This window comes from Streptomyces sp. NPDC042002 (assembly GCF_055588305.1).
Genome location: NZ_JBVJCT010000009.1, coordinates 57672 through 144907 on the forward strand (window position 1 = coordinate 57672; position 87236 = coordinate 144907).

Here is an 87236-nt window from a genome sequence, read left to right on the forward strand (position 1 = left end):
CAGGGCCGCGCTGGACGGGGCGAGCGTCCGGTCGGCGGCGGCGTGCACGGAGCGGATACGCCGCCACGCGGTGGCCTCACCCGCGCTGATGTACGTACGGGCGTATCCGGCCAGGTCGGTCTGGTAGACGGCCACGGCGGGGATGCCGAGCCGGTAGGCGGCCGCCATGCCGCGGACGCCGAGGATGAAGGGGCTGGCCAGGTGGACCATGTCGGCGCGGTGTTCGGTGATGGCCGCGGCGACGCGCCGGCTGGGGAGGGCGACGCGGACCTGGGGATAGCCCGGGAGCGGGATGGAGGGAACACGGACGACCGGGCACGGCGCGAGGGCGTCGGGCCCGTCTCCCGTGGGGGTGCCTCCCTGTTCGTGGGAGGCCGAGAACTTGGGGGAGGTGGCGGGGGCGACGACAAGGGGAGCGTGACCGCGATCGACGAGGTGCCGGGCGGTCTGGAGCGCGCAGTGGGCCACGCCGTTCACATCGGGGGGAAAGGATTCGGTCACGATGACGACACGCATACGGGTGTTCTCGCCGCACTGGACGTGGCCGCGTCAACGTGGATCTATGCGAACGATGAACGTCCCGTGAGCGTTGCGCTCCGCACCCGTCCAGGTCAGCCCCCGTCCACGCGTTCCTGACTCCCGGGTCACCGAACGTTCATACGGCCGGCATGTCGGGCCCGATCCGGCTCCGTACGGCTGTCTGGACTTCGGCCTCCTCGGCCGGATCCGCCGCCAGCCGGCGCAGCTGATCCACCACGCGCGCGTCACCGGTCTCGGCGTGCCGGGCGGCGATCTCGCGGGTGGTCTCCTCGCAGTCCCACAGGCACTCGACGGAGAAGCCGGCGGGGAAGGAGGGATCGGTGACGGCCAGCGCACGGGCGGCGCGCTGGCGCAGCTGCGATGACGCGGTCTCCCGGTAGATGTGCCGCAGCACGGGGGCGGCGCAGGCGATGCCGAGCCGTCCGGTGCCGTCGACGAGGGTCCACAGGGTCGGCGCGTCGGGGCCCTCGCCCCGAACCGCCTCGCGCAGCGCGGCCAGGACGAGGTCGCGGTCCTGTGCCCCGCCCCGGCAGGCGAGCATGCGGCCGGCGGCGGCGCCGAGGGCGTCGGGCCGGCGCGCCCAGCCGCGGGCCCGGTCGACGGCGGCGACGCTGCGCATCCGTTCGAAGGCGTCGACGGCGGCCTCGGCGACGGTCGCCGAAGCGGCCGCGACGGCCGCTTCGACCAGGTCGAGGGCGTCCGGATCGTTGCCGTCGGCGAGATAGCGCAGGGCTGTGCAGCGGGCGCCCTCGGCGCCGTGCCGCGCGGCCTCGACGATCTCGGGACGGTCCTCGGGCCCGGCGACCGCGGTCAGGCAGCGGGCGGCCGGGACGTGCAGCGCGGCTCCGCGGTCCATGCCCTGCTGGGCCCAGTCGAAGACGGCGCTCACGCTCCACCCGGGGCGGGGCCCGGACGGTCGCATCTGGCGCTGCCAGCGGTCGAAGGAACCGGCTTCCTGGGCGGCACGCACGCGGGTGGCGACGGACGCGCGCGAATCGTCGGCCCACAGCCGCCAGGGCCGTGGCTCGAAAGAGTCGCGTACGACGACGGCGAGGGCGGCCTCGCCCTCCGGGTCGGCCGGGAACCGGGCGAGCACGGGGGCGGCGAGGGCGCGCAGGCCCGCGTCGTCGTCGCGCAGGGCCAGTTCGTCGAGGGCCCAGGCCCAGTTGGAGCCGACGGCCGCGTACCTGCGCAGCAGCGCGAGCGCGTCTCGCCTGCCGTACGAGGCGAGGTGTCCGAGGACCGCGAGGGCGAGCCCCGTGCGTGACTCGCAGTCGTCGAGGACGTCCTCGGCGTCGAAGAGGTGCCGCTCGATCTCGTCGAGCTCACCGCTCAGATCGAGGTAGAGACGGGCGTAGTACAGCGAGCGGTTCTCCACCTGCCAGTCGTGGCGGGGGTCCCTCAGAACACAGTGGTTCAGTGCCGCGAGCGCTTCGGCTCGCGGTGCGGTGAGCGCGTGCAGCGTGCCGTCGCCGCGGCCCCTCTGGAGCAGGCCGAGCAGGGTTCCGCTGGGCGCTATGACCGGATCGAACATGGGAAACAGCCTCACATCAAGCGTCGACGCAACCGGGATCCTGCATTACCTGGCCGCGTGACAACACGTCGGGGCGCCCGCCGTCTCTTGCTTGCTGTAGACCATCTTCCTCTGCCTCTCGTCGGTGGCCCATGCGGGCCGCGTCACGGCCCGCGCGGTGCGGCAACTTCTGCCCAGCCATCGCGTCCGTGAATCACGTCGACATGATGACTCGGCGGTTCTTCCTGCCGCGACCGTATTTCCGGCGGCCCCGTTCCGCCTCCCATTTTTCTTGCTTTTCGCCTGGTCAGAGCGTTCGGGCTAGTGCGTGCCGAACAATTCGAGCAGGTCCGTCTTGGCGAACATGCGCGCCGTGTCGACGGCCGAGGGGGTACCCGCGGCCGGATCGGCGCCGGCGGCCAGGAGGACCCGGATGACGGCCTCCTCCCCCTTGAAGACGGCTCCGGCGAGGGGGGTCTGGCCGCGGTCGTTGACGCGGTCGGCCTCGGCGCCGCGCTCCAGCAGGGCGCGGAGCGCCTCCGCGTGACCGTGGTAGGCGGCGAGCATCACGAGCGAGTCGCCGCGGTCGTTGGTGAGGTCGGCCGGAACACCCGCGTCGACATACGCCACGAGCGTCTCCGTCTCGCCGCGTCGCGCCAGATCGAAGATCTTGGTCGCGAGCTCCACGACCTCGGGGTCGGGGACTTCGCTCATCGGCCGGACCGCCTCTCACTGCAACCGTTCGGGTGAATCGACAGGGTACTGGCTCCGGCGGCACCTGACAGGCATCGGCCACGGCAAAGATCACAAAGGGCGCATCGGACGCAACGGACCAGTTCAGGCGGCTCAAGACAGCTCCACCGCGCGAGTGAAAACAGACAGATTTCACCCAGTTGCACCTTTTATCGTATGGATACATGCTGTGATCCTGGAACAACTCATGGTGACCGTCCCCACGAACCAGGAGAGCTCAAATGATTCTGTCCATGTCAGGCGTCGTCCTTCTCGGCATCATCGTCTTCCTCTTCTTCAAGAAGGACGGGCTGAAGGCGTCGCACGCAATGGTGGCCGCGCTCTTCGGCTTCTACCTCGCGAGCACGGCCATCGCGCCGAGCATCAAGGCCGGCGGGGAGAGCCTGGCCGGCCTCCTCGGCGGGATCAAGTTCTGACGACGTCCCCCCACCTCGTACGCACCTTCAGGAGACAGCAGTGGCTCGGCGCCCTCTCCCCCGCATCCTCAGCAACGGCAGCGCACAGATCGCCAGGAGCCGGGAGCTGGCCCGGACGGCAGCCGACAGCGCCACCGATGTCCTCCATCCGCTGATCACGGTCACCCGTGGACTGCGCCGGCTGGCAGCGGCCGGACTGCGCAAGTGGGCCGCCACCCCCAAGGACCGGCGCGGGCCGCTGTTGTTCCTGGTGGCCTCGGTGATCCTGATCGTGGCCCTGGTGCCGTACGGACCGCTGCTCGCCGTCATCACCCTGATGGCGGCGGCGGCATGGACCGGTCGCGAGCGCACCCCACCGCCCGCGACCGGCCCCGACGAGGCACAGACCGGACGTCTCCAGTCCCTCTACGAGGCACTCGTCCCGTATTTCTCCGCGGCCGACGACCCCGCTCCCCTGTACGCCCACGGCGGCGACTGGGAGAAGGCCTTCGCGTCGTACGAGTTCGACGACGACGGACGGATCTCCCGTCTGCTCATCCACTACCCGGCGTACTTCACGGACGGCGAGCCGGACTCCCGCGCCCGTATCGAGCAGCTCCTGCACGCCAAGTCGGGCCGCGGCCGTGAGTACCACTTCGACTGGGACGAGGAGGGCAACGAACTCACCGTCACGGTCCTCCCGCCCCTGCCCACCGACATCGCCGCCCAGCGCTTCGTCACCGCGCCCGGCGAGACGGTCCTCGGCTTCACCGATCCGGCCGACGTCCAGCGCACGCTCCCCCTCACCTACGGAGAGGACCGGCGCGACGTCCCGCCGGTCGTCTGGCGCACCGGCACCCGCTCCACCGAGCCGCACCTGCTGATCACGGGCGAACCGGGCACCGGCACCACCACCCTCCTGCGCTCCATCGCGCTGCAGTCCCTCCAGTACGGCCATGTCGTCATCGTCGACGGCGGAGGCACCGGCGAGTACGCGTGCCTGACCGGGCGCGACGGCGTACTGGCCGTCGAGTGCGCGGCGGCCGGGGCGATCGGCAGTCTGGAGTGGGCGGCGCACGAGACCGAGCGGCGGCTGATCGCCGCGAACCGCGCCCGGCAGGCGGGGCATCCCGCCCCCGACGACATCAAGAACCCGCTGTGGATCCTGCTGGACCGGCCGAGCGCGCTCGGTCATCTGGCCGCCGCCGACGGACGCAAGGACCCGCAGGCCCTGCTCCAGATTCCGCTGCGGCACGGCCGCGCGGCGGGCGTCACGGTCGTGATCGCCGAACACTTCGAGAACCTCGACTTCCTCAGCGACGCGGTACGCCAGCACACCCGCGCGCGCGTGGTGCTCGGCGCGGCCTCGGCCGCCCAGCTGGAATCGATCCTGGGCGCGCCCCCGCACACCACCCCGACCCGCGACGTCCCGCCCGGCCGCGGCTACGCCCGCCTGGGCACGGGGCCCGTCCTGCGCCTCCAGGTCCCGGCCACACCGGACCCCTACGACGACGCGACGAGCGAGACCCACCGGCGGGCGGTGCTCGGCCTCCTCCCGGAGCGGACGACGCCCGGAGACGCGGAACAGATGCCCGCGGAGGTCGCCGGAGTCGCCGGGGTCGCGGTGGCGGAGGGATAGGGCGCTCCCGCCCCCAGGCCTTCGCACGGACGCCGGGCGGGCCGGAAACCCAGATGGGTGTCCGGCCCGCCCGGCGTCCGTCCGGTGTCGGTCCGGCACCCGTTCCTCCGGCGTCCGTCCAACGCCCGGTCCTCCGGCGTCCGGTCCCCCGACATCCGTCCGCCGCCCACCGTCCGGTGCAATCGTCCAGCGTCCGTTCCCGCGCCCGTCCGGCTACGCCACGAACGTGCGCGGAGCGTCGGCCCCGCCGCTCACGCCGGTCTCCACCAGCCGAGCGGCCGCGGCCAGCCGTGCCGCCGCCTCGTCCGCGACCGCGCCGCCCACGGTGAACGGCAGCCGCACATAGCCCTCGAAGGCGCCGTCCACTCCGAACCGGGGCCCCGAGGGCACCCGTACGCCCACGCGCTCGCCGACCTCGGCCAGCCGCGAACCGGACAGACCGCCCGTGCGCACCCACAGGGTGAGGCCGCCGCGCGGCACCGCGAACTCCCACCGGGGCAGCTCCCTGCGCAGGGCCGTGACGAGGGCGTCGCGGTTCTCCCGGGCCTGGTCGCGCCGGATGTCGACCGCCTGCTCCCAGCCCCCCGTGCTGAGCAGCCAGTTCACGGCGAGCTGTTCCAGCACGGGCGTGCCGAGGTCGGCGTAGGCGCGCGCGGCGACCAGGCTGCGGATGACGTCGGGCGCGGCCCGCACCCAGCCGATCCGCATGCCCGCCCAGAAGGCCTTGCTCGCCGAACCCACGGTGATCACGGTCGAGCCGGCCGGGTCGAACCCGCACACGGGACGCGGCATCTCCAGGCCGTCGTCGAGGTGCAGCTCGCTCATCGTCTCGTCGACCACGAGGACCGTGCCCGCCGAGCGCGCCGCGTCCACCAGCCCGCGCCGCTGGTCCTCGCTCGCGAGCGCCCCGGTGGGGTTGTGGAAGTCGGCGACGACGTACGCGAGGCGGGGCGCCGCGTCGCGCAGGACCTGGCGCCAGCGGTCCATGTCCCAGCCGGCGAGCCCCTCGGCCATGGCTACCGGCACCAGCCGGGCACCGGCCTCGCGCATCAGCTGGAGGATGTTGGCGTAGGAGGGCGACTCGACGGCGATGCGTTCGCCGCGGCCCGCGAAGAGATGGCAGATCGCGTCGATCGCGCCCATCGCTCCGGTGGTCACCATGATCTGCTCGGGCATGGTCGGGATACCGCGCGCCGTGTACCGCTCGGCGAGCATCGCGCGGAGCGCGGGCAGCCCGGCCGGGTAGTCGCCGTGCGTGTGCGCGTACGGCGGCAGTTCCTCCAGGGCGCCCTGGACACTGCGGGTCAGCCACGGCTCGGGGGCGGGCAGGGCGGCGCAGCCGAGGTCGATCATCGAACCGAGGGTCTCCGGAGGCAGCGGTTCCAGACCGCGCGCGGGCAGCGGATTCCCGGCGGGGACCGCGGTCCAGCTGCCTGCTCCGCGGCGCGACTCCAGAAAGCCCTCCGCCCGCAACGCCTCATAGGCGGCGGCGACGGTCGTACGGCTGACGGACAGGGCCAGCGCCAGTTCCCGCTCGGCGGGCAGCCGCGCGGCGACCGGCACCCGCCCCTCCAGCACGAGCAGCCGCACGCCGTCGGCGAGCGCGCGGTACGCGGGCGGACGCCGGGTCCCCGGGCCCGCGGGCCGCTCCTGCTGGGAGTTGAGGAGCCGGGCGAGCTGCGCGGCCCCTACCGCCGAAGTCCACTGCGCCATGATTCCAGTCCACCTTCCCCGAATTGGCCATGGATGAAGCAAGTTCCCCCGCCACAGAGTGTCATGTGCCAGGCCACTACCACCACTGGGGGGCATCCCATGTCCACACGCTCCGAGTCCGCACCTGCCGAGGATCCCGGGTCCGGACGGCTTCCCCGCCGCCTCGTCCAGCTCTACGCGGGGCTGGCCCTGTACGGCGCGAGTTCGGCGCTCCTCGTGGAGGCGGGTCTCGGCCTTGAGCCGTGGAACGTGCTGCACCAGGGTCTCGCCGAGCTGACCGGTCTGACGATCGGCGTGGTGTCGATCATCGTGGGCGCGGCGGTGCTGCTCCTGTGGATCCCGCTGCGCCAGCGGCCGGGCCTCGGCACCGTCTCCAACGTCTTCGTGGTGGGCCTCGCCATGGACGGCACCCTCGCACTGGTCCCGGACGTCCACGCCCTGGCCGTACGGATTCCGCTGATGGTGGCGGGCATCGTGCTGAACGGCGTGGCGACGGGCCTGTACATCTCCGCCCGCTTCGGCCCGGGTCCCCGCGACGGTCTGATGACCGGACTGCACCGGCGTACGGGCCGCTCGGTCCGGCTGGTGCGTACGGTCCTCGAGGTGGCCGTCGTCGCGACCGGCTTCGCGCTCGGCGGCACGGTCGGCGTCGGCACGGTGCTGTACGCCGTCGCCATCGGACCCCTCGCCCAGTTCTTCCTGCGCGTGTTCGGCGCCCGTCCGGCACCGGTCGGCAGCGCCGTTGTCGCCACAGGTCAACCGGAGCGCGCCATACTGCCCGGGTGAGCACGCGCACTCGTCACCCCTACCTCGACCACCCCGGCCCGATCCCCTTCGCGCACCGCGGCGGGTCGGCGGACGGTCTGGAGAACACCCTGACCCAGTTCCGGCGGGCGGTGGACGCCGGGTACCGCTACATCGAGACCGACGTGCACGCCACGGCGGACGGCAGGCTGGCCGCCTTCCACGACGCGACCCTCGACCGGGTCACGGACGGGGCGGGCCGGATCGCGGACCTCCCCTGGGCCGAAGTGCGCCAGGCGCGCGTCGCGGGCCAGGAGCCGGTGCCCCTCTTCGAGGAGCTTCTGGAGGAGTTCCCCGACGTGCGCTGGAACGTCGATGTCAAGACCGAACCCGCGCTCGTCCCGCTGCTCGACCTGATCGGCCGCACCGACGCCTGGGACCGTGTGTGCGTCGGTTCGTTCTCCGAGGCGCGCGTGACCCGTGCCCAGCATCTGGCCGGGCCGCGCCTCGCCACGTCGTTCGGCACCCGCGGGGTGCTCAACCTGCGGCTGCGCTCGTGGGGCGTACCGGCCGCGGTGCGCCGCTCCGCCGTCGCGGCCCAGGTGCCCGAGACGCAGTCGGGCGTCCCGGTGGTCGACCGTCGCTTCGTACGGGCCGCCCACGCGCGCGGGCTCCAGGTGCACGTGTGGACCGTGAACGAATCGGAACGCATGCACCGGCTCCTGGATCTGGGAGTCGATGGCATCATGACCGATCACATCGACACGCTGCGCAAGGTCCTGGAAGACCGGGGCACCTGGTTCTGAGCCTCCTCGCGCGGTCCGTTCACGGAGAAGCGAGGGCACGGGTGAGCACGGACACCGTGCGGGCGGGGACGGCCGAGGAGGCCGTCGAGCGCCGGCGAGAACAACGCGGCTGGTACTTCTACGACTGGGCCTGCTCCGTCTATTCGACGAGCGTGCTGACCGTGTTCCTCGGCCCCTATCTGACAGCGGTGGCCAAGCACGCGGCGGACGCGGACGGGTTCGTCCACCCACTGGGAGTACCGGTCCGCGCCGGCTCCTTCTTCGCGTACACGGTCTCCGCGTCGGTCATCCTGTCGATCTTCGTGATGCCGATGGCGGGCGCCGCCGCCGACCGTACGGGCCGCAAGAAGCCGCTGCTCGCGGCGGCGGCCTATCTGGGCGCCGCGGCCACCACGGGCATGTTCTTCCTGGACGGCGACCGTTATCTGCTGGGCGGACTGCTGCTGATCGTCGCGAACGCCTCGCTGGCCGTCTCGATGGTCCTGTACAACTCCTACCTGCCGCAGATCGCCCCGCCCGAGGAGCGCGACGCGGTCTCCTCCCGGGGCTGGGCCTTCGGGTACGCGGCGGGCTCGCTGGTCCTGGTCGCGAACCTGATCCTGTTCACGGCCCATGACAGTTTCGGGGTCTCCGAGTCGACGGCCGTGCGCATCTGTCTGGCCTCGGCGGGTGTCTGGTGGGGCGCCTTCACCCTCGTACCGCTGGCGCGACTGCGCGACCGCCCCACACCCTCCGCCGGACGGGCGTCCGGCAACGGGTGGCGGCAGCTCGCGGCCACGGTGCGCGACATGCGCGGCCAGCCGCTCACGCTCTCCTTCCTGCTCGCCTACCTCATCTACAACGACGGCATCCAGACGGTCATCTCGCAGGCCTCCGTCTACGGCTCCGAGGAGCTGGGCCTCAGTCAGTCGACCCTGATCGTGGCCGTACTCCTCGTCCAGGTGCTCGCGGTCGGAGGCGCACTGGGCATGGGCCGGCTGGCCCGCACGTACGGCGCGAAACGCACCATCCTCGGTTCACTCGTCGCCTGGACGCTCACCCTCGCCGCCGGGTACTTCCTGCCCGCGGGCGCGCCCGTGTGGTTCTTCGTCCTCGCGTCCGGCATCGGACTGGTCCTGGGCGGCAGCCAGGCGCTGTCGCGCTCCCTGTTCTCGCACCTGGTGCCGAGCGGCAAGGAGGCCGAGTACTTCTCGGCGTACGAGATGAGCGACCGCGGAATGAGCTGGCTCGGCCCGCTGCTGTTCGGGTTGACCTACCAGCTGACGGGAAGTTATAGGGACGCGATCATCTCGCTCGTGGCCTTCTTCGCCATCGGCTTCGTCCTGCTCGCGCGGGTCCCGGTGCGCCAGGCGATCCGCGACGCGGGCAATCCCGTACCCGACAGGATTTAGCGCCCGGCGCCAAAGAGCGGTAGTGTACGCGTTTGGCCTGCCTGGCGTACCGTTACTGCGCGTCAATGATACTGAAGCGTTGGGTGACATCTGATGCCAGATGTGACAAACCGGGCGACGGTGGGTACAACAAGGGGCGGCTACGACGGCGACGCAGGACCCGGAACGGGAATCTTTACCGCCGACCGGACGTTGACCGGATGACGACGACAGCGACACCTGTCCTGTGGGCGACAAGCCCGGGAGGCACGATTCATGAGTGAGCGAGCTCTTCGCGGCACGCGCCTTGTAGTGACCAGCTACGAGACGGACCGCGGCATCGACCTGGCCCCGCGCCAGGCGGTGGAGTACGCATGCGAGAAGGGACATCGTTTTGAGATGCCCTTCTCGGTGGAGGCCGAAATTCCGGCGGAGTGGGAGTGCAAGGTCTGCGGGGCCCAGGCACTTCTCGTGGACGGCGACGGCCCTGAGGAAAAGAAGGCCAAGCCCGCGCGTACGCACTGGGACATGCTGATGGAGCGGCGCACTCGCGAGGAGCTCGAAGAGGTCCTTGAGGAGCGCCTGGCCGTCCTGCGCTCCGGCGCGATGAACATCGCGGTGCATCCGCGGGACAGCCGCAAGTCCGCCTGACCCCTCCGAGGGTCGAGCGGCATACACCGCACGCCGAGACCGCGGGCACCGTACGTCACGTACGGGGCCCGCGGTCTCGTGCGTTCCGGTGAATTCGGGGACGCTGTTTCCCGTACGCCACCACGGTCCCGTTCGTCGTACGCCGGCCGGGCTCGGCGTCTGGCGGGGCCACGGTTCGGCTTGGGCGTGACGCGACGGGGTCCGGCGGAGCGGTGATCGTACGTGGGCCGGTGGCTACGGCGTCCAGGCGCGGGCCGCCGTGGCGGCTAGCCGTTCAGGGGCGGATAGTGGCCGCCGGACCCGCGCGGCTCCTCGTCCCTGATGACCTCGCCCTGGACCACCTTGCCGTCGGGGCGGTGGATACGGACCTGCTGGAAGGCGTCGCCGACGGTACCGGGGGCGGCCACCCGCATCTTGCGCTCGAAGGCGCGCTGCCCGTAGCGGCTGAGGCCCTTCTGGACCGGCGGGACGAGCAGGAGCAGGCCGATCGCGTCGGAGATCAGCCCCGGGATCATCAGGAGCAGGCCGCCGAGCATCGTCAGGCCGTTGCCCCGGCCGCCCTCGCTCGTGGGCGTGACACCGCTCTGTGCCTGCTGGAGCGTCTGGCTGAGGTTCCGGAAGGCGCGGCGGCCGGCCCGCTTGATGACCACGGCGCCCAGCACGAACCCGGCGACCAGCAGCAGGAGCACCGTGAAGCCGCTCGTGGCCCGCGCGACGAGTGTCAGCAGCCAGATCTCCAGCACCAGCCACACCGCGACACCGAGCGGCAGGAAGGTGCGCAGCCGCGAGCGCCGCGGGCGGGCGGGGTGCGTGGGGGTCGGAACGCCTGTCGTCATGCTCCCAGTGTGCCTGGGCAAGCCTCAGTACGGGATAAGCGGATGATCAATACCTACCGCTGGGGCATCGGGCCGGCCGGACCGGACGAGGACCGCGCACAGCCCGTCCGTACATCAGGACAGGTTGGGAACCCGGTCCGGTGCCGAGGCGGACCGGGAAGCGCGTCCGGGTGTCAGCACTGTTCGCGGCTCGTACGGCCGCAGAAACACTCACGGACCCCACGAGCCACAGGGGACACACGGCGGCCCGGACGGACATCAGGACGTGGGTCCGCCTCCGGCACCGCACGGGTGCCAGGACGGACCGGTGAGCCGCTTGGGGCGCCGGACGGCGAGCCGGTCCCGGTGCCGGGCGCCGGGACCGCCTGTGAGCCGGGCCTTTGTCAGGGCTGCTTGCGGCGGGCCGTGATGCGGCCGACCCGCTCGCCCACACCCCAGGTGGTGACGCGCCACAGCGCCTCCACGAGGATGTCGCGGCTCATCTTGGAGTCGCCCAGCTCGCGTTCGACGAAGGTGATCGGGACCTCGACGACGTGGTAGCCGGCCTTCACCGCGCGGCGGGCCAGGTCGACCTGGAAGCAGTAGCCCTGGGAGGCGACCTCATCGAGACCGAGGCCTTCGAGGGTCTCGCGGCGGAAGGCGCGGTAGCCGCCGGTCACGTCCCGGATCGGTACGTCGAGCAGGACGCGGGAGTAGAGGCTGCCGCCGCGCGAGATGAACTCGCGGGACTTGGGCCAGTTCACCACCCGGCCGCCCGGCACCCAGCGCGAGCCGAGCACGAGGTCCGCGCCCTTGAGGGCGGTCAGCAGGCGGGGAAGCTCCTCCGGCTGGTGCGAGCCGTCGGCGTCCATCTCGATGAGCACGCCGTAGCCGTGCTCCAGGCCCCAGCGGAACCCCGCGAGGTAGGCGGCACCGAGCCCTTCCTTGCCCTTGCGGTGCAAGACCTGGACGTTCTCGTCATCGGCCGCCAGCTCGTCGGCGAGCTTGCCCGTGCCGTCGGGGCTGTTGTCGTCCGCCACCAGAACGTGCGCCTCGGGCACGGCGGATCGCACCCGGCCGACGATCTTCTTGATGTTCTCCGCCTCGTTATAGGTCGGAATGATCACCAAGGCCGTGCCGAGCGGGCCGAACTGCCTCCCCTGGACTTTCGCCGCGAGGGTCCCGTCGCCGTCGTTCACTGCTGCCCCTTCGTATCCGTACGCAGGGGTCCACCATAGTGCGCCCAACCTGCGCTGCCGCGTCGCGGTGTCCTTACGGGGGTGTCGATTCGCCAAGAGGTGGGTAAGAGCGGACGCGCCGGGGCGGAAATCGCGTCCTGCGGATCGGGGCCCGGCGCCCTTCGGGCCGACCAGGGACCCGCTGGCTGCGGGTCGACCGAAAGCCGTTGTCTACTGAACGTCCGGGCCCCACCCGGGTCGCACCTGCCGACTTGTCGGAACGTTCCCTCGCCTCGCTGCGCCGGCGCTGGGCCTGGCTCCCAGTGGCGGTGCGCCGGTGCGGCACACCACCCCTGACCCAGCGGCGCTGCGAGGCCGCGCGGAAATTCCCCCGTCGGCCGTCCGGTGGTGGACCCGGCCGAACCTACCCGCCTCCTGCGGCCAGCTGTCAACACTGGCTTGATCTGCGCCTTTTCCGACAAAGCCCTGGTCAGCGCCGAGGACGCGCAGGTCGAGCGACGGGGTGCCGGGCCCTGAAGGCGACCCCGGAACCCCGGGACATCACTCGTTAGGCCGTACGAATATCGTCCGTCCGCCGACCACGGTGCGCAGGCAGACGGGCAGGTCGTTGCCCGGGGTCAGATCGGGCAGTCCGGGGGTGCCGGAGCGGGGGTCGGTGGACCAGCGCGCGACCCGGTCGTCGGGCGCCTGCACGACGAGGTGGCCGGTGCGCCACACGGCGTAGTCCGCGGGCGCGCCCGGTACCAGGATGCCCGCGTCGTCCCGTCCGACGGCCCGCCAGCCACCCCGTGTATGGGCCGTGAAGGCGGCACGCACGGACACCCGGTGCTCGGGCGTCCGGTGGAAGGCCGCGGCCCGCACGGTGCCCCACGGGTCGAGCGGGGTGACGGGGCTGTCGGAGCCGAAGGCCAGCGGCACACCGGCACGCAGCAGGGCCGCGAACGGGTTGAGCGCCCGGGCCCGTTCCACGCCCAGACGCTGGGCGTACATACCGTCCTCGCCGCCCCACAGCGCGTCGAAGGCGGGCTGCACGGAGGCGGTGAGGCCGAGTTCGGCGAAGCCCGCGACGGTCTCCGGGGTGAGCATCTCGGCGTGCTCGACGCGGTGCCGGGCAGCACGCACGCGGGCCAGGCCGACCTTCTCGGCGGCGGCGCGGACGCCCTCGACCACGGAGGCCACCGCGGCGTCCCCGATGGCGTGGAAGCCCGCCTGGAGGCCCGCCTCGGTGCAGGCGACCACATGTGCGGCGACGGCGTCGGCGTCGAGGTGGGCGACGCCCGTGTGGTCGGCGTCGAGGTACGGCTCGTGCAGGCAGGCGGTGTGCGAGCCGAGGGAGCCGTCGACGAAGAGGTCGCCGGCCGCGCCGAGGGCGCCGAGGGCGCGGGCCTTCTCGATGTCGCGGTCGGCCCAGTAGCCGACGACCCTCGGTCCCGGCTCCTCGGCGGCGAGCCGCAACAGGCCGGTGAAGTCGTCCTCGGAGGAGATCTCGGGGCCCGCGCACTCGTGGACGGAGCCGATGCCGAGCGAGGCGGCGTGGGAGAGGGCGGCCCGCTGGGCCTCGGTGCGCTGCTCGCCGCCGACCGCGCCGAGCGCCGCGGCACGCACGGCGTGGTGCGCGTCGCGGGTCAGCGGGCCGTCGGGCGCGTATCCGGCACGCGCGGTGACGCCGGGAACCAGGTCCAGCAGCGCGCTGCTGGCCACCGCGGAGTGCACGTCGATGCGGGAGAGGTAGAGCGGGCGTCCGCCGGTCGCCTGATCGAGTTCGGCGCGGGTCGGGGGACGGCCGCCTGGCCAGCGGGCCGCGTCCCAGCCGTGGCCGAGCAGTACCCGGTCGGCGGGACGGGCGGCGGCGAAGTCGCGTACGAGGGCGAGGGCCGCGTCCAGGGAGGGCGCGTCGGACAGGTCGAGGCCGGTGAGCGCCAGCCCGGTGGAGGTGGTGTGCACATGCGCGTCGGTGAACGCCGGGGTGACCAGGGCTCCTTCGAGGTCCACGACCTCGTCGACCCCGTCGGCGAAGGCGTCGGCGGCTCCTTCCGAGCCTACCCAGGCGACTTGACCCCGTTCCACGACCATGGCGGTGGCGAAGGGGTCGGCGGGGCTGTGGACTTCTCCACCGCGCAGCAGCACGGTGTCCGACGGGGCGGTGCTCTCACTCATGGGACCAGTCTCGCGCCTCTCGGCGACCGGCCGTCGCCCGGGTGGGCCCGGCGCGTCCCGACGGACAGATCCGCCCGACCGTCCGGACGAACCTGCGCGATCACCCGTACAGCCCCGCGAGCCGCCCGGCCCGGCCTGCGAGATCGCGCGGCGGGGCCTGATCGACGACGCGGGCGGCCCCGCGAGATCCCGGGGCCCGCCGGATGGGCTGCGCGGACGGACCCGCGGGCATCGCGCGGCGGCCCTGTGTCACCGTGCCGACGCGTGTGCCCGGTGGGCCGGGACGGGTGGTCGCCGTAGGGGCAGTCCGGCCGGGGCGGTCAGATGCGGGGTGGGCGGGATTCGTACGGTGTCGACAGGACGACCGTGGTCCGGGTCGACACGCCCGCCAGCGCTCGCAACCGCCCGAGGAGTTCCTCGAGTTCGTGCGGGGTGGAGACCCGCACCTTGAGGATGTAGTTCTCGTCGCCCGCGACGCTGTGGCAGGCCTCGATCTCCGGGACGCCCGCGAGGCGTTCGGCGATGTCGTCGGGGGCGCTGGGGTCGAACGGTTTCACCGAGATGAAGGCGGTCAGGGGCAGCCCGACGGCCTCGGGGTCCACGACCGCGGCATAGCCCCGGATGACCCCGCGCTGTTCCAGCCGGCGCACCCGCTGGTGCACGGCGGACGTGGACAGGCCCGTGGCCTTGCCCAGGTCGGTGTAACTCATCCGCCCGTCTTCGACGAGCAGCTGCACGATCTGTCGGTCCAGCTCCTCCATGGCGCAAGAACCTACAGGGCCGTTGATCCCCCGGGATACCTCAGCGGTGCAGGTCATACCTGCTTTGTGATGTGGCTTAGAGTCAGTCGCGCGCCACCCGGCGGAGAAATTCCGCCGGGCCAGGCACCTGCGGGCGGCATGTGACGAACGACACATGGATGCAACCGGGTCCGTGATGTTCACGTGATTACCGCAGAGACGGGACGGGAAGTGCTTGCTGTGGTCGAGGTCGCAGCGCCTTGTCGGCCCACCCGAGGGGGAGAATCCCATGCAGAGTCTTAAGCGCCCTGGTCGTACCGCACCCAGGCGGCAGCAGGCCGTTCTCGAGCTCGAGCCGGAGGGTGTCGAATCCGACGCCCTGGACGGTGACGAGTTCGACGCGTACGACACCTTCGAGATGTACCGGGTGATCTGCCCGGACTGCGCGCAGCCGATCGCACTGCTGGCGGACGAGGAGGTCCTGCCGGAGCACGCGCTGTGCGCCTCCCCGTGGAACCCGTTCGGGCTCACGGTCTGCTCGGGCACGGGCCGCACGGCCGGCGACGCGCGGCCCGCGGACGAGACCGCGGAATTCCAGGAGCAGGACACGGCCCTGCTGTTGACGCTCCCTCAGGGCCTCGACTGGCGGACGCAGCCGTTCTCCCATGCGGGCGGGCAGGGCTCGCGCCCGATGCGCGTTCCCGAGATGCGCCGCGCCGCCTGACCGGTCGGCGCGCTCGGCCGTCAGCGCCCGGTCCATCCCAGTAGCTGCCCTGCACCATGGCTCGCGGGCTGCCGTGGTGCAGGACCAGTGTGTCCGGATCCGGGGGGCGACCACCTCGCCGAAGCGGCGAACGCGAACCGCCCGTCGATCACCCACGCGCAGCAGGCGCGTTGGACAGCGACATGCCGGCGCAGCGGGCTGCCGTCTCCGGGCAGGCCGAGGAAGTCCGCTTCCTTCAGGGCGACTTGGTCGTGGAGTACGGCCCGCTCGGATCCCGCGGGGGTCCCGTCGCGAACGCACGCCCGATTCCGCGGGCGGGTGACCTGTCCGCCCGCCGGAGCGTTGCCCCGGCATGAGCCCCACACCTTCCGCGACCGGGCGCAGGCGCCGGATCCTCGTCCCGGCTCCGGCGGAATCGGTTCTCTGGGCACCCCCGCCCCCGCCACCCCCGCCGGTCCAGGATCCGCCCATCTACCGCGCCCTGATGCGTACCTGGGCCGATCGCGGCCGTACGCTGCCTGGCCGCCACGACCCCGAGTGGGTGCGTCTGGCGGCGCCGTCGGTGATGTACGGGTACGGGCAGTCCGGCGCGCTCACGGAACCGCGGGGGGAGGCACGCTTCGTACCGGCCCGGGACCCGCGCGGCGAGGGGCGGTTCACCGCGTCCCGGGACCCGCGCAACGAGTTCGGCGTGAGCGCGGACCCCGGGGGCGAGTTCGGCCCGCACCGGGACCCGCGTGGTGACCTCAGCGCGCCTCGGGACCCACGAGGTGGCGCGCGATGACCATGCGCTGGATCTGATTGGTGCCCTCGACGATCTGGAGCACCTTCGCCTCGCGCAGGTACCGCTCGGCCGGGAAGTCGGCGGTGTACCCGTACCCGCCCAGGACCTGGACGGCGTCCGTGGTGACCTTCATCGCGCCGTCCGTGCACAGCAGCTTCGCCATGGCCGCCTGCTTGGAGAAGGGCCGGCCGGCGTCCCGCAGCCGTGCCGCGGCCAGGCAGAGCGCGCGGCCGGCCTCGATCCGGGTGGCCATGTCCGCGAGCATGAAGCGCAGCCCCTGGAAGTCCGAGATCCGCCGCCCGAACTGGCGCCGCCCGGTGGCGTACGCGACGGCCTCGTCCAGCGCGGCCTGGGCCACACCGGTCGCGCAGGCCGCGATCCCGAGGCGCCCGGAGTCGAGCGCCGACAGGGCGATCGCGAAGCCCTGGCCCTCGTCGCCGAGGCGCCGGCCGTCGGTGACGCGCACCCCGTCGAAGTGGACCTGGGCGGTCGGTGAACCCTTCATCCCCATCTTCCGCTCGGGCGGCGAAGCGCTCAGCCCCTCGGCGCCGCCGGGCACCAGGAAGGCCGTGATGCCGCGCGAGCCCTCGCCGCCGGTGCGCGCGAACACGGTGTAGAAGTCGGCCACCCCGCCGTGCGTGGTCCACGCCTTGGTGCCGGTGATCACCCAGTCGTCCCCGTGCCGCACCGCCTTCGTCCGCAGCGAGGCGGCGTCGGACCCCGACGCCGGTTCGGAGAGGCAGTACGCGCCGAGGAGGCCGCCGCCGAGCATCGCGGGCAGGTGCCCGGCCCGCTGCTCCTCGGTGCCGTAGTTCGCGAGGGCATGGCAGGCCAGGGTGTGGACGCTGACGCCGAGGCCCACGGTGAGGCGGGCCACGGCGAGCTCTTCGAGTACCTGGAGGTAGACCTCGTACGGCTGGCCGCCGCCTCCGAGGCCGGAGTCGTACGGCAGTCCGAGCAGTCCGGATTCCGAGAGGAGTCCGAAGAGCTCGCGCGGGAAGCGTCCGGCGTCCTCCTCCTCGGCCGCCTTCGGCGCGATCTCGCGCCGCGCGATGTCACGGACGAGCGAGATCAGGTCCCGGGCCTCGTCCGTGGGCAGTTGACGGTCCACCGGCTGCGGGGCGCGATCGGGCACGGCGACGCTCCTCCCTGTTCGGGCACATCGGCGAAGCGGCACCCGGGTGGGGTGGCGCCGCCGGGTCTCACCCGGCCCCGCCGATGCTCCCGGCCCGGATCACGGAACCCGCCGACCGGCGGCCGTGGCGCCGCGAGTACGCCCGAACGGAGGCACGCTCTCACCGGACGACGACCACCTGCCGAAGGCGCGGGGAATTGGTCCGAACCATTGACAGAGTGGTCTAGTCCTCATAACGTTCCCTCAGTTGTCCCGCCGGGCGTCGGGCGGGGCCGCGTAGGAGGGGTCGAGTTCCTCGACGGCGCGCATCGCGCCCCCCAGCATCTTCACCAGCAGTTCGCGCATCGTGTCGCGTGGCAGCGCCGGGTGGCCGATCCAGTCGAGGGTGGCGCCCTCCACGCCGTGCAGCCAGCCGAGCAGCGCCATGCGCGGCAGCGGTCCGACCCGGCCCCTGCCGTACGCCCCTTCGGCGATCGTCGCGACGATGGCCTCGCGCACGCCCTCGCGTATCGCCTGCACTTCGGTGTCGAAACCCACGCCACCGGCGATGATCGTCCGGTACGCGGCCTGATTGTGCTCGGCATAGCGGAGATAGCCGTCGATCGTGCGCTGGACCCGCTCCACCGGAGGCAGTTCCAGACCGTCGGCGGCCCGGGAGACCAGATCCGCGACCGAGTCCTCGACGATGGCGAGGTAGTAGCCGCGCTTGGACTTGAAGTAGTAGTAGATCAGCCCCTTGGCGACGTGCGCCTGACGTGCGATGTCATCCATCGACAGTGCGTCGTACGACGTGTCGGCGAACAACTTCCGCCCGATGGCGATGAGTTCGGCGCGGCGCGCCAGTGAGCGGTCGGTGCCACGCGCCCGCGGGCGGTCGACTTCACGCTGTTGACTATTATTCAATTTCGGCCCTGGTCTCCAACTGCCGACGGAACATGCGCAGTATGGCAGAACCATGCCGACCGCTCATCGGGGCGCGACAGGCAGCCCCTGCGGCCTGCCGCCTCAGAGCAGACCGAGCTGGGTCACCAGCATCGCCACGACCACCACGAAGGTCCAGCCCAGGACGTGTTCGAGGATCTTCGGGCCGTCGTCCTCGGGGCCGCCGGTGCGGGCGCGGAGACGAGGGGCGGTGGCGGAGCTCACGGTCATGGCATCTCGCTGACGTAGTGGTGCGGTGGCGTCCCCCGCCTCCCGTCGGCTCCCCACCGACCCGCCCACCTTGCCACCGGAGCCGCTTTCCCCGGTAGAGACCTGGGTCACGTCCGCACCTCGACCGGCTTCGGATCCCGCTGGATCCCAGCGGGCAGGCACCGCGTGTGGGTCTCGTCACAGACCTGCGGACGACCGGCCGGGCGTTCCCCGATGGCCGCGTTCAGGACGGGCGGGCGGCCCCCGCCGGCTCGGGGGCCGCCGCTCGCGTCACCGGATGCCCACCGCCGCGAGCGCCTTGCGCTGCCGCGCCGAGGGGTGCGCCGGGAAGTACAGGTAGCAGACCCCGCCGGTGCCGGAGACGACCTTGCCGGAGGCGTTGTAGCGCTTGGTCCGCAGCCAGATGTTCTCCCACTCGGAGCGCTTGTAGACCCTGCGCACCGCGTCGTCGCCGGGCGACGCCGGGTCGTTGGCGATCACGTCGCCGTCCGCGGTGAACCCTATGACCGTCATGAGGTGGCCCGAGGTGCCGTAACCAGCGCCCGTCAGCTCGGTCTTGAGGAACGACTGGGACGTTATGGCCGGGACGCCGGCGGCGATCAGCGTCTCCAGGTCGGTGAGCGAGCCGAGCCGGGTCACCACGCCCTGGAGGTCCTTGTACGTCGAGGCGTAGGCGGCGTTGAAGGGCCAGTTGCCGCAGCCGGTGTACTGGTAGTCGTAGGTGGAGCGGGCCGCGAGGCACACCTGCGGGTCGGTGTACGTCGGGTCGACCCAGGCGAGTTGGTCGGCAGTGGGCCTGCGTCCCCAGTACTCGATGATCATCTGCGAGGAGGTGGGGCTGCACCAGGCCTCGCCGCCGTTGTCGTACTCGGGGTACTGGCCGGCGTGGATCTCCTGCGAGTAGCGCGGAACCCTCAGCTCCTGGGCGAGACCCGGGGTCGAGGCCGGGACGGTGAACCGGTCCGGGATGTCGGAGCCCATCGCGCCGAGCCGCCACACGATGGGCGTGGTCCTGGAGCCCGGGGTGCGGTAGAGGGTCAGGCGCAGCCGGTACGAGACGAGGCGCAGGCCGGAGGCGGCGTCGTCGATGGAGAAGGTGTCCGTCCAGATCGTGCTGCGGCCGTCGGTCTGGTCGTCCACGGAGGTGCGCCTGATGTCCTGGTCGCCGGAGGCCCAGCGGCCCATCACGTACCAGGGGGTGTCCGTGCCGTCGGAGTAGGTGCCGGTCAGCTCGACCTGGAGCCAGGTGCCGGCTGGGGTGTGCGCGTTCCAGGAGGCGATGGCCTCCGTGGAGGGGACGGCGAGCCGGTGGACCGGCGAGGTCCAGGTCGCGTACTCCCAGGTGGCGGTCCTGCCGGTGTGCGGGTCGGTGTAGTCCGTGGTGCCGGCCGGGGCGGCGATCACCAGGCCCGGGCGTACGCCCGGCGCGGCTCTGGTGCCGCGCGTGCTGCCGGAGCGCCAGTCGCTGTACGAGGTCCAGGCGCGGTTGTCGACGAGACCGCCGGGCGCCCTGGTCCGGCGGGCCGGGGCGGCGGCGGCCGACGTACCCGTGGCCCCCACCGCCGCCGCGGCGACCGCGGCTGCCAGGACGATCCTGCGGGACGGCTGTTCGGCTCTGCTCATGGGTGGAGAACCCCCAGGTGTCCGGAACGGGCGGGCCCATGCTCTGTCGTGCGCCAACTATGGACGCCCGGGGCCGACTTCTGCCAGCACTTCGGCCCGTGCCACGCCCACCAATATTGGTCGGGACCACTGGCATGACCTGGGACGCCAAGGGCGTGTTTCGAAAGTAGCGTCGTCCGCCCGGAGGGCGGGGCTCGCGGCGTCTGGTGCGGTGCATCGCAAGGCGGAGGGTCGCCCGCGTACTGGGCGTACTCGGGCGATCCCGACAACGCGGCGTGGGGGTCCCCCCTGCTCGAAGAGCTTGGGGGAGTGCCGTGCCAGGCGTCGCGAGCCAGACGGGACTTTCGAAACACGCCCTGGGCCCCGGCGGGTGCCGGGGCCGAGGCGGACGGACGATCAGACGAGGTCCATGGCGGCGACCTCGTCGGGGCGGCCGTAGCTGACGGGACCCTGGAAACGACGGCGCGCCGTGGCGAACCACCACACCGTCGCGACGACCAGCACCACGGCCAGGGCGATCCCGGCGTAGTTGAAGTTGTCCCCGGTGATCGGGGAGAACTGGGGCAGCATGAAGAGCACGCTGCTGGCGAGGATCCAGGTCACGGCCACCCAGCCGACGGGCCTGCTCCAGCGGCCCAGGTTCCAGGGACCGGGCTGGAACTCGTCGCCGAGCCGCAGCCGCAGGAAGATCGGCACGGCGTAGGCCAGGAAGAGTCCGACGACGTTGACGCTGACGATGGCGGTGAAGGCGGTGTGCGACCACCAGGCGGGCAGGACGAGGGCCAGGGAGCAGGCGACGGCCAGCCAGACGGCCTTGACGGGCGTACGGGTGCGCGGCGAGACGGAGTGCCACCAGTGGGAGCCCGGCATCGCGCCGTCCCGGGAGAAGGCGAAGATCTGCCGGGTGTTGCTGGTCAGGTTGGCCAGCCCGCAGAAGAGCATGGACCCGATCACGATGAGCAGAATGAACTTTGCCATGCCCATGCCAAGCCCGTCGATGAGAATCTGCACGGGCGGCGCCGAGGACTGGGCGACACGGTCGTAATCATGAATGCTGTACACAAGGGCAAGCATCAGGATGAGCCCGGTGATCGCCGAATAGCCGATCGAACGGGTGATCCCCTTCGGCGCGTTGACCGTGGCCCGCACCGTTTCCTCGGACATGTGGAAGCTGCCGTCGAAGCCGGTGAAGGTCCAGCTGGTGACCAGCAGACCGAGCATCCCTCCGTAAATCCCGTTCGTGAAACCGGTGTTGTTCGCGAAATGCGTGACGAACGAGACGGACTGGTGGTCGTCGGGCATCACGATGAGTGTGCTCACGATCACTACGAGCCCGATCAGCAGCCACCACACGGAGATCCGGTTGAGCAGGGCGACCAGCTGGACGGTGTAGGTATTGGCCAAACCCTGGAGCACGATGACGAGCGCCGTGATCAGGACCGTCTGCTCGGCGGTCGGCTCGTACGAGTGCCACTGCAAGGCCACGAACGCCTGGATGAAGGTGGCGGCCGCGTATCCGGTGGCGGCCGTGCCGCCCACCTGACCCACGAAATTCAGCCACCCCGTGTACCAGGACCAGGCGCCCTTGTGGCGTTTGGCGAGCTTTCCGGCGGAGAAATAGAGCGCTCCGCTGGTCGGATAGGCGGAGGCGACCTCCGCCATCGCGGCGCCGATGAAGAGCACCATCACGGAGACGCCGATCCAGCCGAACACGAGAATGCGCGGGCCACCGGCATTCATGCCGAAGCCGAAAGACGAGAAAATACCCGAAATGATGTTGATGATGGTGAAGGAGATCGCGAAATTGTCGAACGCCTGGAATCGGCGGGTGAGTTTTCGCGGATATCCCATCGCGTGAAGCGTCGCGTCGTCGTCGAAGGCGACGGAATCCGTTCCGGAGCCGGTTCTCTGGCGTGGGGGCGATATCCGTTCTGACACAACTGACCTTTCTCTCGGGGTGGTTCAGGACGTCAGGGAGGGGGCGGGCGGTCAGCCGGCCCCCGGCACGAGAAGGCCGCAGGCGCGGCGGGCACGGGAGAGCTGCTCCTCGGGATCACCGAACACACTCCACGGCATGCGGCAGGCGTACGGCCCCATGGCCATGAGGACCGCGCGCGCCTCGAACTCGCGCTGCGCCATGAACAGCGCGTGCGCCAGATACGCCAGGTCGAGCACCGGCGTGAAGCGGTATCCGGACGCCTCCGGCAGCCAGTTCTGGTAGATCGCGAGCGCAGTGGAACGCCACTGCGGCTGCTCCCAGGTGCGGTCGACCAGCAACTGCGTGGGGTTGTAGCTCTCCACCAGGGCCACCAGCGGCAGCAGCCGCAGCGACGAGGAGGCGGGGGCGCGCTGGCTCAAGAAGGCGGCGACGTCCCAGGCGGCGTTCACGGAACCGCCGTACCGCGTGAAGAAGAAGGCCAGGAACCGGTGATGGCCCTCACGGTTCCACGGGTCGAGGCGGAGGATGTGCGAGAACAGCCGCCAGGGGCCGGGCGGCTGGGTCAGCAGCCCCTGCGGCGCGGGGTCACGCAGGTCGTGCAGCCGGGCCATGGACAGCCGGGCGACCCAGGGCGTGGGATCGGCCCGGTCCATCACCGCGGCCCGGTCGCAGGCGGTCAGCGCTATGCGCTCCAGCGCCTCGGCCCGGTCGTCCTTGGCGTCGGCCGCGCGTAACGCCCGCAGCACGGCCACGCGGGCCCACATCAGCGCGGCCTCGGGGGTCTGCTCCTCGGCCAGCCAGCGTTCGGTGAGGTCGGAGTCGGCGGCCTCGGAGGCGAGGACCAGTGAGCGATGGGCCCGTAATCCGAAGTCGGCGCGAGTCTCCGACAGGGCTTCGTCGGCGCTCAGATAGCGGCCGGCCCGGACATCCGTACAGACGCTCGCGAGTCTGCGGTCGTCGGCCGCCGGATGCCACACATACTGCCCTTCGAATAAGCCCGCGGCCATCTTCCCCTGTCCATCCCCATACGACGCCTCGCCGTTGCGCAACAGGAACCCTACTCAGCATCCCGGAGTACCGGAACGCCATATCTGAAATACCTGGTTCCGCGGGGTCGGGAAATTTTGGAGCGGACCCTCAAACTTCTTGAGGATTGTTCAATGAATGGTTCAATGCGGCACTACCCTGAACCCGTGGATCCGCTGTGAACGGCCCATCGATAGAATGTTCGCCAGGACCGCCATGCCCACCTCGCACCTCACCCCGGGAAGCCCCATTCACGACCTCGCCTCGCGGCTGCGCCGGCTGCCGCCCTCCTGCGGCCCCGTCCGGCTGATCGGCGTGGACGGCCACGCGGGCTCCGGAAAGACCACGTTCACCGGGGAGTTGGCGACGGCCCTGGGCGGCGCACCCGTACTGCACCTCGACGACATCGCCACCCACGAGGAGCTCTTCGGTTGGACCGGGCGCCTGCTCAACCGGGTGATCGAGCCGTTCGGGCGCGGCGAGACGGCGCACTACGCCCCGTACGACTGGACCGCCCGGGAGTTCGGACCGGTCCGTGAGCTGCCGGCCGCGCCCGTGGTGCTGCTGGAGGGCGTCGGCGCGGGACGCCGCGCGCTGCGCCCGTGGCTCGCGCGACTCCTGTGGATGGAGTTGCCGCACGAGGAGGCCTGGGCGCGGGGGCGGCGACGGGACGGCGAGGCGCAGAGCGGCTTCTGGGCCGCGTGGGTCCGCGCCGAGCGCCGGCACTTCGCCGAGGACCCCACGCGACCCTTCGCGGACCAAGTGGTACGGCAGTGTCCTGAGGGATACGAGGTGCTGCCGGGGCCCGTTGAGACGTCTGGACCGGACCAGTTCCTCACTCACCGTGATGGACCACCCGCAGTGTGCTGAACTTGCGAAGACCCACTCCGGAGAAGTTGCCTCAGTCTCTCAACTCTGCTTGACCAGGGGGCCGTACAGGTCTTACGTTCTGAAGGAGCGGCCTTCGGGAGCCGCCCCGCAGTCGCGAAGCCCCCGGTTGTTCCCCCGTGATCGGGGGCTTCGTTCTGCCCAGACCCTCCCTTTCCGGACGCCGCCCGGCACGATTCGCTCACCCTGGGTCACCGTTGCGAGTGCGCCCCATCTGCTCCCACCTCGTGGAACGGGCCGTGCGGCACCCTTCGGCAGGCCCATGAACCGCAGGTACGATGCCTCTCGGTGCGACCTTCGGACGGCTGCTCTGCCGCACCGCTTCAACTCCCGTCCGCGGCACAGTCGTTCGACCAGAGCTGCCGACGGGCACCGGCCCGGCGGCAAGGGGGGTGTCCTGATCCGCGAGGCACTCCCCGACCATCGGGGGCACGGTTTGTGGGGGACGTGATGGACTTCGGCACGCAGGGCCCCGAGGCCCCGGCCGACCTCGCCTGGCTGCGGGGTGTGGACGCCTACACCATGGGCGCCTACCCGCAGGCGGAGGAGGAGTTCCGCGCCGCGGTCCGGATGGACCCCGGCATGGCGGACGGCTGGCTCGGACTGCACGCGCTACGGGTGGACACGACGACCGCGCTGCTGCGGATGTTCCGGCACCGGGACCGCTTCGGCGAACAGCGCTCACGCCACCGGCGCACCCTCAACTCCTGGTACTGGCTGGGCTGGTGGGTTCAGCCGGTGCTGGAGAGTCCGCGCGACCTGCTGCTCGCGCACGCCTCGCACTGGCTCGACGGACGTCATGTCCCGGAGCTGGACCGGGCGTTGGCCGGCCTGCCGCCGGTCGACGCGGACCACCAGGTGCGGTTCCTGCACGCGTGCCGCGCCTATCTGGTCAAGGACTGGGAGCAGTTGGTCCGGCACACCGATCCGCTGATCAGCGATCCCATGCTCGGCATAGAGGCCGGACTGTTCGGTGGCATGGCGCGGGTCCGGCTGGAGATGTACGGGCAGGCCGAGCCGCTGCTGTCGTCCGCGCTGATGCGCTGCCGCAGCGAGCAGCCGCAGCGCAAGGAGCTGCGGTACTGGCTGGCCCGCGCCCACGAGGGCACCGGACGGTCCGCCGCGGCACTGCCCCTGTACCGGGCGGTGCACCGGGTCGACCCCTCCTTCATGGACACCTCGGCGCGGCTCGCGGCCATCTCCGAGGGGGACGGGTACGACGACGCCGCGGCCGATCTCGCGGCGATCACCCTCGCCGGGATCGGACAGGACGTACTGGAGGGCCCGGACGGCATGGATCCGCTGTTCGGCTCCGAGGGGCGCGACCTCAGGCTCTCGGAGCCCGATCCGTCGCCGCCCGGTGGACTCCCGGCGCAGACCGACGGCTACCGGGAGAAGGCGGTGGTGCCGGTGCAGCCGATGCCCGCGGGACCGACGGACCCCGCCTTACTCGAAGAGGCGCTCGCCGAGCTGGAGCGCATGGTGGGCCTTGAGCCCGTCAAGCGACAGGTCAAGGCGTTGTCGGCGCAGTTGAACATGGCCAGACTGCGCACCGGGCAGGGCCTCCCGGTGCAGCCGCCGAAACGGCACTTCGTCTTCTCCGGCCCCTCCGGCACCGGCAAGACCACGGTGGCCCGCATTCTCGGCCGGGTCTTCTACGCGCTCGGGCTGCTCGGCGGCGACCATCTCGTCGAGGCCCAGCGCGCCGACCTGGTCGGCGAGTACCTCGGCCAGACCGCCGTGAAGGCCAACGAGCTGATCGACTCGGCGATCGGCGGCGTCCTGTTCGTGGACGAGGCGTACTCGCTGTCCAACTCCGGCTACGGCAAGGGCGACGCGTACGGCGACGAAGCCCTCCAGGTCCTGCTGAAGCGGGCCGAGGACAACCGCGACCACCTGGTCGTCATCCTCGCCGGATACCCCGAGGGCATGGACCGCCTGCTCGCCGCCAACCCCGGTCTCTCCTCGCGCTTCACCAGCCGCGTGGACTTCCCCTCGTACCGCCCCCTCGAACTGACCTCCATCGGTGAGGTGCTGGCCGCCGAGAACGGCGACATCTGGGACGAGGAGGCGCTGGACGAGCTCCGCTCGATCGCCGGGCACGTCGTCGACCAGGGCTGGATCGACGAACTCGGCAACGGCCGCTTCCTGCGCACCCTGTACGAGAAGAGCTGCGCGTACCGGGATCTACGGCTGTCGGGGTACCCCGGCACACCGTCGCGCGACGACCTGTCGACCCTGCGGCTGCCCGATCTCATGCAGGCGTACGGGGAGGTCCTGTCGGGACGCGGCCCGCAGGATCCGTCGGCGATGTGAGAAGGCCCCGGTTCCGCCGGAGCCGTACGACCGCCACGGGGTCGCACGGCCGCCGGGAACCCGGGGCCCACACTCACGTTCAGCTCGCCAGCGCCTCCTCGGGGGCCTGGCTGGGGCGCGGCTCCGCGACCCGTACCGGCGCGACATTGCGGTGCGCCGGGTCCCGTACCTCGCCGACGAGCAGTTCCAGTACGTCCTCGAGCGTCACGAGGCCGAGGACCTTGCCGGCCGCGTCGGCGACCTGGGCGAGGTGGGTGGCCGCGCGGCGCATCACGGTGAGGGCGTCGTCCAGGGGGAGTTCGGACCGCAGGGTGGTCATCGGGCGCCACATCTGCTGCGGGACCGCGCGTTCGGACTCCTCCAGGTCGAGGACGTCCTTCACGTGGAGGTAGCAGCCCATGAAGGCGCCGTTCTCCGCGACCACCGGGAACCGGGAGTACCCGGTGCGCGCGGTGAGCGCGACGACCTGGCCCGGGGTGACCGAGGGGTCCACGGTGACCAGTGAGCCGCTGTCGAGGAGGACGTCGGTGACCGGGCGGGAGCCGAGCTCCAGGGCGTCCTCGAGGCGCTCCTGTTCCTCGGGGTCGAGAAGGCCCGCCTGTCCGGAGTCCTCGACCAGCCGGTTGAGCTGCTCGCTGGTGAAGACCGCTTCGACCTCGTCCCGGGGCTCGACCCGGAACAGCTTGAGGATGAGCCGCGCGCAGGCGCCGAGGCCCACCGTGACCGGCCGGCACACCCGCGCGAAGGCGACCAGTCCGGGGCTGAGCCACAGGGCCGTCTTCTCGGGCGCGGCCATCGCCAGGTTCTTCGGGACCATCTCGCCGATGACGAGGTGGAAGAAGACGACGAGGGCGAGCGCGATCACATAGCCGAGGGGGTGGATCACCGAGTCCGGCAGCCGGACCGCCGCGAAGAGCGGCTCCAGCAGACGGGCGACGGTGGGCTCGGCGACCGCGCCGAGCGTGAGCGAGCACATGGTGATGCCGAACTGGGCCGCCGCCATCATCTGCGGCAGCCGCTCCAGGCCGTACAGGACCTGCCGGGAGCGCGCGGTGCCCAGCGGTTCGATCTGGCTGCGCCGTACGGACACGAGCGCGAACTCGGCGCCGACGAAGAAGCCGTTGGCGAGCACCAGCAGGCCCGCGAACAGGAGTTGGAGCATGCTCATCGGACGGCCTCCGGGGCGAGCGCGGTCCGCACCAGGCGGACACGTTCGGCGCGGTAGTGCCCGACCTGTCGCACCACGAGGCGCCAGCCCGGGAGCTCGGCCTTGTCGCCGGGGGCCGGGATCCTGCCGAGCAGGTCGGCGACGAGGCCCGCCACGGTCTCGTACGGTCCCTCGGGCACGTCGAGGCCTATGCGTTGCAGGATGTCCACCCGGCAGCTGCCGTCGGCGTCCCAGGCGGGCCTGCCGTCCTCGGGCGGAGCGGCCGCGAGCTCGGGCGGTTCGCCCAGCACGTCGTCGTGCTCGTCGCGGACCTCGCCGACGAGTTCCTCGACGATGTCCTCCAGGGTGACCACGCCGGCCGTGCCGCCGTACTCGTCGACGACGACGGCGATCGGCTGTTCACTGCGCAGCCGCTCCAGGAGGGGCCGCACGGGCAGCGTCTCCGGGACGAGCAGCGGGGTCTGGGCGATCCGGCCGACGGGGGTGCGCAGCCGGTCGCGCGAGGGGATCGCGAGGGCGTCCTTGAGGTGCACCATGCCGACGATCTCGTCGATCCGCTCCCGGTAGACGGGGAAGCGGGACAGGCCGGTGGCACGGGTGAGGTTGACCACGTCCTCGGCGGTGGCCGACGACTGGAGGGCGCTGACCTTCACCCGCGGTGTCATGACGTGCTGCGCGGTGAGGTCGGCCAGCGACATCGTGCGGACGAAGAGGTCCGCGGTGTCCTGTTCCAGGGCGCCCGCCCGGGCCGAGTGGCGGGCGAGGGAGACGAGTTCGCCGGGGGTGCGGGCCGAGGCCAGCTCCTCCGCGGGTTCGACGCCCAGGGCGCGGACGAGCCGGTTGGCGACCGTGTTGAGGGCGGCGATCACCGGCCGGAAGAGACGGGAGAAGACGTGCTGCGGACCGGCCACGAAGCCGGCCACCTGGAGCGGCTTGGACACCGCCCAGTTCTTGGGCACGAGTTCACCGATCACCATCTGCACGGCGGAGGCCAGCAGCATGCCGGTCACCACGGCGATGCCGGGCACCGCGCCCTCGGGGAGCCCGATCGCGCCGAACGGTCCGTCCAGCAGTTGGGCGAGGGCCGGTTCGGCGAGCATGCCGACGACGAGCGAGGTGATGGTGATGCCGAGCTGGGTGCCGGAGAGCTGGAAGGACAGCTCCTTGAGCGACTCGACGACCTTAGCGGCGCGCTTGTCGCCGTCGGCCGCGGCCTTCTCGGCGTCGGGGCGCTCGACCGTGACGAGGCCGAACTCGGCCGCCACGAAGAATCCGTTGGCGAGAATCAGCAGGAACGCCGCGCCAAGGAGCAACAGGGGGAGGGTCATGCCGCCGCCTCGCTATGTCGGAAGGGGGCGGCGCAGGTACTACAGGACGATCCGTCCATCGCTGGAGGGAGTCACTCCTCGGGTAGCAGGGGGCCTCTGAGGGCCGGAGCACATCGGAGGCGGAGGCGCGATGAAAACGCCTCCGCCAACAGATTAATCAAGACATGGGCCCTCAGGGCAGGGTGGAAGGCCGAGAGTCAGCCCTGATGTTCGCCGCGGTGCCCGTCCGGCTCGCGGATGGCGCGGGCCGAAACCAGGGCGCGCAGGGTGCGGGCGTCCTCGATGGCGCGCTGTTTGGCGATGCCCGGCTGGATGCCGAGAACCGGCAGGCTGGTGCCGTCGCTGAGGTCGAGGAACACCCAGGGGTCGCCGGGACGCAGGTTGACCTGCACGATCTCCGCCCAGTCCAGGTGCCGGCGGCTCGCGATGTTCACGACGGTGACACCGCTCTCGTCGGCGACGACCTTGGGCCGCGAGAGCAGGACGAGCACGCCGAAGAGGAGCGCCGCGGTGAAGATGAAGCTGAGCTTCTCCCCCGGGCCGAGTTGCTCCAGAAGCATCGCGACCGTGGTGATGACCACAAGGATCGAGGCGCCCGCGGTGAGCAGCACGGCCCGGGTACGGGACGGGCGGAAGGTTATGGGAAGAGGGGGAAGGTCCGACATGTCCGTGGGTCCCGTCAGAGCCGGCAGGCGTGGATGGCCGTGGTCAGGATGGCCCGCGCGCCGAGCGCGTACAGGTCGTCCATGATCCGCTGGGCCTCCTTGGAGGGGACCATGGCGCGGACGGCGACCCAGCCCTCGTTGTGCAGCGGCGAGATGGTCGGCGACTCCAGGCCGGGAGTGAGCGCGACGGCCTTCTCCAGGTGCTCGGCACGGCAGTCGTAGTCCATCATCACGTACGTCCGCGCGACCAGGACGCCCTGGAGCCGGCGCAGGAACTGCTGCACCTTGGGCTCGGCGTCCTCGGTGCGGTCGGCTCCGACGCGGCGGATGACGATCGCCTCGGACTTCATGATGGGGTCGCCGAAGATCTCCAGGCCGGCGTTGCGCAGCGAGGTGCCGGTCTCGACGACGTCCGCGATGACCTCGGCGACACCGAGTTCGATGGCGGTCTCGACGGCGCCGTCGAGGTGTACGACGGAGGCGTCGATGCCGTGGTCGGCGAGGTGCCCCGCGACGATCCCCTCGTAGGAGGTGGCGACCGTCGTGCCGTTCAGGTCCGCGATGCCGTTCGCGGTGCCCGGCTTGGCGGCGAAGCGGAAGGTGGAACGGGCGAAGCCGAGCGGGAGGATCTCCTCCGCGTTGGCTCCGGAGTCGACCAGGAGGTCGCGCCCGGTGATGCCGATGTCGAGACGGCCGGACGAGACGTAGATCGCGATGTCGCGGGGGCGGAGGTAGAAGAACTCGACCTCGTTGTTCGGGTCGACGATCCGCAGCTCCTTGGACTCCCGGCGCTGCTGGTAGCCGGCCTCATGCAGCATGTCCGCCGCAGGTCCTGAGAGGGAACCCTTGTTGGGGACGGCGATGCGCAGCATGAGGTCGGCTTCCTTTGCTCGAGGTTGTTCAGGAGATGGGTGGGACAGGTGGACGTGCTCGGTGGGGGCGACGCGGGGAGCGGCCCCTACAGATGCGCGTACACGTCGTCGAGGGAGATCCCGCGCGCGACCATCATCACCTGGACGTGGTAGAGCAGCTGCGAGATCTCCTCGGCGGCGGCGTCCTTGCCCTCGTACTCGGCGGCCATCCAGACCTCCGCGGCCTCTTCGACGACCTTCTTGCCGATGGCGTGAACACCCTTGCCGACCAGCTCGGCGGTGCGCGAAGTGGCGGGATCGCCCGTGGCGGCCTTGTGCTGGAGCTCGGTGAAGAGCTCCTCGAACGTCTTATTGGACATGGTGGTCCTCACCCTACGCGCTCGGTGCCGTACCTCAGTGCCAGGGTTCGGATACTGAGCGGAGGGTGGCCGCCGTCGCCACGGCGGCCGTCACGGCCTCGTGCCCCTTGTCCTCGTTGGAGCCCTCGATGCCCGCGCGGTCCAGTGCCTGCTCCTCGGTGTCACAGGTCAGCACACCGAATCCGATGGGTACGCCGGTGTCGATGGAGACCTGGGTGAGGCCCTGGGTGACGCCCTGGCACACATACTCGAAGTGGGGTGTTCCGCCGCGGATGACGACGCCGAGCGCGACGATCGCGTCGTAGCCGCGGCCCGCCAGGACCTTGGCGGCGACCGGCAGCTCGAAGCTTCCCGGGACCCGCAGCAGGGTCGGCTCGTCGATTCCCAGCTCGTGCAGGGCGCGCAGCGCGCCGTCGACGAGACCGTCCATCACCTTGTCGTGCCACTGTGCCGCGATGACCGCGACCCGCAGGTCGCCGCAGTTGCGTACGGACAGTTCGGGTGCACCCTTGCCGCTCACGTCTCTCCTTCAGTCCCGCTGTGCTGTGTTGCCGATAGTGCTTGTTCAGCCGGTACTGCTGTGATGCCAGTACCGCTGTGTTGCCGGTGGTGCTGTGTTGCCGGTGGTGCTGTGTCGCCGATCGTGCCGTGCCGTGCCGGTGGTTCCGGTCGTGCGGTGTCACTGGCTCCCGCAGGCCGACACGGTGGTCGTGTCGAGCCAGGGCAGGTCGTGCCCCATCCGGTCCCGCTTGGTCCGCAGGTAGCGCAGATTGTGTTCGCCCGCCTGGACGGGCATGGGCTCGCGCCCGGTGACCCGCAGGCCGTACCGGACGAGCGCGTCGGTCTTGTCGGGGTTGTTGGTCAGCAGACGCAGGCTGCGGACGCCGAGGTCCTCCAGGATCCGCGCGCTCGCGCCGTAGTCCCTGGCGTCGGCGGGCAGGCCGAGTTCCAGGTTGGCGTCGAGGGTGTCCCGGCCGCGCTCCTGGAGTTCGTACGCGCGCAGCTTGGAGAGCAGGCCGATGCCGCGCCCCTCGTGGCCGCGCAGGTAGACCACGATGCCGCGGCCCTCGGTCTGGATGCGCTCCATGGCCGTCTGGAGCTGGGGTCCGCAGTCGCAGCGCTGCGAGTGGAAGACGTCGCCGGTGAGGCACTCGGAGTGGACGCGGACGACGACGTCCTCGCCGTCGCCGATCTCGCCGTGGACGAGGGCGACGTGCTCGACGCCGTCGGCGGTGGAGCGGTAGCCGTACGCGGTGAACTCGCCGAAGGCGGTGGGGAGACGGACCTCGGCCTCGCGGCGGACGGTGGGTGCGGCGGGGGCCGCCCCGGCCCCGGCCGACGTCACGAGTTCGGCGGAGCGGCGGTAGGCGATCAGGTCCTCGATGGAGATGATCGTCAGGCCGTGCTTGCGGGCGAAGGGGATCAGCTCGGGCAGCCGGAGCATCCGGCCGTCCTCGCCGGCGATCTCGACGATCGCTCCGGCCGGGCGCAGACCCGCCAGCCGGGCCAGGTCGACGGCGGCCTCGGTGTGACCGTTGCGGGCCAGGACGCCGCCGGGCCGGGCGCGGAGCGGGAAGATGTGGCCGGGGCGCACGAAGTCCTCGGCCCCCGAGACGCCGTCCGCGAGGAGACGCAGGGTGGCGGCGCGGTCGGCCGCCGAGATGCCGGTGGTCACCCCGTGCGCGGCGGACGCGTCCACCGACACCGTGAACGCGGTCTTCATCGACTCGGTGTTGTCGTCGACCATCTGCGGCAGGCGCAGCCGGTCGAGTTCGTCGCCCTCCATGGGCGCGCAGATCAGCCCGCGGCACTCGCTCATCATGAAGGCGACGATCTCGGGGGTCGCCATCTCGGCGGCGACGACGAGGTCTCCCTCGTTCTCCCGGTCCTCGTCGTCGACGACCACGATGGGACGGCCGGCCGCGATGTCGGCGATGGCCTGCTCGACGGGGTCGAGCGCGAAGTCCGAGGCATCTTGATCGTGCCCGGTGCTGTACCAAACCGGCGCCGTTGTCATGCCGGGGCTCCTTCCAGGACGGGCTGCCCGGCCTCACGGGAGCGCAGCCACCAGTCGCGCAGGCCCCACAGGACGAGCGCGCCGTACAGGACGTAGACGAAACCGGAGAAGGCGTAGCCGTTGGCGAAGTTGAGCGGGACACCCACCACGTCGACCAGCAGCCAGGCGAACCAGAACTCGACCATGCCGCGGGCCTGCGCGTACATGGCGACGATCGTGCCGACGAAGATGTAGGCGTCCGGCCAGGGGTCCCAGGACAGGGTCGGGTACGCGTGGAACAGAGCGCTGACCGCGAGGGTGCCCACGACGGCGGCGCCCACCATGTACGCGCGCTCGCGCCAGGTGGCGAACCGTACGGAGACGCGCCCGTCCTTGCCCCCGCCGCGGTTCCACTGCCACCAGCCCCACAGGGCGACGGCCATGACCACGACCTGCTTGCCGGCGCTGCCGGTGAGGTGGCCGAAGAAGGCCGCGAACAGGATGACGCCGGAGAGGAACTGGACGGGCCAGCTCCACAGGGAACGGCGCCAGCCGAGCGCGAGGGCGATCAGACCGATCACGTTGCCGATCATGTCCGACCACTTGATGTGCTGGTCGAGCAGGACGAAGGCCTCGGAGTTGAGCCAGTTCACTGCCCGGCCCCCTGGACTCCGGGCAGACCGGCGGGCTGCTCGCCGCGGGCGCCGAGCAGCCGCTCGACGTACTTGGCGATGACGTCGACCTCGAGGTTGACCGGGTCGCCGGGCTGCTTGCGGCCCAGCGTGGTCAGGTCGAGGGTGGTGGGGATGAGGCTGACGGTGAAGTAGTCCGGGCCGGCGTCGACGACGGTCAGGCTGATGCCGTCGACCGTGATGGAGCCCTTCTCGACCACATAGCGCGAAAGGTCGGCGGGCAGCGAGATCTTGACGATCTCCCAGTTGTCGGACGGCTTGCGCTCGATGACCGCGCCGGTGCCGTCGACGTGTCCCTGCACGATGTGACCGCCGAGGCGCTCGCCCACGGCCATGGGCCGTTCCAGGTTGACGCGTGAGCCCACGGTGAGGGCGCCGAGGCTGGAGCGGTTCAGGGTCTCGGCCATGACGTCGGCCGTGAACTCGTCGCCCTCGTGCTCGACGACGGTGAGACAGACTCCGTTGACGGCGATGGAGTCGCCGTGCTGCGCGCCCTGCGTGACGACGGGGCCACGCAGGCGGAAACGCGAGGCGTCGTCGAGCGTCTCGACGGCGGTGACCTCACCCAGCTCTTCGACGATTCCGGTGAACACTTCCCGGGTCCTCCTGCCTCATAGGGCACGGACTCCGGGGCTGTCGATGACGACAGAATGAGCGGACCGCGGCACACCGGGAGCTACGCCGAAAGAGCACTCGTCCCGCAGGACGAGAAGCGACAAACGGCAGCGCGCACAGATGCCCGCCCGCCGCGCACTGCCTCCCATCCGGACTTTAACCGTCGGTCCAGGAATTTCACCTGGTCAACCGGCCGCTGGAAGCGACCGGGTCGCGGACTATAACCGCCGGTTCGGAATTACACCGACCCCGGAGTGCGCTGCTTCTGGTACAGGGCCAGTGTGCCACGCCCGGCCGACAGCCATGCGGCGGACGCCCTGTGGGGTGGCTCACAGCTGATCGGCATGGACTTCCGCGGAAGGGTGTCGCCGGTCAACCTCCGTGACATCGCGCGACTTTGGGCCGTAGCACACGCCGTCAAAATTGGTCCATACCTATTGACGCTATGGTCTAGTCCTCTTAGTGTCCTCGATCAAGACTGCGTGATCATTCATCGCCGGTCCCCCACGATCGACCCGGCGGCGGTGACGAAGGCCCTTGCCCCGCCGCCGGGTCCCCCAGCCGCACGGGCGGACCGCCGGAACCCCCGCGCCGCCGGAACCCGTGCGCTCCGCGGGCCCACGGCCTCCGCGAGGCCAAAGGCGTGGCGACGAACCCCACCGCCGGCTCCGGGCCGTGTCGCCCGCGCCCGTGCGAGGCGCGAACCTGAACCCGTACAGGACACGGAAGCGAGCCCACGCGGAACGAGGACATCGCCCCGCTCGGCCTGTCGTCACCTCCGCGGGGGCTGTCCGGTCTCCAGTGGTGAAGGGTGCTCCGGCCGGGAGCGTCCGGGCGTCGAAAGGACTGAACCCCATGACCAGGATCCTGGTGACCGGCGGTACCGGAACCCTCGGCCGGCTCGTCACCGAGCGGCTGCGGGCCGACGGGCACGAGGTGCGGGTGCTCAGCCGGCACGCGCAGGTGTACGCCGTCGATCTGCGCGAGGGCGGCATCGGCCTGGACGCGGCCGTCACAGGGGTGGACGCGATCGTGCACTGCGCGACCTCACCACGAGGAGGCGACGACCGGGCGGCCGAGCGACTGATCGCGGCCGCGCGCCGGGCGGCCGTCCCGCATCTGGTCTACATCTCGATCGTCGGCGTGGACCGGGTCCCGTTCGGCTACTACAAGACCAAGTGGGCCGTGGAGAAGCTGATCGAGGGGTCCGGGATCGGCTGGACGATCCTGCGCGCCACCCAGTTCCACGACCTCGTCGCCCAGGTCCTCGCGGGGCTCGCGAAGCTGCCCGTACTGATCCTCCCCGCCGGGATCTCCGACCAGCCGATCGAGGTCGCCGAGGTCGCCGACCGGCTGGCCCAACTGGCGGCCGGTGCGCCCGCGGGGCGCGTCGAGGACATGGGCGGGCCCCAGGTGCGCACGTTCCGTTCACTGGCCGCCGCCCACCTGCGCGCCACCGGGAAGCGGCGCCCGCTGCTGGACGTACCTCTGGCGGGCAAGACCTACCGGGCGTTCCGGGAGGGCCACCACCTCACCCCGGGGCACGCCGTGGGCAGGGGAACGTTCGAGGACTTCCTGCGAGCGCGCTCCCAGAACCCGCGCTGAACGCGCGCCGCTCTCGGGGAGGCCGTACAACGGCAGGGATCTCGGCGGGGTCCTCGACGCCGGCCGGCCGCCGGGGACCTACCGCGACGACGGCGGGGCGAACAGTTCGTCCTGTGCGCCGTCGCGCGCGGTCAGCAGGGCGCCGCGCAGCACCGCGCCGCCGCCCAGGGTGCTCGCGCGCACCTCGGTCGGGAGCGGCGACATACGGACGAGCCGCCGCTCGACCCGTGCGGCGAGCGCGGTGCCGCCCGCCTGGCCGACCTCGCCGCCGAGGACCACGCAGCCGGGGTCCAGTACGGCGATGACGGAGGCCGCCCCGATGGCGAGGCGGTCGGCGAGGGCGTCGAGGAAACCGGCGGCCGTCGGGGAGCCGGGAGCCGCCACCGCCTGTCTCACCAGCGCCGCGGCATGCGGTTCGTGAGCGTTCGGCTCCGCCGAGACGCCGTGCTCCGCCGCGAGTGCCGCGACCGCCGCCGACCCGGCCAGCGAGTGGAAGCCGCCCTCGCAGTCGGTCGCCGAGGGGAGGGTCGTGGTGCCGGGCACGGGCAGGAAGCCGATCTCCCCGGTGCCTCCGGAGGCGCCGCGGCGCAGGGCGCCGTCGAGGACGACGGCGGCGCCGGTTCCGTGACCGAGCCACAGCAGGACGAAGGTGTCGCGGTCGCGGGCGATGCCGTCGCGCTGCTCGGCGAGGGCGGCGAGGTTGGTCTCGTTCTCGACGAGGACGCGGGCCTCGGGGAGCCGTTCCTGGAGGGCCGCGACCAGCCGCCGGTGCCAGGCGGGCAGGCCCGAGGAGTCACGGAGTTCGCCGGTGGCGGGGTCGATCAGGCCGGGCGCGCCGATGCCGACGGTGTGCAGCCTGCCCCACCCCCTGACGAGTTCGCGCGGCGGCGTCGCCCCGAGGGTCCCGGCCTCCTTGGCCACCCGTTCGACCAGCGCGACCGCCTGCTCGACCGCCGGTCCGGTCCCGGTGTCCCCGCCGATCGGCACGGACGCCTCGGCCAGGACGTGACCGACCAGGTCGCAGACGACGACGGAGACTCCCTCCGTACGGACGTCCAGCGCGGCCAGGTGGGCGCGGTCCGCGACGATCCCGTAGACCCGGGCGTTCGGGCCGCGCCGCTGCTCCCCCGACTCCCCGACGACCATGACGAGTCCGGAGGCCGTGAGGCGTTCGACGAGGTCGGCGACGGTCGGCCGGGACAGTCCGGTGAGCTGCTTCAACCGCCCTGCCGTCAAAGGGCCTTCCTGCTGCAACAGCCGCAGGGCGAGCCGGTCGTTGATGGCCCGTGCGGTGCTCGGGGATGCGGGCATGCCGGAAATCCTCCCAGATCGGCGGGGCCGCCCGGTGAGCGGGCGGTGAGCGGTCGTCTATCTATCAGGCAGGGTTCCTGATAGTTTACGGCGGCAGCATGGGGAACCATCACCCGGGGAGGGGCCTGAGCATGAGTGACGTGGTCTTCGACCAGCGCGAGGTGAAGCGCGCCCGGTACGCCGTGGCGGCCGTGTTCGCCGTGCACGGAGCCGTCACCGGGTCGTTCGCGACGCGCGTGCCGTGGATCCAGGACCACGCGTCGGTCAGCGCCGGGCAGCTCGGTTTCGCCCTCGCCTTCACCGCCCTGGGCGCTTCCTGCTCCATGCCGCTGGCCGGCCGGATCACCCACCACTTCGGCAGCCGTACGGCGCTGCGCGGACTCATGGCCCTGTGGACGCTGGCGCTGATCCTGCCGTCCCTGGCGCCGAACCTGCTCACCCTGTGCCTCGCGATGTTCGTCTACGGCGCCACGGCGGGGATGGCGGACGTCGCCATGAACGCGCTGGGTGTCGAGGTCGAGAACCGGCTCGACAAGTCGATCATGTCCGGGCTGCACGGCATGTGGAGCGCCGGCGCCCTGATCGGCGCGGCGGCCGGCACGCTCGCCGCGCAGCTGGGCTCGGACGCGCGCCTGCACCACGTTCTGGCGGCGGCGACCCTCACGCTCGTCGGTCTCGCCGCCTGTCGCTGGGTGCTCGATCTGCGGCCCACCGAGGACGAGGAGCCGCCGCCGCGTTTCGCACTGCCGCCCCGGTCGGCGCTGCTCATCGGCACGGTCGGCTTCTGCGCGGTGTTCGCGGAGGGCGCGAGCCTGGACTGGTCGGCGGTCTATCTGCGCGACCAGCTGGACACCTCGGCCGGTCTCGCCGCGGCCTCGACCACCGGCTTCATGCTGACCATGGCGGTGGCCCGGCTGGTCGGCGACTCGGTGGTGAACCGATTCGGCGCCGTGCGCACCGTACGGGCGGGCGGTGTGCTGGCCGTGCTCGGCGGGCTGCTGATCGTCGTCGCGGAGGATCCGGCCGTGGCGATGGGCGGCTTCGCGCTGCTCGGCCTCGGGATCGCGGTGGTCGTCCCGCTCTGCTTCGCGGCGGCCGGGCGCAGCGGCCCCAACCCCAGTCAGGCCATCGCGGGCGTCGCGACCATCACGTACACCTCGGGACTGATCGCGCCGAGCCTGATCGGGTCGGTGGCCCAGGCGACGAGCCTGATGGTGTCGTTCGGGCTGGTCACGGTCCTGGCGTTCGGGCTCACCGTGCTCGCGGGCGTGCTGCGGGCCGGGGACCGCAGCCGTCCGAAGGTCAGTCCCCCGAGCGCAGCAGTTCCCGGCCCGCGGACCTGAACCGGTCGCTCCACGGGGTCGGACGCAGCGTCCCGGCGTCGAGCCGGACGAGCACCCGGGTTCCGTGCGCGTAGGTGACCGCGCCGTCGAGGGAGCAGAAGCGGAAGCCGTACGTGAGTCCGGTGTTCCCGAGCCGTTCCAGCCAGAGGTGGACGGCGTACGCGCCGGGACGGCTGACCGGGGCCTCATAGGTGATCCGCAGTTCCTTGACGGCGTTGCACGAGTCGCCCGCCGCCTCCCAGTCGCCCTCGAAGCCGAAGCCGCGCTCGCTCCACAACGCGGCCCAGGCGCGCTCGACCATGACCGGATACCGGGCGTTGTGCAGCAGTCCGAGCGCGTCGAGGTCGTCGAAGTGGACGGTGACGGGCAGGAGCCGTCCGTACGGGAGGGCGGGGGCGACGGGGGCTTCGGCGGTCACGGGCGGGGCTCCTGGGACGTACGGCGTGCGGATGGGGCACGTATGGCTGAAACGCCACCCCCATCCTAAGCAAACGCTCAGGAGCCCTGTCCGGGCGGGATCAGCCCGCGATCGAGTCGAGCTGCTCGGCGGCCGGCCGCAGCTCCCACAGATCTCCGCCGGGCGGTGCTTCGAGCTTCGAAGCGGCGGCCCGCGCGGCCCGGTCGCCGGCGTCGGCCGCCGCGTGCACCACGTCGCTCGCGGCGAAACGGTGGAACTCCAGCTCGGGATGGTTCCACGGCTCGGCGCCCGTCGCGGCGGGCAGCAGGTAGTCGACCGCCTTGAACAGGCTCTGGCCGTCCGGCCCTTGATACTTCCAGAGGTCCACGCCGACGTGCCGGCCGATCGCCGCGAGGCGGGTGTACGCGACCAGGTCGAAGGTCGAGTAGTGCCAACTGCGGGTGCGGGCCAGTTCCTGGGGCTGGCTGCCGTCGGCGGCGATCTGCGGGTCGACGCGCAGGGCGCGCGCGGCGAGCACGGTCCGCCGGGCGAGGTCCTTGTCGCCGGTCGCGTACGCGAGGGCGGCCAACTGGAGGTCGTAGAAGGTGCCGTGGTTGTTCTGCGCGGCGCCCTCCTCCTTGCCGAAGGCGCTGTCCGTCAGCCAGTCGCGGAAGCCGGTGTTCCAGTCGAGCATCGCGGCCCGGTCGCGCCGGGACCAGCCGGGGGCGCCGGTGTCCAGGACGGCGATCGCGTCGAGGACGCTCGTGTAGGACTGCGAGAAGTCGATGACGCCGATGGCCCGGCCGTCGTACTTGCAGGGGATGAACTGGCCGTGGTCCAGGTTCGGGTTCATCCGCGTCGCCGGGTCCAGGAACCAGGTGCGCAGGATCTGGGAGGCCTTCTCGGCGTACCGCTTCCGGCCGGTGTAGTACCAGGCGAGCGCGAGGTCGTACGTCGAGTCGAAGACCTTCTCGACGTCCTGGCGGTCGGTGCCGGTGTCCACCTCGGGGTTGCGCTGTCCGTCGCGCTGGACGTAGGGGCAGCCCCAGGGGTTGTCGGCGGTGGCCGGCCGCGAGGGCCACCAGTACGGGGCCTGGCTCAGGTAGTCGTGAACATCGCCACCGGGGGCGGGTTTCGGCTTGTCGACGACCGTCCAGGGGCCCTGGCCGAGCCAGTTGTCGGCGCGGGCCGTCAACGCCCGCAGCGAGAGGGCGAGTCGGCGGTCGCCGTGGTCCAGGCGGACGCGGGTCCGCCGGAGCCGGCCGCCGTCGAGGACCGCGGTCCCCGGGATTCCGGGCGCGGCGTGAGCGGACGCCGAGAGGGCGGCGACGGACGGGGTACGAGCGGACGCGGCGGCGGCCCCGGATGCCGTACCGGCGGACGCCGAGGGGACGACGACGGACGCGAGCGCGACGGTGGCCGCCGCGATCACCACGCCCAGTCTGGATCGTGCACTCACAGAACACTCCGATCAGACATATGAACGATGTTCACGAGTAGGGCCGTGTGAGCGTAGAGGCCGCTGGCCGACCGCGACAATGGTCCGGACAGATTCACGTACAGAAAAGGGAATCCTCACCATGGACCTCGGCGTGCGCTGGAAACTGCACGGCGACGGGCGGACACCCGCCCCCGGAGCGGTCGTCCGCCCCGATGAACGCCTCTCCTGGCCCCGGACCTTCGGGCTCGGCGCCCAGCACGTGGTGGCCATGTTCGGGGCGTCGTTCGTGGCACCGATCCTGATGGGGCTCAACCCCAACCTCGCGATCATGATGTCCGGAGTCGCGACGGTCATCTTCCTGCTCGCCACCCGCGGCCGGGTGCCCAGCTACCTGGGCTGCTCGCTCTCCTTCGTGGGCGTCGCCGCCGTGATCCGCGCGCAGGGCGGCACCAGCGCGACGGTGACCGGCGCGTGCTTCGTGGTCGGCGTCGTGCTGTTCCTGGCCGGGCTCGCCGTCCAGCGGTTCGGGGCGCGGATCATCCATGCCGCGATGCCGCCGATCGTGACCGGCGCGGTCGTCATGCTGATCGGCTTCAACCTGGCGCCCGTGACCGCGTCCACCTACTGGCCGCAGGACCAGTGGACGGCCCTGCTCACCATGCTGGTCACCGGAGCGGCCGTGGTGTGCCTGCGCGGCTTCTGGTCACGCATCGCGATCTTCCTCGGGCTGGTCTTCGGCTACGTCATCTCCTGGGCCTTCGACCGGATCTTCGGCCGCATCCACTCGGTGGACGCGAGCGGCAAGGTCACCGACCACTGGCGGCTGAACCTCTCCGGGGTCGAGAAGGCCGACTGGATCGGGCTGCCGTCCTTCCACGGACCCACGTTCCAGTGGTCGGCGGTCCTCGTCGCGCTGCCGGTGGTCATCGCGCTGATCGCCGAGAACGCCGGGCACGTCAAGGCCGTCGGCGAGATGACCGGTGACCCGCTGGACGACAAGCTGGGCACCGCGATCTCCGCGGACGGCGCCGCCTCCATGCTCTCCACCGCGGTCGGCGGTCCGCCCAACACCACGTACTCCGAGAACATCGGCGTGATGGCCGCGACCCGGGTCTACTCGACGGCCGCCTACTGGGCCGCCGCCGGCTTCGCGCTGCTCTTCGGCCTGAGCCCCAAGTTCGGCGCGGTGGTCGCGGCGATCCCGGGCGGCGTCCTCGGCGGCATCACGGTCATCCTCTACGGCATGATCGGGCTGCTCGGCGCGCAGATCTGGCTCAACGCCGGGGTGGACCTGCGCAATCCGCTGAACCTGGTGCCGGCCGCCGCGGGCATCATCATCGGCATCGGCGGGGTCACCCTGAAGTTCACCGACAACTTCTCGCTGAACGGCATCGCGCTGGGCACCGTCGTCGTGATCACCGGCTACCACGCGCTGCGGGCGATGGCCCCGGCCCACCTCAAGCAGGAACCCCTGCTCGACTCCGGGACCTCGGCGTACGACGGGCCCGGGGATCAGCGCGCCAGCTCGTAGGCGTACTCCGCCGAGAAGGTCCCGGCCGTGCCCCGGCAGCCGTCCGACTCACCCGGCGGCTTCACCCACAGATAGGCGTCGATCCCGGCCTCCCCGGTGCTCAGGGTCGGCGCCTCCCCGATCCTGCGGCCCGGCGGATCGCACCACGCGCCGCCGGCGGCGGGGCCGTTGCCGTTGCGGCTCGTGTCGATGACGGCACCGAGGCCCGCGGGGCCGCCGAGCGCGGACAGTACGCGCCGGGCATAGGCGATCTCGTCACTCGTCCGGTTGAAGTTGGAGACATTCGTGAAGATGCCGTCGGAGGAGGCGGGTGAGGCCGCGCCCGCCCGGCGGAGCAGCGCGGCCTGATCGGCGGCCGGGTTCCAGTCGGAGTTGCCCGCGTCGTAGTAGACCCGGGCCCTGGGGTTCGCCGCCTTCAGGACGCGTCCCGCGCGGGCCAGGGAGGCGAAGCGGTCGGCCCGCCCGCCCTCGGTGAGGCAGTCGGACTGGGCGACAGCGTCGGGCTCCAGGACGACGACGACCTCGCCGGAGCCGAGCCCCGCCGCGAATCCGTCGATCCAGCCGTCGTAGGCGGCGAGGTCGGGCGCCCCGCCCTCCGAGGCGCCGCCGCAGTCGCGTTGCGGGATGGCGTACGGCACGAGGACGGGCACCTGGCCCCGCGCGGCGGCGGCCGACGTCACGGCCCTGACCCGGGCGGTGATGGTGTCCGGCGTGAAGTCCGCGAACCACACGGCGGCCGGTCGGTCGGCGATCCGGGACGCGATGACCGCGCGCCGGGCGTCACCGGGGTGGGTGTCGACCCAGTCGCGTACCTGGGAGTCGGGATGGCGGTAGAGGAGAGCGGGGGCCGCCGCGGTCCGTGCCGTCCGCGCGCTCGGCGAGGGGTGGAGGGCCGGCTTCGGTTTCGGGGAGGCCGGGCCGGACGGAGACGGCGCGGCCGAGGCGGGCGACGCTGTCGGCCCTCCGGGCGACGGGCCGAGGTCGGGCGAGGGGGTCACCGGCGGTTTCGCGTCCTTCGCCGGGTGCCCGTCGTCGAGTGCGGACACCACCCCTGTCGCGGTGCCGGCCGCCACCACGACCGAGGCCACGGCGACCATGACGCCGCGTGCGGCGGACCAGCCCCGTTCGGTGCCGCGCTGGACCGGCCGCTGGGCGCGTAAGCCTGACACGTGCTGTTCCCCCACTCCCGCCACGGCCGCGTTCCCCCGTTCTGGGGAAGCCTTCGGCCCGGCGGCACGTCGGCCACCCTAGGACTGGGACGCTGCCCCCATGGCGCAGTCGGCACAGTTCACCACTCCCGTTGACACGGTCGTCTCCCGTATGCGCGCCCTGGCCGCGGAGCTCCCCGGGCGGGACGGGCTCGCCGTCTTCAACCGCGTCTACCTCACCGTCACCGAGGAGTTCGACCGGCGTCTGGACGCGGGGGTCTTCCCGGACCACCGGACCGCGATCACGCTGGACGTACGGTTCGCGGAGCGCTATCTGGCGGTGGCCGAGGAGGGGCGCGCACCCGCCTGCTGGCGGCCGCTGCTGCGCTTCCGCCGCCATCCGGGGGTACGCCCGCTGCAGTTCGCGATCGCGGGCATCAACGCGCACATCGGGCACGATCTCGCGCTCGCCGTGGTGGACACCTGTCGTACGCTCGACTGCGAACCGGTGGACCTTGAGGACGAGTTCGACCGTGTGGGCGACCTCCTCGTCTCGCTGGAGGAACACATCCGCGAAGAACTGATGCCGGGCCCCGACCTGCTCCAGATCGCCGATCCGCTCACCCATCTGCTCGGCTCGTGGAGTCTGGAGCGGGCGCGCGAGGCGACCTGGGCGGCGGCGCGTGCCCTGTGGGCGCTGCGCGGACTCCCGGATCTGGCCGAGGAGTTCGCCGGGCGCCTCGACGCGGCGGTGGGCCTGGTCGGCCGGATGCTGCTCACTCCCCTGCCGGACTGATCCGGCCACGCGGTGCGGTCCTCGCCGAAAGCCGGGGGCGGCCACTGTACGTTGATCGGTCGGCACACTCTGACGCGAAGGAGTACACGGGTATGACGACCCGACTCGGCCTCACCCTCCCGCAGATGAAGCAGTACGACCTCGGACGGGACGTGCCCGACGTGGCGCGCGCCGCCGAATCCATCGGGTACGAGAGCCTCTGGGTCTTCGAGCGGGCCCTGTTCCCCGATCCTCCGACGCAGGGGCTGTACGGCATCGAGGGACTTGCCTGGCCGGAGGCGTACCGCGGGGTCGCCGACCCGCTGGTGACCTTGACCCTCGCGGCCGCGGCCACCGAGCGCGCCGAGCTCGGCACCAGTGTCCTGGTGGCCCCGCTGCACGTGCCCTTCCAGCTCGCCAAGGCGCTCGCCTCGCTCGACGCCGCGAGCGGCGGCCGTGTCGTGGCGGGCCTCGGCACGGGCTGGTCGCTCGACGAGTACGCGGCGGCGTCCGCACGGCCCTTCGAGGAGCGCGGCCAGGTCCTCGACGAGGTGATCGAGGTGTGCCGCGCGGTCTGGGGTCCCGACCCGGTGGTCCACGACGGCAGGCTCACGAAGATCGCGTCGGCCGCGGTCGGTCCCAAGCCCGCCCGGCCGATCCCGATCCTGCTGGCCGCCAACACCGGAAGGGCGCGGCGCCGGCTCGTCGACCACGCCGACGGATGGATGCCGATCGGCATGGGCGTGGAACAACTGGCCGCGCAGTGGACCCAGTTGCAGGACCTGGCCGCCGAGCGCGGGCGCACCGAGCCGCTGCGCACGGTGTTGCGGACCAACCCGCAGTACACGGCGAAGGGGTACGAGGGCGGGGACCGCCAGCCCTTCCAGGGCAGCGTCGAACAGATCGTCGAGGATCTGGTCGCCCACGCCGAGCTCGGTCTCGGCGAGATCTTCTTCGACCTCCAGAGCTCGGTGCGGGACGCCCAGGAACTGAAGGACGTGGCCGCCGAGGTGTACGAGGCGGCGCGGGCGGCCGGGGTCTGACCCGCACGCCGCGCACCCCGCGCCCCGCGGGGAAGGATCAGTCCTCGGGGAGTTCCACCGGGGCGATCTCGTCGTAGACGTCGCCGGGCCCGGGGTTGCTCGGGTCGGTCGTCCCGCCGAGCTGGTGCATGACGCCCCAGACCGCGTTCAGCGCGGTCTGGACGGCGCCCTCGGCCCAGCCGGCCGTCCAGGAGATGTCGTCGCCGGCGAGGAAGATGCCCCGCTTGTCCTCGGGCAGCGACTCCTGCATGAAGTGCGTGAACAGGCGGCGCTGGTAGCGGTAGTGGCCGGGCAGGTTGGCCTTGAACGCGCCCATGAAGTAGGGCTCGTTCTCCCAGGACACGGTCACCGGGTTGCCGATGATGTGCTTCCTGATGTCGACCTTCGGGTAGATCTCGCCGAGCGACTTCAGCATGACCTCCATCCGCTCGCTCGCGGACAGCGGCAGCCACTTGAGGCTGTCGTCGCACCACGTGTACGAGAGGCAGATGACGGCGGGCTTGTCCGGGCCCTCGTCCAGGAGGTAGGTACCGCGCGTCATGCGGTCGGTGAGCGTCATCGACATGACGTCACGCCCCGTCTCCTCGTCCTTGTCCAGCCAGAACGGCCGGTCGACGGGGACGAAGAGCTTGGAGCTCTCCATGTAGTGGGTGCGCTCGATCGCCGTCCAGTGGTCGATCGGGAAGAGCGAGTCGTCGCAGGCGACCTTGGAGAGCAGCATCCAGGACTGGGCGGTGAAGATCGCCGCCTTGAACGTACGGATGTCGCCGTTCGCGTCCGTCACCGTGATGCCGTTGCCCGCGGTGCGGTTCAGCCGGGTCACGGCCGGACGCGGGGCGCCGTCGTGCAGCGTGGACAGCGAGGTGCCGTACGCCCAGTGGACGATCTTCTCGGGCTCGCGCTCCCACAGCCGCAGCGGAAGCTGCTGGGAGCCGCCGACGATGCCGCGGTGGTGGTCGTCGGCCTCGGTGTAGACGACGCGCAGGATCTCCAGGATGGAGTTCGGGAAGTCGGTGTCCCAGCCGCCGGTGCCGAAGCCGACCTGGCCGAAGATCTCACGGTGCCGGAAGGACTTGAAGGACTCCGACTCGCAGAGGAAGCCGTAGAAGGTCTGGTTGTCGAGCTTCTCGACGAGCTTCGACCAGATCTCCCGGATGCGCGGCACATCGCGCTCGCGCATGGCCTGGTTCATGTCGGAGAAGTCGGCGCCGTCTTCAAGACAGGCGTTCCAGGCGTTCATCACGTCGCGGTAGACCTGCGGGAGGTCGTCGACGGAGGTCGCGTAGTGCGACTCGCCCTTGAGGTCGACGACCGTCGACGGGGTGGACTCGGCGAGGGGGTTGGGGAACGGCCGGGTCTCCAGGTCAACCAGGTCGATGTAGTGCTGGAGGGCGGTGGAGGACGGCGGGAAGCGCATCGCGCCCATCTCTGCGGTCAGCGAGGGGTCGCAGCCCTCGAAGCCGACCGTGCGCAGCCGGCCGCCGATCTCGTCCGCCTCGTACACGACGGGCTTGAGGCCCATCTTCATCAGCTCGTACGCGGCCACGATGCCGGACAGTCCGCCGCCGATGACGGCGACCTCGGTGCCGTGCTCGGTCGCGGGTATCTGCCCGAGGCCCGCGGGGTGCGCGAGGAAGTCGTCGTAGGCGTAGGGGAAGTCCGGGCCGAACATGGTGATCGGCGGCTGCTGCACGTCGGCGTGCTGGACGGCGGTGGGCACGGTGGACGTCATGGGGTCGGACTCCTTGCGCGAAAGCTGGTGAGGGGAAGGCTGGTTGGACCCGGCGGGCGGTCAGACGAGGGACGCGTAGAGACCGGGGCGGCGGTCCTTCAGATACGGGTTCGTCTCGCGCGAGGCCGCGAGGAGGACGGGGTCGGCGTCCGCCAGGACCAGTTCCTCGCCGCGGCCCGCGCGGGCCCGGGCGATGCCGTCGGGCGATGCCAGCGTGGACAGTCCGACGAACTCGAACTCCCCTTCCGGGCCGGTGCGGTTGACGTACGCGACGTACATCTGGTTCTCGAAGGCGCGCACCGGGACGACGGACTCGGCGACGAACTGGAACGGGTGCATCTGCGCGGTCGGCACGAGCAGCAGGTCGGTGCCGGCGAGGGCGTGCGCCCGGACGTTCTCCGGGAACTCGACGTCGTAGCAGATCATGAGGCCGACCCGGAGGCCGTTCAGTTCCGCCTGGACGACGGCCTGCTCGCCGGGCGTGAAGTGGTCGCGCTCGAAGCAGCCGAAGAGGTGGGTCTTGCGGTAGTTCGCGAGCCGGGTGCCGTCGGCGGAGATCAGCTGCACGGAGTTGAAGACGTTCGCTCCGCCGTCGGCCGGGGAGCCTTCGCCGTGACCCGCCTCGCGCTCGGGGTAGCCGTAGGCGACGGCCACGCCGTGCCGGGTGGCGATCTCGGCCACCGCGTCGGCGGAGTCGCCGTCGGCGGGCTCGGCGAGGCGCGCGATGTCGTCACCGATGGCGTAGCCGGTCAGGAACATCTCCGGCGTCACGATCAGCCCGGCGCCCGCTGCGACGGCGCGGCCCGCGGCCTCGTCGAGCACCTTGAGGTTCTCGACGATCGAGCCGGGGCGGCCGGAGCTCTGGAGCAGGGCTGTGCGCATGCGGGTTCTCCACCGGTACGAGGGGGGGTTCGGGGGGTCAGATAGACGGTACGGTCGGCCGGCGCGACGGGACAAGAAGGACCCGTTGCGCGCCACCGAACGATTCATTGCGTGCGCATGGCGCTCGGCGGCGATTCGTTGCGCACCCCGCCGCGCGCCCCGGTCATGACCCCGATTCCCTGGAGACGCAGGTCACAGACGGGTTCCGCACCCTGGGACGGAGAGGCCACGGAGACGACCCGGAGACGGACCGGGGAGGACAAGGAGACGAACCGGAGACGGACCGGAGACAGGGCGACACGTGGGGATTCCGGCCGGTCCGACCCCGTGTCCGGCGGTCCGGGCGGACGCTCACAGTTCGCGCAGCCGCTCCACGATCTCGCGCAGGAGTTCCGGGTCGGCCGCCGGGCCGCCGGGCGGCGGCCGGTACGGCTCGTCGATGCGCAGCAGACCGGCCTCGGCCAGGTCGCCGAGCAGGACGCGTACGACGGTCAGCGGCAGGTCGGCGTCCGCGGCGAGCTCGACGACCGGCCGGGGGCCGCGGCGGGCCAGGTCGAGCAGGGCCGCCGCCGCATGGTCGACACCGGGCTGCCCGGCGTCCGGCTCCAGGACCGTGACCTGCGACATCAGATCGATGACGTGCCGGTCCGAGGGCCGGGTCCGGCCCCCGGTGACGGTGTAGGGCCGGACCATCGGCCCGGTCTCGTCCTCGTACCAGTGCTCGTCGGTCACGGGCGGATCAGTGGCCCGCGGAGTCAGCCGCCGAACGTACGGCGGCGGCCATGTGGCGGCCGACGCGGCGGACGAGCAGTTCCATCTCGTGGGCGAGCTGTCCGACGTCCGTCTGGACTTCGCTGAGCACGGCCAGCCGGCTTCCGTCACCCGCCGGGGTGATGAAGAGGTAGGCGTCGTCGAGCATCACCATGGTCTGGCGCACCCCGCCCGCGGCGAAGCGCTCGCCCGCCGAACGGGCGAGGCTGTGGAAGCCGGAGCAGACCGCGGCGAGGTGTTCGATGTCCCGTCTGCGCATGCCGTCCGAGTAGCTCAGCGGCAGACCGTCGGCGGTGAGGAGCACGGCCTGGCGGACGTGGTCGGTCCTGGCCACCAGGTCGTCGAGCAGCCACCCGAGATCGGTGCCGGGCCGTTCGGTGCCGTCCCCGGACTCGGAGACACCGTCCGCCGGTTCCGGGTACTGGGCCTCGAAGGTCTGGGCGGGGTGCTCTGGGAGCTGGTCAGGGCGCATCGTCGGCGTCCGTCCCTTCCTCGGTGTCGGTTCGCTGCGCGGGGCCGGGCCGCGCGGGGCCGGACTGCACGGAGCCATGCCGCGTGGAGCCGGACCCGCTGGTGCCCGGCTGCGTGGGCAGGCCCTTGCGGCCGCGGTCGAGGCCGCGCTGGAAGGCCCCGAAGACCGCCCGCATCTCCTCCGGAGTGACCTCGCGCTCCGGCGTCTCGTCGGTCACCGGTCCCGCGGTGCGCAGCTCGGGGGCGAGGGCCCGCTGGCGGACCCGGGTGGGCAGCACGGGCGGGTCCGGAACCGAGGTGTCCTGCGCCGCGACGCCGACCTCCTGCTCGCGCCGCGCTCTCCGCTGCTCCGGGAGGACCACGGCACCCGTCCGCGAGGGCAGTGCCACCGGGTCCGGGTCCGCTCCCCCCGCCTGGCGCGCGGACTCCACCGGTTCGAGAACCGCCTCCGGCAGCAGCACCACCGCCGTCGTACCGCCGTACGGGGAGCGGCACAGCGTGACCTTGATGCCGTGCCGTGCGGCGAGCCGCCCCACCACGTACAGCCCGAGCCGGTCGTGCCGGGTGGGGTCGAAGTCGTCCGGCCGGGTGAGGGTGCGCTGGGCCTCCTCGATCTGCTCGGGCGCGAGACCGAGGCCGCGGTCGTCGATCTCCAGGACGAACCCGCTCCCGGCCCGCCCGGTGCGCAGGGTGACCTGGGTGCGCGGCGGTGAGAACACGGTGGCGTTCTCGACGAGTTCGGCGATCAGATGGACGACGTCGGCGACGGCGTCCGCCGCGACACCCACCTCGGGCATCGGGGGGACCACCACGCGCGTGTAGTGCTCGATCTCGCTCACCGCGGAGGACACCACCTCGGCGACGGGCACCGGCCGTCGCCAACGGCGGCCCGGGGCCGAGCCGGAGAGGATGATCAGACTCTCCGCGTGGCGCCGCATGCGCGTGGTGAGGTGATCGATCCGGAACAGGTCGTCCAGGACGTCCGGGTCGTCGGTGCGCCGCTCCAGCGTGTCGACGAGCTTGAGCTGGCGGTGGACGAGCGCCTGGTTGCGGCGGGCGATGTTCAGGAGGACCGCGAACAGCCCGCGGCGCAGGGTGGCTTGCTTGACGGCGGCCTCGACGGCGGCGAGCCGGGCGGTGTTGAAGGACCGGCCGACCTGGCCGATCTCGTCGGCCACCGCCTCCACGTCCGCCAGGGGCGGCGCCTCGGCGGCGGCGTCGACCTCCTCGCCCGCGCTCAACCGCTCCATGACATGCGGAAGCTGACGGTTGGTCAGCAGATCGGCGGCGTCCCGCAGCGACTCCAGGCGGCGCGAGATGCGTCGCGCGCCGCGCACCGCGAACCAGAGGGACAGTCCCACGGCGGCCAGCCCCAGCACGCCGACGATCGCGGCCTCGGCCAGCTGCTGGTAGGCGAACGCCCTACCGCGCGCGGCGGAGTTGAGCGCCGACCGGGTGCACAGCCGCATGTACCGCTTGACGGCGCGGTCGGTGGTGGTGCGCCAGGAGCCGGCCGCGACGGCCTCGCCCGCCCGCTGCGCGCCCGCCCGGAGCAGGGCGTCCTCGTCCCGGGTCAGTTCCTTGTGGAGGTCCTCGTGCTGGAAGTCCTCGAACAGGGCGCGCGAGTCGGCCGGGAGGTCGGGCACATAGGTCCGCTCGAAGACCCTGCGGTCCTCGATGGTCGCGGTGAGGGTGTCGTACTGGCGGTCGGTGAGCGTTCCGGCGGCCCGCGCCCCGGCGACGAGCGCGTCCTCGCGGGACACGAAATCCCGCACCCGCACCAGTTCGACGACGACCTGTGCCTCGCGGGCCAGTTGTCCCGCCTGGAGTGCCGTGAGCGCGGACTCGACGTCGAAGCCCGGTTCCACCAGGGCGCTGTATTCGGCCACGGCCCGGTCCCAGGTGACGGAGCGGGACAGCACCCGGCCGCGCAGCCTCTCCAGTCCGTCGGCGGAGTGGAGCATGGTGTCGAGCACCTGCCGCTGATGGCCGGAGAGCCGGCTTCGGTCCCCGTTCCGGACCGCCGTGCGCAGCGCGGTCACGGCGCGGTCGGTACGGCGCTCCTGGGCCAGCAGGTCGGTGCCCGCCTTCGTCCCGTTCGCGGCGCCCAAGTACGCGGCGGCCAGGCGCCGTTCGATCTGGATCTGGCCGATCGCCGTGTCGACCGGCGTGCCGAAGGTGTCGTAGACACCCTGGAGGCGGACGAGCGCGCGCAGTTCGCCGGTGACGGACACCATGGCGAAACTCCACAGCGTCATGAGGGCGATCACCGGAGCGATCGAGAGGGCCACGATCCGCGAACGGACCGTGGACGGACGACCGAAGGGCCAGCGCATGGTCTCCCCAGGACGACAGGACGGTCGGATGGCCGGGTGACGGTTGGTAACCCATCGGGTGTTACTCGCGGGTAGCGATCGCGGCTCAAAACTAGTGGATGGCGCGCCCGGACCGCAATGGTCCGGACTGACTCACCGTTCAACCCGTACGGCACGCACCGCCCGGCCCGTCTCGTCGGTCACCGTGGGGCAGGGCGAAGACCGTGACGACCGCCGCGTGGTCCGAGGGCCAGTCGTTGCCCGCGACTTCGGGCCAGGGCCACGGGGTGCCGCTGACCAGCGTGCGGGAGTCGAGAACGGTCAGGCCCCGGTGCAGGACGAAGTCGATCCGGTCCTGCGGTTCCGGGCGCCCGCTGCCGTCCTCGTGCTCGGCGTGGACGGGCGACCAGGTGTGCCCGGGATCCCGTACCGGGTCGGGGTGCGCCTCGCGGTAGGAGTCGCACAGGCCCGCCTCCTCGGCGGCCCGGGTCACCGGCCAGGCGACATCCGGCCAGTCCAGGTGCGAGGGCACGTTGAAGTCGCCGGTCAGGACGACCGGAACGGACGCGTCCGAGGTGTCGGCGATCCGCCGCAGGATCTCCCGCATCCGGTCGAGCCGCCCGCTCTCGTGCGCGACGAGTTCGGCGGCCGGCAGTCCGTCGAAGCGGGCCTCGTAGGGGCCGTACGGCGCGCAGTCGAGGTGGACGCTCCAGACGTCCACCCGCTGCCCGCCGCCCAGTTCGATCCGGACGCCGGTCCCCCCGTAGAAACCGACGTCCGGATCACCCAGCCCGGCGACGATCGGGTGGCGGCTGATGACACCGAGGTTGTCGCCCGCCCGGTGGTGGTGCCAGCCCAGGGCGTCGGCGAGTTCCCGCGCCGCGTCCCCGTACGTCTCCTGGAGGCCGACCACGTCCGCGCCCGTCTCGGCGATGACCTTGAGCTGCTTCTCGCGGTACCCGTCGACCTTGGTGCCGCCGTACCAGAGGTTCCAGCTCATCACCCGCAACTCGCCCGGGGCGACCATCGCGCGCAGCCGGGCCGGGGACACGCCCTCCAGACTGCCGAGCACGGTACGGCCGGCCGCGGGCGGGATGGGCGCGAGCGAGGGCACCGCGAGGACGGCGCAGCCCGCCGACTCGGCCGAGGTGACACCGGTCTGGGTGTCCTCGACGGCGACGCAGGCGGCGGGGTCGACGCCGAGGGCACGGCAGGCGGCGAGATAGGGGTCGGGGGCGGGCTTGGTGCGCTCGGTGTCGTCGGCGGTGACGGAGACGGCGAAGCGTTCGGCGCCGAGCGCTTCCAGGACGGTGTCGGCGACCGCGCGCGGGGAGGCGGTCACCAGGGCGGTGGGTACGCCTTCGCGGGCGAGCGCGTCGAGCAGTTCCGTCGCCCCGGGGCGAGGCACGATGCCCGTACGGACCCGGTCCGCGAACTGCTGGTGCAGCTCGGCGGCGATCTCCTCCCCCGGTGCGCCGGTGACCCCGGCCAGCCAGCCGGCGGTGTACTCGACGGGCCGCCCGAGCACCTGCGGCTGATCGGCCCCCGTCAGCGCGTGCCCGAACCCGTCGGCCACCTGCTCCACCGCCTCCCACCACAGCCGCTCGGTGTCCACGAGCGTGCCGTCCATGTCGAACAGGACGGCCTGGAGGGGAAGTCGGGCGGTGGTGCGGTGGGTCACGGTGTTCTCTTTCTTCGGTGGGGGACTTAGCGGGGGGATCGAGTAGGGGGACCGCGTGGGGGGATTGGTTCGGGCCGCGGAGTGGTCAGGTTCGGATGTGGGTGCCCTCCAGGGCGTCAGCGGGCGGTGCGGGGCCGGGGGCTCCGCGTAGGTGCACGGCCCCGCGCTCCCGGCCGTACGGTGCCGACCCGACGGCGGGTGCGGAGCTGCACGGCCGGGCGCCCCTGGCCGTACGGTGCCGACCGACGGCGGGGTCCGGGCGCCGGGTACGGCGCCAGGACACCCGCTGTGCCAACCCGCCGCACCGCGAGGTGCAGGCCGGCCAGTCGCCCCGCTGGACGGGCATGGCGCCGTACGGAGTCCGGCGTCCGGCGCCGGGCTGAACACGACGGCCGGCGCCGGCCGGGCGTGTCCGCCCGTCGCGCGGGACCGGCATCCGCACCGCACCCGCACCCGCGGGGTCCGTTCACCCCGTGGGCCTCGGCGCCGTACTCCCCGCGGAGACCTCTGCCGGTCTTCGCGGGCCGCGCCCCAGTCGTCGTGCCCCCGGATGCCACGCCCGGCGCGGTACCGGAAGTCGCCCCGCCCCCGGACGGGGCGACTTCCGGCGACCTCGGGCGGGCGCCCGATACCGGGTGCCTCAGCTCGTGCGCTCCGCGACCAGGACCGGACGGTCCGGCAGGGTGACGGTCGCGGCGGCGCCCGACGTGAGCGTCGCGGCCTCGTGCGTGGGCAGGTCGGCCTTGACCTCGGTGCCGTCGGCGAGCCGCACGGTCACCCGGGTGGCCGCGCCGAGGAACGCGGTGGCCACGACCCGCGCGTCACCCGCGTCGTCGGCGCTCACCCGGACCGCCTCCGGCCGTACCAGCACATCCACCTCCCCCGCGGCGGGCGCGTCCCCGTCCACCGGCAGCCGTCGGCCGAGGACTTCGACCCTGTCGCCGTCGAGGGTCCCCGGGATCCGGCTCATCGTGCCCACGAACTCGGCGACGAAGGCGGTGGCGGGGCGCCCGTACAACTCGGCGGGCGACGCGCACTGTTCGAGCCGGCCGGCCCGCATCACCGCGACCCGGTCCGCCATGGACAACGCCTCTTCCTGGTCGTGGGTCACGAACAGGGTGGTGATGCCGAGTTCCAGCTGGAGCCGGCGGATCTCCTCGCGCAGCGAGAGCCGCACCTTGGCGTCCAGCGCGGACAGCGGCTCGTCGAGCAGCAGGACGCGGGGCCGCAGCGCGAGCGCGCGGGCCAGCGCGACGCGCTGCTGCTGGCCGCCGGAGAGCTGGTGCGGGTACCGCTCACCCTTGTCCCCGAGGCCCACCAGATCGAGCAACTCGGCCGCGCGGGAGCGTCGTTCGGCCGTACGCACCTTGCGCATCCGCAGTCCGAAGGCCACGTTGTCCAGGGCGCTCAGATGCGGGAAGAGGCTGTACGACTGGAAGACCATCCCGGCGTCGCGGCGATGTGCCGGAACCCGGGTGATGTCCTCGCCGTCGACCAACACCTCACCGGAGTCGGGATGTTCGAAGCCGGCGAGCATGCGCAGCGCGGTGGTCTTGCCGCAGCCGGAGGGGCCGAGCAGGGCGAGCAGTTCACCGGGCCGGACGGTGAGGTCCAGGCCGTCGAGAGCGACGGTCGGACCGAACTCCCGCCGGAGCCCCCGGAATTCGACGGTGGCGGCCTTGTCGAGCGTGGCGACGGTCATGGTTATCCCCGGGAGGCGGAAGCGGTACGGGAGCGGCCGCCGAAGACGGCGAGCGCGAGGAGCAGTGCCCAGGTGAGGAACAGGCTGAGCACGGAGACGGCGACGGACATCTGGGCCTGCGAGCCGCCGACGTTGTAGATCCACACGGCGAACGGCTGGTAGCCGAGCAGGCGCGCGACCGTGAACTCGCCGAGCACCAGGGCCAGGGTGAGGAAGGAGGCGTTGAGCAGCGCGCCGCGCAGGTTGGGCAGCACCGCGCGCACGAGCGCCTGCGGGCGGCTCGCGCCGCAGCTTCGGGCCGCCTCGACGAGGGTGCGCACGTCGACGGCGCGCAGTCCCGCGTCCAGGGCCCGGTACACGAACGGCAGTGCCATCACGACGTACGCGAGGACGAGGACGATCGGGAAGCCCGGGTCCTGGATCGTCACGAACGTCTCGAACAGCGGGGTGCGCGACAAATACTCGGGACCCCACTTCAGGACGGTGGCGATACCGGCGACGAACGCGATCGGCGGGACGACCAGCGGCAGTGAGCACACCACCTCGACGACCGGCCGCAGCCTGGGTGAGCCGAGCCGCAACGCGACCGTGGCGGGCACCATCAGGAGCAGCACCACGACGATGGTCGCGGCGGCGAGCTCCAGCGAGAGCAGCAGACTGGAGACGAATCCGTCGGCGGACACGATCTGGGTGTAGGCGTCGAAGGTGACGCCCTGCCCCGGCACGTCGACCGTGAAGATCACGGACGCGGCCATGGGCACCAGGAAGTACAGCGCGGCGAGGGCGAGGACCGCCCAGCGCCACGGGTTCAGGCGAGCCATCGCGCGCTCCGTCGTTGCAGGGGCAGGTACACGGCCATGACCAGGCCCGCGATGAGGACCATGTCGAGGCTGAGGGCGAGCGCCACGTTCTCCTGGCCGACCAGCACGTTGCCGGAGATGGCGTCGGCGATCTGCAGGGTGACGAGCGGCACCGCGCTGCCCACCATGGCGGCGGCGGTGGCGTACGCGGCGAAGGCGCTGCCGAAGAGGAGCACGAGTCCGCCGAGGAGCGAGGGCGCGAGGACGGGCAGCGCCACGTGCCGCCAGTACTGGACGGAGGTGGCGCCGTTGTTCTGCGCCGCCTCGCGCCACTGGGAGCGCAGGCCGTCGAGGGCGGGCGTGATGGTGAGGACCATGAGCGGGATCAGGAAGTACAGGTAGACGACGACCAGGCCCCAGAAGCTGTAGAGGTTCCAGCCCTTGTCGGTGAGGCTCAGGTGCCGTGTCAGGACGCCGGAGTTGCCGAGGGTGGCGACGAAGGCGAAGGCCAGCGGGACGCCGCCGAAGTTGGCGAGGACCCCGGAGGCGGTGAGCACGGCCTCGCGCAGCGCGCGGAACCGGGAGGTGACCACGGCCTGGGCGAGCGGCAGTCCGAGGACGGTCGCGAGGCCCGCGGACACGGCGGACAGCTTGACGCTGCCGATCAGGGCGGTCAGGTACGCGCCCTGGAACGAGCCGGTCAGGTTCGCCGTGGTGTACGAACTGGCGCCGGTGGTCTGGTTCTTGACCGTGAAGGCGCCGTTGAGCATGGCGAGGGCGGGGACGCCGAAGGAGATCGCCACGAAGACGAGCAGCGGGAGGACGGCGAGCGGGCCGGTGGCGCGGCGCCGCCGCTGCTGGTGGGCAGCGGCGGGCGCCACGTCGGCCGGGGCCTTCGTGAGAGCGGTGGTCATCCGGAGACGGCCTTGCCCCAGCCCTGGGCGAGCACGGTCTTGGCCTTGCTCTGCTGGTCCTCGGTCGGGAAGCTCGGGGTGCCCGAGACCGCGGGGAGCTTCGCGGCGGCGGTCTTGTCGAGCGTGCCGGCCTTCTCCATCGCGGGCATCAGGACCGGGCGGGCGTACCCCTTGAGCCAGAGGTTCTGGCCCTCGGCGCTGTAGAGGTACTCCTGCCACAGACGGGCCGCCGCCGGGTGCGGGGCGTCCTTGTTGACGGCCTGGGAGTAGTACTGGGAGAACTGGCCGTCGGAGGGCACCGAGACCTTCCAGTCGACGCCCTTGGACTTGAACTCGTCGGCGTAACCGGCGTTCAGGTAGTCCCAGTCGATGCTGATGGGCGTCTCGCCCTTCTCGACGGTGGCCGGGGTCGACTCGACGGGCGTGTAGTTGCCGTTCTTCTTCAGCTTGGCGAAGAAGTCGAGGCCGGGCTGGATGTCGTCGAAGGAGCCGCCGCTCGCCAGCGAGGCCGCGTACACGCCGCCGAAGGCCGAACCGGACTTGGTGGGGTTGCCGTTGAGGGCGACCTGGCCCTTGTACTGCGGCTTGAGCAGGTCCTTGAAGGTCGTCGGGCACTCCTTGACCTTCTTGGCGTCGCAGCCGATGGAGATGTAGCCGCCGTAGTCGTTGTACCAGCGGCCGGCCGCGTCCTTCTGCCCCTCGGGGAGGTCGCCGAAGGCGGTCACCTTGTACGGGGCGAGCAGCCCCTGCTGGGCGGCGCTCAGCGCGAAGGAGCTGCCGAGGTCGAGGACGTCGGGGGCGCGGTCCTGGCCCTTGCGCGAGGTGACGGCGTTGATCTCGTCCTGGCTGGTGCCGTCCGGGCCCTCGACGTCGATCTTGATGCCGTACTTCTTGGTGAAGCCGTCTATGAGGGCGCCGTAGTTGGCCCAGTCGCGGGGAAGGGCGATCGCGTGCAGCGTGCCCTCCTTCTTCGCGGCCTTGACCAGGGCGTCGAGACCGCCGAAGTCGGCGGCGGAGGTCGCGGTGGCCGCGCTCTTGCCGTCGGCGGTGGTCGCCTTGTCGTCGGGAGCGGCGCCGCAGGCGCTCAGGGTGAGGGCTGCGGCGACGGCGAGGCCGCCGGTGAGGAGGGCGGTCCTCGGCAGGAACACGGTCACGGTCTCTCCAGGGTGACGCACGAGGGTGGGGTGGCACGGAGAACTTGTCTGAACAAGTTGGCCCCAGTAGGCCCGCCGATGGTGTCTTGTTCGTAAACTTTGGTGAAACCGTGACCCCCTATTCCCTGCACAATCCCGGCCGACGCGGATCACGGTCCGATGTCGATTAGGCTGATCAGGCTGTACACAGTGGTCGAATCAGAGGGGAAGAATGGCGGCGCGACACGAGGAGATCGCCGAGGAGCTGCGGCGGGCGATCGACCGCGAGGAGTACACCGTGGGCAGTCTGCTGCCGGCGGAGACCGACCTCGCGGCCCACTACGGCGTCTCGCGCGGCACGGTCCGCCAGGCCGTCGCGGCCCTGACCGCCGAGGGGCTCATCGGGTCACGCCAGGGCGCCCGCCGGGTGGTCCTCGCGGGCCGCCGCAGCCAGAGCTTCGCCGAACTGCGCAGTTTCGCCCAGTGGGCGCGCGCGATGGGGCGCGGGGCGACGGGACACGTGGTGGCGCAGGAGTACCGCCCGGCGACGGCGGAGGACGCCGTCCGTCTCCAACTCCGGGAGAGGACACCGGTGTTGCACGTACTGCGGGTGCGCGGCCTGGACGGCGAGCCGGTGTTGCTGGAGCGCACGGTGTACGCGGACTGGATCTCCCCCGCGGTGGCGGCGATCGAGCCAGAGTGCTCCTCCGTCACCCAGCGGCTCTTCGAGGACACCGGTCTGGTCTTCGCGTACGGCGAGCACGTCATCGACGCCGTCGCGGCGGGCGCCCAGGACGCCGACCTCCTCGGAGTCCGCCGCACCAGCCCCCTGCTGCGCGTCCGCCGCGTCACCACCACCCGCGAAGGCCGCCCGGTGGAATGGTCCGACGACCGCTACCGCTCGGACGCGGTGAGCTTCAGCGTCCACAACTCCATCGGGAACAACGCCCTGGCGAGGAAGACAGCGGAGTAGCGGTCCGCTAAGGGGACCGGGCCCCTCGGCAAGGCCGGGCGCGGGAGCGCCCGTAAGGGGCGCGAGGAACTGCGCGCCCAGCCACGACAGTCCCGCAGCCGCGCGGAGGCAGGCCCCCCACCCCCTCGGGCGCACCAGCCTTGATGGGGGCGCCGACTACGTGGGCGACCCCGAGGAAAACCTCCGCAGCAGCGGCGAAAGCACCAGAACGGACTTCGTCCGTTCCACGAACGGCTCCCCCGCGATCCGTTCGAGCACCCGCTCGAAGTGCCGCATGTCCGAGGCGAAGACCTGTACCACCGCGTCCGCCTCCCCCGTGACGGTGGAGGCGGCCACGACTTCCTGGTAGCGCTCCAGGCCGCGCTGGATGGTCTCCGGCGAGGTGTTCCGCCGGCAGTAGATCTCGACGAAGCCCTCGGTCTCCCAGCCGAGCGCCGCCGGGTCCACCCGTACGGTGAACCCGGTGATGGCCCCGGTGGCCCGCAGCCGGTCGACCCGCCGTTTCACGGCGGGCGCGGACAGGCCGACCAGTTGCCCGATGTCCGCGTAGGAGCGACGGGCGTCCTCGGCGAGGGCGTGCACGATGCGTTCGTCGAGATCGTTCAGCACTGCGGGTGGTTCACTTTTCTGCGAGATCCGGACCTGTTTGCGTCTGGGGTGCACTCAACCATGTTCCGGTGAGGGGGCATGCACACGGCCCCTGCTCCCGGGCAAGTACACGCGTACGGCCCCTGCGAAGCGCCGGAGGCGGACAGGGGCCGTACGAGGAGAGCTGGGGTGGGGGGCGGGTCAGCTCCAGCTGGCGTGCAGGGGCTTGCCCTCGGCGTAGCCGGCCGCGCTCTGGATGCCGACGATCGCGTTCTGGGCGAACTCCTCCAGGGAGTTGGCGCCCGCGTAGGTGCAGGAGGAGCGGACGCCCGCGATGACCGAGTCGATCAGGTCCTCGACGCCCGGACGGGACGGGTCGAGGAACATCCGCGAGGTGGAGATGCCCTCCTCGAACAGCGCCTTGCGGGCCCGGTCGTACGCGGACTCCTCGCTGGTGCGGTTCTTGACGGCCCGCGCGGACGCCATGCCGAACGACTCCTTGTACAGGCGTCCGTCGGCGTCCTGCTGGAGGTCGCCCGGGGACTCGTACGTGCCGGCGAACCAGGAGCCGATCATGACGTTGGACGCGCCGGCGGCCAGCGCCATCGCGACGTCGCGGGGGTGGCGGACACCGCCGTCGGCCCACACGTGCTTGCCGTACTTCTTGGCCTCGGCCGCGCACTCCAGGACCGCGGAGAACTGCGGCCGGCCGACGCCGGTCATCATGCGGGTGGTGCACATGGCGCCGGGGCCGACGCCGACCTTGATGATGTCGGCGCCCGCGTCGATGAGGTCCTTGACGCCCTCGGCGGCGACGATGTTGCCCGCGACGATCGGCACCCGCGGGTCGAGCGCGCGCACCGTCCTGACGGCGCTGATCATCGACTCCTGGTGACCGTGCGCCGTGTCGATGACGAGCGTGTCGACGCCCGCGTCCAGGAGCTGCTTGGCCTTGCCCGCCACATCGCCGTTGATGCCGACGGCGGCGGCGATGCGCAGCCTGCCGCCCGCGTCGGTGGCCGGCGTGTACAGGGTGGCGCGCAGGGCGCCCTTGCGGGTGAGGATGCCGGCCAGCTTGCCGTCCGCGTCCACGGCGGGGGCGTAGCGGCGGTTGGCGCCGTCGAGCCGGTTGAACGCCTCGCGGGGCTCGATGTCCGCGTCGAGGAGCAGCAGGTCCCTGGACATGACCTCGGACAGCTGGGTGAAGCGGTCCACGCCGGTCAGGTCGGTGTCGGTGACCACACCGACCGGACGGCCGTCCTCGTCCACGACGACGCCCGCGTTGTGCGCGCGCTTGGGCAGCAGCGCCAGCGCGTCGGCGACGGTCTGGTGGGGTGCGAGGACGATCGGGGTGTCGAGCACCAGATGGCGTCCCTTGACCCAGGAGACGACCTCGGTGATGACGTCGATCGGGATGTCCTGCGGAATGACGACAAGGCCCCCGCGGCGGGCGACGGTCTCGGCCATCCGGCGGCCCGCGATAGCCGTCATGTTGGCGACGACGAGCGGGATGGTGGTGCCCGTGCCGTCGGGAGAGCTGAGGTCCACGCCCTGACGCGAGCCGACCGCGGAGCGGCTGGGCACCATGAAGACGTCGTCGTACGTCAGGTCGTACGGGGGCTGGATGTCGTTGAGGAAACGCACGTGCTGCACATCCCAGTCGATCAGAGGTGGCCCCCGGACAGGTCAGCCAGGGGGAAGAGCACGTACTTCATTGTCCCATGACAGCCCCCGTGCGGTCGCCGGACAGATCATCCAGGCTGGTCAGGGGGCAATTGGTCGGATCCTCCAAGGCTGAGGACGACCGACAGCGCGGCGTCGAACTGCTGGTAGTGGCCGGCGGCCGACTCCAGGACCTCCTGGGCGGTCTCCCACTCGTCGGGCCGCGCCCTCGCGTACGGGCGCCAGCCGGTCACCACGAGCAGCCGGCCCGGACTGGCCGGTCCCCAGTCGGGGTCGCCCAGGACGTCGGCGAGCGCGTCCCAGTTCCGCCCGAACCACTCCGGCAGGTCGAGGGAGCGGACACAGCGCGCCATGAAGGCGGCCTTGTCGAGGACCCCGGTGAGGTCGAGCTCGGTGACCTGCCACCCGGCCGAACGGCAGACCTGCGCGAGCGGACCGTGCGTCATCTCAGCACCGCCTTGAACGAGTTGTAGTGATCGTCGGTGTAGAAGATCTCCCCCCGCTGCCCGGTGACGATGCGCCGGGCCCCGCGGTCGCGCTCACCCGGGGTCCGCACCGTGTACTCGTGGTAATACCCCCTGGCCTGCCCCGGCAGTTCCCGCTCGAAGTTGCCGAAGACGGCGCCGTCCTTGGCGTACGGGAAGGGGCCGCCCTGATCGATGAGGACGAGGGTGGCCCGCGCTTCGGCGGGGAGCGCCGCCGCGGGGACGGCCGGCAGGCCACCGGCCCAGGCAGGGGCCGCCGTGGCACGGCTCGCGGCACTGGCCGCGGAGTCGCCCGAGGCGGCGGTGCCCGTCGACGAGCAGCCCGCCAGCAGGACCGTCAGACAGACCAGCAGTCCCGCGAGCAGGCGGCCCGCGAACGCGCGAGGGGACGGCCGCAGCAGCATGACGTCGATGCTGCCACGGCCGTCCCCTCGCGGCGCGCGCTGGATGGTGCCCTCAGGGCCCGTCCGGGTCGGCCCGGTTCAGGGCCGGGCGCGGCGGCGGTCCCGCCGTCATCAGCGCGTCCGCGGCCGAGGTGTCCGTCACCAGACTGGTGACGAGCCCGGACCGCAGGACCGCGTCGATGGCGGCGGCCTTGCGCTGGCCGCCCGCTATGGCGACGACCTCGGGGATACGGCGCAGCCGGTCGGCCTCGACCGTGATGCAGCGCTCGCCCAGGTCACGCCCGACCCGCCGACCCTCGGCGTCGAAGAGGTGCGCGGACATCTCGGCGGCGACACCGAGGGACGCGTAGTGGGCGCGCTCCTCGTCGCTGAGCATGTCGTGCACCGTGGAGATGCCCGGCTCCCACGAGCCGATGGAGACGCAGGCGACCGTGACCTTGTCGAAGTACTCGAAGGCGCGGGCGATGCCCGTCTGGTTGCGCAGCGCCGCCGCGGTGGCGGCGTCGGGCAGCAGCATCGGCGCGTAGATGGGGTGGGCGTCGCCGCCCGACACCTGCGCGGCACGCCGGACCGCCTCGACGGAGCCGCGCTCGGCGGTCCCGGCGTCGTACACGCCCGTCAGCTGCACCACGGTGCACGGCGGGAGCCGGTCGAGGGCCGCCGCCATGTGGATCGTGGAGCGGCCCCAGGCGAGGCCGAGCACATCGCCCTCGTTGACGAGCTCGCCGAGCAGGTCGGCGGCCACCTCACCGAGGTTCTCCGGGTCGGGCGACTCCTCGGCCTCGGCCGGCGACTCGACGACCACGGCATGCCGCAGGCCGTAGCGGGCACGCAGCGCGTCCGAGCGCTCCGCGTCCAGCTCGGCGGGGACGCGGATCTCGATCCTCACGAGATCCCGTTCGAGAGCGGTCTCCAGGACCCGGGCCACCTTGAAGCGGCTGACGCCGAACTCCTCGGCGATCTGGATCTTGGATTTGCCCTCGAGGTAGAAGCGGCGGGCCATGGCCGCCGCCTGGACCAGCTCAGCGGGTCCCATCCGCATGGCTGACCGGCCCGCCGACATACCCGACACGGCGATCTCCTCACTTCTGTTCACACTCTGGATTCGCCGTTCATCCTTGCAGATCCGGCGCACTTGATCCGCCCTGATGGGCGGCGTTCACGTTCCCTTGGTTCAGTGGTCGCACGCCCACGGCGCATGGGCCGTCGCCTCCTGTGCCTGGGTGCGCAGTGCACGTACCGCCTGGGCCGGATCCGCGGCCCCGTACACCGCCGAACCGGCGACGAACACGTCGGCGCCCGCCTCCGCGCACCGCTCGATCGTCGACGCCGAGACACCGCCGTCGACCTGGAGCCACAGTTCCAGGCCGTGCTTGCTGATCAACTGGCGCGTGCGGCGGATCTTGGGGAGCATGATGTCGAGAAAGGCCTGGCCCCCGAATCCGGGCTCGACCGTCATGATCAGCAGCATGTCGAGCTCGGGCAGCAGATCCTCGTACGGCTCGATGGGGGTCGCGGGCTTGAGCGCCATCGAGGCACGGGCGCCCATGGCCCGGATCTCGCGGGCGAGCCGGACGGGCGCCGCGGCCGCCTCCACGTGGAAGGTGACCGAACCGGCCCCGGCTTCCACGTACTGGGGCGCCCACCGATCGGCGTCCTCGATCATCAGATGGCAGTCCAGCGGAATGTCCGTCGCACGGGCCAAAGACTCTACGACCGGCACCCCGAGCGTGAGGTTCGGTACGAAATGGTTGTCCATGACGTCGACATGGAGCCAGTCCGCGCCTTCCACCGCCCTTGTCTCCTCGGCAAGGCGGGCGAAGTCGGCGGACAGGATGCTGGGGTTGATCTGCACGGCCATGCCCCAAGACTGCCATGCCCCGGGCCGGTTGCCCGCCTCGGTCCGGACCTGGGTTGTTCCGCGCATGCCGTACGACCGTCCGCCATGCCGTCCTGGGCGGCCCAGCGGCGCTCCGTCCGACCCCTGGGGTGGGCATGAAGCGGCTCGACACCTGGAAGCGCGCGGCCATCGGGGTCGTGTGCGGACGCCGGTCCAAGTGGCTGGTCCTGGCCCTGTGGCTGCTGGTGCTCGTCTTCGTGGCACCGCTCGGAGCCAAGCTCAGTGACGCCCAGGACAACGACGCCCAGTCCTGGCTGCCTGGCTCTGCCGAGTCCACCCAAGTCCTCGACATCTCGAACGAGTTCCGGCCCGAGCAGATTCCCGCGGTCGTCGTCTACGCGCGCCCGGACGGCCTGACGCCGCAGGACCGGCGGCAGATCGCCGAGGACGTCCAGCAGGTGAGGGCGCTGCGGGAGCACGGCATCCGCGGCGCGGAGACCCGGGGACCGGTCTTCGACCGGCCGACGGATCCGCGCGCGGCCCAGATCTACATCCCCATCACCATGAACGCGACCGGCTGGCAGCGGATCGGCCCCGCGGTCGACTCCATCCGGCACCAGGTGGGCAAGGGCGCCGACGGGCTCTCCGTGCACGTCACCGGGCCCGGCGGTACCGCCGCGGACTCCTCCAACGCCTTCAAGGGCATCGACTCGACCCTGCTCTACGCCGCGATGGCCGTCGTCATCGTGATGCTGCTGATCACCTTCCGCAGCCCGACCCTGCTGTTCGTCCCGCTGCTCGGCGTGGTCGTCGCCCTGTTCACGGCCCAGGCGCTGATCTATCTGCTGGCCAAACACGCCGGTCTGACGGTGAACGGTCAGAGCGCGGGCATTCTCACCGTGCTCGTGTTCGGCGCGGGGACCGACTACGCGCTGCTGCTGGTCGCCCGCTACCGCGAGGAGCTGCGCCGCCACGAGGACCGCCACGAGGCGATGGCACTCGCCATGAACCGGGCGGGTCCGGCGATCCTCGCCTCGGGCGCGACGGTCGTGCTGAGCATGCTGGTGCTGCTGGTCGCCGAGATGAACTCGACGCGGGGCCTCGGCCCCGTCGCGGCGATCGGCGTGGGCGTCGCCCTGCTGACCATGCTCACGCTCTTCCCCGCCCTGCTGCTGGTCTTCGGACGCTGGATCTTCTGGCCCTCCGTCCCGCACGTCGGCTCGGCCGATCCGACCAAGAGCGGTGTCTGGGCGCGCATGGGCCGCCGGATCGCCCGCCGCCCCCGGACCACCTGGGTGGCCACGGCACTGGCGCTCGCGGTGCTGTCCCTGGGCCTGATCCAGCTGCGGGCCGCGGGCATCTCCAACGCCGACACCTTCACCGGGAAACCGGACTCGATCGTCGGCCAGCAGGTGTCGGCGCGCTACTTCCCCGCGGGCGACGGGGATCCCCTGGTCATCGTCTCCAACGCGGCCCAGGCCAGGGAGGTCGGCCATGCCGTGGCGGCGGACCCGGACGTGGTCCCGACGAGCATCGGTGTGCCGCCGGGCACCGCGCCCGAGCACGGCGGCCGGGTGCTGTTCGAGGCGACCACCCGCGCCCCCGCGGACAGCGCGGCGGCCAAGGCCACGGTGGAGCGCGTGCGCGACGCGGTGCACGCCGTACCCGGCGCCGACGCGAAGGTGGGCGGCGGCACGGCGGCCCTGCTGGACATGGAGAAGGCCCAGACGCACGACAACTACCTGGTCATCCCGCTCGTCCTGCTGGTGGTCCTGCTGGTCCTGAGCGTCCTGCTGCGCGCCCTGGTCGCTCCGCTCCTGCTGATCGGGACCGTGGTGCTGTCGCTGGCCACCGCGCTCGGCGTGAGCGCACTGGCCTTCCGGCACATCTTCGACTACGCGGGCGAGGACGTGGCCTTCCCGCTGTTCGTCTTCGTCTTCCTGGTGGCGCTCGGCATCGACTACAACATCTTCCTGACCACCCGTATCCGCGAGGAAGCGAGCCACAAGGGCACCCGCGCGGGTGTGGTGACGGGGCTCGCCACCACCGGGGCGGTGATCACCTCGGCCGGTCTCGTCCTCGCGGGCACCTTCGCGGCGCTCGGCACCCTGCCCATCGTGGGCTTCGCGGAGATCGGCTTCGCGGTGGCCCTCGGCGTGCTCCTGGACACCTTCGTGGTGCGCTCGGTACTGGTCACCGCGCTCTTCCTCGACGTGGGCCCGAAGGTGTGGTGGCCGAACCGGCTCGCCCGCGAGGACGGCGGCGGCCCGCCCCCGGACACGGCCGAGCCGGACGATTCCGGGGAGCCCGGAGGATCCGGGGAGTCCTCGAACCCGGCTTCGCCGCCCGGCTGACGAAGCAGGCCGGAGCAGGCCCACGCAGCGTGGGCGGAGCAGCGCCGCCCGTCGCGGGCTGAACGACGCCGGGGCGCGCGGCTCAGCAGAGCTGGGCGGCGCGGCTCGGCCGGATGGGCCGGCCGCGCCGCGGGGTCAGCCGGTCCTGCGGATCAGGGCCAGGTACATCGCGTCCGTCCCGTGCAGATGCGGCCACAGCTGTACGTCGGGGCCGTCCCCCAGGGCGGGCACGCCGGGCAGCAGCGGACGGGCGTCGAGCAGTTCGGCGGAGCCGTCCTCGAAGTGCTTGAGGACGTCGTCGACGACAGCGCGGGTCTCGGCGAGGTGCGGCGAGCAGGTCGCGTACCCGACGACACCGCCGACCCGCACCGATTCGAGCGCCGTGCGCAACAGCCCGCGCTGGAGCGTCGCGAAGCCGTCGAGGTCCTCGGGGCGACGCCGCCAGCGGGCCTCGGGACGGCGGCGCAGCGCGCCCAGGCCCGTGCAGGGCACGTCCATGAGCACCCGGTCGAAGGTGCCGGGCCGCCACGGCGGGCGGGTGCCGTCGGCCGCGATGACCTGGTAGGGGCCGGGGTTCCCGGCGAGCGCCTTGGCGACGAGCCCCGCCCGGTGCGGCTGCTTCTCGGAGGCGAGCAGGGTCGCGCCCCGCTGGGCGGCGAGGCCCGCCAGCATCGCGGCTTTGCCGCCGGGTCCGGCGCAGCCGTCCAGCCAGGCCCGGTCGGGCCCGTCGAGCGGCGCGTTCGCCAGGGCGACAGCGACGAGCTGGCTGCCCTCGTCCTGGACGCCCGCACGGCCCTCGCGTACGGCGTCGATGGCGCCCGGCTCGCCGCCCTCGGTGAGCCGCACGGCGTACGGCGACCAGCGCCCGGGCAGCGCCGAGTCCTCGTCGAGAGCGTCGAGGAGTTCTTCGGCGGTGGAGCGTCCCGGCCGGGCGACGAGGGTCACCTCGGGCCGTTCGTTGTCGGCCTCCAGCAGGTCCTCGATGCCGGCCCGGCCACCGCCCAGCGCGTCCCACAGCGCGGAGACGACCCAGCGCGGGTGCGAGTGCACGATGGCGAGATGGTCCTCGGCGTCCTCGTCGTAGGGCGGTGCGACCTGTTCCAGCCAGGCGTCGAGATCCTGCCGGGCGACCTTGCGCAGCACCGCGTTCACGAACTTGGCCCGCCCGTCGCCGAGCACCACCCGGGCCAGCTCGACGGAGGCGGAGACGGCGGCGTGCGTCGGGATGCGGGTGCCGAGCAGCTGGTGGACACCGAGGCTGAGCACATCGAGGACCGGCGGGTCGACCTCCCGCAGCGGCCGGTCGACACAGGCCGAGATGACGGCGTCGTACGTCCCCTGGCGGCGCAGCGTGCCGTACACCAGCTCGGTCGCGAGCGCGGCGTCCCGTGTGTCGAAGTCGCCCTTCTCCCGCGCCTTGCGCAGCAGCGGCGGCAGGACGAGGTTCGCGTACGCGTCCCGCTCGTCCACGGCCCGCAGCGCCTCGAAGGCGAGCATGCGGACCGGGTCCTTCTGGGGGCGGCGGTAGGGCTTGCCGGGCTTCTGCGGCCGACGGGGCTGCTCACTCACGAAAAAGGTGCTCCGGATCCAGGAAAAAGATGCGCTTATCAGCGTACGCCGCAGGGCCGACGTCAGACGCCGACCGACGCCAGACGGCCGATGCCAGACGTCAGACGCCGAGGCGCTCCCCGGAGGGAATCCGCACCCCGCGGGCCCAGTCCGCCGCGCGCATCGGCTTCTTGCCCTGGGCCTGCACCCAGAGCAGCTCGACGGCGTAGGAACCGGTGCCCACGTACACGTTGTTCTTGGCGACGGACAGCTCGCCCGGGGCGAGGTCCGTACGGTCGGGCACCGTCGCGACGTGGATGAGCTTGAGCCGCTCGTCCCGGAAGACGGTCCAGGAGCCGGGGGCGGGAGTGCAGCCGCGCACCACGCGGTCGACGCGCAGCGCCGGGGCGGTCCAGTCGACGTGGGCGCTCTCGACGGTGATCTTCGACGCCGTGCTGATGCCGTCCGCGGGCTGCGGTACGGCCTTGAGCGTGCCGTCCTCGATCCCGTCCATCGTCGCGGCGAGCAGTCCGGAGCCCGCGAAGGCGAGCCGCGTCAGCAGGTCCCCGCTGGTGTCGGTGGGACGGATCTCCTCGGTGACGGTCCCGTACACCGGTCCCGAGTCGAGGCCCTCCTCGATCAGGAAGGTGGTGGCGCCGGTGATCTCGTCGCCGGCCATGATCGCGTGCTGGACGGGGGCGGCGCCGCGCCAGGCCGGCAGCAGCGAGAAGTGCAGGTTGACCCAGCCCTGGGCGGGGATGTCGAGGGCGACCCGGGGCAGCAGAGCCCCGTAGGCGACGACGGGACAGCAGTCCGGGCCGATCTCCCGCAGCCGGGCCAGGAACTCCTCGTCCCGGGGCTTCACGGGCTTGAGCACCTCGATCCCGGCCTCTTCCGCCCGCACGGCGACCGGACTCGCGACGAGCCGTCGCCCCCGTCCGGCCGGCGCGTCCGGCCGGGTCACGACGGCGGCCACCTCGTGCCGCCCGGAGGCGATCAGGGCGTCCAGGGCGGGAACGGCGACCTCGGGGGTACCTGCGAAGACGAGCTTCATGGGTGGCGGTTGGCCTCTCGGGCGGGAGCTCTTCCATCCCCCGCGCGCGTGCCGGTTCAGGCGGAGCACGGGGCAGCGCACCAGTCTATGCCGCGCGGGGCCCAAGGGCTCGGGGGTTCTTCAGGGGCCATGTCCCCGGGCCGGCGCGGGCGGTGAGCTCCGCGCGTCGGCGTGGGCGGTCTCGCCCGCGCGTCGGCGCGGGCGGTGCGGCCCGCTCACCGGCGGGTGGGGCGCGTCCACCACACAACAGGGGGCGTACAGATTGGGACGCGCCCCGTGCATATGCCCTTGCGCCCCCGCAGCGTGACCACTCACCCGTCCACGCGTTGGTCAAGAAAGAGTTGACCACAGCGGGCGGCACCTGCGCGGCCCGATCCTTTTCAACGCCGGTTCGAGAGGCTTGTTCATGGCCGACCACGCAACCCACGACGCCCAGGCTCGGGCCAGCCTGCACTTGCTGGTGCGGGACATCGAGCGGGTCCGCCGGCAGGTGGACGCACTGCGCACGCTCACCGCCCAGTTGGGCAACGTCTACCGCCCGCGCCGCTCCGGCCCCTCCACGGGCTTCGTCGTCTACGGACGCGCCCCCGCCCCGACCGTCCGTCTCGCCCAGGAGCTGCGGGACAGCGTCGAGACCCTGGTCACGGCCGCCGTGGACTTCGACCGCTCACTCGGCTTCTCGTGGGACGCGGTGGGCTCGGCCCTCGGGGTCACCAAGCAGGCGGTGCACCGGCGTTACGGCGCGCGCCGCGCCGCCGCCCAGGCCGCCGCCGAGGCGGAGCGCGCCACGGAGCCGGCCGAGACGCGCACGGTCGCCGTCAACACGGCGCTTCCCTCGGTGCCGACCGTTCCCGCCACCCGCTCCATGCCGACCCAGCCGACGGCGGGGAGCCCCACCCTTCGCGACGAGGTCAGGCCCTCGGCCTTCCCGGGCCCACGCAACGGCTGACCGACCCCCGAGACGACAACTGCCTCCCGGCGCCAGGACCCCCGGGGGGCAGGCCTACGTCCACACCCCGCCCCGTCCACACCCCGGCCTCTCGGCACCGCCCCGCTCCCAGCTCCCAGCTCCCAGCTCCCAGCCGACCGTTCACGCCCAGGGCCCGAGTCCGTGTCCACCGCTCTCGCCCACGGCCCGCGCGCCGGCACCCGCACCTCACGCGCTCCGCGACGCCCGATCACGCGACCTCACCGGATCCCACCGGGCCTCGCCGGGCCTCACCCGATCTCGGGTATCACCCGATGTCAGGCGGATCGATCCGGATCCGTACGGGCTCGCTGCCACCGCGGGCCATACGCGCCGCCTGCGCACTCTTCAGAGCGGCCGCCAGCGCGGCGCCACTCCCGGGGGGTACCCGGATGAGCACCCTCTCCCCCGGCGGTCCGGGGGGCGGCCCACCGGGCCGCCGGGGCCGCCCGGCCTCCCCGGCCGGCAGCGGTACCGGCCCCAACACCTGGGCGTCGCGCGGCAGTTCGGCGGCGGCGAGGAACCCGGCGAGCGCCTCCGGAGCCCCGGACACCGCCGCCATCCGGGAGACGGGCGGAAATCCCAGTTCGGCCCGCTCGGCGAGCTCACGCACGGCGTGCCCGACGGGATCCCACCGTACGAGCGCCTGCACGGGCCGCAGGGTCGGTTCGGCCACGACCACGACCGTGCCGCCCGCTCCCTGTGGACGGACCAGCGCGGCGGCCCCTGTCCACCGGCGCAACGCGTCCTCGCCGGCCCGCAGATCGGGCCGTCCGAGCATCGCCCAGCCGTCGAGCAGCAGGGCCGCCGCGTACCCGCCCTCGGCGACGGGTTCGGCCCCCGGGGTGCTCACCACCAGGGCGGGCGCCGCTGACACCGTGTCCAGCACCTGTTCCCGCCCGGACGTGCGCACCGGCACGGCCGGGAACGCCCGGCCCAGTTCCTCGGCGGTCCGACGGGCGCCGACGACCTGCGCCCGCAGCCGGAACCCGCCGCACTCCTGGCAGTGCCAGGCAGTCTCGTCCCGCCCGCACCACGCACAGCGCAGCGCCTGGGCGTCCTGCGCCTCCAGCGGCCCCGCGCAGTGCCGGCACCGCGCGGGCGCCCGGCACTGGGCACACGCCATCCGGGGCACATATCCCCGCCGGGGAACCTGGACCAGCACCGGCCCCTGCCGCAGCCCCTCCCTGACGATCTGCCAGGCGAGCGTGGGCAGCCGGGCTGCCCGAGCGGCCTCGTCGCGCGCGAGATCGCCGTCCCCGACGGTCCGCACCAGTGGCGCGGCCGCGCGCACCTGTTCCCGGTCGGCGGCCAGCGGCAGCGCCCAGCCGCTCTCGACCAGTTGCGCCGCCTCCACCGTGCACGTCCAACTCCCCAGCAGGAAGCCGCACTTGTCGCGCGAGGCGCGTAGCTCCAGCACTTCCCGGACATGCGGGAAGGGAGCGTTGTCGTCGCTGTGTCCGTCGTCGCCGTCGTCCCAGACGGCGACAAGTCCCAGATTCCGTACGGGCGCGAACATGGCCGCCCTGGTACCGACCACGGCCCGTACGGACCCCCGTCGTACGGCGAGCCAGTCACGGTAGCGCCGCTCCTGCCCGGCGTCGGCGGTCAGCAGGGCGTGCTGCCCCTCCCCCATCAGGGCCTTGAGGGCGGTGTCCACGCGGGCGGCGGGCCGCCCCGCCGGTACGACGACGAGCGCGCCGCGCCCGGAGGCGAGCGTCGCCTGCACCGCGCGGGCGATCTCCTCGGCCCACTCGGGACCGGGCAGCGCGGTCCACACGGCGCGCGGGGCACCGCCGGAAGCGAGCGAGGCGAGGAAGTCCGCCCCCCTCCCGTACCGCAGCCAGGTCCCGGGGTCGGGTGCGGTGGGCGGCGGCGGGGGCACCGGCGACTCCCGTGCCTCGGCGCGGGCGTGCCGGGGCGGGACGGCCAGTTGCAGCACGTCGGCGAGCGATCCCGCGTACCGGTCGGCGACGGCGCGCGCGAGTCCCAGCAGTTCGGGCCCGAGGACGGGCTCGGGCGAGACCACCTGGGCGAGGGCGGCCAGCGGTCCCGAGTAGTCGGACTCGGCGACCCGCTCGACGAGGTATCCGTCGATCAGACCGCCGCCCTCGCGCCGGCCCTCCCGTACGTTGCGTCCGCCGGCGCCGAACCGCACCCGCACCCGCACGCCCGGCTGGGCGGCCTCGTCCAGGTCCTCGGGCACGGCGTAGTCGAAGTAGCGGTCGAGGTGCAGCACGCCTTTGTCGACGAGCACCCGCGCGACCGGCAGTTCCTTCGCGAGCGCGGCTCCCCGCCAGGTCCGCGGCTTCGCCTTCGGCGCCTTGGCCCGGCGCACGGCCTCCCGGATCAGCGCAAGCTGCTCGGGCGGCGCGCCGTCCGCGCCGTCCGCGCCGTCTGCCGGGTGCCCGTTCGCGCTGCTCACAGCAGTATTCCTACCAGACCGCACCGACAGCGCCGCCCGCCCGAGATCAGGGCGGCAGCGGATCGTGAACGCCCTCAGGGCGCCTTTGCCATGGACCGCTCGGCCATACCGGTCGGGGACCGGCAGCAGGATTCGAACCTGCGAGGGGCCATCCGCCCCAGAAGTATCCGCGGCCATCGCACCGGGCGGGACGACGTCGTTTCTCCCTGTCGGTTCTCCCGAGATCCAGGCGGCAGCGGAACGTTGATCCGGATTCACCGCACGCCATGGGCGTACTCCACCGAAGTAACCGCGGCCATCGCACCGGGAGATCACCAGCGTACGAATCCCGGCCCGTCGGGACCACTCTTTTTCCCGCGCAGCCGTGAGGCCCGGCACCCCTCTGGGTACCGGGCCTCACGGCTCTGACGAAGCGTTCGCCGACTACAGGCCCGCGGCCTTGCGCAGCGCGTCCACGCGGTCCGTGCGCTCCCACGTGAAGTCGGGCAGCTCGCGGCCGAAGTGGCCGTACGCGGCGGTCTGCGCGTAGATCGGCCGGAGCAGATCGAGGTCGCGGATGATGGCCGCCGGGCGGAGGTCGAAGACGTCCGTGATGGCGGTCTCGATCTTCTCGGCGTCGACCTTGGCGGTGCCGAAGGTCTCGACGAACAGACCGACCGGCTCGGCCTTGCCGATGGCGTAGGCGACCTGGACCTCGCAGCGCGAGGCGAGGCCCGCGGCCACGACGTTCTTCGCGACCCAGCGCATCGCGTACGCGGCGGAGCGGTCGACCTTGGACGGGTCCTTGCCGGAGAAGGCGCCGCCGCCGTGGCGGGCCATGCCACCGTACGTGTCGATGATGATCTTGCGGCCGGTGAGTCCGGCGTCGCCCATCGGACCGCCGATCTCGAAGCGGCCGGTCGGGTTCACCAGCAGGCGGTAGCCCTCGGTCTCCAGCTTGATGCCGTCGTCGAGGAGAGCCCTCAGCTCCGGCTCCACCACGAACTCGCGGATGTCGGGAGCGAGCAGCGAGTCCAGGTCGATGTCCGAGGCGTGCTGCGAGGAGACGACGACGGTGTCAAGACGGACCGCCTTGTCGCCGTCGTACTCGATGGTGACCTGGGTCTTGCCGTCGGGGCGCAGGTACGGGATGGTCCCGTTCTTGCGGACGTCGGACAGCCGGCGCGCGAGCCGGTGCGCGAGGTGGATCGGGAGCGGCATCAGGTTCGGGGTCTCGTCCGTCGCGTACCCGAACATCAGGCCCTGGTCACCCGCGCCCTGGCGGTCCAGCTCGTCCTCGTCACCCTCGACACGGGACTCGTACGCCGTGTCGACACCCTGCGCGATGTCCGGGGACTGGGAACCGATCGACACCGACACGCCGCAGGACGCCCCGTCGAAGCCCTTCTTCGACGAGTCGTAGCCGATCTCCAGGATCTTGTCGCGGACCAGCTGGGCGATCGGCGCGTACGCCTTGGTCGTGACCTCTCCGGCCACATGCACCTGGCCGGTCGTGATGAGCGTCTCCACGGCGACCCGGGACGTCGGGTCCTCGCGCAGAAGCGCGTCGAGAATGGTGTCGCTGATCTGGTCAGCGATCTTGTCGGGGTGGCCCTCGGTCACGGACTCCGAGGTGAACAGGCGACGGGACACAACGCTCCCTGTGGTTGCAGCGGCTGCTGGCTGATCATTGGTGGACGGGCCGGGGGCTGCGCCCGGCATCGTCCGAGAACAGTTTATCGGTCGCGCTCAGCCGCGGGACCCCTGTCTCGCCTCTCGAAACCCCTGTGACCTGCGGCACGGGCATTCTGCGCCATCGCCGTAGCTCTTCGCCAGGGTCGCCACGCCCGATTTCACGGTCTTTGGGGTGACGGGTGTGATGGGTGAGCTTTCACACCAGTCGGCGTGTCACCAGGTCCCACACGGTCTCGGCCAGTGCTTCCTTGGGTCCGTGGGGCACCGGGGTCTCACTGCCGTCGGCCCCGAGCACCACCGCCTCGTTCTCCTCGGAGCCGAAGGTCTTGCGCTCCCCCACCTCGTTCACCACCAGGAGATCGCAGCCCTTGCGCTCCAGTTTCGTCCGTCCGTTGGCGAGGACGTCGTCCGTCTCGGCGGCGAATCCGACCACCACCTGGCCGGGGCGGGCCCGGTCCGATGAGATCTCCGCGAGGATGTCCGGATTGCGGACCAGGACGATCGGCTCCGGCTCCTGGCCGTCCTTCTTCTTGATCTTCCCGGCCGCGTACGCCTGGGGCCGGAAGTCAGCCACCGCGGCCGCCATCACCACCGCGTCGGCGTCCGGGGCCGCCTTCAGCACGGCCTCCCGCATCTGCACGGCGGTGCCGACCTGGACCACGTCGACCCCGGCCGGGTCCGCGAGGCCCGTGTTCGCCGCGATCAGTGTGACCCGGGCGCCGCGCGCGGCGGCGGTGCGGGCGAGCGCGTACCCCTGCTTGCCGGAGGAGCGGTTGCCGAGGAAGCGGACGGGGTCGAGGGGCTCACGGGTGCCGCCCGCGCTGACGACGACATGGCGGCCGTCGAGATCCGGCTCGGTGACCCCGCGGGCGAGCACGCGGCGGCAGACCTCGAAGATCTCCCCCGGGTCGGGCAGCCGCCCCTTGCCGGTGTCGACGCCGGTCAGGCGCCCCACGGCGGGTTCGACGACCACGGCACCGCGCCGCCGCAGGGTCGCCACGTTCTCCTGGGTCGCCGGGTGCTCCCACATCTCGGTGTGCATGGCGGGCGCGAAGACGACCGGGCAGCGGGCGGTGAGCAGGGTGTTGGTGAGGAGGTCGTCGGCCAGTCCGTGGGCGGCCTTGGCGAGCAGGTCGGCGGTCGCCGGGGCGACCACCACGAGGTCGGCGTGCTGTCCGATGCGGACGTGCGGGACCTCGTGGACGTCCGACCAGACCTCGGTGGAGACGGGATGGCCCGAGAGCGCCGACCAGGTGGCGGCGCCGACGAAGTGCAGCGCGGACGCGGTGGGCACGACGCGCACGTCGTGGCCCGACTCCGTCAGTCGTCGCAGCAGTTCACAGGCCTTGTACGCGGCGATGCCACCGCTGACCCCCAGAACGACCTTCGGCTTGTCCACCGTCTCTCCCCGGGCTCGGAAACTTACGACTCCATGACACACCACAGGCCCGGCGGTCGCGCCGCCGGGCCTGGGATGAGCAAATGAACGACTACTGAGCGGGGCCTTCGACGGCCTCGGAGGTCAGCAGACCCGCGTTGATCTCGCGCAGGGCGATAGACAGCGGCTTCTCGTGGACGTGGGTGTCGACGAGCGGACCGACGTACTCGAGGAGGCCCTCGCCGAGCTGCGAGTAGTACGCGTTGATCTGGCGGGCGCGCTTGGCCGCGTAGATCACCAGGCTGTACTTCGAGTCGGTGGCCTCGAGAAGCTCGTCGATCGGAGGGTTGATGATGCCCTCGGGAGCAGTGATGGAAGAGGACACGCTCTGCCTTCCGAAAGGTGGAAATTGACCTAAAAGATCAAACAACTTCCACCAAGGCTAGCAGCTCGCGCGCCACGTCCTCGACGGAGGTGTTGACCAGGGTGATATCGAACTCCGGCTCGGCCGCCAGTTCGATCTTCGCCGCGTCCAGGCGGCGCTCGATCACCTCGGGCTGTTCGGTCCCCCGCCCGGTGAGCCTGCGCACCAGCTCCTCCCAGGAGGGCGGGGCCAGGAACACCAGCAGCGCGTCCCCCATGGACTCGCGGACCTGCCGGGCGCCCTGGAGGTCGATCTCCAGGAGCAGCGGCGCACCCGACTCCAGGTGCTCCAGGACGGCGGCGCGCGGAGTGCCGTAGCGGTTGCCGGCGAATTCGGCCCACTCCAGAAGCTCGCCGTTGGCGATCAGCTTGTCCATCTCGTCGTCGGAGACGAAGAAGTAGTGGACACCGTGCTTCTCACCGGGGCGCGGCTTGCGGGTCGTCGCCGACACCGAGAGCCATACCTCGGGGTGTTCCTTGCGCATATGAGCGACGACCGTGCTCTTGCCGACCCCTGAGGGGCCGGAGAGCACGGTCAGCCGCGGACGTTCACTCATGCAGCGATTATTCCAGCAATCCCGGGGTGTCCAGGACTCAGGCGCCGGAACCACCGAACTCGCGCTCCAAAGAGGCGATCTGATTCGAGCCGAGACCGCGCACACGGCGACTCTCGGAGATCCCGAGTCGCTCCATGATCTGCTTGGCGCGGACCTTGCCCACGCCCGGCAGGGACTCCAGGAGAGCGGAGACCTTCATCTTGCCGACGACGTCGTTCTCCTGGCCCTGCTTGATGACCTCGTGAAGCGAGGCGCCGGAGTGCTTGAGTCGATTCTTGACCTCGGCCCGCTCCCGGCGAGCCGCGGCGGCCTTTTCGAGCGCGGCTGCGCGCTGTTCAGGGGTAAGGGGCGGAAGAGCCACGCCTACGTCACCTCGGATGTCGAACTGTCGGATACGGACCGGTGAGGAACCTAGTCGCCCCACACCTGGGGGCAACGGGCAACACGCTTGCCCGATCTCCCCCCATCGCCTTTGAGGCCATGGGAGGTGCCCCACTCGACGGAGACTAGCGGGCAAGTGCGCCGGAGTCAGCGAGAACAGAGGAAAAGTCCTGGTCAGCCTCCCTGGGGCCCGACATTTCCGACATACCTCCCCGGATTTGAGAATGTATTCAGACTCGGGGCGCTCGGAAGGCACTCGCCGGAGGACTCTCGAACGGCTGTCGGAGGTCTCAGGCGGCCGCCACGGCCGCCCTGATCTCCTCCGCGAACCCCTCCGCCGACTCGCGCAGGGCCATGACGTCGGGACCGTGACGAAGGACACCCCGGCTCACGTTCGGGACGACATTGCGCACGGCGGACCCGAAGACGCCCGCCAGGTCGGCCGCGGCCGCTCCCTGGGCGCCGATGCCGGGTGCGAGGAGGGGGCCGTTGATGTCCAGGTCGTACGAGGAGAGATCGCCCAGCGTGGCGCCGACGACCGCTCCGAAGGAGCCGAGGGGCCTCTCGTCCGCGTTCTCGGCGGCCAGGTGCCCGAGCATCGTCGCCCCGACGGTGCGTCCGTCCGCGCGGACGGCGTGCTGCACCTCGCCGCCCTCCGGGTTGGAGGTGAGCGCGAGGACGAAGAGCCCGGCCCCGCTCTCGCGCGCCAGCTCCACCGCGGGTTTCAGCGAGCCGTAGCCCAGGTAGGGCGACACCGTCAGCGCGTCCGAGAAGAGCGGCGCGTCCTTGCGCAGGAAGGTCTCGGCGTACGCGGCCATGGTCGAGCCGATGTCGCCGCGCTTGGCGTCCATCACGACCAGCGCCCCGGCCGCCCGCGCCTGTTCGACCGACTTCTCCAGGACGGCGATCCCGCGCGACCCGAAGCGCTCGAAGAACGCGCTCTGCGGCTTCAGGACGGCGACCCGCTCGGCGAGCGCCTCGACGACCGTGCGGCTGAAACGCTCCAGACCCGCGATGTCGTCCCCGAGCCCCCAGTCGGCGAGCAGGGACGCGTGCGGGTCGATGCCCACGCACAGCGGACCGCGCTCGTCCATGGCGCGGCGAAGGCGCGCGCCGAAGGGTTCCAGGCTCATACGGACTTCCTCACGTCGGCGCCGACCGCGTCGGCGAGGGTGGCGTACGGGCTCGACCGCAGGCGGGCGGCGAGCCCCTTGTGGATGGCGCGGCCCCAGAAGGGACCCTCGTAGACGAAGGCGCTGTAGCCCTGGACCAGGGTGGCGCCGGCCAGGATGCGCTCCCAGGCGTCCTCGGCGTTCTCGACGCCGCCTACGCCCACCAGGGTGATGCGGTCGCCCACGCGCGCGTAGAGGCGGCGCAGCACCTCCAGGGAGCGCGCCTTGAGCGGCGCGCCGGAGAGACCGCCGGTCTCCTTCACGACAGAGGGGTCGGACGTCAGACCGAGCCCCTCGCGCGCGATGGTCGTGTTCGTGGCGATGATCCCGTCCAGGCCGAGTTCGACGGCGAGATCGGCGACCTCGTCGACGTCCTCGTCGGCGAGGTCGGGCGCGATCTTGACCAGGAGCGGGACGCGCCGGTCCGTGACGGCGCGGTCGGCGGCCTCGCGGACGGCGCTGAGCAGCGGGCGCAGCGCCTCGGTGGCCTGGAGGGCGCGCAGACCGGGGGTGTTCGGGGACGACACGTTCACGACGAGGTAGTCGGCGTGCCGGGCGAGCCGCTCGGCCGACTTCACGTAGTCGCCGACGGCCTCCGCCTCGGGGACGACCTTGGTCTTGCCGATGTTGACGCCCACGACGGTCCTGAAGACGGGCGTACGGGCCGCCAGGCGCTCGGAGACGGCCGCGGAGCCCTCGTTGTTGAATCCCATGCGGTTGATCAGCGCGCGGTCCGGCACGAGGCGGAACAGCCGCTTCTTGGGGTTGCCGGGCTGCGGCTCCCCGGTGACCGTGCCGATCTCGATGTGGTCGAAGCCCAGCATCGACATCCCGTCGATGGCCACGGCGTTCTTGTCGAAGCCCGCCGCGAGTCCGAAGGGGCCGTGCATGCGCAGCCCCAGCGCCTCGGTGCGCAGCTCCTTGTAGCGGGGCGCGAGCACGGCGGCGACGAAGGTGCGCAGGACGGGGACGCGGGCGACGAGGCGGATCCAGCGGAAGGCCAGGTGGTGGGCCTGCTCCGGGTCCATCCGCTGGAAGACCAGCTGGAAGAAGAGCTTGTACATGATCATGTCCTCGAAAGAGCCCGGTGAGGGGCGCCTCTTGAAGGGGCAAGGGGGGCTCATGCGGAGGGGGACACCGTTTCCGGTGTCCCCCTCTGGGCGGCTAGTCGCGCGCGGCGGTCAGATGCTCGGCGTGTTCCTGGAGCGAGCGCACGCCCACGTCACCGTGGTTGAGCGCGTCGATGCCCTGGACGGCGGCGGCGAGCGCCTGCACCGTCGTCAGGCACGGGACAGAGCGGGCCACGGCCGCCGTGCGGATCTCGTAGCCGTCGAGACGGCCGCCGGTGCCGTACGGCGTGTTGACGATGAGGTCGACCTCGCCGTCGTGGATGAGCTGGACGATCGTCTTCTCGCCGTTCGGGCCCTCGCCCTCGCTCTGCTTGCGCACGACCGTGGCGTGGATGCCGTTGCGCTTGAGGACCTCGGCCGTGCCGGAGGTGGCCATGAGCTCGAAGCCGTGGGCGACGAGTTCGCGCGCCGGGAAGATCATCGAGCGCTTGTCGCGGTTGGCGACCGAGATGAAGGCGCGGCCCTTGGTGGGCAGCGGGCCGTACGCGCCCGCCTGCGACTTGGCGTACGCCGTCCCGAACACCGAGTCGATGCCCATGACCTCGCCGGTGGAGCGCATCTCCGGGCCGAGCACCGTGTCGACACCGCGTCCGTGGATGTCGCGGAAGCGCGACCACGGCATGACGGCCTCCTTGACGGAGATCGGCGCGTCGAGCGGCAGGGTGCCGCCGTCGCCGTTCGCCGGAAGCAGGCCCTCGGCGCGCAGCTCGGCGACGGTCGCGCCCAGCGAGATACGGGCGGCGGCCTTCGCGAGCGGCACCGCGGTCGCCTTCGAGGTGAAGGGGACGGTGCGCGAGGCGCGCGGGTTGGCTTCGAGGACGTAGAGGATGTCGCCAGCCATCGCGAACTGGATGTTGATCAGACCGCGGACACCGACGCCCTTGGCGATGGCCTCCGTCGAGGCGCGCAGCCGCTTGATGTCGAATCCGCCGAGGGTGATCGGCGGGAGCGCGCACGCCGAGTCGCCGGAGTGGATGCCCGCCTCCTCGATGTGCTCCATGACGCCGCCGAGGTAGAGCTCCTCGCCGTCGTACAGCGCGTCGACGTCGATCTCGATCGCGTCGTCGAGGAACCGGTCGACCAGGACCGGCCGGGAGGGGCTGATCTCGGTCGACTCGGCGATGTACGAGGACAGCCGCGTCTCGTCGTACACGATCTCCATGCCGCGCCCGCCGAGGACGTACGAGGGCCGGACGAGGACGGGGTAGCCGATCTCGTCGGCGATGGCCTTGGCCTCGGTGAAGGTGGTGGCGGTGCCGTGCTTGGGGGCCGGCAGGCCCGCCTCCGCGAGGACGCGCCCGAAGGCGCCGCGGTCCTCGGCGGCGTGGATCGCCTCGGGCGGGGTGCCGACGACCGGCACGCCGTTGTCCTTGAGCGCCTGCGCCAGGCCGAGCGGGGTCTGGCCGCCGAGCTGCACGATCACACCGGCGATGGGACCGGCGAGCGACTCCGCGTGCACGATCTCCAGCACGTCCTCCAGCGTCAGCGGCTCGAAGTACAGGCGGTCGGAGGTGTCGTAGTCCGTGGAGACGGTCTCGGGGTTGCAGTTGACCATCACGGTCTCGTAGCCCGCGTCGCTGAGCGCGAAGGAGGCGTGGACGCAGGAGTAGTCGAACTCGATGCCCTGGCCGATGCGGTTCGGGCCGGAGCCGAGGATGATCACCGCGGGCTTCTCGCGCGGCGCGACCTCGGTCTCCTCGTCGTAGGAGGAGTAGAAGTACGGCGTCTTCGCCGCGAACTCGGCGGCGCAGGTGTCGACCGTCTTGTAGACCGGGCGCACGCCCAGCGCGTGCCGCACCTCGCGGACGACGTCCTCGCGCAGCCCGCGGATCTCGGCGATCTGGGCGTCGGAGAAGCCGTGCCGCTTGGCCTCGGCGAGCAGCTCGGGGTCGAGCTTGGCGGCGGCGGCCAGGTCGTCCGCGATCTCCTTGATCAGGAACAGCTGGTCGACGAACCACGGGTCGATCTTCGTGGACTCGAAGACCTCCTCCTGGGTGGCGCCCGCGCGGATGGCCTGCATGACGGTGTTGATGCGGCCGTCGGTGGGCCGGACGGCCTCGCGCAGCAGCTCGTCCTTGTCGCCGGGCTCACCCACGAAGGTGAACTGGCTGCCCTTCTTCTCCAGCGAGCGCAGCGCCTTCTGCAGCGCCTCGGTGAAGTTGCGGCCGATGGCCATGGCCTCGCCGACCGACTTCATGGTGGTCGTCAGGGTGGAGTCGGCGGACGGGAACTTCTCGAAGGCGAAGCGCGGGGCCTTCACGACGACGTAGTCGAGGGTCGGCTCGAAGGACGCCGGGGTCTTCTCGGTGATGTCGTTCGGGATCTCGTCGAGCGTGTAGCCGACGGCGAGCTTGGCCGCGATCTTGGCGATCGGGAAGCCGGTCGCCTTGGAGGCGAGCGCCGAGGACCGGGAGACGCGCGGGTTCATCTCGATGACGATGATGCGGCCGTCGACGGGGTTGACCGCGAACTGGATGTTGCAGCCGCCGGTGTCCACGCCGACCTCGCGGATGATCGCGATGCCGATGTCGCGCAGCCGCTGGTACTCGCGGTCGGTCAGCGTCATGGCCGGGGCGACGGTGATGGAGTCGCCGGTGTGGACGCCCATGGGGTCGAAGTTCTCGATGGAGCAGACGACCACGACGTTGTCGTTCTTGTCGCGCATCAGCTCCAGCTCGTACTCCTTCCAGCCGAGGATGGACTCCTCCAGGAGCACCTCGGTGGTCGGGGAGAGCGTGAGGCCCTGGCCTGCGATGCGGCGCAGCTCCTCCTCGTCGTGGGCGAAGCCGGAGCCGGCGCCGCCCATGGTGAAGGAGGGGCGGACGACGACGGGGTAGCCGCCGAGCGTCTCGACGCCGTTGATGACGTCGTCCATGGTGTGGCAGATGACGGACAGGGCGGATTCGCCGTGGCCGATCTTCTCGCGCACGGCCTCGACGACGCCCTTGAAGAGGTCGCGGTCCTCGCCCTTGTTGATCGCCTCGATGTTGGCACCGATCAGCTCGACGCCGTACTTCTCCAGCACACCCTGCTCGTGCATGGAGATCGCGGTGTTGAGGGCCGTCTGGCCGCCGAGGGTCGGCAGCAGGACGTCCGGGCGCTCCTTGGCGATGATCTTCTCGACGAACTCGGGGGTGATCGGCTCGACGTAGGTGGCGTCGGCGATCTCCGGGTCGGTCATGATCGTCGCCGGGTTGGAGTTGACGAGGATGACCCGCAGGCCCTCGGCGCGCAGGACGCGGCACGCCTGGGTGCCGGAGTAGTCGAACTCGGCGGCCTGGCCGATGACGATCGGGCCGGAGCCGATGACCAGGACGGACTGGATATCGGTGCGCTTAGGCACGCTGGCCCTCCATCAGGACTGTTTCCATCAAAGACGTGAAGCGGTCGAACAGGTAGGCGGCGTCGTGCGGGCCCGCTGCCGCTTCGGGGTGGTACTGGACGCTGAAGGCCGGCTGGTCGAGCAGGTGGAGGCCCTCCACCACGTTGTCGTTGAGGCAGACGTGGGAGACCTCGGCGCGGCCGTAGGGGGTCTGGGAGACCTCGTCGAGCGGGGCGTCGACGGCGAAGCCGTGGTTGTGCGCGGTGACCTCGACCTTGCCGGTCGTACGGTCCTGCACCGGCTGGTTGATGCCGCGGTGGCCGTACTTCAGCTTGTACGTGCCGAAGCCGAGGGCCCGGCCGAGGATCTGGTTGCCGAAGCAGATGCCGAAGAGCGGGGTCTTCCGGGCGAGGACTTCCCGCATGACGGCGACGGGACCGTCGGCGGTCGCCGGGTCGCCGGGGCCGTTGGAGAAGAAGACGCCGTCGGGGTTCACGGCGTAGATGTCCTCGGCGGTGGCCGTCGCGGGCAGCACGTGCACCTCGATGCCGCGTTCGGCCATCCGGTGCGGGGTCATGCCCTTGATGCCCAGGTCGACGGCGGCGACGGTGAACTTCTTCGTGCCGATGGCGGGGACGACGTACGTCTCCTTGGTGGCGACCTCGGCGGCGAGGTTCGCGCCCTTCATCTCGGGCGCCTGGCGCACCTCGGCGAGCATGGTGCCCGCGTCGGGCAGCGCGTTGCCGGAGAAGATGCCGACGCGCATGGCGCCGCGCTCGCGCAGATGCCGGGTGAGGGCGCGGGTGTCGATACCGCTGATGCCGACGACGCCCTGGGTGCGCAGTTCCTCGTCCAGGGAGCGCCGCGAGCGCCAGTTGGAGGGCACGCGCGCGGGGTCGCGGACGACGTATCCGGCGACCCAGATCCGCTTCGACTCGGGGTCCTCGTCGTTGACGCCGGTGTTGCCGACGTGCGGGGCGGTCATCACGACGACCTGGCGGTGGTACGACGGGTCGGTGAGGGTCTCCTGGTAGCCGGTCATGCCGGTGGAGAACACCGCTTCGCCGAAGGTCACCCCCACGGCCCCGTAGGCGCGGCCGCGGAAGACCCGGCCGTCCTCCAGGACGAGTACGGCGGGAAGCGCCTTTTCCCTCTGCGAGGCGTTCCCCTGAGTGGAGGTCGTCATCGTGCGCCTTCCGTTTCCGTCTTGTTGATCATGTCGTTCAGGGTGTCGGCCCATTCGTTGTGCTCGGCCGCGCGGTCCGAGCGGAAACCGGAGTCGAGGAGCCTGTCGCCGTGCGCCCAGGTGACGACGAGGAGTCCGCCCTCGGTGAGGACCTTGCCCGCGATGCCCTTGTCGAGCCGGGCCTCGCGCAGTTGAGAGGCCGGGATGAAGAAGTCGTCCGCTCCGGGGCGTACGACGTCCAGTCCCGCGTCCGTCAGGGTGAGCTCGGCCCGGCTGCGGGTGCCCAGGCCGTGCGCCACGATGCGGTCGAGCCACTGCCCGGCGGTGGTGGAGCCGTGGTAGCGGCCGCTCATGCCCAGTCTCACCGGCCCGGGGTCTTCCGGCGCGGTGGGCAGCTCGGGCAGGTCGCCCTGGAGGGTGCCGCGCCACTTCCAGCCCTCGCGCATCAGCCAGTAGACGAGCGCGACGAACAGGGCGAGGCCGACGAGCCAGCCGATCCGGGCGGACCAGTCGGTCACTTCCGCCGACTTCTGTCCGGCGGCGGCCAGGGAGATGAGAGGTGTCACGCGAGCTTCCCGTCGACGAGGGTGGCCTTGCCCCGCAGCCAGGTGTGGGTGACCCTGCCCGGCAGCTCACGACCCTCGTAGGGGGTGTTGCGGCTGCGCGAGGCGAAGCCAGCGGGGTCCACCGCCCCACGGTATGCCGTGTCGACCAGCGTGAGGTTGGCGGGCTCGCCTGCCGAGACGGGACGTCCGTGGCCCGCGGCCCGGCCGATCGCGGCGGGCTTGACGGACATCCGGTCGGCGACACCGGCCCAGTCGAGCAGTCCGGTCTCGACCATCGTCTGCTGGACGACGGACAGCGCGGTCTCCAGGCCGACCATGCCCATGGCGGCGGCGGCCCACTCGCAGTCCTTGTCCTCGTGCGGGTGCGGCGCGTGGTCGGTCGCGACGATGTCGATCGTGCCGTCGGCGAGCGCCTCGCGCAGCGCCATGACGTCCCGCTCGGTGCGCAGCGGCGGGTTGACCTTGTAGACCGGGTTGTACGAACGCACCAGTTCGTCGGTGAGGAGCAGGTGGTGCGGGGTGACCTCGGCGGTGACGTCGATGCCGCGGGACTTGGCCCAGCGGACGATCTCGACGGACCCGGCGGTCGACAGGTGGCAGATGTGGACGCGGGAGCCGACGTGCTCGGCGAGCAGGACGTCGCGGGCGATGATCGATTCCTCGGCCACCGCGGGCCAGCCGCCGAGTCCGAGCTCGGCGGAGACGACGCCCTCGTTCATCTGGGCGCCCTCGGTGAGGCGGGGCTCCTGGGCGTGCTGGGCGACGACGCCGCCGAAGGCCTTCACGTACTCCAGCGCGCGGCGCATGATCACCGCGTCGTCGACGCACTTGCCGTCGTCGGAGAAGACCGTGACACCGGCCGCGGACTCGTGCATCGCGCCCAGTTCGGCGAGCTTCTTGCCCTCAAGGCCGACGGTGACGGCGCCGATCGGCTGCACGTCGCAGTAGCCGTGCTCCTGGCCGAGCCGGTAGACCTGCTCGACCACGCCGGCCGTGTCGGCGACCGGGAAGGTGTTGGCCATGGCGAACACGGCCGTGAAACCGCCGCTCGCCGCCGCGCGCGTGCCGGTCAGCACGGTCTCGGAGTCCTCGCGGCCGGGCTCGCGCAGATGGGTGTGCAGGTCGACGAGGCCCGGCAGCAGCACCTTGCCGTCGGCCTCGACGACCTCCGCGCCTTCGCCGGACAGTCCGGTACCGACCTCGGCGACGGTCTCGCCGTCGATCAGGACGTCCTGCGGCTCGCCGCCGAGCACCCTCGCACCACGGATCAGGATCTTGCTCATGTGTTACTTCTCCTCGGTACGGGTGTGGGTGACGGCGGGCTCGTTGCCGCCCAGGAGCAGGTACAGGACGGCCATCCGGATGGAGACACCGTTGGCGACCTGCTCGACGACGGTGCAGCGCTCGGAGTCGGCGACCTCGGCGGTGATCTCCATGCCGCGGACCATCGGACCGGGGTGCATGACGATGGCGTGTTCCGGCATTTTCGCCATGCGCTCGCCGTCGAGCCCGTAGCGACGCGAGTACTCGCGCTCGGTCGGGAAGAACGCCGCGTTCATCCGCTCGCGCTGCACGCGCAGCATCATCACGGCGTCGGACTTGGAGAGGGTGCTGTCGAGGTCGTACGAGATCTCGCAGGGCCAGGCCTCCACGCCGACCGGCACCAGGGTGGGCGGCGCGACGAGGGTGACCTCGGCGCCGAGGGTGTGCAGCAGGTCGACGTTGGAGCGGGCGACGCGGCTGTGCAGGACGTCGCCGACGATCGTGATGCGTTTGCCGGCCAGGTCCTGGCCGATCCCGGCGTCCCGGCCGACGAGGCGGCGGCGCATGGTGAAGGCGTCGAGCAGGGCCTGCGTGGGGTGCTGGTGGGTGCCGTCGCCCGCGTTGATGACGACGGCGTCGATCCAGCCGGAGGTGGCGAGCCGGTACGGGGCTCCGGAGGCGCCGTGCCGGATGACGACGGCGTCGACCCCCATGGCCTCCAGGGTCTGGGCGGTGTCCTTGAGGGACTCGCCCTTGGAGACGCTCGACCCCTTGGCGGTGAAGTTGATGACGTCCGCGGAGAGGCGCTTCTCGGCGGCCTCGAAGGAGATCCGGGTCCGGGTCGAGTCCTCGAAGAAGAGGTTGACGACGGTGCGGCCGCGCAGGGTCGGCAGCTTCTTGATCGGCCGGTCGGCGACCCGGGCCATCTCCTCGGCGGTGTCGAGGATCAGGACGGCGTCGTCGCGGGTGAGGTCGGCGGCCGAGATGAGATGACGCTGCATCTGTCAGGCTCCGTAAGGAAGTTCAGGGAGGATTCGGGCATGCGGGCGCGCGGGAGCGCACTCGGTGGCGGGGACCGGAGTGCTACTGGGGCTCGCCCGGGGAGGTCCGCTTGGCACCGAGCAGCACGGTGTCGCGACCGTCCTCCTCGGCGAGCTGGACCTTGACCGTCTCCCGCAACGACGTGGGGAGGTTCTTGCCGACGTAGTCGGCGCGGATGGGCAGTTCGCGGTGGCCCCGGTCGACCAGGACGGCGAGCTGCACGGCGCGCGGGCGGCCGATGTCGTTCAGCGCGTCGAGCGCGGCCCGGATGGTGCGGCCGGAGAAGAGCACGTCGTCGACGAGGACGACGAGGCGGCCGTCGATGCCGTCACCGGGGATCTCGGTGCGGGCCAGCGCACGCGGCGGATGCATGCGCAGGTCGTCGCGGTACATGGTGATGTCCAGGGAGCCGACCGGGATCTTGCGGCCGGTGATCTCCTGGAGCTTCTCGGCCAGCCTGCGGGCGAGGAACACACCCCGGGTCGGAATGCCGAGGAGCACCACGTCGTCGGCGCCCTTGGCGCGTTCGACGATCTCGTGGGCGATGCGCGTCAGCACCCGTTCGATGTCGGGAGCCTCCAGAACGGGCCGCGCATCGGCTTCGTACTGCTGCCTGTCGTGCTGAGTGTCCATAGGAAACGGACCTCCTTCTCCGCCTCACGGGACGGATCATTAAAGGACGTCGGAATTGCGCCATCAACGCTACCAGCCCGGCAACGCACCTGATCACATCCCTTTGAGCCACCTCCGGCGACACCCGTGCGGGGGCCGGTCGAAAATCCTTCGGCTTGACGGGGGAGAGTAACGCTGCGTAACCTCACAGTGAGTCACCAGCCGCGCGGCGGAGCCGCACGTTGATACAGCGTCCGGGGAGCTATATGTCCAGCGAATACGCCAAACAGCTCGGGGCCAAGCTCCGCGCCATCCGCACCCAGCAGGGCCTTTCCCTCCATGGCGTCGAGGAGAAGTCCCAGGGACGCTGGAAGGCGGTCGTGGTCGGTTCGTACGAGCGCGGCGACCGCGCCGTCACCGTACAGCGCCTCGCCGAACTGGCGGACTTCTACGGGGTTCCGGTCCAGGAGCTGCTGCCCGGGACCACGCCGGGCGGGGCCGCCGAGCCGCCGCCGAAGCTGGTCCTCGACCTTGAGCGGCTGGCGCACGTGCCGGCCGAGAAGGCGGGCCCGCTGCAGCGCTACGCGGCGACGATCCAGTCCCAGCGCGGCGACTACAACGGCAAGGTGCTGTCGATCCGCCAGGACGACCTGCGCACCCTCGCCGTGATCTACGACCAGTCCCCCTCGGTCCTGACCGAGCAGCTGATCAGCTGGGGCGTCCTGGACGCGGACGCGCGCCGCGCGGTCGCCCACGACGAGGGCTGAATCCCTTAGGACAGCTCTGCAGAAACGTGGGGGGGGGGGGGGGGGGGGGGGGGGGGGGGGGGGGGGGGGGGGGAGGGGGGGGCGGGGGGGGGGGGGGGGGGGGGGGGGGGGGGGGGAGAGAGAAGACAGAA

General features: G+C 71.7%; 77 protein-coding genes and 1 riboswitch (1 of these 78 only partly in view). Of the genes, 18 read left to right on the forward strand and 59 right to left on the reverse strand.

Features of this window, described 5'->3' with window-relative positions:
* The 3 genes from ACZ6KY_RS16125 to ACZ6KY_RS16135 form a co-directional block, all read right to left on the reverse strand.
* On the reverse strand, positions 1–516 hold the start of the coding sequence (locus tag ACZ6KY_RS16125) for a glycosyltransferase family 4 protein (RefSeq protein WP_469310927.1). The gene continues 648 nt to the left of window position 1, outside the view; only the first 516 of its 1164 coding nucleotides appear in the window; its start codon is at positions 514–516; its stop codon lies beyond the left edge, outside the window.
* 139 nt (positions 517–655) lie between these two features.
* Entirely contained in the window at positions 656–2074 is a 1419-nt protein-coding gene (locus ACZ6KY_RS16130) for a HEAT repeat domain-containing protein (RefSeq protein WP_469310928.1), read from the reverse strand.
* A gap of 300 nt (positions 2075–2374) precedes the next feature.
* Positions 2375–2767: an ankyrin repeat domain-containing protein gene (locus ACZ6KY_RS16135; protein WP_469310929.1), complete on the reverse strand. Its 393-nt coding sequence runs from the start codon at positions 2765–2767 to the stop codon at positions 2375–2377.
* Positions 2768–3027: 260 nt separating this feature from the next.
* On the opposite strand from ACZ6KY_RS16135, the gene ACZ6KY_RS16140 reads away from it, so the two are divergent.
* Together ACZ6KY_RS16140 and ACZ6KY_RS16145 are read left to right on the forward strand one after the other, a co-directional pair.
* On the forward strand, positions 3028–3222 hold the full coding sequence (locus tag ACZ6KY_RS16140) for a hypothetical protein (RefSeq protein ID WP_355839398.1): 195 nt from the start codon (positions 3028–3030) through the stop codon (positions 3220–3222).
* Positions 3223–3262: 40 nt separating this feature from the next.
* Complete coding sequence (locus tag ACZ6KY_RS16145; protein ID WP_469310930.1) at positions 3263–4840, forward strand: hypothetical protein; 1578 nt, start codon at positions 3263–3265, stop codon at positions 4838–4840.
* Positions 4841–5053: 213 nt separating this feature from the next.
* Here ACZ6KY_RS16145 and ACZ6KY_RS16150 read toward each other — a convergent pair whose 3' ends face one another.
* Positions 5054–6553, reverse strand: a complete 1500-nt coding sequence (locus tag ACZ6KY_RS16150; RefSeq protein WP_469310931.1) for an SCO1417 family PLP biosynthesis transcription factor — start codon at positions 6551–6553, stop codon at positions 5054–5056.
* A gap of 99 nt (positions 6554–6652) precedes the next feature.
* On the opposite strand from ACZ6KY_RS16150, the gene yczE reads away from it, so the two are divergent.
* The 4 genes from yczE to ACZ6KY_RS16170 all read left to right on the forward strand — a co-directional run bounded on the left by yczE (position 6653) and on the right by ACZ6KY_RS16170 (position 10124).
* Positions 6653–7339 carry a membrane protein YczE gene (yczE, locus tag ACZ6KY_RS16155; protein WP_469310932.1) on the forward strand — a complete coding sequence of 229 codons (687 nt, stop codon included), beginning with the start codon at positions 6653–6655 and terminating at the stop codon, positions 7337–7339.
* Positions 7336–8103, forward strand: coding sequence for a glycerophosphodiester phosphodiesterase (locus ACZ6KY_RS16160; RefSeq protein WP_469310933.1), 768 nt, complete (start codon positions 7336–7338; stop codon positions 8101–8103). Before yczE ends, ACZ6KY_RS16160 begins: the two co-directional genes overlap by 4 nt.
* Positions 8104–8144: 41 nt before the next feature.
* Entirely contained in the window at positions 8145–9494 is a 1350-nt protein-coding gene (locus tag ACZ6KY_RS16165) for an MFS transporter (RefSeq protein ID WP_469310934.1), read from the forward strand.
* A 255-nt stretch (positions 9495–9749) separates the two neighbouring features.
* Entirely contained in the window at positions 9750–10124 is a 375-nt protein-coding gene (locus ACZ6KY_RS16170) for an RNA polymerase-binding protein RbpA (RefSeq protein WP_081223278.1), read from the forward strand.
* Between the two features lie 266 nt (positions 10125–10390).
* On the opposite strand, the gene fxsA is transcribed toward ACZ6KY_RS16170, so the two are convergent.
* The 4 genes from fxsA to ACZ6KY_RS16190 form a co-directional block, all read right to left on the reverse strand.
* Positions 10391–10960 carry an FxsA family membrane protein gene (fxsA, locus tag ACZ6KY_RS16175; protein ID WP_469310935.1) on the reverse strand — a complete coding sequence of 190 codons (570 nt, stop codon included), beginning with the start codon at positions 10958–10960 and terminating at the stop codon, positions 10391–10393.
* Between the two features lie 383 nt (positions 10961–11343).
* Positions 11344–12138 (reverse strand): polyprenol monophosphomannose synthase, encoded by a 795-nt coding sequence (locus ACZ6KY_RS16180; protein ID WP_469310936.1) that lies wholly within the window; start codon positions 12136–12138, stop codon positions 11344–11346.
* 540 nt (positions 12139–12678) lie between these two features.
* Positions 12679–14295: an amidohydrolase gene (locus tag ACZ6KY_RS16185; protein WP_469310937.1), complete on the reverse strand. Its 1617-nt coding sequence runs from the start codon at positions 14293–14295 to the stop codon at positions 12679–12681.
* 320 nt (positions 14296–14615) lie between these two features.
* On the reverse strand, positions 14616–15056 hold the full coding sequence (locus ACZ6KY_RS16190; protein WP_328556717.1) for an Lrp/AsnC family transcriptional regulator: 441 nt from the start codon (positions 15054–15056) through the stop codon (positions 14616–14618).
* 268 nt (positions 15057–15324) lie between these two features.
* Here ACZ6KY_RS16190 and ACZ6KY_RS16195 point away from each other — a divergent pair, with 268 nt between their 5' ends.
* Positions 15325–15759: a hypothetical protein gene (locus tag ACZ6KY_RS16195; RefSeq protein ID WP_469310938.1), complete on the forward strand. Its 435-nt coding sequence runs from the start codon at positions 15325–15327 to the stop codon at positions 15757–15759.
* 746 nt (positions 15760–16505) lie between these two features.
* Here ACZ6KY_RS16195 and ACZ6KY_RS16200 read toward each other — a convergent pair.
* The 6 genes from ACZ6KY_RS16200 to ACZ6KY_RS16225 all read right to left on the reverse strand — a co-directional run bounded on the left by ACZ6KY_RS16200 (position 16506) and on the right by ACZ6KY_RS16225 (position 23399).
* The gene (locus ACZ6KY_RS16200; protein ID WP_469310939.1) at positions 16506–17678 is read right to left on the reverse strand and encodes an acyl-CoA dehydrogenase family protein; all 1173 of its coding nucleotides are present in this window, start codon (positions 17676–17678) and stop codon (positions 16506–16508) included.
* A 243-nt stretch (positions 17679–17921) separates the two neighbouring features.
* Positions 17922–18581: a TetR/AcrR family transcriptional regulator gene (locus ACZ6KY_RS16205; protein WP_469310940.1), complete on the reverse strand. Its 660-nt coding sequence runs from the start codon at positions 18579–18581 to the stop codon at positions 17922–17924.
* 102 nt (positions 18582–18683) lie between these two features.
* On the reverse strand, positions 18684–18830 hold the full coding sequence (locus ACZ6KY_RS16210) for an SCO1431 family membrane protein (RefSeq protein WP_469310941.1): 147 nt from the start codon (positions 18828–18830) through the stop codon (positions 18684–18686).
* Between the two features lie 270 nt (positions 18831–19100).
* Positions 19101–20453, reverse strand: coding sequence for a peptidase C39 family protein (locus ACZ6KY_RS16215; RefSeq protein ID WP_469310942.1), 1353 nt, complete (start codon positions 20451–20453; stop codon positions 19101–19103).
* Positions 20454–20849: 396 nt separating this feature from the next.
* A complete protein-coding gene (locus ACZ6KY_RS16220; RefSeq protein WP_469310943.1) occupies positions 20850–22391 on the reverse strand; it encodes an amino acid permease in 1542 nt (513 codons plus the stop codon).
* A 51-nt stretch (positions 22392–22442) separates the two neighbouring features.
* Positions 22443–23399, reverse strand: a complete 957-nt coding sequence (locus tag ACZ6KY_RS16225; protein WP_469310944.1) for a hypothetical protein — start codon at positions 23397–23399, stop codon at positions 22443–22445.
* Between the two features lie 235 nt (positions 23400–23634).
* On the opposite strand from ACZ6KY_RS16225, the gene ACZ6KY_RS16230 reads away from it, so the two are divergent.
* Positions 23635–24288 carry a uridine kinase family protein gene (locus tag ACZ6KY_RS16230; RefSeq protein ID WP_469310945.1) on the forward strand — a complete coding sequence of 218 codons (654 nt, stop codon included), beginning with the start codon at positions 23635–23637 and terminating at the stop codon, positions 24286–24288.
* Positions 24289–24756: 468 nt separating this feature from the next.
* Positions 24757–26622, forward strand: coding sequence for an AAA family ATPase (locus ACZ6KY_RS16235; RefSeq protein WP_469310946.1), 1866 nt, complete (start codon positions 24757–24759; stop codon positions 26620–26622).
* Positions 26623–26701: 79 nt separating this feature from the next.
* Here the strand turns inward: ACZ6KY_RS16235 and ACZ6KY_RS16240 are convergent, their stop codons facing one another.
* The 9 genes from ACZ6KY_RS16240 to ACZ6KY_RS16280 all read right to left on the reverse strand — a co-directional run bounded on the left by ACZ6KY_RS16240 (position 26702) and on the right by ACZ6KY_RS16280 (position 34295).
* Entirely contained in the window at positions 26702–27790 is a 1089-nt protein-coding gene (locus ACZ6KY_RS16240) for a hemolysin family protein (protein WP_469310947.1), read from the reverse strand.
* On the reverse strand, positions 27787–29118 hold the full coding sequence (locus ACZ6KY_RS16245) for a hemolysin family protein (protein WP_469310948.1): 1332 nt from the start codon (positions 29116–29118) through the stop codon (positions 27787–27789). The genes ACZ6KY_RS16240 and ACZ6KY_RS16245 overlap by 4 nt, the downstream gene beginning before the upstream one ends.
* Before the next feature lie 197 nt (positions 29119–29315).
* Positions 29316–29783 carry a PH domain-containing protein gene (locus tag ACZ6KY_RS16250; RefSeq protein ID WP_469310949.1) on the reverse strand — a complete coding sequence of 156 codons (468 nt, stop codon included), beginning with the start codon at positions 29781–29783 and terminating at the stop codon, positions 29316–29318.
* A gap of 14 nt (positions 29784–29797) precedes the next feature.
* Positions 29798–30655, reverse strand: a complete 858-nt coding sequence (gene hisG / locus ACZ6KY_RS16255) for an ATP phosphoribosyltransferase (protein ID WP_469310950.1) — start codon at positions 30653–30655, stop codon at positions 29798–29800.
* 86 nt (positions 30656–30741) lie between these two features.
* Positions 30742–31014 (reverse strand): phosphoribosyl-ATP diphosphatase, encoded by a 273-nt coding sequence (locus ACZ6KY_RS16260; protein ID WP_030038616.1) that lies wholly within the window; start codon positions 31012–31014, stop codon positions 30742–30744.
* A gap of 34 nt (positions 31015–31048) precedes the next feature.
* The gene (gene ribH / locus ACZ6KY_RS16265; RefSeq protein WP_328556700.1) at positions 31049–31534 is read right to left on the reverse strand and encodes a 6,7-dimethyl-8-ribityllumazine synthase; all 486 of its coding nucleotides are present in this window, start codon (positions 31532–31534) and stop codon (positions 31049–31051) included.
* A gap of 159 nt (positions 31535–31693) precedes the next feature.
* On the reverse strand, positions 31694–33031 hold the full coding sequence (locus ACZ6KY_RS16270; protein ID WP_469310951.1) for a bifunctional 3,4-dihydroxy-2-butanone-4-phosphate synthase/GTP cyclohydrolase II: 1338 nt from the start codon (positions 33029–33031) through the stop codon (positions 31694–31696).
* Positions 33028–33663, reverse strand: a complete 636-nt coding sequence (locus ACZ6KY_RS16275; protein WP_469310952.1) for a nicotinamide mononucleotide transporter family protein — start codon at positions 33661–33663, stop codon at positions 33028–33030. The genes ACZ6KY_RS16270 and ACZ6KY_RS16275 overlap by 4 nt, the downstream gene beginning before the upstream one ends.
* Positions 33660–34295: a riboflavin synthase gene (locus tag ACZ6KY_RS16280; protein WP_261702721.1), complete on the reverse strand. Its 636-nt coding sequence runs from the start codon at positions 34293–34295 to the stop codon at positions 33660–33662. The genes ACZ6KY_RS16275 and ACZ6KY_RS16280 overlap by 4 nt, the downstream gene beginning before the upstream one ends.
* A gap of 153 nt (positions 34296–34448) precedes the next feature.
* Positions 34449–34579, reverse strand: a riboswitch (FMN riboswitch).
* 593 nt (positions 34580–35172) lie between these two features.
* On the opposite strand from ACZ6KY_RS16280, the gene ACZ6KY_RS16285 reads away from it, so the two are divergent.
* Entirely contained in the window at positions 35173–35922 is a 750-nt protein-coding gene (locus ACZ6KY_RS16285; protein ID WP_469310953.1) for an SDR family oxidoreductase, read from the forward strand.
* Positions 35923–36000: 78 nt separating this feature from the next.
* Here the strand turns inward: ACZ6KY_RS16285 and ACZ6KY_RS16290 are convergent, their stop codons facing one another.
* The gene (locus ACZ6KY_RS16290) at positions 36001–37233 is read right to left on the reverse strand and encodes an ROK family transcriptional regulator (protein ID WP_469310954.1); all 1233 of its coding nucleotides are present in this window, start codon (positions 37231–37233) and stop codon (positions 36001–36003) included.
* 131 nt (positions 37234–37364) lie between these two features.
* Here ACZ6KY_RS16290 and ACZ6KY_RS16295 point away from each other — a divergent pair, with 131 nt between their 5' ends.
* Positions 37365–38576: an MFS transporter gene (locus ACZ6KY_RS16295; protein WP_469310955.1), complete on the forward strand. Its 1212-nt coding sequence runs from the start codon at positions 37365–37367 to the stop codon at positions 38574–38576.
* Here ACZ6KY_RS16295 and ACZ6KY_RS16300 read toward each other — a convergent pair.
* A complete protein-coding gene (locus ACZ6KY_RS16300) occupies positions 38536–38994 on the reverse strand; it encodes an acyl-CoA thioesterase (protein ID WP_469310956.1) in 459 nt (152 codons plus the stop codon). The two genes, ACZ6KY_RS16295 and ACZ6KY_RS16300, sit on opposite strands and share 41 nt — an antisense overlap.
* Before the next feature lie 100 nt (positions 38995–39094).
* A complete protein-coding gene (locus tag ACZ6KY_RS16305) occupies positions 39095–40432 on the reverse strand; it encodes an alginate lyase family protein (RefSeq protein WP_469310957.1) in 1338 nt (445 codons plus the stop codon).
* Positions 40433–40553: 121 nt separating this feature from the next.
* On the opposite strand from ACZ6KY_RS16305, the gene ACZ6KY_RS16310 reads away from it, so the two are divergent.
* Positions 40554–41945, forward strand: a complete 1392-nt coding sequence (locus ACZ6KY_RS16310; protein WP_469310958.1) for a uracil-xanthine permease family protein — start codon at positions 40554–40556, stop codon at positions 41943–41945.
* Here ACZ6KY_RS16310 and ACZ6KY_RS16315 read toward each other — a convergent pair.
* The gene (locus tag ACZ6KY_RS16315) at positions 41927–43042 is read right to left on the reverse strand and encodes a glycoside hydrolase family 6 protein (protein ID WP_469311087.1); all 1116 of its coding nucleotides are present in this window, start codon (positions 43040–43042) and stop codon (positions 41927–41929) included. The two genes, ACZ6KY_RS16310 and ACZ6KY_RS16315, sit on opposite strands and share 19 nt — an antisense overlap.
* Positions 43043–43214: 172 nt before the next feature.
* Here ACZ6KY_RS16315 and ACZ6KY_RS16320 point away from each other — a divergent pair, with 172 nt between their 5' ends.
* Both ACZ6KY_RS16320 and ACZ6KY_RS16325 read left to right on the forward strand, forming a co-directional pair.
* A complete protein-coding gene (locus ACZ6KY_RS16320; RefSeq protein ID WP_328556690.1) occupies positions 43215–43889 on the forward strand; it encodes a DUF5995 family protein in 675 nt (224 codons plus the stop codon).
* A gap of 92 nt (positions 43890–43981) precedes the next feature.
* The gene (locus tag ACZ6KY_RS16325; protein WP_328556689.1) at positions 43982–44911 is read left to right on the forward strand and encodes an LLM class F420-dependent oxidoreductase; all 930 of its coding nucleotides are present in this window, start codon (positions 43982–43984) and stop codon (positions 44909–44911) included.
* 37 nt (positions 44912–44948) lie between these two features.
* Here ACZ6KY_RS16325 and ACZ6KY_RS16330 read toward each other — a convergent pair whose 3' ends face one another.
* The 10 genes from ACZ6KY_RS16330 to ACZ6KY_RS16375 all read right to left on the reverse strand — a co-directional run bounded on the left by ACZ6KY_RS16330 (position 44949) and on the right by ACZ6KY_RS16375 (position 57333).
* On the reverse strand, positions 44949–46643 hold the full coding sequence (locus ACZ6KY_RS16330; RefSeq protein WP_469310959.1) for a flavin monoamine oxidase family protein: 1695 nt from the start codon (positions 46641–46643) through the stop codon (positions 44949–44951).
* A 60-nt stretch (positions 46644–46703) separates the two neighbouring features.
* On the reverse strand, positions 46704–47525 hold the full coding sequence (locus ACZ6KY_RS16335; protein ID WP_469310960.1) for a carbon-nitrogen hydrolase family protein: 822 nt from the start codon (positions 47523–47525) through the stop codon (positions 46704–46706).
* A 351-nt stretch (positions 47526–47876) separates the two neighbouring features.
* Positions 47877–48257, reverse strand: coding sequence for a DUF742 domain-containing protein (locus ACZ6KY_RS16340; protein WP_469310961.1), 381 nt, complete (start codon positions 48255–48257; stop codon positions 47877–47879).
* Between the two features lie 7 nt (positions 48258–48264).
* Positions 48265–48768, reverse strand: a complete 504-nt coding sequence (locus ACZ6KY_RS16345; protein WP_469310962.1) for a roadblock/LC7 domain-containing protein — start codon at positions 48766–48768, stop codon at positions 48265–48267.
* A complete protein-coding gene (locus ACZ6KY_RS16350) occupies positions 48758–51103 on the reverse strand; it encodes a sensor histidine kinase (protein ID WP_469310963.1) in 2346 nt (781 codons plus the stop codon). The genes ACZ6KY_RS16345 and ACZ6KY_RS16350 overlap by 11 nt, the downstream gene beginning before the upstream one ends.
* A 139-nt stretch (positions 51104–51242) precedes the next feature.
* Entirely contained in the window at positions 51243–52763 is a 1521-nt protein-coding gene (locus ACZ6KY_RS16355; protein ID WP_469310964.1) for an HAD-IA family hydrolase, read from the reverse strand.
* A gap of 640 nt (positions 52764–53403) precedes the next feature.
* A complete protein-coding gene (locus ACZ6KY_RS16360; protein WP_469310965.1) occupies positions 53404–54465 on the reverse strand; it encodes an ABC transporter ATP-binding protein in 1062 nt (353 codons plus the stop codon).
* A 2-nt stretch (positions 54466–54467) separates the two neighbouring features.
* Entirely contained in the window at positions 54468–55286 is an 819-nt protein-coding gene (locus ACZ6KY_RS16365; RefSeq protein ID WP_469310966.1) for an ABC transporter permease, read from the reverse strand.
* Positions 55274–56179 carry an ABC transporter permease gene (locus ACZ6KY_RS16370; RefSeq protein ID WP_469310967.1) on the reverse strand — a complete coding sequence of 302 codons (906 nt, stop codon included), beginning with the start codon at positions 56177–56179 and terminating at the stop codon, positions 55274–55276. The genes ACZ6KY_RS16365 and ACZ6KY_RS16370 overlap by 13 nt, the downstream gene beginning before the upstream one ends.
* Entirely contained in the window at positions 56176–57333 is a 1158-nt protein-coding gene (locus ACZ6KY_RS16375; protein WP_469310968.1) for an ABC transporter substrate-binding protein, read from the reverse strand. The genes ACZ6KY_RS16370 and ACZ6KY_RS16375 overlap by 4 nt, the downstream gene beginning before the upstream one ends.
* Positions 57334–57544: 211 nt before the next feature.
* Between ACZ6KY_RS16375 and ACZ6KY_RS16380 the strand changes: the two genes are divergently transcribed.
* Positions 57545–58285: a GntR family transcriptional regulator gene (locus tag ACZ6KY_RS16380; RefSeq protein ID WP_469310969.1), complete on the forward strand. Its 741-nt coding sequence runs from the start codon at positions 57545–57547 to the stop codon at positions 58283–58285.
* 156 nt (positions 58286–58441) lie between these two features.
* Here the strand turns inward: ACZ6KY_RS16380 and ACZ6KY_RS16385 are convergent, their stop codons facing one another.
* The 6 genes from ACZ6KY_RS16385 to rpe all read right to left on the reverse strand — a co-directional run bounded on the left by ACZ6KY_RS16385 (position 58442) and on the right by rpe (position 63306).
* Entirely contained in the window at positions 58442–58894 is a 453-nt protein-coding gene (locus ACZ6KY_RS16385; RefSeq protein ID WP_015661832.1) for an Lrp/AsnC family transcriptional regulator, read from the reverse strand.
* A 180-nt stretch (positions 58895–59074) separates the two neighbouring features.
* Positions 59075–60517 (reverse strand): GuaB1 family IMP dehydrogenase-related protein, encoded by a 1443-nt coding sequence (locus ACZ6KY_RS16390; protein WP_469311088.1) that lies wholly within the window; start codon positions 60515–60517, stop codon positions 59075–59077.
* A 107-nt stretch (positions 60518–60624) separates the two neighbouring features.
* A complete protein-coding gene (locus ACZ6KY_RS16395; protein ID WP_469310970.1) occupies positions 60625–61002 on the reverse strand; it encodes a barstar family protein in 378 nt (125 codons plus the stop codon).
* Positions 60999–61445 (reverse strand): guanyl-specific ribonuclease, encoded by a 447-nt coding sequence (locus tag ACZ6KY_RS16400; RefSeq protein ID WP_469310971.1) that lies wholly within the window; start codon positions 61443–61445, stop codon positions 60999–61001. The genes ACZ6KY_RS16395 and ACZ6KY_RS16400 overlap by 4 nt, the downstream gene beginning before the upstream one ends.
* A gap of 52 nt (positions 61446–61497) precedes the next feature.
* A complete protein-coding gene (locus tag ACZ6KY_RS16405; RefSeq protein ID WP_261702744.1) occupies positions 61498–62541 on the reverse strand; it encodes a sugar-binding transcriptional regulator in 1044 nt (347 codons plus the stop codon).
* 78 nt (positions 62542–62619) lie between these two features.
* Positions 62620–63306 (reverse strand): ribulose-phosphate 3-epimerase, encoded by a 687-nt coding sequence (gene rpe / locus ACZ6KY_RS16410; protein ID WP_469311089.1) that lies wholly within the window; start codon positions 63304–63306, stop codon positions 62620–62622.
* Between the two features lie 134 nt (positions 63307–63440).
* Here rpe and ACZ6KY_RS16415 point away from each other — a divergent pair, with 134 nt between their 5' ends.
* Positions 63441–65639 (forward strand): MMPL family transporter, encoded by a 2199-nt coding sequence (locus ACZ6KY_RS16415; protein WP_469310972.1) that lies wholly within the window; start codon positions 63441–63443, stop codon positions 65637–65639.
* A 135-nt stretch (positions 65640–65774) separates the two neighbouring features.
* Here ACZ6KY_RS16415 and ACZ6KY_RS16420 read toward each other — a convergent pair whose 3' ends face one another.
* Together ACZ6KY_RS16420 and fmt are read right to left on the reverse strand one after the other, a co-directional pair.
* Positions 65775–67208 carry an RsmB/NOP family class I SAM-dependent RNA methyltransferase gene (locus ACZ6KY_RS16420; protein ID WP_469310973.1) on the reverse strand — a complete coding sequence of 478 codons (1434 nt, stop codon included), beginning with the start codon at positions 67206–67208 and terminating at the stop codon, positions 65775–65777.
* A 100-nt stretch (positions 67209–67308) separates the two neighbouring features.
* Positions 67309–68241, reverse strand: coding sequence for a methionyl-tRNA formyltransferase (gene fmt / locus ACZ6KY_RS16425; RefSeq protein ID WP_469310974.1), 933 nt, complete (start codon positions 68239–68241; stop codon positions 67309–67311).
* A gap of 406 nt (positions 68242–68647) precedes the next feature.
* On the opposite strand from fmt, the gene ACZ6KY_RS16430 reads away from it, so the two are divergent.
* On the forward strand, positions 68648–69190 hold the full coding sequence (locus tag ACZ6KY_RS16430; RefSeq protein WP_469310975.1) for a hypothetical protein: 543 nt from the start codon (positions 68648–68650) through the stop codon (positions 69188–69190).
* A gap of 286 nt (positions 69191–69476) precedes the next feature.
* On the opposite strand, the gene ACZ6KY_RS16435 is transcribed toward ACZ6KY_RS16430, so the two are convergent.
* The 14 genes from ACZ6KY_RS16435 to pyrR form a co-directional block, all read right to left on the reverse strand.
* Positions 69477–71633, reverse strand: coding sequence for a primosomal protein N' (locus ACZ6KY_RS16435; protein WP_469310976.1), 2157 nt, complete (start codon positions 71631–71633; stop codon positions 69477–69479).
* 423 nt (positions 71634–72056) lie between these two features.
* Positions 72057–73265 carry a methionine adenosyltransferase gene (gene metK, locus ACZ6KY_RS16440; RefSeq protein WP_469310977.1) on the reverse strand — a complete coding sequence of 403 codons (1209 nt, stop codon included), beginning with the start codon at positions 73263–73265 and terminating at the stop codon, positions 72057–72059.
* A 238-nt stretch (positions 73266–73503) separates the two neighbouring features.
* Positions 73504–74706, reverse strand: a complete 1203-nt coding sequence (gene coaBC / locus ACZ6KY_RS16445) for a bifunctional phosphopantothenoylcysteine decarboxylase/phosphopantothenate--cysteine ligase CoaBC (protein ID WP_469310978.1) — start codon at positions 74704–74706, stop codon at positions 73504–73506.
* A 91-nt stretch (positions 74707–74797) separates the two neighbouring features.
* Positions 74798–75070 carry a DNA-directed RNA polymerase subunit omega gene (gene rpoZ / locus ACZ6KY_RS16450; protein ID WP_003982715.1) on the reverse strand — a complete coding sequence of 91 codons (273 nt, stop codon included), beginning with the start codon at positions 75068–75070 and terminating at the stop codon, positions 74798–74800.
* 37 nt (positions 75071–75107) lie between these two features.
* Positions 75108–75665: a guanylate kinase gene (gmk, locus tag ACZ6KY_RS16455; RefSeq protein WP_469310979.1), complete on the reverse strand. Its 558-nt coding sequence runs from the start codon at positions 75663–75665 to the stop codon at positions 75108–75110.
* A gap of 37 nt (positions 75666–75702) precedes the next feature.
* Positions 75703–76026, reverse strand: a complete 324-nt coding sequence (locus tag ACZ6KY_RS16460) for an integration host factor (RefSeq protein WP_081223334.1) — start codon at positions 76024–76026, stop codon at positions 75703–75705.
* Between the two features lie 310 nt (positions 76027–76336).
* Entirely contained in the window at positions 76337–77179 is an 843-nt protein-coding gene (pyrF, locus tag ACZ6KY_RS16465) for an orotidine-5'-phosphate decarboxylase (protein ID WP_469310980.1), read from the reverse strand.
* A complete protein-coding gene (locus ACZ6KY_RS16470; protein WP_469310981.1) occupies positions 77176–78282 on the reverse strand; it encodes a quinone-dependent dihydroorotate dehydrogenase in 1107 nt (368 codons plus the stop codon). Before ACZ6KY_RS16470 ends, pyrF begins: the two co-directional genes overlap by 4 nt.
* 100 nt (positions 78283–78382) lie before the next feature.
* Positions 78383–81691, reverse strand: coding sequence for a carbamoyl-phosphate synthase large subunit (gene carB, locus ACZ6KY_RS16475; RefSeq protein ID WP_469310982.1), 3309 nt, complete (start codon positions 81689–81691; stop codon positions 78383–78385).
* Positions 81684–82856, reverse strand: coding sequence for a glutamine-hydrolyzing carbamoyl-phosphate synthase small subunit (carA, locus tag ACZ6KY_RS16480; RefSeq protein ID WP_469310983.1), 1173 nt, complete (start codon positions 82854–82856; stop codon positions 81684–81686). The genes carB and carA overlap by 8 nt, the downstream gene beginning before the upstream one ends.
* The gene (locus tag ACZ6KY_RS16485) at positions 82853–83422 is read right to left on the reverse strand and encodes a PH-like domain-containing protein (protein WP_469310984.1); all 570 of its coding nucleotides are present in this window, start codon (positions 83420–83422) and stop codon (positions 82853–82855) included. Before ACZ6KY_RS16485 ends, carA begins: the two co-directional genes overlap by 4 nt.
* A complete protein-coding gene (locus ACZ6KY_RS16490; protein ID WP_469310985.1) occupies positions 83419–84705 on the reverse strand; it encodes a dihydroorotase in 1287 nt (428 codons plus the stop codon). Before ACZ6KY_RS16490 ends, ACZ6KY_RS16485 begins: the two co-directional genes overlap by 4 nt.
* Positions 84706–84708: 3 nt before the next feature.
* Complete coding sequence (locus ACZ6KY_RS16495; protein WP_469310986.1) at positions 84709–85686, reverse strand: aspartate carbamoyltransferase catalytic subunit; 978 nt, start codon at positions 85684–85686, stop codon at positions 84709–84711.
* Between the two features lie 82 nt (positions 85687–85768).
* Positions 85769–86359, reverse strand: coding sequence for a bifunctional pyr operon transcriptional regulator/uracil phosphoribosyltransferase PyrR (gene pyrR, locus ACZ6KY_RS16500; protein ID WP_469310987.1), 591 nt, complete (start codon positions 86357–86359; stop codon positions 85769–85771).
* Between the two features lie 245 nt (positions 86360–86604).
* Here pyrR and bldD point away from each other — a divergent pair, with 245 nt between their 5' ends.
* The gene (gene bldD / locus ACZ6KY_RS16505) at positions 86605–87105 is read left to right on the forward strand and encodes a transcriptional regulator BldD (RefSeq protein ID WP_037621142.1); all 501 of its coding nucleotides are present in this window, start codon (positions 86605–86607) and stop codon (positions 87103–87105) included.
* The last annotated feature ends 131 nt before the right edge of the window (positions 87106–87236 follow it).

What these genes read in the sequence shown, in the direction of transcription:
- ACZ6KY_RS16365 (WP_469310966.1), bottom strand. Translation starts at nt 55,286, where the DNA reads ATGGCTCGCCTGAACCCGTGGCGCTGGGCGGTCCTCGCCCTCGCCGCG.
- ACZ6KY_RS16380 (WP_469310969.1), top strand. Translation starts at nt 57,545, where the DNA reads ATGGCGGCGCGACACGAGGAGATCGCCGAGGAGCTGCGGCGGGCGATC.
- ACZ6KY_RS16395 (WP_469310970.1), bottom strand. Translation starts at nt 61,002, where the DNA reads ATGACGCACGGTCCGCTCGCGCAGGTCTGCCGTTCGGCCGGGTGGCAG.
- ACZ6KY_RS16140 (WP_355839398.1), top strand. Translation starts at nt 3,028, where the DNA reads ATGATTCTGTCCATGTCAGGCGTCGTCCTTCTCGGCATCATCGTCTTC.
- bldD (WP_037621142.1), top strand. Translation starts at nt 86,605, where the DNA reads ATGTCCAGCGAATACGCCAAACAGCTCGGGGCCAAGCTCCGCGCCATC.
- ACZ6KY_RS16470 (WP_469310981.1), bottom strand. Translation starts at nt 78,282, where the DNA reads ATGTACAAGCTCTTCTTCCAGCTGGTCTTCCAGCGGATGGACCCGGAG.
- ACZ6KY_RS16190 (WP_328556717.1), bottom strand. Translation starts at nt 15,056, where the DNA reads ATGGAGGAGCTGGACCGACAGATCGTGCAGCTGCTCGTCGAAGACGGG.
- fmt (WP_469310974.1), bottom strand. Translation starts at nt 68,241, where the DNA reads ATGAAGCTCGTCTTCGCAGGTACCCCCGAGGTCGCCGTTCCCGCCCTG.
- ACZ6KY_RS16130 (WP_469310928.1), bottom strand. Translation starts at nt 2,074, where the DNA reads ATGTTCGATCCGGTCATAGCGCCCAGCGGAACCCTGCTCGGCCTGCTC.
- hisG (WP_469310950.1), bottom strand. Translation starts at nt 30,655, where the DNA reads ATGCTGCGCATCGCCGTCCCCAACAAGGGTTCCCTCTCAGGACCTGCG.
- ACZ6KY_RS16360 (WP_469310965.1), bottom strand. Translation starts at nt 54,465, where the DNA reads ATGACCGTCGCCACGCTCGACAAGGCCGCCACCGTCGAATTCCGGGGG.
- ACZ6KY_RS16150 (WP_469310931.1), bottom strand. Translation starts at nt 6,553, where the DNA reads ATGGCGCAGTGGACTTCGGCGGTAGGGGCCGCGCAGCTCGCCCGGCTC.
- ACZ6KY_RS16370 (WP_469310967.1), bottom strand. Translation starts at nt 56,179, where the DNA reads ATGACCACCGCTCTCACGAAGGCCCCGGCCGACGTGGCGCCCGCCGCT.
- yczE (WP_469310932.1), top strand. Translation starts at nt 6,653, where the DNA reads ATGTCCACACGCTCCGAGTCCGCACCTGCCGAGGATCCCGGGTCCGGA.
- ACZ6KY_RS16210 (WP_469310941.1), bottom strand. Translation starts at nt 18,830, where the DNA reads ATGACCGTGAGCTCCGCCACCGCCCCTCGTCTCCGCGCCCGCACCGGC.
- ACZ6KY_RS16330 (WP_469310959.1), bottom strand. Translation starts at nt 46,643, where the DNA reads ATGACGTCCACCGTGCCCACCGCCGTCCAGCACGCCGACGTGCAGCAG.
- ACZ6KY_RS16315 (WP_469311087.1), bottom strand. Translation starts at nt 43,042, where the DNA reads ATGGTCGCCGTGGCCTCGGTCGTGGTGGCGGCCGGCACCGCGACAGGG.
- ACZ6KY_RS16225 (WP_469310944.1), bottom strand. Translation starts at nt 23,399, where the DNA reads ATGGCCGCGGGCTTATTCGAAGGGCAGTATGTGTGGCATCCGGCGGCC.
- gmk (WP_469310979.1), bottom strand. Translation starts at nt 75,665, where the DNA reads ATGAGTGAACGTCCGCGGCTGACCGTGCTCTCCGGCCCCTCAGGGGTC.
- ACZ6KY_RS16195 (WP_469310938.1), top strand. Translation starts at nt 15,325, where the DNA reads ATGCAGAGTCTTAAGCGCCCTGGTCGTACCGCACCCAGGCGGCAGCAG.
- ACZ6KY_RS16350 (WP_469310963.1), bottom strand. Translation starts at nt 51,103, where the DNA reads ATGCGCTGGCCCTTCGGTCGTCCGTCCACGGTCCGTTCGCGGATCGTG.
- pyrR (WP_469310987.1), bottom strand. Translation starts at nt 86,359, where the DNA reads ATGGACACTCAGCACGACAGGCAGCAGTACGAAGCCGATGCGCGGCCC.
- ACZ6KY_RS16185 (WP_469310937.1), bottom strand. Translation starts at nt 14,295, where the DNA reads ATGAGTGAGAGCACCGCCCCGTCGGACACCGTGCTGCTGCGCGGTGGA.
- ACZ6KY_RS16240 (WP_469310947.1), bottom strand. Translation starts at nt 27,790, where the DNA reads ATGAGCATGCTCCAACTCCTGTTCGCGGGCCTGCTGGTGCTCGCCAAC.
- ACZ6KY_RS16490 (WP_469310985.1), bottom strand. Translation starts at nt 84,705, where the DNA reads ATGAGCAAGATCCTGATCCGTGGTGCGAGGGTGCTCGGCGGCGAGCCG.
- ACZ6KY_RS16345 (WP_469310962.1), bottom strand. Translation starts at nt 48,768, where the DNA reads ATGCGCCCTGACCAGCTCCCAGAGCACCCCGCCCAGACCTTCGAGGCC.
- ACZ6KY_RS16310 (WP_469310958.1), top strand. Translation starts at nt 40,554, where the DNA reads ATGGACCTCGGCGTGCGCTGGAAACTGCACGGCGACGGGCGGACACCC.
- ACZ6KY_RS16400 (WP_469310971.1), bottom strand. Translation starts at nt 61,445, where the DNA reads ATGCTGCTGCGGCCGTCCCCTCGCGCGTTCGCGGGCCGCCTGCTCGCG.
- ACZ6KY_RS16320 (WP_328556690.1), top strand. Translation starts at nt 43,215, where the DNA reads ATGGCGCAGTCGGCACAGTTCACCACTCCCGTTGACACGGTCGTCTCC.
- ACZ6KY_RS16260 (WP_030038616.1), bottom strand. Translation starts at nt 31,014, where the DNA reads ATGTCCAATAAGACGTTCGAGGAGCTCTTCACCGAGCTCCAGCACAAG.
- ACZ6KY_RS16270 (WP_469310951.1), bottom strand. Translation starts at nt 33,031, where the DNA reads ATGACAACGGCGCCGGTTTGGTACAGCACCGGGCACGATCAAGATGCC.
- rpe (WP_469311089.1), bottom strand. Translation starts at nt 63,306, where the DNA reads ATGGCCGTGCAGATCAACCCCAGCATCCTGTCCGCCGACTTCGCCCGC.
- ACZ6KY_RS16415 (WP_469310972.1), top strand. Translation starts at nt 63,441, where the DNA reads ATGAAGCGGCTCGACACCTGGAAGCGCGCGGCCATCGGGGTCGTGTGC.
- ACZ6KY_RS16215 (WP_469310942.1), bottom strand. Translation starts at nt 20,453, where the DNA reads ATGAGCAGAGCCGAACAGCCGTCCCGCAGGATCGTCCTGGCAGCCGCG.
- pyrF (WP_469310980.1), bottom strand. Translation starts at nt 77,179, where the DNA reads ATGAGCCTGGAACCCTTCGGCGCGCGCCTTCGCCGCGCCATGGACGAG.
- ACZ6KY_RS16285 (WP_469310953.1), top strand. Translation starts at nt 35,173, where the DNA reads ATGACCAGGATCCTGGTGACCGGCGGTACCGGAACCCTCGGCCGGCTC.
- ACZ6KY_RS16250 (WP_469310949.1), bottom strand. Translation starts at nt 29,783, where the DNA reads ATGTCGGACCTTCCCCCTCTTCCCATAACCTTCCGCCCGTCCCGTACC.
- ACZ6KY_RS16335 (WP_469310960.1), bottom strand. Translation starts at nt 47,525, where the DNA reads ATGCGCACAGCCCTGCTCCAGAGCTCCGGCCGCCCCGGCTCGATCGTC.
- ACZ6KY_RS16170 (WP_081223278.1), top strand. Translation starts at nt 9,750, where the DNA reads ATGAGTGAGCGAGCTCTTCGCGGCACGCGCCTTGTAGTGACCAGCTAC.
- ACZ6KY_RS16325 (WP_328556689.1), top strand. Translation starts at nt 43,982, where the DNA reads ATGACGACCCGACTCGGCCTCACCCTCCCGCAGATGAAGCAGTACGAC.
- ACZ6KY_RS16495 (WP_469310986.1), bottom strand. Translation starts at nt 85,686, where the DNA reads ATGCAGCGTCATCTCATCTCGGCCGCCGACCTCACCCGCGACGACGCC.
- ACZ6KY_RS16135 (WP_469310929.1), bottom strand. Translation starts at nt 2,767, where the DNA reads ATGAGCGAAGTCCCCGACCCCGAGGTCGTGGAGCTCGCGACCAAGATC.
- ACZ6KY_RS16290 (WP_469310954.1), bottom strand. Translation starts at nt 37,233, where the DNA reads ATGCCCGCATCCCCGAGCACCGCACGGGCCATCAACGACCGGCTCGCC.
- fxsA (WP_469310935.1), bottom strand. Translation starts at nt 10,960, where the DNA reads ATGACGACAGGCGTTCCGACCCCCACGCACCCCGCCCGCCCGCGGCGC.
- ACZ6KY_RS16245 (WP_469310948.1), bottom strand. Translation starts at nt 29,118, where the DNA reads ATGACCCTCCCCCTGTTGCTCCTTGGCGCGGCGTTCCTGCTGATTCTC.
- ACZ6KY_RS16230 (WP_469310945.1), top strand. Translation starts at nt 23,635, where the DNA reads ATGCCCACCTCGCACCTCACCCCGGGAAGCCCCATTCACGACCTCGCC.
- ACZ6KY_RS16295 (WP_469310955.1), top strand. Translation starts at nt 37,365, where the DNA reads ATGAGTGACGTGGTCTTCGACCAGCGCGAGGTGAAGCGCGCCCGGTAC.
- ACZ6KY_RS16235 (WP_469310946.1), top strand. Translation starts at nt 24,757, where the DNA reads ATGGACTTCGGCACGCAGGGCCCCGAGGCCCCGGCCGACCTCGCCTGG.
- ACZ6KY_RS16430 (WP_469310975.1), top strand. Translation starts at nt 68,648, where the DNA reads ATGGCCGACCACGCAACCCACGACGCCCAGGCTCGGGCCAGCCTGCAC.
- carA (WP_469310983.1), bottom strand. Translation starts at nt 82,856, where the DNA reads ATGACGACCTCCACTCAGGGGAACGCCTCGCAGAGGGAAAAGGCGCTT.